The 111,435-nt window shown below is 64.8% G+C and carries 113 protein-coding genes, 1 tRNA gene and 1 pseudogene (2 of these 115 cut by a window edge); 79 read left to right on the top strand and 36 right to left on the bottom strand.

Features of this window, described 5'->3' with window-relative positions; all coding sequences use genetic code 11:
* The 3 genes in view from xylA to DX905_RS02430 are tightly spaced (at most 14 nt apart) and all read right to left on the bottom strand, a layout consistent with a single transcriptional unit that may run on beyond the window.
* A protein-coding gene (gene xylA, locus DX905_RS02440; protein WP_116089910.1) for a xylose isomerase crosses the window boundary here: on the bottom strand, window positions 1–450 show its start. The gene continues 870 nt to the left of window position 1, outside the view; 450 of the gene's 1,320 nt are visible here — the first part of the coding sequence; it begins with the start codon at window positions 448–450; its stop codon lies beyond the left edge, outside the window.
* A complete protein-coding gene (gene xylB, locus DX905_RS02435) occupies window positions 450–1,904 on the bottom strand; it encodes a xylulokinase (RefSeq protein ID WP_116089909.1) in 1,455 nt (484 codons plus the stop codon). Before xylB ends, xylA begins: the two co-directional genes overlap by 1 nt.
* Window positions 1,905–1,918: 14 nt before the next feature.
* Complete coding sequence (locus tag DX905_RS02430; RefSeq protein ID WP_420822132.1) at window positions 1,919–3,034, bottom strand: glycoside hydrolase family 43 protein; 1,116 nt, start codon at window positions 3,032–3,034, stop codon at window positions 1,919–1,921.
* A gap of 222 nt (window positions 3,035–3,256) precedes the next feature.
* On the opposite strand from DX905_RS02430, the gene DX905_RS02425 reads away from it, so the two are divergent.
* Window positions 3,257–3,640 (top strand): hypothetical protein, encoded by a 384-nt coding sequence (locus DX905_RS02425; RefSeq protein WP_116089907.1) that lies wholly within the window; start codon window positions 3,257–3,259, stop codon window positions 3,638–3,640.
* A 118-nt stretch (window positions 3,641–3,758) separates the two neighbouring features.
* Here DX905_RS02425 and DX905_RS02420 read toward each other — a convergent pair whose 3' ends face one another.
* Complete coding sequence (locus DX905_RS02420; protein ID WP_116089906.1) at window positions 3,759–5,045, bottom strand: MFS transporter; 1,287 nt, start codon at window positions 5,043–5,045, stop codon at window positions 3,759–3,761.
* Window positions 5,046–5,148: 103 nt separating this feature from the next.
* Between DX905_RS02420 and DX905_RS02415 the strand changes: the two genes are divergently transcribed.
* The 9 genes from DX905_RS02415 to ntrX all read left to right on the top strand — a co-directional run bounded on the left by DX905_RS02415 (window position 5,149) and on the right by ntrX (window position 14,191).
* Complete coding sequence (locus DX905_RS02415; RefSeq protein WP_240320686.1) at window positions 5,149–5,691, top strand: GNAT family N-acetyltransferase; 543 nt, start codon at window positions 5,149–5,151, stop codon at window positions 5,689–5,691.
* Window positions 5,692–5,711: 20 nt separating this feature from the next.
* Window positions 5,712–6,260: a CDP-diacylglycerol--glycerol-3-phosphate 3-phosphatidyltransferase gene (gene pgsA, locus DX905_RS02410; RefSeq protein WP_116089904.1), complete on the top strand. Its 549-nt coding sequence runs from the start codon at window positions 5,712–5,714 to the stop codon at window positions 6,258–6,260.
* Window positions 6,256–6,513: a molybdopterin converting factor subunit 1 gene (gene moaD / locus DX905_RS02405; RefSeq protein ID WP_116089903.1), complete on the top strand. Its 258-nt coding sequence runs from the start codon at window positions 6,256–6,258 to the stop codon at window positions 6,511–6,513. Before pgsA ends, moaD begins: the two co-directional genes overlap by 5 nt.
* Window positions 6,510–6,962: a molybdenum cofactor biosynthesis protein MoaE gene (locus DX905_RS02400; RefSeq protein ID WP_205412179.1), complete on the top strand. Its 453-nt coding sequence runs from the start codon at window positions 6,510–6,512 to the stop codon at window positions 6,960–6,962. Before moaD ends, DX905_RS02400 begins: the two co-directional genes overlap by 4 nt.
* A gap of 37 nt (window positions 6,963–6,999) precedes the next feature.
* Window positions 7,000–7,998 carry a tRNA dihydrouridine synthase DusB gene (gene dusB, locus DX905_RS02395; protein WP_116089902.1) on the top strand — a complete coding sequence of 333 codons (999 nt, stop codon included), beginning with the start codon at window positions 7,000–7,002 and terminating at the stop codon, window positions 7,996–7,998.
* Entirely contained in the window at window positions 7,974–9,068 is a 1,095-nt protein-coding gene (locus DX905_RS02390) for a two-component system sensor histidine kinase NtrB (RefSeq protein WP_205412178.1), read from the top strand. The genes dusB and DX905_RS02390 overlap by 25 nt, the downstream gene beginning before the upstream one ends.
* Window positions 9,065–10,507 (top strand): nitrogen regulation protein NR(I), encoded by a 1,443-nt coding sequence (ntrC, locus tag DX905_RS02385; RefSeq protein WP_116089900.1) that lies wholly within the window; start codon window positions 9,065–9,067, stop codon window positions 10,505–10,507. Before DX905_RS02390 ends, ntrC begins: the two co-directional genes overlap by 4 nt.
* Before the next feature lie 150 nt (window positions 10,508–10,657).
* On the top strand, window positions 10,658–12,802 hold the full coding sequence (locus DX905_RS02380; RefSeq protein ID WP_240320685.1) for a sensor histidine kinase NtrY-like: 2,145 nt from the start codon (window positions 10,658–10,660) through the stop codon (window positions 12,800–12,802).
* A 3-nt stretch (window positions 12,803–12,805) separates the two neighbouring features.
* Window positions 12,806–14,191, top strand: coding sequence for a nitrogen assimilation response regulator NtrX (ntrX, locus tag DX905_RS02375; RefSeq protein ID WP_116089899.1), 1,386 nt, complete (start codon window positions 12,806–12,808; stop codon window positions 14,189–14,191).
* Here the strand turns inward: ntrX and DX905_RS02370 are convergent, their stop codons facing one another.
* The gene (locus tag DX905_RS02370) at window positions 14,192–15,013 is read right to left on the bottom strand and encodes a hypothetical protein (RefSeq protein ID WP_162875420.1); all 822 of its coding nucleotides are present in this window, start codon (window positions 15,011–15,013) and stop codon (window positions 14,192–14,194) included.
* Window positions 15,014–15,189: 176 nt separating this feature from the next.
* Here DX905_RS02370 and hfq point away from each other — a divergent pair, with 176 nt between their 5' ends.
* The 3 genes from hfq (at window position 15,190) to DX905_RS02355 (ending at window position 18,095) form a co-directional block, all read left to right on the top strand.
* Complete coding sequence (gene hfq / locus DX905_RS02365; RefSeq protein ID WP_275896056.1) at window positions 15,190–15,696, top strand: RNA chaperone Hfq; 507 nt, start codon at window positions 15,190–15,192, stop codon at window positions 15,694–15,696.
* A 42-nt stretch (window positions 15,697–15,738) separates the two neighbouring features.
* Complete coding sequence (gene hflX, locus DX905_RS02360; protein ID WP_116089897.1) at window positions 15,739–17,040, top strand: GTPase HflX; 1,302 nt, start codon at window positions 15,739–15,741, stop codon at window positions 17,038–17,040.
* A 98-nt stretch (window positions 17,041–17,138) separates the two neighbouring features.
* A complete protein-coding gene (locus tag DX905_RS02355) occupies window positions 17,139–18,095 on the top strand; it encodes a CorA family divalent cation transporter (RefSeq protein WP_116089896.1) in 957 nt (318 codons plus the stop codon).
* On the opposite strand, the gene DX905_RS02350 is transcribed toward DX905_RS02355, so the two are convergent.
* From DX905_RS02350 to DX905_RS02340, 3 genes and pseudogenes are all read right to left on the bottom strand, one after another.
* A complete protein-coding gene (locus DX905_RS02350; RefSeq protein WP_240320684.1) occupies window positions 18,085–18,474 on the bottom strand; it encodes a pyrophosphohydrolase domain-containing protein in 390 nt (129 codons plus the stop codon). The two genes, DX905_RS02355 and DX905_RS02350, sit on opposite strands and share 11 nt — an antisense overlap.
* The gene (gene eda / locus DX905_RS02345) at window positions 18,471–19,064 is read right to left on the bottom strand and encodes a bifunctional 4-hydroxy-2-oxoglutarate aldolase/2-dehydro-3-deoxy-phosphogluconate aldolase (protein ID WP_240320918.1); all 594 of its coding nucleotides are present in this window, start codon (window positions 19,062–19,064) and stop codon (window positions 18,471–18,473) included. Before eda ends, DX905_RS02350 begins: the two co-directional genes overlap by 4 nt.
* Before the next feature lie 83 nt (window positions 19,065–19,147).
* Window positions 19,148–21,055: pseudogene (locus tag DX905_RS02340) on the bottom strand (dihydroxy-acid dehydratase domain-containing protein); the annotation flags it as partial.
* Window positions 21,056–21,224: 169 nt separating this feature from the next.
* Between DX905_RS02340 and DX905_RS02335 the strand changes: the two are divergent.
* A complete protein-coding gene (locus DX905_RS02335; RefSeq protein ID WP_205412177.1) occupies window positions 21,225–22,802 on the top strand; it encodes an amidase in 1,578 nt (525 codons plus the stop codon).
* Window positions 22,803–22,849: 47 nt separating this feature from the next.
* Here the strand turns inward: DX905_RS02335 and DX905_RS02330 are convergent, their stop codons facing one another.
* From DX905_RS02330 to DX905_RS02315, 4 genes are all read right to left on the bottom strand, one after another.
* The gene (locus DX905_RS02330; RefSeq protein ID WP_116092264.1) at window positions 22,850–23,863 is read right to left on the bottom strand and encodes an alpha/beta hydrolase; all 1,014 of its coding nucleotides are present in this window, start codon (window positions 23,861–23,863) and stop codon (window positions 22,850–22,852) included.
* A gap of 135 nt (window positions 23,864–23,998) precedes the next feature.
* Entirely contained in the window at window positions 23,999–24,889 is an 891-nt protein-coding gene (locus tag DX905_RS02325; protein ID WP_116089892.1) for a DUF2167 domain-containing protein, read from the bottom strand.
* 91 nt (window positions 24,890–24,980) lie between these two features.
* Window positions 24,981–26,861, bottom strand: coding sequence for a molecular chaperone HtpG (htpG, locus tag DX905_RS02320; RefSeq protein ID WP_116089891.1), 1,881 nt, complete (start codon window positions 26,859–26,861; stop codon window positions 24,981–24,983).
* A 71-nt stretch (window positions 26,862–26,932) separates the two neighbouring features.
* Window positions 26,933–28,723: an ABC-F family ATP-binding cassette domain-containing protein gene (locus tag DX905_RS02315; protein ID WP_116089890.1), complete on the bottom strand. Its 1,791-nt coding sequence runs from the start codon at window positions 28,721–28,723 to the stop codon at window positions 26,933–26,935.
* 95 nt (window positions 28,724–28,818) lie between these two features.
* Here DX905_RS02315 and DX905_RS02310 point away from each other — a divergent pair, with 95 nt between their 5' ends.
* The 3 genes from DX905_RS02310 to DX905_RS02300 all read left to right on the top strand — a co-directional run bounded on the left by DX905_RS02310 (window position 28,819) and on the right by DX905_RS02300 (window position 31,325).
* On the top strand, window positions 28,819–29,118 hold the full coding sequence (locus tag DX905_RS02310; RefSeq protein ID WP_240320683.1) for a hypothetical protein: 300 nt from the start codon (window positions 28,819–28,821) through the stop codon (window positions 29,116–29,118).
* 76 nt (window positions 29,119–29,194) lie between these two features.
* Window positions 29,195–29,857 (top strand): response regulator transcription factor, encoded by a 663-nt coding sequence (locus DX905_RS02305; protein ID WP_116092263.1) that lies wholly within the window; start codon window positions 29,195–29,197, stop codon window positions 29,855–29,857.
* A gap of 1 nt (window position 29,858) precedes the next feature.
* A complete protein-coding gene (locus DX905_RS02300; protein WP_420822131.1) occupies window positions 29,859–31,325 on the top strand; it encodes a sensor histidine kinase in 1,467 nt (488 codons plus the stop codon).
* Here DX905_RS02300 and DX905_RS02295 read toward each other — a convergent pair whose 3' ends face one another.
* Complete coding sequence (locus tag DX905_RS02295) at window positions 31,326–32,078, bottom strand: LytTR family DNA-binding domain-containing protein (protein WP_116089888.1); 753 nt, start codon at window positions 32,076–32,078, stop codon at window positions 31,326–31,328. It abuts the gene before it with no gap.
* A gap of 111 nt (window positions 32,079–32,189) precedes the next feature.
* Between DX905_RS02295 and DX905_RS15905 the strand changes: the two genes are divergently transcribed.
* The 3 genes from DX905_RS15905 (at window position 32,190) to DX905_RS02285 (ending at window position 36,709) form a co-directional block, all read left to right on the top strand.
* Window positions 32,190–32,762: a hypothetical protein gene (locus DX905_RS15905; protein ID WP_162875419.1), complete on the top strand. Its 573-nt coding sequence runs from the start codon at window positions 32,190–32,192 to the stop codon at window positions 32,760–32,762.
* A gap of 151 nt (window positions 32,763–32,913) precedes the next feature.
* Entirely contained in the window at window positions 32,914–34,572 is a 1,659-nt protein-coding gene (locus DX905_RS02290; RefSeq protein ID WP_162875418.1) for a winged helix-turn-helix domain-containing protein, read from the top strand.
* Window positions 34,573–34,675: 103 nt separating this feature from the next.
* Complete coding sequence (locus DX905_RS02285; protein ID WP_116089886.1) at window positions 34,676–36,709, top strand: TonB-dependent receptor plug domain-containing protein; 2,034 nt, start codon at window positions 34,676–34,678, stop codon at window positions 36,707–36,709.
* On the opposite strand, the gene DX905_RS02280 is transcribed toward DX905_RS02285, so the two are convergent.
* The 5 genes from DX905_RS02280 to DX905_RS02260 all read right to left on the bottom strand — a co-directional run bounded on the left by DX905_RS02280 (window position 36,689) and on the right by DX905_RS02260 (window position 43,864).
* On the bottom strand, window positions 36,689–37,600 hold the full coding sequence (locus DX905_RS02280; protein WP_116089885.1) for an acyl-CoA thioesterase: 912 nt from the start codon (window positions 37,598–37,600) through the stop codon (window positions 36,689–36,691). The two genes, DX905_RS02285 and DX905_RS02280, sit on opposite strands and share 21 nt — an antisense overlap.
* A complete protein-coding gene (locus tag DX905_RS02275; RefSeq protein ID WP_116089884.1) occupies window positions 37,593–38,501 on the bottom strand; it encodes an NAD(P)H-dependent flavin oxidoreductase in 909 nt (302 codons plus the stop codon). The genes DX905_RS02280 and DX905_RS02275 overlap by 8 nt, the downstream gene beginning before the upstream one ends.
* Window positions 38,502–38,503: 2 nt before the next feature.
* A complete protein-coding gene (locus tag DX905_RS02270; RefSeq protein WP_116089883.1) occupies window positions 38,504–40,294 on the bottom strand; it encodes an acyl-CoA dehydrogenase C-terminal domain-containing protein in 1,791 nt (596 codons plus the stop codon).
* 115 nt (window positions 40,295–40,409) lie between these two features.
* The gene (locus tag DX905_RS02265) at window positions 40,410–42,731 is read right to left on the bottom strand and encodes a 3-hydroxyacyl-CoA dehydrogenase/enoyl-CoA hydratase family protein (RefSeq protein WP_116089882.1); all 2,322 of its coding nucleotides are present in this window, start codon (window positions 42,729–42,731) and stop codon (window positions 40,410–40,412) included.
* Window positions 42,728–43,864: a thiolase family protein gene (locus tag DX905_RS02260; protein ID WP_116089881.1), complete on the bottom strand. Its 1,137-nt coding sequence runs from the start codon at window positions 43,862–43,864 to the stop codon at window positions 42,728–42,730. The genes DX905_RS02265 and DX905_RS02260 overlap by 4 nt, the downstream gene beginning before the upstream one ends.
* A 182-nt stretch (window positions 43,865–44,046) precedes the next feature.
* Here DX905_RS02260 and DX905_RS02255 point away from each other — a divergent pair, with 182 nt between their 5' ends.
* The 4 genes from DX905_RS02255 to DX905_RS02240 are packed head-to-tail and all read left to right on the top strand — an operon-like array spanning window position 44,047 to window position 47,910.
* Complete coding sequence (locus DX905_RS02255; RefSeq protein WP_205412176.1) at window positions 44,047–44,454, top strand: DUF2147 domain-containing protein; 408 nt, start codon at window positions 44,047–44,049, stop codon at window positions 44,452–44,454.
* 41 nt (window positions 44,455–44,495) lie between these two features.
* Window positions 44,496–45,797, top strand: a complete 1,302-nt coding sequence (locus tag DX905_RS02250; protein ID WP_116089880.1) for an OmpP1/FadL family transporter — start codon at window positions 44,496–44,498, stop codon at window positions 45,795–45,797.
* Window positions 45,797–47,482, top strand: coding sequence for a long-chain-fatty-acid--CoA ligase (locus tag DX905_RS02245; RefSeq protein WP_116089879.1), 1,686 nt, complete (start codon window positions 45,797–45,799; stop codon window positions 47,480–47,482). Before DX905_RS02250 ends, DX905_RS02245 begins: the two co-directional genes overlap by 1 nt.
* Complete coding sequence (locus tag DX905_RS02240) at window positions 47,479–47,910, top strand: MerR family transcriptional regulator (protein ID WP_116089878.1); 432 nt, start codon at window positions 47,479–47,481, stop codon at window positions 47,908–47,910. Before DX905_RS02245 ends, DX905_RS02240 begins: the two co-directional genes overlap by 4 nt.
* 30 nt (window positions 47,911–47,940) lie before the next feature.
* Here the strand turns inward: DX905_RS02240 and trmB are convergent, their stop codons facing one another.
* Together trmB and DX905_RS02230 are read right to left on the bottom strand one after the other, a co-directional pair.
* Window positions 47,941–48,621: a tRNA (guanine(46)-N(7))-methyltransferase TrmB gene (trmB, locus tag DX905_RS02235; RefSeq protein ID WP_116089877.1), complete on the bottom strand. Its 681-nt coding sequence runs from the start codon at window positions 48,619–48,621 to the stop codon at window positions 47,941–47,943.
* A 35-nt stretch (window positions 48,622–48,656) separates the two neighbouring features.
* Window positions 48,657–49,370 carry a c-type cytochrome gene (locus DX905_RS02230; protein WP_116089876.1) on the bottom strand — a complete coding sequence of 238 codons (714 nt, stop codon included), beginning with the start codon at window positions 49,368–49,370 and terminating at the stop codon, window positions 48,657–48,659.
* A 133-nt stretch (window positions 49,371–49,503) separates the two neighbouring features.
* On the opposite strand from DX905_RS02230, the gene DX905_RS02225 reads away from it, so the two are divergent.
* From DX905_RS02225 to DX905_RS02205, 5 genes are all read left to right on the top strand, one after another.
* Window positions 49,504–50,391: a prephenate dehydratase gene (locus DX905_RS02225; RefSeq protein ID WP_116089875.1), complete on the top strand. Its 888-nt coding sequence runs from the start codon at window positions 49,504–49,506 to the stop codon at window positions 50,389–50,391.
* A gap of 82 nt (window positions 50,392–50,473) precedes the next feature.
* Window positions 50,474–51,436 (top strand): DUF459 domain-containing protein, encoded by a 963-nt coding sequence (locus DX905_RS02220; protein ID WP_116089874.1) that lies wholly within the window; start codon window positions 50,474–50,476, stop codon window positions 51,434–51,436.
* Complete coding sequence (locus tag DX905_RS02215; protein WP_116089873.1) at window positions 51,433–52,776, top strand: SGNH/GDSL hydrolase family protein; 1,344 nt, start codon at window positions 51,433–51,435, stop codon at window positions 52,774–52,776. Before DX905_RS02220 ends, DX905_RS02215 begins: the two co-directional genes overlap by 4 nt.
* Window positions 52,777–52,801: 25 nt before the next feature.
* Window positions 52,802–54,217: an MBOAT family O-acyltransferase gene (locus DX905_RS02210; protein ID WP_116089872.1), complete on the top strand. Its 1,416-nt coding sequence runs from the start codon at window positions 52,802–52,804 to the stop codon at window positions 54,215–54,217.
* 8 nt (window positions 54,218–54,225) lie between these two features.
* Complete coding sequence (locus DX905_RS02205; protein ID WP_116089871.1) at window positions 54,226–54,561, top strand: hypothetical protein; 336 nt, start codon at window positions 54,226–54,228, stop codon at window positions 54,559–54,561.
* On the opposite strand, the gene DX905_RS02200 is transcribed toward DX905_RS02205, so the two are convergent.
* Window positions 54,552–55,190 (bottom strand): cell wall hydrolase, encoded by a 639-nt coding sequence (locus tag DX905_RS02200; RefSeq protein ID WP_116089870.1) that lies wholly within the window; start codon window positions 55,188–55,190, stop codon window positions 54,552–54,554. The genes DX905_RS02205 and DX905_RS02200 overlap by 10 nt on opposite strands.
* Before the next feature lie 373 nt (window positions 55,191–55,563).
* On the opposite strand from DX905_RS02200, the gene DX905_RS02195 reads away from it, so the two are divergent.
* The 3 genes from DX905_RS02195 (at window position 55,564) to DX905_RS02185 (ending at window position 57,831) form a co-directional block, all read left to right on the top strand.
* Window positions 55,564–56,709 (top strand): AI-2E family transporter, encoded by a 1,146-nt coding sequence (locus DX905_RS02195; protein ID WP_116092260.1) that lies wholly within the window; start codon window positions 55,564–55,566, stop codon window positions 56,707–56,709.
* A gap of 51 nt (window positions 56,710–56,760) precedes the next feature.
* A tRNA-Asp gene (locus tag DX905_RS02190) sits at window positions 56,761–56,837 on the top strand.
* Window positions 56,838–56,853: 16 nt separating this feature from the next.
* Entirely contained in the window at window positions 56,854–57,831 is a 978-nt protein-coding gene (locus DX905_RS02185; RefSeq protein WP_116089869.1) for a S1/P1 nuclease, read from the top strand.
* Here DX905_RS02185 and DX905_RS02180 read toward each other — a convergent pair.
* The 4 genes from DX905_RS02180 to DX905_RS02160 form a co-directional block, all read right to left on the bottom strand.
* Window positions 57,796–58,002: a DUF2842 domain-containing protein gene (locus tag DX905_RS02180; protein WP_116089868.1), complete on the bottom strand. Its 207-nt coding sequence runs from the start codon at window positions 58,000–58,002 to the stop codon at window positions 57,796–57,798. The two genes, DX905_RS02185 and DX905_RS02180, sit on opposite strands and share 36 nt — an antisense overlap.
* Complete coding sequence (locus DX905_RS02175; RefSeq protein ID WP_116089867.1) at window positions 57,999–58,595, bottom strand: 5-formyltetrahydrofolate cyclo-ligase; 597 nt, start codon at window positions 58,593–58,595, stop codon at window positions 57,999–58,001. Before DX905_RS02175 ends, DX905_RS02180 begins: the two co-directional genes overlap by 4 nt.
* Window positions 58,596–58,750: 155 nt before the next feature.
* Entirely contained in the window at window positions 58,751–59,062 is a 312-nt protein-coding gene (locus DX905_RS02165) for a cell division protein ZapA (protein WP_116089866.1), read from the bottom strand.
* Window positions 59,062–59,271: a hypothetical protein gene (locus DX905_RS02160; protein ID WP_116089865.1), complete on the bottom strand. Its 210-nt coding sequence runs from the start codon at window positions 59,269–59,271 to the stop codon at window positions 59,062–59,064. The genes DX905_RS02165 and DX905_RS02160 overlap by 1 nt, the downstream gene beginning before the upstream one ends.
* A gap of 168 nt (window positions 59,272–59,439) precedes the next feature.
* Between DX905_RS02160 and gap the strand changes: the two genes are divergently transcribed.
* The 5 genes from gap to DX905_RS02135 all read left to right on the top strand — a co-directional run bounded on the left by gap (window position 59,440) and on the right by DX905_RS02135 (window position 63,536).
* Window positions 59,440–60,450, top strand: coding sequence for a type I glyceraldehyde-3-phosphate dehydrogenase (gap, locus tag DX905_RS02155; protein ID WP_116089864.1), 1,011 nt, complete (start codon window positions 59,440–59,442; stop codon window positions 60,448–60,450).
* A 57-nt stretch (window positions 60,451–60,507) separates the two neighbouring features.
* Window positions 60,508–60,915, top strand: a complete 408-nt coding sequence (locus tag DX905_RS02150) for an MOSC domain-containing protein (RefSeq protein ID WP_116092259.1) — start codon at window positions 60,508–60,510, stop codon at window positions 60,913–60,915.
* Window positions 60,912–62,111 carry a phosphoglycerate kinase gene (locus tag DX905_RS02145; RefSeq protein WP_116089863.1) on the top strand — a complete coding sequence of 400 codons (1,200 nt, stop codon included), beginning with the start codon at window positions 60,912–60,914 and terminating at the stop codon, window positions 62,109–62,111. The genes DX905_RS02150 and DX905_RS02145 overlap by 4 nt, the downstream gene beginning before the upstream one ends.
* Before the next feature lie 35 nt (window positions 62,112–62,146).
* Complete coding sequence (locus DX905_RS02140) at window positions 62,147–63,043, top strand: fructose bisphosphate aldolase (protein WP_116089862.1); 897 nt, start codon at window positions 62,147–62,149, stop codon at window positions 63,041–63,043.
* Window positions 63,044–63,104: 61 nt separating this feature from the next.
* Window positions 63,105–63,536: a hypothetical protein gene (locus DX905_RS02135; RefSeq protein ID WP_240320682.1), complete on the top strand. Its 432-nt coding sequence runs from the start codon at window positions 63,105–63,107 to the stop codon at window positions 63,534–63,536.
* Here DX905_RS02135 and DX905_RS02130 read toward each other — a convergent pair.
* The 3 genes from DX905_RS02130 to DX905_RS02120 are packed head-to-tail and all read right to left on the bottom strand — an operon-like array spanning window position 63,511 to window position 65,096.
* On the bottom strand, window positions 63,511–64,266 hold the full coding sequence (locus DX905_RS02130; protein ID WP_116089861.1) for a DUF72 domain-containing protein: 756 nt from the start codon (window positions 64,264–64,266) through the stop codon (window positions 63,511–63,513). The genes DX905_RS02135 and DX905_RS02130 overlap by 26 nt on opposite strands.
* Before the next feature lie 14 nt (window positions 64,267–64,280).
* Window positions 64,281–64,619: an ArsR/SmtB family transcription factor gene (locus DX905_RS02125; protein WP_116089860.1), complete on the bottom strand. Its 339-nt coding sequence runs from the start codon at window positions 64,617–64,619 to the stop codon at window positions 64,281–64,283.
* A 3-nt stretch (window positions 64,620–64,622) separates the two neighbouring features.
* Window positions 64,623–65,096 (bottom strand): SRPBCC family protein, encoded by a 474-nt coding sequence (locus DX905_RS02120; protein WP_116089859.1) that lies wholly within the window; start codon window positions 65,094–65,096, stop codon window positions 64,623–64,625.
* Window positions 65,097–65,223: 127 nt separating this feature from the next.
* On the opposite strand from DX905_RS02120, the gene thiE reads away from it, so the two are divergent.
* Both thiE and DX905_RS02110 read left to right on the top strand, forming a co-directional pair.
* Window positions 65,224–65,946, top strand: a complete 723-nt coding sequence (thiE, locus tag DX905_RS02115; protein ID WP_116092257.1) for a thiamine phosphate synthase — start codon at window positions 65,224–65,226, stop codon at window positions 65,944–65,946.
* 57 nt (window positions 65,947–66,003) lie between these two features.
* A complete protein-coding gene (locus tag DX905_RS02110) occupies window positions 66,004–66,258 on the top strand; it encodes a hypothetical protein (RefSeq protein WP_116089858.1) in 255 nt (84 codons plus the stop codon).
* Window positions 66,259–66,264: 6 nt separating this feature from the next.
* Here DX905_RS02110 and mepK read toward each other — a convergent pair whose 3' ends face one another.
* Window positions 66,265–66,819, bottom strand: a complete 555-nt coding sequence (gene mepK, locus DX905_RS02105) for a peptidoglycan L,D-endopeptidase MepK (protein WP_420822130.1) — start codon at window positions 66,817–66,819, stop codon at window positions 66,265–66,267.
* 79 nt (window positions 66,820–66,898) lie between these two features.
* Between mepK and DX905_RS02100 the strand changes: the two genes are divergently transcribed.
* From DX905_RS02100 to DX905_RS02000, 23 genes are all read left to right on the top strand, one after another.
* Entirely contained in the window at window positions 66,899–67,903 is a 1,005-nt protein-coding gene (locus tag DX905_RS02100) for a L,D-transpeptidase family protein (protein WP_116089856.1), read from the top strand.
* A complete protein-coding gene (locus DX905_RS02095) occupies window positions 67,900–68,478 on the top strand; it encodes a M23 family metallopeptidase (RefSeq protein WP_116089855.1) in 579 nt (192 codons plus the stop codon). The genes DX905_RS02100 and DX905_RS02095 overlap by 4 nt, the downstream gene beginning before the upstream one ends.
* A gap of 91 nt (window positions 68,479–68,569) precedes the next feature.
* Window positions 68,570–69,133, top strand: coding sequence for an elongation factor P (efp, locus tag DX905_RS02090; protein WP_116089854.1), 564 nt, complete (start codon window positions 68,570–68,572; stop codon window positions 69,131–69,133).
* 124 nt (window positions 69,134–69,257) lie between these two features.
* A complete protein-coding gene (locus DX905_RS02085) occupies window positions 69,258–70,073 on the top strand; it encodes an inositol monophosphatase family protein (protein ID WP_116089853.1) in 816 nt (271 codons plus the stop codon).
* Window positions 70,074–70,199: 126 nt separating this feature from the next.
* Entirely contained in the window at window positions 70,200–70,577 is a 378-nt protein-coding gene (gene ndhC / locus DX905_RS02080; RefSeq protein WP_116089852.1) for an NADH-quinone oxidoreductase subunit A, read from the top strand.
* Window positions 70,568–71,119, top strand: coding sequence for a NuoB/complex I 20 kDa subunit family protein (locus DX905_RS02075; protein ID WP_116089851.1), 552 nt, complete (start codon window positions 70,568–70,570; stop codon window positions 71,117–71,119). The genes ndhC and DX905_RS02075 overlap by 10 nt, the downstream gene beginning before the upstream one ends.
* Window positions 71,116–71,775: an NADH-quinone oxidoreductase subunit C gene (locus DX905_RS02070; protein ID WP_116089850.1), complete on the top strand. Its 660-nt coding sequence runs from the start codon at window positions 71,116–71,118 to the stop codon at window positions 71,773–71,775. Before DX905_RS02075 ends, DX905_RS02070 begins: the two co-directional genes overlap by 4 nt.
* Before the next feature lie 92 nt (window positions 71,776–71,867).
* Entirely contained in the window at window positions 71,868–73,061 is a 1,194-nt protein-coding gene (locus tag DX905_RS02065; protein WP_116092256.1) for an NADH-quinone oxidoreductase subunit D, read from the top strand.
* Complete coding sequence (locus DX905_RS15900) at window positions 73,058–73,252, top strand: hypothetical protein (RefSeq protein ID WP_162875416.1); 195 nt, start codon at window positions 73,058–73,060, stop codon at window positions 73,250–73,252. Before DX905_RS02065 ends, DX905_RS15900 begins: the two co-directional genes overlap by 4 nt.
* Window positions 73,245–73,883 carry a complex I 24 kDa subunit family protein gene (locus DX905_RS02060; RefSeq protein WP_116089849.1) on the top strand — a complete coding sequence of 213 codons (639 nt, stop codon included), beginning with the start codon at window positions 73,245–73,247 and terminating at the stop codon, window positions 73,881–73,883. The genes DX905_RS15900 and DX905_RS02060 overlap by 8 nt, the downstream gene beginning before the upstream one ends.
* Entirely contained in the window at window positions 73,883–74,032 is a 150-nt protein-coding gene (locus tag DX905_RS15895) for a hypothetical protein (protein ID WP_162875415.1), read from the top strand. The genes DX905_RS02060 and DX905_RS15895 overlap by 1 nt, the downstream gene beginning before the upstream one ends.
* Window positions 74,029–74,259: a hypothetical protein gene (locus tag DX905_RS02055; RefSeq protein ID WP_116089848.1), complete on the top strand. Its 231-nt coding sequence runs from the start codon at window positions 74,029–74,031 to the stop codon at window positions 74,257–74,259. Before DX905_RS15895 ends, DX905_RS02055 begins: the two co-directional genes overlap by 4 nt.
* A complete protein-coding gene (gene nuoF / locus DX905_RS02050) occupies window positions 74,249–75,544 on the top strand; it encodes an NADH-quinone oxidoreductase subunit NuoF (protein WP_116089847.1) in 1,296 nt (431 codons plus the stop codon). The genes DX905_RS02055 and nuoF overlap by 11 nt, the downstream gene beginning before the upstream one ends.
* A gap of 5 nt (window positions 75,545–75,549) precedes the next feature.
* Window positions 75,550–77,550: an NADH-quinone oxidoreductase subunit NuoG gene (gene nuoG / locus DX905_RS02045; RefSeq protein WP_116089846.1), complete on the top strand. Its 2,001-nt coding sequence runs from the start codon at window positions 75,550–75,552 to the stop codon at window positions 77,548–77,550.
* Window positions 77,547–77,789, top strand: a complete 243-nt coding sequence (locus DX905_RS02040; RefSeq protein ID WP_116089845.1) for a hypothetical protein — start codon at window positions 77,547–77,549, stop codon at window positions 77,787–77,789. The genes nuoG and DX905_RS02040 overlap by 4 nt, the downstream gene beginning before the upstream one ends.
* Window positions 77,786–78,835, top strand: a complete 1,050-nt coding sequence (gene nuoH, locus DX905_RS02035; RefSeq protein WP_116089844.1) for an NADH-quinone oxidoreductase subunit NuoH — start codon at window positions 77,786–77,788, stop codon at window positions 78,833–78,835. Before DX905_RS02040 ends, nuoH begins: the two co-directional genes overlap by 4 nt.
* The gene (gene nuoI / locus DX905_RS02030; protein ID WP_116089843.1) at window positions 78,832–79,317 is read left to right on the top strand and encodes an NADH-quinone oxidoreductase subunit NuoI; all 486 of its coding nucleotides are present in this window, start codon (window positions 78,832–78,834) and stop codon (window positions 79,315–79,317) included. The genes nuoH and nuoI overlap by 4 nt, the downstream gene beginning before the upstream one ends.
* Window positions 79,318–79,353: 36 nt before the next feature.
* On the top strand, window positions 79,354–79,968 hold the full coding sequence (locus DX905_RS02025) for an NADH-quinone oxidoreductase subunit J (protein ID WP_116089842.1): 615 nt from the start codon (window positions 79,354–79,356) through the stop codon (window positions 79,966–79,968).
* Window positions 79,965–80,270 carry an NADH-quinone oxidoreductase subunit NuoK gene (nuoK, locus tag DX905_RS02020; protein ID WP_116089841.1) on the top strand — a complete coding sequence of 102 codons (306 nt, stop codon included), beginning with the start codon at window positions 79,965–79,967 and terminating at the stop codon, window positions 80,268–80,270. The genes DX905_RS02025 and nuoK overlap by 4 nt, the downstream gene beginning before the upstream one ends.
* A gap of 7 nt (window positions 80,271–80,277) precedes the next feature.
* The gene (gene nuoL / locus DX905_RS02015) at window positions 80,278–82,401 is read left to right on the top strand and encodes an NADH-quinone oxidoreductase subunit L (RefSeq protein WP_116089840.1); all 2,124 of its coding nucleotides are present in this window, start codon (window positions 80,278–80,280) and stop codon (window positions 82,399–82,401) included.
* Window position 82,402: 1 nt separating this feature from the next.
* Window positions 82,403–83,932 (top strand): NADH-quinone oxidoreductase subunit M, encoded by a 1,530-nt coding sequence (locus tag DX905_RS02010; RefSeq protein ID WP_116089839.1) that lies wholly within the window; start codon window positions 82,403–82,405, stop codon window positions 83,930–83,932.
* Window positions 83,932–85,380 carry an NADH-quinone oxidoreductase subunit NuoN gene (gene nuoN, locus DX905_RS02005; protein ID WP_116089838.1) on the top strand — a complete coding sequence of 483 codons (1,449 nt, stop codon included), beginning with the start codon at window positions 83,932–83,934 and terminating at the stop codon, window positions 85,378–85,380. The genes DX905_RS02010 and nuoN overlap by 1 nt, the downstream gene beginning before the upstream one ends.
* Window positions 85,381–85,388: 8 nt before the next feature.
* Window positions 85,389–86,075 (top strand): biotin--[acetyl-CoA-carboxylase] ligase, encoded by a 687-nt coding sequence (locus DX905_RS02000; protein ID WP_116089837.1) that lies wholly within the window; start codon window positions 85,389–85,391, stop codon window positions 86,073–86,075.
* Here DX905_RS02000 and DX905_RS01995 read toward each other — a convergent pair whose 3' ends face one another.
* The 3 genes from DX905_RS01995 to DX905_RS01985 all read right to left on the bottom strand — a co-directional run bounded on the left by DX905_RS01995 (window position 86,076) and on the right by DX905_RS01985 (window position 89,293).
* Entirely contained in the window at window positions 86,076–86,696 is a 621-nt protein-coding gene (locus tag DX905_RS01995; RefSeq protein WP_116089836.1) for a class I SAM-dependent methyltransferase, read from the bottom strand. It abuts the gene before it with no gap.
* Window positions 86,689–88,008: a methylenetetrahydrofolate--tRNA-(uracil(54)-C(5))-methyltransferase (FADH(2)-oxidizing) TrmFO gene (gene trmFO / locus DX905_RS01990; RefSeq protein WP_116089835.1), complete on the bottom strand. Its 1,320-nt coding sequence runs from the start codon at window positions 88,006–88,008 to the stop codon at window positions 86,689–86,691. The genes DX905_RS01995 and trmFO overlap by 8 nt, the downstream gene beginning before the upstream one ends.
* A 130-nt stretch (window positions 88,009–88,138) precedes the next feature.
* Window positions 88,139–89,293 carry a vWA domain-containing protein gene (locus DX905_RS01985; protein WP_162875414.1) on the bottom strand — a complete coding sequence of 385 codons (1,155 nt, stop codon included), beginning with the start codon at window positions 89,291–89,293 and terminating at the stop codon, window positions 88,139–88,141.
* A 172-nt stretch (window positions 89,294–89,465) separates the two neighbouring features.
* Between DX905_RS01985 and DX905_RS01980 the strand changes: the two genes are divergently transcribed.
* The 13 genes from DX905_RS01980 to DX905_RS01915 all read left to right on the top strand — a co-directional run bounded on the left by DX905_RS01980 (window position 89,466) and on the right by DX905_RS01915 (window position 105,217).
* Window positions 89,466–90,230 (top strand): slipin family protein, encoded by a 765-nt coding sequence (locus DX905_RS01980; protein WP_116089833.1) that lies wholly within the window; start codon window positions 89,466–89,468, stop codon window positions 90,228–90,230.
* Window positions 90,231–90,497: 267 nt separating this feature from the next.
* The gene (locus DX905_RS01975; protein ID WP_116089832.1) at window positions 90,498–91,271 is read left to right on the top strand and encodes an alpha/beta fold hydrolase; all 774 of its coding nucleotides are present in this window, start codon (window positions 90,498–90,500) and stop codon (window positions 91,269–91,271) included.
* A gap of 431 nt (window positions 91,272–91,702) precedes the next feature.
* Window positions 91,703–91,984: a hypothetical protein gene (locus tag DX905_RS01965; RefSeq protein WP_116089830.1), complete on the top strand. Its 282-nt coding sequence runs from the start codon at window positions 91,703–91,705 to the stop codon at window positions 91,982–91,984.
* A gap of 485 nt (window positions 91,985–92,469) precedes the next feature.
* The gene (locus tag DX905_RS01960) at window positions 92,470–92,859 is read left to right on the top strand and encodes a VOC family protein (protein WP_116089829.1); all 390 of its coding nucleotides are present in this window, start codon (window positions 92,470–92,472) and stop codon (window positions 92,857–92,859) included.
* Window positions 92,856–93,287: a DUF488 domain-containing protein gene (locus DX905_RS01955; RefSeq protein ID WP_116089828.1), complete on the top strand. Its 432-nt coding sequence runs from the start codon at window positions 92,856–92,858 to the stop codon at window positions 93,285–93,287. Before DX905_RS01960 ends, DX905_RS01955 begins: the two co-directional genes overlap by 4 nt.
* Window positions 93,288–93,401: 114 nt before the next feature.
* Window positions 93,402–94,811: an adenosylhomocysteinase gene (ahcY, locus tag DX905_RS01950; protein ID WP_116089827.1), complete on the top strand. Its 1,410-nt coding sequence runs from the start codon at window positions 93,402–93,404 to the stop codon at window positions 94,809–94,811.
* A 92-nt stretch (window positions 94,812–94,903) separates the two neighbouring features.
* Complete coding sequence (tsaE, locus tag DX905_RS01945) at window positions 94,904–95,368, top strand: tRNA (adenosine(37)-N6)-threonylcarbamoyltransferase complex ATPase subunit type 1 TsaE (RefSeq protein ID WP_116089826.1); 465 nt, start codon at window positions 94,904–94,906, stop codon at window positions 95,366–95,368.
* The gene (locus tag DX905_RS01940; protein ID WP_116092255.1) at window positions 95,365–96,315 is read left to right on the top strand and encodes an aminoglycoside phosphotransferase family protein; all 951 of its coding nucleotides are present in this window, start codon (window positions 95,365–95,367) and stop codon (window positions 96,313–96,315) included. Before tsaE ends, DX905_RS01940 begins: the two co-directional genes overlap by 4 nt.
* Window positions 96,312–97,064, top strand: a complete 753-nt coding sequence (locus tag DX905_RS01935; protein WP_116089825.1) for a nucleotidyltransferase family protein — start codon at window positions 96,312–96,314, stop codon at window positions 97,062–97,064. Before DX905_RS01940 ends, DX905_RS01935 begins: the two co-directional genes overlap by 4 nt.
* Before the next feature lie 26 nt (window positions 97,065–97,090).
* A complete protein-coding gene (gene addB / locus DX905_RS01930; RefSeq protein ID WP_240320681.1) occupies window positions 97,091–100,042 on the top strand; it encodes a double-strand break repair protein AddB in 2,952 nt (983 codons plus the stop codon).
* Window positions 100,039–103,464 carry a double-strand break repair helicase AddA gene (addA, locus tag DX905_RS01925; protein WP_116092254.1) on the top strand — a complete coding sequence of 1,142 codons (3,426 nt, stop codon included), beginning with the start codon at window positions 100,039–100,041 and terminating at the stop codon, window positions 103,462–103,464. Before addB ends, addA begins: the two co-directional genes overlap by 4 nt.
* 56 nt (window positions 103,465–103,520) lie before the next feature.
* Entirely contained in the window at window positions 103,521–103,841 is a 321-nt protein-coding gene (gene trxA, locus DX905_RS01920) for a thioredoxin TrxA (RefSeq protein WP_116089823.1), read from the top strand.
* A gap of 149 nt (window positions 103,842–103,990) precedes the next feature.
* On the top strand, window positions 103,991–105,217 hold the full coding sequence (locus DX905_RS01915; protein WP_116089822.1) for a L,D-transpeptidase family protein: 1,227 nt from the start codon (window positions 103,991–103,993) through the stop codon (window positions 105,215–105,217).
* A 79-nt stretch (window positions 105,218–105,296) separates the two neighbouring features.
* Here the strand turns inward: DX905_RS01915 and DX905_RS01910 are convergent, their stop codons facing one another.
* The gene (locus DX905_RS01910) at window positions 105,297–105,542 is read right to left on the bottom strand and encodes a hypothetical protein (protein WP_116089821.1); all 246 of its coding nucleotides are present in this window, start codon (window positions 105,540–105,542) and stop codon (window positions 105,297–105,299) included.
* A gap of 87 nt (window positions 105,543–105,629) precedes the next feature.
* Window positions 105,630–106,298, bottom strand: a complete 669-nt coding sequence (gene lipB / locus DX905_RS01905) for a lipoyl(octanoyl) transferase LipB (protein ID WP_116092253.1) — start codon at window positions 106,296–106,298, stop codon at window positions 105,630–105,632.
* 103 nt (window positions 106,299–106,401) lie between these two features.
* Here lipB and DX905_RS01900 point away from each other — a divergent pair, with 103 nt between their 5' ends.
* The gene (locus tag DX905_RS01900) at window positions 106,402–107,208 is read left to right on the top strand and encodes a glycerophosphoryl diester phosphodiesterase membrane domain-containing protein (RefSeq protein ID WP_162875413.1); all 807 of its coding nucleotides are present in this window, start codon (window positions 106,402–106,404) and stop codon (window positions 107,206–107,208) included.
* On the opposite strand, the gene DX905_RS01895 is transcribed toward DX905_RS01900, so the two are convergent.
* Both DX905_RS01895 and hemF read right to left on the bottom strand, forming a co-directional pair.
* On the bottom strand, window positions 107,178–107,714 hold the full coding sequence (locus DX905_RS01895; RefSeq protein WP_116089819.1) for a GNAT family N-acetyltransferase: 537 nt from the start codon (window positions 107,712–107,714) through the stop codon (window positions 107,178–107,180). The two genes, DX905_RS01900 and DX905_RS01895, sit on opposite strands and share 31 nt — an antisense overlap.
* Window positions 107,715–107,772: 58 nt before the next feature.
* Complete coding sequence (gene hemF, locus DX905_RS01890; protein ID WP_116092252.1) at window positions 107,773–108,618, bottom strand: oxygen-dependent coproporphyrinogen oxidase; 846 nt, start codon at window positions 108,616–108,618, stop codon at window positions 107,773–107,775.
* Between the two features lie 175 nt (window positions 108,619–108,793).
* On the opposite strand from hemF, the gene petA reads away from it, so the two are divergent.
* The 3 genes in view from petA to DX905_RS01875 are tightly spaced (at most 17 nt apart) and all read left to right on the top strand, a layout consistent with a single transcriptional unit that may run on beyond the window.
* A complete protein-coding gene (petA, locus tag DX905_RS01885; protein WP_116092251.1) occupies window positions 108,794–109,387 on the top strand; it encodes a ubiquinol-cytochrome c reductase iron-sulfur subunit in 594 nt (197 codons plus the stop codon).
* Between the two features lie 11 nt (window positions 109,388–109,398).
* Window positions 109,399–110,688, top strand: a complete 1,290-nt coding sequence (locus DX905_RS01880; protein ID WP_116089818.1) for a cytochrome b — start codon at window positions 109,399–109,401, stop codon at window positions 110,686–110,688.
* A gap of 17 nt (window positions 110,689–110,705) precedes the next feature.
* Window positions 110,706–111,435, top strand: the 5' portion of a protein-coding gene (locus tag DX905_RS01875; protein WP_116089817.1) for a cytochrome c1. Its footprint extends 113 nt past the window's final position; 730 of the gene's 843 nt are visible here — the first part of the coding sequence; it begins with the start codon at window positions 110,706–110,708; its stop codon lies off the right edge, out of view.

The raw sequence follows: 111,435 nt of genomic DNA, 5'->3' as shown, positions 1-111,435 counted from the left end.
GTGGCTGAACAGGTTGGCTGTGCCCCATAGCAATTTGCGGCCGGTCTCGCCCTGCAGCCGCTCGAGGTCGTCGACCGCTTCGGCCAGATATTTCTGATGCTCCGCGGCATTGGTCGCGACCGCCATCACGTCAACATCGTGGAAGCAGTAGAAGGGCACGTCGAGTTTCTGGATGAAATCGAAACCCTCGCGGCGCTTCCACGCCGCTGCTGCGCTGTCCATCGTTCCGGCCAGCCACGGACGATTGAAGGTGCCCGCGCCGAAAATGTCGGCACCCGGCCAGGAAAAGGTGTGCCAGAAGCAGACGGCGAAGCGGAGATGATCCTCCATCCGCTTGCCCATCACCATTCGGTTCTTGTCGTAAAAGCGGTAGGAAAGCTCGTCGGTGGAATCCGGGCCCTTGAAGGCGATCGGTGCGATCTCGGCGAAATAATTCGGTTGGGTAGACATTACTGGCCTCTCATTTTCGGGGAGATGTGGGGATAGGCGGCGCGGAAGGCCTGCTTCTTGGGTGCGAGCAAGGCGACATCGGCGGAATCGGGTTCGATTACTCTTTCTATCGGCGGCGGCGCACAGACGATGCGCGGATCGGCTTGGTCGACTGCCACCTGTGCCAGGCGCGCGGCGCCTAATGCGGGGCCGACTTCGCCGCCGCGCAGGTAGACCAGTGGGGTTTCGACCGCCGCGCTGATGATCCGCCCCCAATAAGCCGAGCGCGCTCCGCCGCCGATGACGGACAGCTGCGATACTTCGGTGCCCGCATCGCGCAGCGCATCGAGGCCATCCGCTAGCGCAAAGGCAACGCCTTCCAATACCGCCTGGGCGAGGGTCCCGACACTCGTGTCATTGTCGAGGTTGAGGAAGGCTCCTCGCACCAGCGCATCGTTGTGCGGCGTACGCTCGCCTGAAAGGTAAGGCAGGAATACTTCCTGGCCGCGGGCAGGTCCGACATCCTCCGCACGGCTGAACAATTCGGGCGCACTGGCGGCGCCGGTGAGGCGAGCGACCCAGTCGATGCACGCCGCGGCGCTCAAATGGACCGACATCTGATGCCACATATTGGGCAAAGCGTGGCAGAAAGCGTGGACCGCACGGGTAGGATTAGGCCGGAAGCGATCGGTCGCGATGAAAATGACCCCCGACGTCCCGAGCGAAAGCAGCGCGTCGCCGTCAGAAACCACGCCCACGCCGATCGCACCGGCAGCATTGTCGCCGCCGCCGCCGACAACCGGCACCTGTGCCATGCCCCAATTTTCGGCGATCTCCTGCCGCAGCATGCCCGCAATGTCCGAGCCCTCGAACAATTGTGGCATCTGCTCGCGTGTAAGGCCGGTCGCGGCGAGCAGCTCGTCGCTCCAGTCGCGTTTGGCGACGTTCAGCCACAATGTGCCAGCGCTGTCAGACATGTCCGATGCTTTTTCGCCCGTCATGCGCAGCCGGACATAATCCTTCGGTAGGAGCACAGTTCGGATCTGATCGAAGATTGCCGGTTCATGCTTGCGGACCCAGGCCAGCTTAGGCGCGGTGAAGCCGGGCATGGCGAGGTTGCCGGCAATGGCGTGCAGGTTCGGCACCGCCGCCGTCAATTCCTCGCATTCCTCGTAAGACCGTCCGTCATTCCACAATATGGCGGGGCGCAACGGCCGGTCGGCGGCGTCCAGTAAGGTCGCGCCGTGCATCTGCCCCGCAATACCGATACCGCGTACGGAGCGCCGCACGGCTGGCTCGATCGCACGAACGGCTGCCTGCGTCGCTTCCCACCAATCTTCCGGCGCCTGCTCGGACCATAAGGGTTGCGGACGCGAAACCGAGAGTGCAGCCACGCCCTGACCGGCGACGCTGCCGTCTGCGGCGATCACCACCGCCTTCACCCCGGACGTGCCGATGTCGATACCCAGAAACATCTTTGGCTAGATCCTCAATCGACGAACGGGTTGATGGTCTGGATCGTCCCGTCGGGATTGAAGCGCAGCTCGGTCACCTTGACGTTGCGCAGGTGGTTTTTGTTGGAGATCTGCGTGTCCGCATAGAACAGCCACCATTTGCCATCCTTCTGGATGATCGAGTGATGGCTGGTCCAGCCCTGGACCGGCTGTAGGATGTGACCAGTGTAGGTGAACGGCCCATAGGGGTTAGTCCCGATCGCATAGTTCAGGAAATGCGTGTCACCGGTCGAGTAGGTATAGTAATATTTGCCATCCTTTTTGAACATCCACGATGCCTCAAAGAACCGCTTTTCGTGATCGCCGCCGAGGACGGGCTTGCCATTTTGATCGAGGATCACCGCATCGCGCGGCGCCTCGGCGAGTTGCTTCAGGTCCGACGTCATGCGCGCGACCTTGCCCGACAATGCCGGCTTGTCGTCCTGCTGCAGATCGGTATCGGTCCCGTTCGGATCGAACCTGCCCGTCGCCCAACGCTGCAGCTGGCCACCCCAGATTCCTCCGAAATACATATAGGCCTGGTTGTCGTCGTCGATGAACACGGCAGGGTCCATCGAATAGGCGCCCTTGATCGGCTCCGGCTCGGCCTTGAAGGGACCCATCGGGTTCTTCGAGGTCGCGACACCGATCTTGAACTGGCCGAGCCCGCGCGGATCCAGATTTTTGTCGCGCGCAGGGAAGAACAGATAATAAGTGCCGTTGCGATAGGCCGCATCCGGCGCCCACATCTGCTTCGATGCCCAAGGCACATCCTTCACATCGAGCGCGACAGGCCCAATCTTCACCGGCGCGCCGACATGATCCATTTCGAGCACGATATAATCGTGCATCGCATATTGGTTGCCGAGGTCGTCATCGCCCGTTTCCGTCGGCACGTCGTGCGACGGATAGACATAGATCTTGTTGTTGAAGACGTGCGCCGAGGGATCGGCGGTATAGATTTCGCTTACCAGCGGCTGCGAGAGATAATGGCGGCCCTCTGGCGATACGGTTGGGACTGCTGGCGCGGCAGCCCCGGCCGGTCCCGCTATGGGCCAGCAGAAAAATGAGCAAGCGAGTGCCGCTCTGATCAGCTTCGAATTCGCCATCAATCCCTCCTAAGGATCACTTTTATACCGCACGGCGTGCCCACGCATGCCAGCAATTTGCCTCACCGTCTTGGGCGATGAGTGCCTGATAGCGCTACCAATAGCCGGCCAAACCGGCCAATCAAGCGCTTCCTGCCGTCGGGTATAAATTAGCGCGTAATTCGTTTCGGAACCGTACGGTCCTGTGTAGGTTCATTCGGCAAGTTCATTGGACGGAGATGGTGCATGGCCGATACCCCTACCGACGGCAGCAAGCCCGCTGCGGCCGCCAAGCCCAAGCCGAAGGCTGCGCGCAAGCCCGCCGCCCCCAAGCCCGCCGCGGCTGCATCGGCCGCCGCTTCGGTTAGCAAGCCGGCTGCAAAGACGGCACCCAAGCCTCGCAAGCCCGCCGCTGTGGCTACGAAGCCCGCCAAGCTGGCCGGCAAAGTCGCGACACCTCCTGCCAACAAAGCCAAGCCGCGCACCGTCCCCAAGGCTTCTCCGGCACGTGCGCCGACCGCTGCAACACCTAAATCGCCGGTCAGCGTGCGCCGTGCCGCCGCCAGTGCCGGTGTCTTTGCAGTCGTTGCCGGCTTCTTTGCGGCGCTGTTCGGGCGCAAGCAGGACTGATCGACGCCATTGATTGTTGCGGTGAGGTGAGTCGATCGACTCGCCCCTTTCGCTATGTCGACAGTGCGATCAGGTCCGCCGTTCCATGAGCTAATTGGGCCGGGATGCTGCGATAAACTTATTGCGTGCAGGCAATCCCATCGCATGCCCGATGCAGCCGCCAGGAAATGGCGGCCGCGCCGAGGCAAAGGACGGCCACGCTTATAAGTGCCTCGAGGACGGAAACACCGACCGCGGCGAGCGCCACCGCGCCGACCGCGCCGATCACCATTGCCCCCGAGTTGACGATATTATTGGCAGCGACGGTACGGGCCGTATGATCGCTTTCGACGGTGGTGGTAAGGAAGGCGTAGAGCGGCACGACAAACATTCCCCCCGTTACTGAAACGCCCAGAAGGGAGAGAGCCACCAGAGGTGCGCCAGGGTGATGGGCAAAGGCGCTGAACGAATAAAGCGCGCCTTCATCGGCCGGCACCCAGCGGTGTGCCGCCAGCACCATCAGCAGCACGAAGCCTCCCATGGCGATGACCGAAGCGGGCGCATAGCGCGCGGACACGCGCCCCGCGAGCAGACGGTTGACTAGCACTGAGCCCATTGCGACGCCGATCGAGAAGATTGCAAGGAACAGGCTCGCCACCTGCTTGTCGGCGGTAAATACGTTCTTCACCAGCGGCGGGAATTCGATCACCAGGACCGCACCGATCATCCAGAAGAAGCTGATCGAGAGGATCGAAAGGAACAGCCGTGGAATGTGCAGCGTCGCGGAAACCAGGGTGATGGAGGCACGCACGATGTGCAGGTCGAGCGGCTGCCTTTCGCCGGACGAAGGCGCCGGCGGGATTTCACGCGCCGTCAGCCAGCCGATCGCTGCCACGGCGAGCACCAGCAACGCCGCGAGCTTGGGATTGATGAGGCCTGCCAGGATCGTGCCGCCGAGAATGGCGATATAGGTGCCGGCCTCAACCAGGCCGGTGCCGCCCAAGACCTCCTCGCGACGCAGATGCTGCGGCAGGATGGCGTATTTGATGGGGCCGAAGAAGGTCGAGTGCGCGCCCATGGCCAGCACGGCGCCAAGCATCAGCGGCACTGAGGAGAACAGCAAGCCGGCCGCGCCGACGATCATGATGGCGATCTCCGCCGTCTTGATGATCCGCACGATCCGCGCCTTGTCGTGGCTGTCGGCGAGCTGGCCGGACAGCGCCGACAGCAGGAAGAATGGCAGGATGAACAGGCCGGTCGCAATCGCGCTGAAGGCGGCTTCCTTCTTGGCGTCGGAATAGATCGAATAGGTCGCGAACAGGACCATCGCCTGCTTGAACAGATTGTCGTTGAACGCACCCAGAAATTGCGTCGCGAACAACGGCAAAAAGCGACGCTGGCCCAAAAGCCGGAATGATGTGGTCATCGGATGGGGCTACGCGCGTCGCTGGTTTTACTCACGGTCGCGGCCCATAGACGATTTCGAACGGCAACGCCAAACACGCCTGCGAGATCCAATGGAAGTCACCTTGGGAGCTGACGGTCCCCAGATCGAAACCGAACGTTTGCGCCTGCGGCGGCACAGGCTGACGGATCTCGACGCTCGCGCTGCCATGACGAGCAATTCCACCACCATGGCGTTTGTCGGCGGCCCCCAAGATTATGAAGAGAATTTCAACCGGCTGCTGCGCTACGCCGGACATTGGGCATTGCTCAACCACGGCGTCTTCCTGATCGAGGAGCGTGCAGGTGGTGGCTTTGTCGGAGAAGCGGGGTTGGCCTACTTTCGGCGCGGCCTCGGCCCGGATTTCGACGGCTTCCCCGAAGCGGCGTGGATGATCGCCGCTTCGGCAGTGGGCCAGGGCTATGCGACCGAGGCGATCACGGCAGCGATTGCATGGTACGAGCAAAATTTCGGTCGGGGGCGCAAGGTTTGTATCATCGATCCCGGCAATGGTCCGTCGCTGCGCGTGGCGGCCAAGCTCGGTTTTCGGCCTTTCCGCGATGCGGTTTTCAAGGATCGGCCCGTAATATTGCACGAACGGCTCCCAACCCCTCCCCAAGCAGGATGAGCCGCGCTAGACCCGCTGTCATGTTGACCTTGCCCAACCTCCTCACCTTGTCGCGCATCGTCGCGATGCCGGTGATGGTGTTGCTGTTATGGCATCCCCGGCCGTGGGATTATGCGGTTGCGTTCGGTCTGTACGTACTCGTGGGCATCACCGATTATTTCGACGGCTATCTGGCGCGCGCGCAGGGCGCGGTCTCGAGGCTCGGCATCTTCCTCGACCCGATCGCCGACAAGATCATGGTCGCGACCGTCATCGTCATGCTGCTGTTCACTCGCGCAATCGATGGACCGGCGGTGATCGCAGCTTTGATCATCCTCGTCCGCGAGATCGCCGTGTCGGGACTGCGAGAATTCCTGGCGGAGCTGCGTGTTTCGATGCCGGTCAGCCAGCTTGCCAAGTGGAAGACGACGTTCCAGCTCGTTTCGCTCGGTGCCCTTATCCTTGCAGGAGCGCTCCCGGAACAGGCCTGGATCAGCTGGGTGGGGCTGTTTTGCCTCTGGAGCGCGGCCGGTCTGACCGCGGTGACGGGCTGGGACTATCTCCGCGTTGGTCTGAAGCACATGGATTGACGTGGATATTCTGTATTTTGCCTGGGTCCGCGAACGGATTGGCCTCGATCGGGAGCAGGTCGATCCCCCGATCGAAGTGAAAGACATTGCCGGTCTCATCACATGGCTCGCGACACGCAGCTCCGGTCATGCCGCCGCCCTGGCGGAGCCGGCGCGGTTGCGCGCCGCGATCGATCAGCGCTTCGCAACTTTCGACGCCTCCATCACTGGCGCGCACGAGGTCGCACTCTTTCCGCCGGTGACGGGAGGGTGATCGAGGTTCGTCTCCAGGCCGAGATGTTCGAGGGCGGTGTCGAGCTGGCCCGGCTCCAGGCGCTGGGGGGCGGCGCGCTTGCCAGCTTCACGGGCGTGGTGCGCGGCGATGGCGACTTGCGGGAACTCTTTCTCGAACATCATGCCGTGATGACGCTGGCGATGATGCGGGGGCTGGCCGACGAGGCCGCCGCGCGATGGAAGTTGATCGGGGTAACGCTGATTCATCGCTACGGTGCGCTAAGCCCAGGCGATCCGATCGTGTTCGTCGCCACCGCAGCCAAGCATCGCGCCGCCGCGCTCGAAGCCTGTGCCAGCCTGATCGACCGGCTCAAGACCGAGGCGCCGTTCTGGAAACGCGAGACGTTTCACGATGGCCACGTTCAATGGGTCGAGCCACGTTCCGGTGATGACGCGGCCGCGGCGCGCTGGTTGCGGGACGAGAGTTAAGACTGTAGGGCCGTGCCTGATTTTTAGGCAGTGAAGCGTGGCCCGGCTCAAACCCATCTCCATCGGCAACGTCGTCATCGAAACGCCCGTGATCCTGGCGCCGATGACCGGCGTCAGCGATCTTCCGTTTCGCCGGCTGGTCCGTTCCTACGGATCCGGCCTCAATGTTACGGAGATGATCGCCAGCCAGGCCGCCATCCGCGAGACCCGCCAGTCAATCCAGAAGGCTTTGTGGGATCCAAGCGAGGATCCAGTCTCGATGCAGCTCGTCGGATGTGAGCCCGAGCAGATGGGCGAGGCGGCAAAGCTGGCCGAGGATAAAGGCGCGGCCATCGTCGATATCAATATGGGCTGTCCGGTGCGCAAGGTAGTAAACGGCGATGCCGGCTCTGCGCTGATGGCCAAACCCAAGCTTGCCGCCCAATTGATTGCCGCGACGGTCAGGGCGGTGAAGGTGCCGGTCACCCTCAAGATGCGCATGGGCTGGGACCATCACAGCCTCAATGCACCCGAACTGGCCCGCATCGCCGAGGATATCGGCGTCAAGATGATCACGGTACACGGCCGCACCCGTTGCCAGATGTACAAGGGCTCAGCCGACTGGGCCTTCATCCGCCGGGTCAAGGATGCGGTTTCAATTCCCGTTATCGCCAATGGTGACATCTGCTCGATCGAGGATGCCGAAGCGGCGCTCGATCAATCGGGCGCGGACGGCGTCATGATCGGCCGCGGCGCCTATGGCCGGCCCTGGCTGCTCTCGCAGGTAATGCGCTGGCTGCAAACCGGCGAGCGCCGGCCCGATCCGTCTCTTGACGAGCAATATCGTGCCATCATAGCGCATTATCGCGACATGCTCGAGCTTTACGGGCCTGAGGTCGGCGTGAATATGGCGCGCAAGCATATCGGCTGGTACACCAAGGGGCTGACGGGCTCGGCCGAGTTCCGCAACAAGGTCAATCAACAGCCGGACGCCGCGGTCGTGCTACGCATGTTGGCCGAATTCTACGCTCCGTGGACTATACGAGCGGCCGCCTAGCCCGGCTGCGCGCGCGCGGTGACGCGCGTCCTGCGCCGGCCGAAGCGTTGCTCTCCGCCCTGCCGACGCCGTTGCTGGTGGTCGACGAGGGCGGCGTGATCCTCGACGCCAACGCCGCGGCCGAGACGTTGCTCAACCTCTCGCGCAACGCGATCATCGGGATGGGGATCGATGAAGCGACCGGCCATCATCTGCGCACGATGCCCACCGACACGCCGTTCGTCGCCTACGATATCGAGATCGCCTTGCCCGGACACCGGCACGTGCGTGGCGATCTTCTGGCGGCCCCGCTGCCGGACTGGCCGGGCTGGCGGGTGGTCGCGCTCCATGCTTATCCCAGCGCGGTGCCGATCGCGCGGCGGGCAGGCGGCAATCTCGCGGCCGCGGGTGCAGCCGCGCTGCTTGCGCATGAAATCAAGAACCCGCTCTCGGGAATACGAGGTGCGGCGCAATTGCTCGAGGCCAATGCCGACGAGGATTCGCGCGCGTTGACCCGGCTGATCCGCGACGAAGTCGACCGCGTCGCCGCCTTGCTCGACCGGATGGAAGGCTTCACCGACACGCGCCCGCTCCAACTGGAGCCGCAGAATATCCATGCCATTCTGGAACATGCGCGCGCGGTGGCAACGCAGGGTTTCGGCGGAAATGTCGTATTCCGAGAGGTTTACGACCCGTCCCTGCCGCCGGTGCTGGGCCATCGCGATTCGCTGGTCCAGGTGGTGATCAACCTCCTTAAAAACGCCGCCGAGGCTCTGGGTGAGAGGGGCGGGGCGGTCACGCTCACAACCGCGTATCGCCACGGCATGCGGATGGTGACTGCCGGCGGCGATGGCAGGCGGCAATTGCCGATCGAGGTATGCGTGATCGACGATGGTCCGGGCGCACCCCCCGAAATCGCGGAGCATCTATTCGATCCGTTCGTCAGCTCGAAACGCTCCGGCCGCGGACTCGGCCTGGCTCTCGTCGAGAAGCTCGTGGCGGATCAGGGCGGGATGGTCGAATATGCACGTGAAGGTAACCCGGAGCGCACCGTGTTCCGCCTGCTGCTGCCGCGCGCGCCGAGGAAATGACGATGGCCGGACGAATCCTGGTATGTGACGATGATGCGGCGATCCGCACCGTGGTGCGGGAGGCGCTGCGCCGCGCCGGCCACACCGTGGAAACCGCCGCCAATGCCGCGGAGCTTCGCCGTGCGATCCGCAACTTCCGTCCGCAAGTGTTGCTGACCGACGTGATCCTGCCTGATGGCAACGGGCTCGATCTCGTCCCCGAGCTCCTCGCCGACAACCCGCATATGCCGATCATCGTCTTGTCGGCGCAGAACACGTTCACCACCGCGATGCGCGCGACCGAACAGGGCGCGTTCGATTATCTGCCCAAGCCGTTCGATCTTGGCGAGCTGATGCAGGCCGTGGACGATGCCCTTGCGCAAGGCCTTTCGACCGGTATCGAGGATGACGCACCGGCGGGTGAGGATTTGCCGTTGATCGGCCGTTCGCCGCCGATGCAGGAAGTCTATCGCACCATCGCGCGGGTCGTTTCCAACGACCTTACCGTGCTGGTGCTGGGCGAATCCGGCACGGGCAAGGAACTGGTCGCGCGGGCCATTCATGATTTCGGCCCACGCCGCCGCGCGCCCTTCGTGGCCGTGAACATGGCGGCAATTCCGCGTGAACTTATCGAAAGCGAGTTGTTCGGCCATGAGCGCGGAGCCTTTACGGGCGCGGCCCAACGAACCGCCGGCCGGTTCGAGCAAGCCCAGGGCGGGACGCTGTTTCTGGACGAGATTGGCGATATGCCGATGGAGGCTCAGACGCGATTGTTGCGCGTGCTTCAGTCGGGCGAATTCTCCCCCGTCGGCAGCGCGCGGGCGATCCGCGCCGATGTCCGCATCATTGCTGCGACCCATCAGGAATTGCCGCGCCTGATCGGAGACGGCCAATTTCGCGAGGATCTCTATTATCGCCTGAACGTGGTGCCGGTTCTGCTGCCGCCGTTGCGCGAACGCGGATCGGATATCGGGGAGCTCGCGCGGCATTTTCTTGATCGGGCTGCTGCCAACGGTCTGCCGCGCAAGCAACTGGATCCGCCCGCGGTAGCGCGGCTGGAACGCCACAGCTGGCCCGGCAATGTTCGCGAGCTCGAAAATCTCATGCGCCGGCTGGCAGCACTGACGCGGGATGCGGTGATCACACAGGCACTGGTCGAACAACAGCTGGGCCTGGGCGCGCAGCCGCCGATGCCGGCAATAGCTGAGGCAGCCGGGCTCGGAGAGGCGATCGAACAGCATCTCACGCGCCATTTTGCGGGTTATGGAGGCACGCTTCCGCCCGACGGCCTGTATGATCGCATTCTGGCCGAGATCGAACGGCCGCTATTGCGCCTTACGCTGGCGGCAGTGCGGGGCAACCAGCTGAAGGCCGCCCGTCTGCTTGGCATCAACCGGAACACGTTGCGCAAAAAGTTGACCGATCTCGGGGTCGGTCCAGCGGTGCGTCGAAGCGAGTAGCGCACGGCTCGCCGCATCTGGGACACACATGTGTTCCATCCGCCACAACTGCGTGGTAGCCAAGTCACGATGATGCCGTCTCTCGCAGGATCGCGACTACGGGCGCCCCGCTGGCGGCGGCGCTTCACCCTGCTGATCCGATCGCGGCATATGGCGGTGGCCATTCCGCTGGTTCTGATCGTAATGCTTGCCGCCGCGGGGATTACCTATGCGATATTGACGCATGGCAGCGCGGACCGGCCATTAAGCCCGTTTCTTATCGCGCTTCTTCTGGTCGGCAATCTCGTCCCGGCGATGGCATTGATGGTGCTTACGGCGCAACGCCGTGCGCGGAGCCGCTCGGAGCGTTCCCCGCTTGGCGGGCGAGGCGGCCTCCACGTCCGGTTAGTCGCGCTATTCTCGGTGCTTGCGGCGGTGCCGACCTTGCTCGTCGTTATCTTCGCATCACTGCTGTTTCAGTTCGGGATCAAATTCTGGTTTTCCGATCGTGCGAGCGTCGTGCTGCAAAATGCTGACCGCGTTGTTCAGGCCTATATCAACGAGCATCGCACCAACCTCTGGGAAAATGCGAAGGCGATGCGGGGCGATATTCTGACCACGCTTGCCACGGCGGCTCCGGACGATCCTCGCTGGGCGGGCTATTTCTTTCTTCAGGTCATCAACCGGCAGCTCAACCAAGCGGCCGTGATCAGGATAGCCCACGATGGCAGCGAGCAACTGATCTGGGGCGCGGGCCTCGTCAAGAACCGGCCGCTGGAAACGCTGGTCGATCCGGGGAAGCTTGCCATCTACGATTCCGAGCGGCCGCACGTCGCCGTCCTCCGCGACCGGATGGAGACGGTGGTGCCGTTGGACCGGCCCACCCGCACCTATCTATGGATCTCGCGGAGCGCCAACTCGCTGGCGATCGCGCAATCGGCGCGCGCGACTTTGTCGCTGGACGATTATCGCGCCTTCGTAGCGCGCGCTCGGACGCTGCAGCTGCAATTCAACGCGGCCCTCTTCCTCGTGTCCCTGTTGACGGTCGGCATCGCCATCTGGATCGCCTTTGCAGTCGCCGATCGGCTCGTTCGTCCGATCGGGGAGCTGGTCGGCGCGGCGCGGCGGGTCGCTGGCGGCGATCTTGCCGCGCGCGTGCCCGCTCCGAACAAATATGACGAGGTCGGCCGGCTGGCGGCCGCGTTCAATCGCATGACCCGCCGCCTCCAGGAACAGACCGGCGCGCTCGAAAGCCGGCGTGCGCTGACCGAAGCGGTGCTTGCCGGCGTGTCCGCGGGCGTCATCTTCGTCAATCGCGAACGCCAGGTTACGGTGATCAACCTTTCCGCGCAGGCGCTGCTGCGGACCGGAGATGCTAGTGCCATCGGGGAACAACTGCACGAGCTGGCGCCGGAGCTTGCGCGCATGCTCGATTCCGGCGAGCGCCAGTCCGTGGTCCAGCTGACCGGCGAGGGCGGGGTGCGCACGCTTGCAGTGACGGTGGTCGGCGCCGGCAACGGCCATGTTCTGACATTCGATGATATCACCCAACAGCTCGCCGATCAGCGTCATGCCGCCTGGTCCGACGTCGCCCGGCGCATCGCGCACGAGATCAAGAATCCGCTGACGCCGATCCAGCTTGCCGCCGAGCGACTCCAGCGACGCTATGGCAATGAGGTGCACAGCGACCCCGGCACCTTTGAGCGGCTGGTTTCAACCATCGTCCGCCAGGTTGGCGACATTCGCCGCATGATCGACGAATTCTCGTCCTTCGCGCGCATGCCCAAACCACGCTTTGCCCGCGAAAACCTGCTCGATATGGCGCGTCAGGCGCTGTTCCTGCAGGAGGTCGCGCATCCGGCGATCCGCTTCAGCCTCGACGCCCCCGAACCCGGCCCGACGATGGTGTGCGACCGCCGCCAGATCGGCCAGGCTTTGACCAATATTGTCAAGAATGCCTGCGAGGCGGTCGAGGCGCGGCTGGGTGAGGGCCAGGGTGGGGCCGTGGCAATGACGATCCGCGAGGACGGCGGACGTTTGATATTGGAAGTCGCCGATGACGGTATTGGTCTGCCTGCCGAGCGGGATCGCCTGACCGAACCTTATGTGACCACGCGCGCCAAGGGCACCGGCCTCGGCCTCGCGATCGTGCGGCGCATCGTCGAGGAGCATATCGGCACGCTCAGCTTCGCGGATCGGCCAGGGGGCGGCACCATCGTCCATCTCGACTTCGACCTGCACGCACTCGCCGCCATTGCCGACGAAGATACGCTCGACGAGCGAACTCCCGAACTCGTGAACGCCAGGAGCCTGTAAGACATGCCGCTCGATATTTTGGTTGTGGACGACGAAGCGGACATTCGTGAGCTCGTCTCCGGCGTACTCGAGGATGAGGGCTATCGGCCGCGCACGGCGGGCGATGCCGACGCCACGCTGGCTGCGCTGGCCGAGCGGCGGCCGAGCCTGGTTCTGCTCGACGTGTGGCTGCAGGGATCGCGCCTCGACGGATTGCAATTGCTGAGCGAGATCAAGCGGCGCGATCCGACGCTGCCGGTAATCGTGTTTTCTGGCCATGGTAATATCGACACGGCGGTGGCGGCGGTGCGCCAGGGCGCGGTCGATTTCATCGAAAAGCCATTCGAAAGCGCGCGCCTCCTCCACCTCGTCGCGCGCGCCACCGAAACCGATCAGCTGCGGCGCGAGAATGCCACCTTGCGCGCCCAGATCGGCCAGGAGGATGAGCTTACCGGTACGTCGCAGGCGATCAATCATGTCCGTGCTACGCTCAAGCGCGTCGCCGGGACCGGCAGCCGGGTGCTGATTGCGGGCCCTGCCGGGGCGGGTAAGGAAGTGGCGGCGCGGCTGCTCCACAATTGGTCGCCGCGTCAGCGCGCGCCTTTCATCGTCGTCTCGGCCGCGCGCATGACGCCGGACCGGGTTGAGGAGGAATTGTTCGGCGCCGAGGAAGGCGGCGAGCTGGTCCGTACCGGGCTGCTCGAACAGGCGCACGGGGGCACCCTGTTCCTCGACGAAATTGCCGACATGCCGATGTCGGCCCAGGCCAAGATCCTGCGGGTGCTGACCGACCAGAGCTTCTCCCGCGTCGGCGGCACGCGCACCGTCAAGGTCGACGTCCGTGTCGTTTCCGCGACGGCACGCGACCTCACCGCCGAAATCAGCGCGGGCCGTTTCCGCGAGGACCTTTATTATCGGCTCAACGTCGTGCCGGTCGTGCTGCCGCCGCTCGAGCAAAGGCGCGAGGATGTGCCGACGCTGGCGCTGCATTTCGCGGCTCGTTACGCGGCCGAGCGGCGCGTGCCGACGCCCGAATTGAGCGCCGAGGCTGCCGCTGCGCTCCAGGCCTATGACTGGCCCGGTAATGTCCGCCAGCTACGCAACGTCATCGAGCGCACGATCATCCTCGCGCCCGGCGACCGCATCGGCCGGATCGATGCCGACATGCTGCCCCCTGAATTGCTATCCGGCCAGGCCGAGATCGTGCCGGGAAATGCCGGCCGTTCGATCATGGGTACGCCTCTGCGTGAGGCGCGCGAGACGTTCGAGCGCGAATATCTTCGTGTTCAGATCCGCCGTTTTTCCGGGAATATCAGCCGTACCGCGACCTTCATCGGGATGGAGCGCTCGGCGCTCCACCGCAAGCTCAAGAGCCTGGGCCTCGCCGATCCGCGCGGCGAGGACGAATAGCTAGGCCTGCGCCATAACCAGCAACTCGCGTGCGACGCGGTCATAGGCCTCGCGCGGGAACAGGTTGGTGAAATGGCACAGGCTTGGAGAGAGCGTGCGATGGCGCTTGACCAGCGCCGGCCGGCCGGAGGTGGCATCGACATGCACCTCGAGGCTGTTCATCGTCGCGGTCATCCAGCTGTTGCACTGCTCGTCCCGCATCGGGTGCGGATCGAGGCCAAGCATGCCCATCGCCATCGCCAGATAGGGTTCGTCGGGCGCGCCGGTGCCACCGTGAATGTGGCGTGTGAAATTGCCCAGCCGCCCGAACAAGGCTCGCGCCGTGTCGAACAGGCTTTTGCCGATCAGGCCGCGCTTGAAGTAGAATGTCCCGCTATTCATCTGCACGAGCCGCGCTATCCGGGCGAGCCGGCACATCTCGGCAATGTCCATGCCGTACCATTGGCCTTCGCGGCGCCAATGGCCGGGCAGGGTAGCTTGATAGTCGGCGGAAAGACGCGACCAATAGGTGTCGATGTCGCGCTTGAGCAGCAGGCAGTCCGCGTCGACGAACATCGTCTCGTCGTAGATCGCGCAGTCATAGGCATGGAGCTTGATGATCGGCCCTGCCGGTGCATCGGTCGGGGCGGGGGTGAAGTCATCGAACAGGTGCCCGTAGCCGCTGTCGCGCAGCGCGGCGTCGTCGCGATCCGTCACAAGCTGGATCGGGCGGGACCCGTCGAACACGCGCAGCGAGGCGGCGCATGCCGCGGCCAGATCGAGGTAGCGCGCCGGCCCGATGGCGATGATCTGATAGCCTTGGGTAGGCAAAACATGCCCCACGATGTTTCCGATGGGCTCTCGCTAGCCGCCCCGCTAGCCCGACACAAACCGCATTGCGGGATAAGGATCGAACCTGCCTTGTGCTGCGGCGCAACAAGTCCTATTTTCCATTGTCCGCATCCTGCGGGCACACACGACGCCTGAACGGCGCCAGCGCGGGCCCATGACCCGCCAAGATGAAAGAGGCCGGCCAGATGGCGGACAAGGTCAACAATCTCCAGGACATCTTCCTGAACACCTTACGCAAAACCAAAACCCCGGTGACGATGTTCCTCGTGAAGGGCGTCAAGCTGCAGGGTATCATTACCTGGTTCGACAATTTCTCGGTGCTGCTGCGCCGCGATGGCCAGAGCCAGCTGATCTACAAGCACGCAATCTCGACAGTTATGCCCGCGCACCCGCTCGACCTCGCCGAAGTCGATAAGGCGTTCGAGGACAAGAAGTCGCCGTTGCTGCAGGAAATTTTCCTTGCGGCGGTACGCAAGTCCGGCGAGCCGGTGACGATGTTCCTCGTCAACGGCGTGATGCTGCAGGGCGAGATTGCTGCCTATGACCTGTTCTGCATGATGCTGCGTCGCGACGGGATGAGCCAGCTCGTCTACAAGCACGCCATCTCCACCGTTCAGCCGCTGCGTCCGCTCAACCTGATGAGCGGCGAGGAAGGCGAAGACGAGGAAGAATAAGCGAGGGGTGAAAGCCCCACGCTTAGTCCCTATCTTTGCGGTATGAGTGGATTTAGCAGGGAAGAAGCGGACGAAGTCCGTCACGGCGCGCGGGCGGTCATCGCAATGCCGGAAATCAATAATGGTCTGCGCGATACGGATGCGCGTCTGGACGAGGCTGCCGGCCTCGCCGTCGCCATCGGGCTTGAGGTGGTCGACCGGCTGTCCTTCCGCGTTCGCCAACCCAAGCCCGCGACCTTGTTCGGGTCCGGTCAGGTCGAGCAGATCGCCACGGCTGCGCGGATGCACGACGCGGAATTGATCGTCGTCGATGCCGCGCTGACGCCGGTACAACAGCAAAATCTGGAGAAAGCGTGCGAGGCCAAGGTCATCGACCGCACCGGGCTGATCCTCGAAATCTTCGGCGAGCGCGCGGCAACTGCTGAGGGCAGGCTGCAGGTCGAGCTGGCCCATCTGGATTATCAGGCGGGCCGGCTGGTCCGGTCCTGGACCCACCTTGAACGTCAGCGCGGCGGCTTCGGCTTCCTTGGCGGCCCTGGCGAAACCCAGATCGAGGCCGATCGCCGCTTGATCCGCGACCGCATGGCCAAAATCCGGCGCGAGCTTGAGCAGGTCCGCAAGACGCGCGGGCTGCATCGTGCGCGGCGCGAGCGCGCGCCGTGGCCGGTGGTGGCGCTGGTCGGCTATACCAATGCCGGCAAGTCGACACTGTTCAACCTGCTGACCGGCGCGGACGTGATGGCGGAAAATTTGCTGTTCGCGACGCTCGATCCGACTATGCGCCAGGTGTCGCTGCCGGGCATCGATAAGGTAATACTGTCGGACACGGTCGGTTTCGTGTCCGATCTGCCGACGCAATTGGTCGCTGCGTTCCGCGCCACGCTGGAAGAGGTCACCGCCGCCGACCTGATCCTCCACGTCCGCGACATCGCCCATCCGGATAGCGAAGCGCAGCGTGCGGACGTGCTCGCGGTGCTGAAGGAGATCGGCGTCGGCCCGGAAGCGGGCGAGGGTGTCCCGATCGTCGAAGTGTGGAACAAGATCGACGCACTCGACCCGGAGGCGCACGATCGCATCCTGGCCGATGCCGCCCGTGACGAGGATGTCATCGCCGTGTCCGCCTTGACCGGCGAGGGGATCGACGCATTGCGCCGGGATGTCGCCGAGCGTCTCCTCGCCGGCGCGCTGGTGCATAATATCACGCTGCCGGCGGGCGATGGCGGGGCGATCGCCTGGCTCCACCAGCATGGCGAGGTGCTCGAGCAGGCGATGGAAGGCGAGACGATGACGATGGATGTGCGTCTGTCGCCGGACGAGTGGAGCCGCTTCCAGTCGCGTCCCTGACCGTGCGTCACAAAAGCTTCATATCCGCCACCTAGCCCGAGCTTCGCGCAGCCGAGGCTATCAACACGTCCGACGATCCACCTTCCATCTTCCCGCCGATGATCGGGCCGGGCCTCGTCTGGACCTGCTGGCAGGGCGAGGACCGGGTCGTGCTTGCGGAGGCGCCGCCGCCTTCCGAGGTGTCATTCCGCTGGTTTCACCTCGATCTGTGGGATCAGCGCAGCGCGCGCTGGATCGCTGAACAATCTGATCTTCCGGCAGACGTACAGGCGCTCTTCCTTGCCTCGGACGATCAGCCGCGTGCGCTAGGTCAACATGGTGCGCTGGCGTTGGTGCTGCCCGACTTCGAACGCGAGTTCGATCGTGAGGAGACGGAGCGGATCGGCGCGCTGCGGGTGGCATTGCGTCCGGGGCTGATGCTAACCGGGCGCTATCATCCGCTGCACACGCCCGACATTTTCCGCCATCGCGCCGCACAAGCAGAGACGCTGGACGCATCGGGGGCGCTGGAGCTGATCCTCAACAGCTTGGCGGACACGCTCGCCTTGCGGACCGGCGCGGTGCTGTCGGCGCTGGTCGGGCTGGAAGATAAGTTGCTGGCGGATCAGGATACGCCCGATACGCGCGCTTTGGTGTCGTTGCGCCGGCTGACGGCACGACTGTTCCGTATGGCCGGGGGGATGCACACCACTTTGATGCGCGCGGTCGAGGATCCGTCAATCGGCGCCGCCTTCGGGGAGGTGCTGGCGCGGGCCGAGCGACGGCTGCAGCCGATCGAGCGGCATGTGGTGGCGGCACAGGGCCAGCTCAGGCTGCTGCGCGAGGAGCTCGATCTGCAGGCCGGCCAGCGCACCAATGAGAATGTCTATCTGCTGTCGGTAATCACGGCCTTGATCATGCCGGCGACATTGGTGACGGGCTTCTTCGGCATGAATACGGACGGCATGCCGTTCGAGCATGGCGCCGGCGGCACGATGATGGCGAGTGTGCTGGCAATCGGGTCGTCACTGGTGACTTGGCTATTGTTGCGGTCGACGGGACTCATCAGGCGATAGGCGTGGGGGTACGCCCTTTTATCGCTTGCCAAAGCTGCTCCATCTGATCGAGCGTGAGCGCCGGGAAGCCTGCGCCAGCTTCCTGCTCCATGGCGCGGAAGCGACCTTCAAATTTCGATGTGGCTTGATGGAGCGCGCCTTCGGGCTCGATGCCGAGCTTGCGCGCCCAGTTGACGAGGGCGAACAGCAGGTCGCCAATCTCGTCGGTCTGCTCGGCCAACGTCGTCGCGGCATCGACCTCGGCCAGCTCCTCGATCACCTTGGCGCGGGCGCCGGCGGCATCGTCCCAATCGAACCCGGTTGCCGCCGCCCGGTGCGAGATAGCGTTCGCGCGAAGGAGGGCGGGCTGCTCTTCGCGGATGCCGTCGAGCGCGCTCACGTGCGCAGGGCAGAGGCCGCGCGGGCGCGCGCTTCGATGCCGGCCGGATCGGGGTTGCCCGCAGGGACCAGCCAGGAGCCGCCGACGCACAAAACGGCGTCCACCGCCAGCCAGTCCGGCGCGGTGTCGACGGTGATGCCGCCGGTGGGGCAGAAGCGGCATTGATAGAAAGGCGCAGCAAGCGCCTTCAACGCTTTGATTCCTCCCGATGTTTCGGCGGGAAAGAATTTGAAGCGGTCGAGTCCGAGATCGAGGCCGCGCATGATGTCGGCGGCAGTGGCGATGCCGGGCAGGAACGGGATGCCGCGCTCGATTGCCGCTTCGGCAAGCAGTGTTGTCAGTCCGGGGCTGACGATGAATTTCGCCCCCGCATCGATCGCGGCATCGAGCTGCTTTTCGTTGAGGACAGTTCCCGCGCCGACGAATGACCCTTCGCAGTTCGACATTTCGCGAATGACGTCGAGCGCGGCTTCGGTGCGCAATGTCACTTCGAGCACGGGCAGCCCGCCCGTCACCAAGGCCTGCGCGATCGGCAGGCCGTGGGCCACGTCCTTGACCACCAGCACCGGGATGACCGGGGCCATCCGCATCACTTCGTCGATGTTCACGCGTCGATTTCCTCGTCTTCGATATTCTTGTCGAGCGATATGCCGTCGCCGATCAGGCCCTCGCCCAGATCCTCGCACATCGCCGCCAGCAGTGCGGAGCCGCCCTGTTCGGCCGGGCTGGCGCCATGCCGCATGAACGCGAACAATTCGCGACCCGTGCCGATGTGCGGACGCGGCGTCATCGCCTGGTCGCGCGCCTCCCACTCGGCCGCGCTCATCAGCGCGTTCAAAGTGCCATCGTCCGCCGAGAGCCGGACGATATCGCCGTCGCGCAGCTTACCGATGGGACCACCGCCGAGCGCCTCGGGCGACAGATGGATAGCTGCGGGCACCTTGCCGCTCGCGCCGGACATGCGCCCGTCGGTGACGAGCGCGACCTTGAAGCCCTTGTCCTGTAGCGAGCCGAGCGCAGGCGTGAGCTTGTGGAGCTCGGGCATGCCGTTAGCGCGCGGGCCCTGGAAACGCACCACCACCACTACATCGCGGTGCAGCTCGCCGCGCTTGTAGGCGGCGAGCACGTCGTCCTGATCGTGGAAGATGCGAGCCGGCGCCTCGATCGTCCAGCGAACCGGATCGACCGCGCTGGTCTTGAAGGTCGCGCGGCCGAGATTGCCCTGGACGAGGCGCATGCCGCCATCGGCCTGGAATGGCGCGGAGGCTGGGCGGAGCATCGAGTCGTCGCGGGAATGGGTAACGGGGGTCCAGGTTAAGGTACCATCGTCACTTCGGGCTTGTTCCGGGGCCCACCCGTCAGCATTAGCCGGCCGCGTTTGCTGCCCGGCGGATGCCGGAACAGGCCCGGCATGCCGGAGAGAAGGCTCGTTCGCATACGCCCGGATGCCCCCCTCCCATATGGTCAGGATGTCGTCGTGCAGCAGCCCGGCTTCCAGCAGGGTCGAGATTACGAACGAGATGCCCCCGGCGGCATGGAAATGGTTCACGTCGCCCGATCCGTTCGGATAGACGCGCGCCACCAGCGGCACCGCCGCCGAGAGTGCGTCTAGATCCTCCCAGTCGAAGATGACGCCGGCCGCCCGCGCCATGGCGGGAAGGTGGATAGCGTGGTTGGTCGATCCGCCGGTGGCGAGCAGACCCACCGCAGCGTTGACGATCGCCTTTTCGTCGACGCAACGGCCGAGCGGGCGATAATCATTGCCACCCCAGCCGATCGCTGCGAGCCGGTGGACGGCGGCGCGGGTTAGCTCCTGGCGCAGCTTCGTGCCGGGATTGACGAAAGCGGCGCCCGGCACGTGCAGGCCCATCACCTCCATCATCATCTGGTTGGAATTGGCGGTGCCGTAGAAGGTGCAGGTGCCCGCCGAATGATAGGAGGCGCTTTCGCTTTCCAGCAATTGCGCTTCGCCAGCTTTGCCTTCGGCATAAAGCTGGCGAACGCGCTGCTTCTCCTTATTGGACAGGCCGGTCGGCATCGGGCCGCCGGGCACGAAGATCGTGGGCAGGTGACCGAAGCGGAGCGCGCCAATCAGCAGGCCGGGCACGATCTTGTCGCAGATGCCGAGCAGGGCCGCGCCCTCGAACATGCCGTGCGACAGGCCGACCGCTGTCGACAGGGCGATCACGTCCCGGCTGAACAGCGACAGCTCCATGCCGGGCTGGCCCTGGGTCACGCCGTCGCACATCGCCGGCACGCCGCCCGCGACCTGCGCGGTCGCGCCGGTCTCGCGCGCGAACAGCTTCATTTGCTCGGGGTAGCGGCCATAAGGCTGATGCGCCGAGAGCATGTCGTTATAGCTAGTGACGATGCCGATATTCATCGCCCGCTTGGCGATAATCGCGCTCTTGTCCTCGCCGGCGGCAGCAAAGCCGTGCGCGAAATTGCCGCAGGAAAGGCTTGGGCGATCGACGCCATGCTCACGCTCGCGCTCAATGAGGGTGAGGTAAGCGCGGCGCGAGGCCGCGGATCGCGCGATCACCCGGTCGGTGACGGCGGCTATTCGTCTGTCGAGCGCCATGACCCCAAATCGCGGTCCCGCGCACTTTTTGCAACGTCAAAGCGGCTTTCGCGGGCGAAAGATTTCGCATGGACCGATCTCTCGTTCTCGTCTTTCTCGCTTTCGCGGGAATTACGGGATTGGAAATCGCGGCTTGCGATGCAGGTTCGGTCCTGCTTCCCTGCCGCCCATGAAGTTCATCCTCGCGCCGCTCGCTCTTGCCCTCGCCGCCGCTGCACCCGCGCCCGACCGGTCGATCGCGCAGACCGAAGCCGATCTCGCGGCGGGGCGGACAAGCTCGGTGGCTCTGGTGCGGCATTATCTCCAGCGGATCGCGCAGATCGACCGATCCGGGCCGACGCTCAATGCCGTGCTGGCGGTCAACCCACGCGCGCTGGCCGACGCGGCCTACTCGGACAAGCTGCGCAACGCCCGGCGCAGTCGCGGCCTGCTGGAAGGCGTGCCGATCCTGATCAAGGACAATATCGACAGCCTCGATCCGCTGCCGACCACCGCCGGCTCGCTCGCGCTGGCGGACAATGTCACGCATCGCGATGCGCCGCTGGTCGCGCGGCTGCGCGCGGCCGGTGCGATCATCCTCGGCAAGACCAACCTTTCGGAGTGGGCGAATATGCGCTCGCCCCATTCCACCAGCGGCTGGAGCGGGAAGGGCGGCCTGACCCGCAACCCCTATATTCTCGACCGCTCGGCCTGCGGATCCTCGTCAGGAACGGGTGCGGCCATCGCGGCGGGCTTGGCGGTCGCGGGTATCGGTACCGAAACCGATGGGTCGGTGACCTGCCCGTCCTCGGTCAGTGCGCTGGTCGGGCTCAAGCCTACGGTCGGACTGGTCTCGCGCGCCCATGTCGTACCGATCTCCCATAGCCAGGACACGGCCGGACCGATGACGACCACCGTCGCGGACACTGCCGCCTTGCTGACGATCCTCGCCGGCTCGGATTCCGCCGATCCTGCCACGGTCGAGGCCGACGCCCACAAGCAGGATTATCGCGCCTCGCTCCGGCCCGATGCGTTGCGCGGTGCGCGCATCGGGGTGCTGCGCTTCGCGATCGGCGACGAGCCCGGCATCCCCGCCGTCTTCGAGCAGGCGTTGGCGGCGCTGAGGGCAGCCGGCGCGACGCTGGTCGACGTCAAGGAGCCCGCCAATCATGAGAAGATGGGGCAATATGAGCAGACCATCCTGATCACCGAGCTCAAGCAGGACCTGGACGCCTATCTCGCGTCGGCCGCGCCCAATGTGAGGGTCCGCGACATGGCGGCGCTGATCGCCTTCAACCGCGCGCATGCCGCGAGCGAGCTGCCCTGGTTCGGGCAGGAATTTTTCGAGCAGGCGCAGGCTTCCAAAGGGTATCAGGAGGACAGCTACAAGCAGGCGGCCTCGGAAGGGCGTCGCCTGGCAGGGAAGGACGGGATCGACGACATGCTCGCCGACGGTCATCTCGACGCGCTGGTTGCTCCGACCGGCGGCCCGTCATGGCGCAGCGATCTCGTCGCAGGCGATCATTTCGTGGGCGGTGGCGCTGGCAATTATGCAGCGGTGGCGGGCTATCCGCATCTGACGGTGCCGATGGGGCAGGTCCACGGACTGCCCGTGGGCCTGTCCTTCCTGGGAGCAAAGTGGTCGGAAGCCCGCTTGATCGCGCTCGGCTTCGCCTATGAGCAGACAACGCATGCGCGTCGCGCACCGCGCTATCTGCCTGCGCCGGAAGCTCGTGCAAGCATGCGCGCCCTGGTGTCAAAACCCTAGCCGCGCGGCACCTGGGCGACGCCAGCAATATTACTTACGCGAGGCGGTTAGCGCGGGAAATCGCGCCATAGCCATTCCAGCGCCTGCGGCAGGGTCTGGGCGACAACGTTGCCGTCGACGTGGACCGCATCCTGCGCGAAGACATAGCGGTAATCATAACCCTTCGCCTTGAGGGCGGCGGCCATGCGATCATTGGCCATCGGCCAATTGTGGAAGGTCGATTCCGGATCCTGCCAGTGCAGATCCTTCTCGCCGACCTCCATCCAGATGCGGATCGGCTTGCGCGGATTTTCGGGAATGAGGCGCGCATGATAGTCCCATGCGCCGCGCGGCGTTGCCGCATCGACCGGCGCCGCCTGATTCACGAAGGTGCCGGAATAAGACAGGACCTTGTGGTACCATTCGGGATGGTACCAGGCCATGCTTAACGCTGCCGCGGCGCCTGAGCTGCCGCCCATCGTGGCTCGCCCGTTGGGGTTGCTCGTGAACTTGATCCCGTAGAGCTTCGCCGCGCGCGGCAGCACTTCGGTCTCGACGAACTCGGCATAGCGCCCCGACATCGTGTCATATTCCAGCCCGCGCTCCGAGCCCTGCGCGTCGCCGCCGCCCGACTGGATCATCACCGCGACCATCATCGGCACGCGCTTCTGGGCGATCAGGCTGTCGAGCGCGGCGGCCATGCGCGCGGCATAATCGCGCCCATCCTGGACGACGATAAAGGGGACTTCGCGCCCGCGCTGATAGCCGGCGGGGATATAGACGAAGACGTCACGGCGGTAGGCGCCCGGTTCGGATTCCTGGTCGAACGGCGCGGCGATGCGGTTGCCATAGGCATCGCGGCGCCGGGTGACATCATTGTCGAGTTGGCGGATGCCGGGATAGATGCGGCTCTCGGCCGACGTCATGATGAAGCTGTTGAGGGTGCCCTTGGCCACGCCGGGGGCCGCGTGCATTTCCGGTGCATCGCGGTAGGGGGGCGTTATGCGCTCTTCGCGCGGGGCTTGCGCCGGGGCGGCCGCCGCCAGCACTAAGAGAGCGAACAGGGCTGAACCACGTCGCATCGTAAATCTCCCGGATATCGCCACCATCATCGACATCGCGTCAATCGTCGCGACGTTTGGACGAGCTGCTGATATTGTGCACGATGCCAAAGCCCAATGCGGCGCAAACGACAATGATCACAAGATCTTGCAGGCTCATGCTGGCGGGTCCTTGGGGCTGTCAGTACGCCGGCCGAACAAGGCGCCGAGCTTCGCGCGAAAGGCTGCCACCAAGGCGACGACGCCGACAATCAGCGGCTTGGCGAATGCCAGGAGCAGCTTGAGGAGGCCGGCGAAAAGGCCGGTTTTGACGACCGCGGCCGCCGCACCACCCGCCACCAGCGCGCCGAGGCCGTACTCGGCCAGCTTGTCGCCCGATTTGTGCGCTTCGTAGCGTTTATCGGGCAGGTAGCCAAACCCGGCGAGCGCCACGCGATATTGCGAGAGGTCGGCCTGGAACGCGTTGGGATCGGAGACGAGAATCGCCTTCATCACGCCGTCGCGGCCGAGGATGCGGCTCGTATAATTGATGATCCGGTCGCCGCCGTCGGTATGCATGACGGTTCCCCATTCGAGGTTGTGCGATGCCGCGTCATAATGGGGTGCGGCGAGCCAGCGATCGACATAAAGGCCGCTTTCGCCCATTGCCTTGCGCTGCTCATTATTGGGGCCTTCATCAGCCTTGATCTGCTTGAACAGGGCGTCGGGATCGACCTTGTCCTTGTCGCTAACATAGCCCATCGGCTGGAATTCGAGGATCGAAAACCAGCTGATCCCCTCGGGCGCGATCGTATAGTCATTATCGTCCGGCGGGTTGCCGTTCAGCGTCAGGAATTTCTTGGTATTTTCGGGGTCGAGATAGCGTAGCCCCTTGGGCAGGCGGATATTGGCCTGATCGCCTATCGGCACGGTCGCGGGTCCATGCACCCAGCCGAGCGAATTGAGCTGCCGCACCATCTCTTCCGCGGATGTTGGCTTGGCGCTCGGCGACTGCGCGCCAACCGCGGATATGAAAAAGACCAGCACAGCCGCAAACGCTGATCTCATGGCAATCCCCCCTAGCCAGGAGGAAGACTGCCACCGCTTCAGGGGCAGCGCAAACCGGAAAGAGCCCGGTTCCGGCAGCTGACGGAGATGATCAGCCCAGCCCGCGCTCGAGCAGGCGCGTCAGCCGGGCGGAGAAAGCGCGCGGATCGAGCGGGAGCTCGCCGTCGGCGATGCGGGCTTCGTCGAACAGCAGATGGGCGGCGTCCTCGCGCAGGGCAGCATTGTCTTCGCCGGCGTCGCTCAGTTTGGCGATCAGCGCGTGGCGTGGATTGATCTCCAGCACCGGCTTGGCGGCGGCATCGAGCCGCCCTGCGCCCGCCAGCAGCTTTTCGAGCTGGCGATCCATGCCATGTTCGGGCGCGACCAGGCAGACGGCGCTTTCGGTCAGCCGCTCGGAGGCGCGCACGTCCGACACCGCATCGCCGAGCGTTGCCTTGACGAATGCGATGAAGCCGTCGACCGCATCGGAGGCGGCGGGTGCCGGCTGTTCGCCTTCGGGCAAGGGGATCAGGCTGAGGTCGGCCAACCCCTGCGTGACCGACTTGAACGGCTTGCCGTCATAATCCACGCCTGTGACCCAGAAGCTGTCGACCTGATCGGTCAGCAGGAGCACCTCGATGCCGCGCGCGCGGAACCCTTCCAGCTGAGGGGAGGAGGCGAGCCGATCGAGATCGGGGCCGGTCGCATAATAGATTGCGGTCTGATTTTCCTTGAGGCCGGCGACATAGTCTTTGAGCGAGCGCCAGTCGCCGCCGGATGCGGTCGTCCTGAAGCGGGCGAGGGCGAGCAAGGTCTCGCGGCGGGCGAGATCCTCGTATAGGCCCTCCTTCAGCACTGCGCCGAAATTGCCCCAGATCTTGAGATAGCGCTCGCTGTCCGAGGAGGAGAGTTTGTCGAGTTCGGACAGGATGCGGTTGGCCACGCCCTTCTGGATGGCAGCGAGGACGGGACTCTCCTGGATCATCTCGCGCGAGACGTTGAGCGGCAGATCGCTGGAGTCGACCAGGCCGCGCACGAAGCGCAGGTAACGCGGCAGAATCTGCGCCTCGTCGGTGATGAAGACGCGGCGCACATAGAGCTTCATGCGCCCGGCGCGATCGGGATCGAACAGGTCGAACGGTTTGGTTTCGGGAACGAAGGCGAGGACGGTATATTCGTGCAGGCCCTCGGCACGATAATGGAGGGTCAGCGCAGGGTCGTCGAACTGGCCGGCTGCGCTGCGGTAGAAGTCGGTATATTCTTCCGACGTGATCTCCGCTTTCGGCTTGGTCCAGAGCGCGGCGCCGTCGGCGATCTGCTTCGGTTCGGCATCGGGTTTGTCCCGGAGGAAGATCGGCACTGGCACATGGCCGGACTGCGCCTTGATCGTCCGCTCGATGGTGAAACCCTGGGTATAGCTGGCGGCATCCTCCTTGAGATGGAGCAGCACCCGCGTGCCACGCGGCGGCGCTTCCGCGATGTCGGCGGTCTGGATGGTGTAGGTGCCGAGACCGTCGGACGACCAAATGGCGGCAATATCCGCACCCGCACGGCGCGAGACCGCGTCGACCCGATCGGCTACCATGAAGGCCGAATAGAAGCCGACGCCGAACTGTCCGATGAGCTGGCTGCCCTCCGCGTCCTTGGCCCCGGCGATCTTCTCCATGAACGCCTTGGTGCCGGAGCGGGCGATGGTACCGAGCGCTTCGGACATCTCCGCCTCGCTCATGCCGATGCCGTTATCCTCGACGATCAGCTGGCGCGCCTCGGGGTCGAGTGTGAGCGTGATGCGCGGCTGGCCGTCTTCCCCTAGCAAATTCGGGTTGCTCAGCCCTTCGTAACGCAATTTCTCGCACGCATCGGCGGCGTTGGAGATCAGCTCGCGCAGGAAGACGTCCTTATCGGAATAGACCGAATGCACCATCAGATGCAGCAGCTTGGCGACATCGGCCTCGAACGAACGGGTTGCGGGTACGGCTTCGGTGGTCGTCATGGCGGGATCAGGGTCTCCTCAGGTGGTCGCCGCGCAGATGGACGCAGCCTCGCATGCTTTCAAGACGGCGTTCAGCCGTTGAGATTCTCGGCCATTTCGGCCAGCTCCAGCCATCGCAATTCGGCTGCGTCGCGATCTATGCGCGCTTTCTCGATCGCCTTCATGAGCGCATCGAAACGCTTGGGATCGCGCATATAGAGGTTGGGATCGGCCATGGCGGCGGTATCGCGTGCGATCGCGGCTTCATATTTCTCGATCTCCTTGGGCAGCAGCTCGAGATCGCGCTGATCCTTATAGGTGAGCTTGGCGCGCGGCTTTGCCGGGGGCGGCGCGGGGGCGGGTAGAATTTTAGGCGACGATCCGCCGCGCAATTCCGGTCGGGGGCCGCGCTGCTTGACCCAATCGGCATAGCCGCCGGCGACGATGTCGACATGGCCCGAGCTATCCATGCCGAGCGTGACGGTAACGGTGCGATCGAGAAAGTCGCGGTCGTGGCTGACGATCAGCACGGTGCCGTCATAGTCGGAAATCACCTCCTGAAGCAGGTCGAGCGTTTCGAGATCGAGATCGTTCGTCGGCTCGTCGAGCACGAGCAGATTCGATGGGCGTGCGAATTCGCGGGCAAGCAACAGCCGCGAGCGCTCGCCGCCGGACAAAGTCCCGACGCGTGCATCCACCATGTTAGGGTCGAACAGGAACTCCTTGAGATAGCCGGCAATATGCTTGCGGACGCCGAGCACCTCGATCCAGTCGCCACCATCGGCGAGGATGTCGCGCACGCGCTTGTCGGGTTCCATCAGCTTGCGCTGCTGATCGATGATGACGCCGTCGAGCGTCTTGGCGAGCCTGACCTTTCCTTCGTCGGGTTCCAGCTCGCCCGTGAGCAATTTGAGCAGGCTGGTCTTGCCGGCGCCGTTGGAGCCGACCACGCCGATGCGGTCGCCGCGCGTCACCCGGAAGGTGAAGTCGCGGATGATGGTGCGGTCGCCGAACCGCTTCGTGACGTGCTCGGCGTGGATCACGACCTTGGTGCGCGTATCGTTGCTGGCGGTGACGAGTCTGGCAGCGCCCTGCGGCGCGATCATTGCCGCGCGCTGGGCGCGCATCTCCATCAGTTTGGCCTTACGGCCCTCGTTGCGCGCGCGTCGGGCGGTGACGCCGCGCAGCAGCCAATGTTCCTCGATCTTGAGCTTGGCTTCGAGCCGCTGGGCGTTGCGGGCTTCCTCCTCATAGACCTGGTCGGTCCACGCCTCGAACCCGCCAAAGCCGATCTCCGCGCGCCGCAACCCGCCGCGATCGAGCCACAAGGTGCTTTTGGTGAGGCGCGTCAGAAAGGCACGATCGTGGCTGATGACGACGAAGGCGCCGCGAAAGCGGCTGAGCCATTCCTCAAGCCAGTCGATCGCGGCAATATCGAGATGATTGGTCGGCTCATCGAGAAACAGGACATCGGGATCCTGCGCCAGCGCACGCGCGATGGCCGCGCGGCGGCGCTCCCCGCCCGATGCGGTCGCGGCCTCGCGCGTGAGGTCGATGCCCAGCTGGTCGGCGATCGCCTCGACCTCGTAAGGCTCAGGCGCATCGGCACCGTGCAGCGCCCAATCGCGCAGGGTGGCAAAGCCGGCCACCTGCGGATCCTGCTCCAGCAGGACCACTTTGGTGCCCGGCACAATCGTACGGCGGCCTTCGTCGGCATCGATCGCGCCCGCCAGCAGGCGCAGCAAGGTCGTCTTGCCGGCACCGTTGCGCCCGATCAGCGCCAGCCGATCGCGCGGCTGGAGATGCAGGTCGATGTGGCGAAACAGCCAGCCCGAGCCTTGAACGAGGCCCAGATCTTCATAGGCGAGGATGGGTGCAGCCATGGACCGATATATCGAGGGAGGGGAGCAGCGGCGGAACGAGGTGGCCCGCGCGGCATTCACTGCCTATTCAAGCGGTCGGGCCCATGCAACACCCTATGCTGATGAAGATTTTTGCAGCGGCTAGTATCGCCGCCATCGCAGCTTTGCCTGCCGCGGACGCGCGTCGTCCGCGCGAACAGGACCAGGCCTTTGCCGCGCGCAAGGCGGGGCAGATCATGCCGCTTCACGAAATCGAGAGCCGGATCGTGCCGCGCATGCCCGGTTGCGACTATCTCGGGCCCGAATTCGATCCCGGCTCCGGCGTCTACCGGCTCAAGTTCATGCGCGGCGGTTCGGTCATCTATATCGACGTCGACGGACGTAGCGGACAGATTGTCGGCCGCTCGGGCAATTGAAGCGGCGCCAAATCGCGACTTATTCGTTACGGAAGCGATCACGTCACCCATGCGGTGACCGAAGATGGAGAATCGAATGCGCGTGCTGATCGTTGAGGACGAGCCCAATCTCGGGCGCCAGCTGCGGGCGACGCTGGAAGGCGCGGGCTATGCGATCGACCTCGCGACGGACGGCGAGGATGGGCATTATCTCGGCTCGACCGAGAATTACGATGCGGTGGTGCTGGATCTTGGCCTGCCCGAAGTCGACGGCCTCACTGTGCTCGATCGCTGGCGCAAGGAAGGCAAGGACATGCCGGTGCTGGTGCTGACCGCGCGCGACAGCTGGTCCGATAAGGTCGCCGGCCTCGACGCGGGCGCCGACGATTATCTCGCCAAGCCGTTCCAGACCGAGGAATTGATCGCACGCCTGCGCGCACTGATCCGGCGCGCCTCCGGCAACAGCTCGTCGGAGCTGCTCGCTGGCGACATCCGCCTGGACACACGCTCGGGCAAGGTCACTAAGGATGGCGAGCCGGTCAAACTGACCGCGCAGGAATATAAATTGCTGAGCTACCTGATGCATCACAAGGGCAAGGTGGTCAGCCGCACCGAGCTGATCGAACATATTTACGATCAGGATTTTGATCGTGATTCCAATACGATCGAGGTGTTCGTTACCAGGATTCGCAAGAAGCTCGGCGCCGATGTGATCACCACCATCCGGGGCTTGGGCTACAGCCTCGAAGAGCCTGCCTGACATGCGTCTCGCCGGCATCGGGCCGGCCGTAGCGCGCTGGACCGAGATCCCGGTCAACTGGACCCGCCTGATCTTCGGCCTGCCGTTGAAGATACGCGGTGAGGCGGGCGATCCGCCGCGCACGACCCGACAGACGACCGGCTCGCTCACGCGACGAATGCTCGGCATCGCCGCCTTGTGGATCGGGCTGTTGCTGGCGGGTGGCGGCTTGGCGCTCGATCGCGTGCTCGACAATGCGATTACCAATAATTTCGATTCTCAGCTCAGATATGTCCTCTCGGCGATGATCCAGTCCGCCGAACTGGATGAGGATGGCGAGATCCGTTTCAATCGTCCGCTCGGCGACCAGCGCTTTCTGGAGCCCAATTCCGGCCTCTACTGGCAAGTCTCTGCCGAGGGACACGAACCCTTCCCGTCGCGCTCGCTTTGGGACCGAAGGCTGAGCGTCGCCGGCAATCATCGCGACGAGAGCAATCACATCTACGACAGCAGCGAATTCGGCGCCGAGGAATCGCTGCGGGTGATGGAGCGCGACGTGCGCCTGCCCGGTTCATCCGCTACCTGGCGCTTCCAGGTCGCGCAGGACCGCGGCGGCCTCAACGCGCAGATCGCGATCCTGCGCAAAACGCTGGTGCGCTCCTTCGCCATCCTCGGCTTCGGGCTGATCATCATGTCGACGCTGCAGGCGACGTTCGGGCTGTGGCCGCTGCGCAAGGTGCGCCGCCAGATCGCCTCGGTGCGGGCCGGACGGACGGCCCGGGTCGACCCGCGCCTGCCGATCGAGATCGCGCCGATGGTGCAGGAGCTCAACGATCTGCTTGCCCACAATGAACGCCAGGCGGAGGAAGCCCGCACCCATGCCGGTAATCTCGCCCATGCGCTCAAAACGCCGCTCACCGTCATCATGAATGAGGCGAGCGCCAACAGTCCGGAATTGTGCAAGGCGGTGATCCGCGAAGCCACCACCATGCGCCGCCAGGTCGATCACCATCTCGCCCGCGCTCGCGCGGTCGGACGCCGGGCTTCGGGGCAAAGCGTAGCCCCGGTCTGGCCCAGTCTGGATTCGGTCGAGCGTGCGGTCAGCCGCCTCTATCCGCAGGTCACGATCGATCTGGCGGGCGATCGCAAGGCACGGGTTCATGTCGAACGTCAGGATCTCGACGAACTCCTCGGAAATCTCATCGAAAATGCCGCGAAATATGGCGGCGGCAGGGTGTTCGTGACGGTCGAGTCCAGCCCGGACTTCGTTGAGTTGCTGATCGAGGATGACGGGCGCGGCATCCCCGCCACCGAACGCGACACGCTGTTCGAGCGCGGCGCACGCCTCGACACGGGCAAGCCGGGAACGGGACTCGGCCTGGCGATCGTGCGCGACGTTGCGGAAATCTATGGCGGAACGGTCGCGCTGGAAGAGAGCGAGGATCTGGGCGGCCTGCTGGCGCGGCTGCGGCTGCCGGCCGCCAAATAATCAGTTCGGATCGAGCTGCCGCACGGTGGCGATGCTGCTGCGTGCTACTGGCACGGCCATGCCATTGCTGAGCACAAGCCGCCAATTGCGTCCGCTCCGCTCGACACGGCTGATCGCAGCGCGCGCCACCCACCAGCTACGATGAACACGGAGGCCGTCGACCCGACCCAATGACTCTATCGCGGCCCCCATCGGCATCAGCTCCAGTGTCGATCCGTGGGGGCGGTGGATGCGGACATAATGATCTTCCATTTGCAAGCAGAGCACATCCGTATTGCCTGCCACAAACTGCGCCCCGGCCGGCGGGGCATCGACCGCGCGACAATGGCGCGCATATTCCAGCACGGCCCATGCTGCGACGATGAATGTCTCGGCGGTGAGAGTGCTGAAATACCAGGCGCCTGCCGATCTGCGGCTGATCTCGTCCGGCCATGCCCAGGCACTAAATAGGGCGACTGCGAGCGAGATCGGGACAGCCGTCGCGGCCACCGCAACGGCCGCAGCCATTCCGAGCGGAAGCCCTAGTCTGCGCGCAGTCCGGATTAGCGCCGGTAACAAGGACGCCGCGACGGTGGTGCCCACCACAATCATCCCCGTCCAGTTGAACAAGCAGATCAACAGGGTGTCGTCGAGGAAGCCAATAACGCCCACGATGCCGCCGGCCACAGTCGCGAACAGCATGACGCGGATCCACCAGCCCGGCTGGCCTAGCTCGTCGTCCCAGCGCGGCGAAATTTCATCAGGTCGCAGCATCGATGCCCGTTCCCGAACCCGTTCGCCCGGTCGCGAATAGCCGCTTGCGGCCGCGCCAAGCCTCTCCCACGCTTTGCATATCAATTCCGCCGCGATGCGAAAGGGGTGAGTATGCAAGGCTTGTTACTAGGGCGACGGGAGGCGCTGGCCGCGAGCTTATTACTTGGCAGCGGCCTTGCGGCGTCGGCAGGGGCGGCCGAGGCCGGACCGCAGGCACCAACCGGTGACGTACATGATTTTGACTATCATGTTGGCCATTGGACGTCCGTGCAGCGGCGACTGCGCGAGCGCTGGATCGGCAGCACCGACTGGGACGAGTTCACCGGTGATACGACTTACGTTCAATATTTAGGCGGCGCTATCAGCGTGGACGAAACAGCTTTCCCAACCAAAGGCTTTGCCGGCCTGACCGTGCGCGTTTTCAATCCGGGGCGGCGCCAATGGTTTATCTATTGGATCGCCAGCAACAAACCCGAAATGGGCACCCCGATGATCGGAGGTTATGACGGGAATCGCGGCCTGTTTTATGGCGATGACACAGATGGAGACCTGCCGATCAAGGTACGCTTCATCCGCACCAAGCGCCCGCCAGACCAGGAGCGTTGGGAACAGGCCTTCTCGCGCGATGGCGGACGAAGCTGGGAGACCAACTGGACTGCTGACTTCACCCGTTTCCCCGCCTGACGCACCGCGCCGGCGCCGTCCGCGCTACTTTGCGTGTTTTCTGTTGTGCCGGCCGTGCGTCCATATCAGCGTGTGGCTAAACCGGCGCGGGGCTGGTTTGGGGGGAGGCCATGCGGGAACAAACGGAAGCCGGTGGTGCGGCGGGCAAGGCGTGAACGGCGGCGCCAGCTTTACGATCGGTGCATTTCGGGTCGATCCCGGCCGTAACCTGGTCGTCACGCCGACGGGCGAGATTTCGCTCGAGCCCAAAATCATGGATGTGCTGCAGCTGCTGGCGGACCATCCAGGCGAAGTCCTGTCGCGCGAGACGATCATCGATACGGTGTGGGGGCGCAGCTTCGGCACGGACGAGAGCCTGACGCGGGCCATCTCTCAATTGCGCAAAGTCTTTGGCGACTCCAGGTCGCCGCCGGCGGTTATCGAGACGATCCCCAAGCGCGGCTATCGTCTGGTTGCATCCGTTTCCTTCCCGCCTCGCGCCCCTGGAACTCGCTCGCGCCAGTCCGGACCTTCGACTTCGCGGCCAGGACGCTTGCGTTGGTTGCTGGTGGCCGTGATCCTGATTGCCGCGATTGGTGCGGGCATAGCGTATCACGGCCGGCCGGCGGATGTCGTCACCAGCGCGCAGGACGGTATTGCCGTCGCAATCCACCCGTTGGAAGCGGCCAATCCAAGCAGTCCTATTGCGGCGCGGACGGTGACCGAGCAAGTTGCCGTCGCGCTCTCGCGCGCGCCTTTGCTGCGTGTGCGTCGGAGTGGCGACCAGGCGTCCGGCGCGCGCCCGGCTTATGCGGTGCGAGGTAGCGTGCAGCCGCTTGGCGCGGGCAGCCGGGTCACGATAGAGATATTCGACCCGCAAAGTCATGAGAGCCTCTGGGCAGGCAATTTCGACCGCCCGCAGCGTTTGAGCATCGCCGCGCAGGACGAACTGATCGGTGCGATCGCGGGCGAGTTGGAAAATCGCTTGTTGGGCCTGGCCAAGACGGCGATCCGGCGCAAACCGTTCGCAACATTGCGGCCGTGGGAACTGACCCTGCTTGCCACCTGGGTTCCCGGTAGCGATGAGGTATTCCTGGTGCCGCACAAGGCCGACGCGACCCTGCCGCAGCGTCGCGCGCTGCAGCTGGATCCCAATTATGCGCCCGCCCACGCGTCGCTGGCGCAAGCTCTGGCTTATTATGCGATGTTCACGCCGGGCGCTCCGGTCGCGCAGATGCGGCAGGAGGCCGCGCGCCACGCGCGCGTCGCGCGGGGGCTGGCTCCCTATGATCCGGGCGTGCTGTACCAGCTGGCGAATTACCATCGCATGATCGGTGACCGTCCGGCGGCCGCTGCGACGCTGCGCCGCGTGCTTGCGCTGCAGCCCGATCATCCACTCGCACAGCTCGACCTGACCTTTGTCGAGGGGCTGTGCGCGCCCCGCGGCGACGCCTCGGTAACGTCGCTGCGCCAAGCCATTGCGCGCCTGTCGCCCGATAATCCCGTCCGGCCGACCGCATTGTCGCACTTGGCGGACGTCCAGCTCGGGCGCGGTGATTATGCCGGGGCAGCGGATGCGGCCGCCCGTTCGCACGAGATCGTGCATCAAACCTGGTCGGGCATGACGCTCGCCGCTGCGCTTGCGCAGCAGGGGCAGGATGAAGCCGCGGTGCGGATATCGCGCCAGACGAAGCTCGAATGGCCGGGGCTCGATTGGACGCGGTTCGCCAAATATATGGCTCGCAGCTGGTGTATGGGTGGTCGCGACCAGGCCAATGCGGCGAAGGCCTTCCGCAAGCTCGGAGCGCTGGACTTGGCGCCGGTGCGCTAACGGCCTCACAAATACATCAGGAAAACATCGGGTCGCCCTCGGGACGGGTACGGCGCTGCGCTCTAGTTGAGCCGCCTCGTTCCACGAACACAGGCGACACCATATGCATGATCGAGGCTCGCTCGGCGCGCTAGCGCTGATACTGCTGACCCCGCCGGCCGCTGCGCGGCCGGACGGCGCGGGCCAGCTCGACTATCCGGCGAACTTCTTCGCCGCGTTCCATCCCAATAATGCCCTCGACATGGTTCAGCGCGTCCCCGGCTTCACCTTCGTGCCCGGCGATCCGACGCTGCGTGGCATGGCCGAAGCAGCGGGCAACGTGGTGATTGACGGCAAACGGGTGACCGACAAGAATTTCACGTTCGATCAAGTCCTGCAGCGCATTCCGGCAGACCAGGTCGACCACATCACTTTGCTGCGTGGCGGCGCATCCGGCATCGATATGCTTGGCCAGCCAATCGTGGCCAATGTCGTGCGCAAGGCGGCGGCGAGCGCGAGCGCCGCCATCACAGTCGCGAGTGGGATCAATGCTGACGGCCGCGCCACCCCGGCGCTCACGCTCGAGCGAACGCGCAATTCCGGCCAGGGCCGCCTCGTGTCGGTCAGCGCATCGGTGTCGCGCTATGCGGATCGCAAGCTCGGCGACGGCAGCCGGCGGCGCACGAACGGAGCGGATGACCCGAGCGAGTTTGCCACCGTCGATGCCAGGGCAGGCGGGACGACCGGCTTCGCCCAAGGAACGGTCGAACTCCCCGGTTTGGGCGGGCAGCTGCGGCTCAACAGCACGCTTACGTGGACAAGCTATCATGAGAAGCAGGCCGACCGTGTCTATTCGCCGCGCTACAGCGTCTCCACCATCGATGCGGACCTTGGCGGCTTCGCGCATGGGCAGGCGGGCGCCGAGATCGGCGGGCACCTCGATCGCAAGTTCGGCGCTGCGCTCGGGAGCGAAACCAGCGCGTTGCTTCGGCTTGGCCGCAAGAGCTATCGCTCCTTGCTTGATGCGCCGGGCGCCGACACGCGATTTTCCGAGCATGACCGTACGCGCGAAGCGCTGATCAGATCGCGGCTATGCTACACGGTGAACAACAGCGTCTCGGTGGCCGTGAGCGTTGAGGGCGCGCATAACAAGCTCGCCACGCGAAGCGCCTTCAGCTTCAACGATGTTCCGGTCGCTTTGCCGAACGGCAAGGCAGACGTGACCGAAAAGCGCGGCGAAATCGGCGTCGAGGCGACCTGGCAGCCAAGCCGCGCGCTGAACGCCGAGGGCGGGGTGCGGCTGGAGTATTCGCAGATCAACGCAATAGCCGACACGGTCCGGCGGCGCCGCGACAGCTTCGTCAAGCCTTTCGTCCGGCTCGCGCTGGCCCCGACCGCACGGCAGCAGCTGCGGATGCGTGTGGCACGCGAGGCGGGCCAGCTCGATTTCGCCAACTTTATCGCCGGGGCCTCCCTCGACAGGGGATCGGTCTCGTCGGGCAATGCTGCGATCCGCCCGAATAACGCCTGGATTGCGGAGCTTGCCTATGAGTGGCGTAGCGGCGGCGCGGCGGCGACGCTGACGGTGCGGCACAGCTGGTTGCACGACGTGATCGACCGGATCCCGATCATCAGCGGGGACGTGTTGTTCGACGCGCCGGGCAATATTGGCAGCGGCCGCGAAGGTGACGTGGTCGGCAATCTGACATTGCCGCTCGCCTTTCTCGGCCTGCCGCAGGCGGAACTCAAACTGGACGGCACGTGGCGCCATGCGCGCGTGACTGATCCGACAACCGGCAAGAGCCGCGGCATCTCCAATCAGAAGCCAGTCGAATTCGCCGCAAGCTTCCATCAGGATCTACCGCGCTGGAAGGCGGCCTGGGGCGCGAAATTCGACGCCGGATGGACCACGCACAATTATCTTTTCAACGAGGTCGATATCAATCGCGCCGGCCTGCTGCTGACCTTGTTCACCGACTACGTGCCGCGTGCCGGCTTGTCCTTTCACCTGGAGATGAGCGAAGCCACGGGACGCCGCTACCGGCGCGGCATTACCTTTTACGATGGACTGCGGGGGGCGGGTCCGCTCGCCTATCGCGACGACCGGCGGCTTCGCGTCGGACAGACGCTGTTGCTCTCACTCAGGCGAGCGTTTTAGCGCGGCGCCGACGCGGCTCGGTTGGTCGCGGCGTACGATCGGGCGGATCAGGCCTTCCTGCGCCACGCTGGCGATGTGACGTCCGGCTTGCGAGTGGAAGGTGCCGCGGGTCAGACCGCGGCCGCCGCCGGCCCAGGGGCTTTCCATCGTGAACAAATGCCATCGGTCGAGCGCGGGCGCCTCGTGCAGCCACAGCGCGTGATCGAGGCTGGCGGCTTGAAGACGGCCGCTGAACAAGGGGATGCCGTGGGGCAGCACGGCGGTGGTCAACAGGCCGAAATCACTGAGATAGGCCAGCATTGCACTGCATAACGCGGGATCGGCGGGCGCGGGGGCGGCAAGGCGGAACCATAAACGGCTTAGCCCTGGCTGTGGCGCGGGGGCGGGCTCGCCGAACGGGGGGATAGGCCGAAATTCGAAGGCGGCGAAGCGCTTGAGGAAATGCGCCATCGCGGGAGATCCGCCCCCGTCCTTGTCGCCTATCGCCAGCGCCTCGGGGGCGGGCACGTCGGGCATCGGCACGCTATGTTCCAGCCCGTCCTCGGGCCGCTGGAACGAGGCGGACATATTCAGGATCGGCGTTTCGTTTTGGAGCGCGACAATACGGCGCGTACTGAAACTGCTGCCGTCGAAGTCGCGCAGCACATGATAGTCGATCGGCAAATCCTCATCGCCCGGTCGCATGAAATAAGCATGGAGCGAGTGAGGGCGCTGTCGCTCTGAGACCGAACGTATGCCGGCCAGCAAGGCCTGCGCGATCACCTGGCCGCCGAAGACGCGGCCCTTGCCGGCGGGGTAACGTGCGCCGCGATAAAGATCGGTACCGACCGTTTCAACGTCGAGCAGCGCTGCCAGCGCCGCGACCGCACCCGTGTGGGCAGCGTCAGTCATGCCGGACGCCGCGGTAATCGGCGATCAGTTCCTCGCAAATCGCCCGCGCGGGCCTTACGGCACGGACCGCGCCAACGCCATGGCCGGCCGACCAAATCGTCTTCCACGCGCGCGCTTCGCCCTCCAGGTCGAGCTTGCCGACATGCCCGGGTGCGTCGAGCAGGCCGTTGGCGGCGAGGCTGGCCTTCATGAAATTGGCGGCGATGCCGGTGACCTTGTCCGTGTGGACGATATCGGCGGCGCGGGCGCCGATCATCATCGCCTTCTGCTCCGGCGAGGCGAGGCTTTCCTCCGCCGCGATGAACAGGCTGCCGAGATAACCATAATCCGCCCCCATCAGTTCGGCGGCGGCGACCTGACGCCCCTGCGACAGCGCGCCCGATAAAGCCAGCGCGCCGTCGAAGAAGCTGCGTATCTCGGCGATCAGCGCAAACGGGCTGATCGTGCCGGCATGGCCGCCGGCGCCGGCCGCGACCGCGATCAGGCCATCGACGCCGGCCTTCGCCGCCTTCTCGGCATGGCGCGCGCTGATAACGTCGTGGAAGACGAGCCCGCCATACGAATGGACCGCGTCGACCACGTCCTTGACGGCACCCAATGAGGTGATGACGAGCGGCACCTTGCGCGCGACGATCACGGCGAGATCGTCCTGCAGCCGCTTGTTGGTCGGGTGGACGATCAGGTTGACGCCGTAAGGCGCGCTATCGTCGTCCAGACGCGCCTCGATATCGTCCAGCCAGGCGACAAACCCGTCGGTCGTACGCTGGTTGAGGCTAGGAAAGGTGCCGAGCAGCCCGGCGCGGCAGCATTCCACCACCAGATCGGGCCCGGATATCAGGAACATCGGCGCCACGATCGCCGGCATGGCGAGCCGGCCGGCGAGCTGTGGCGGGATGCTCATGATCAGAAAGCGTCTTCGCTCAGCGCCATCATGGATTGCTTGCCCGATTTGATCGCGAGGAAGCATGCGGTCGCCTGCGGCAATATGCGATCGAAGAAGAAGGTCGCGGTCGCAATCTTGGCCTTGTAGAAATTGGCCTCGCTGTCGCCGGCGGCTATCTTCGCCTGAGCGATTTTCACTGCGCGGGCAAAGGTGTAGCCCATCGCGACCAGGCCGAGCAGGCGCAGGTAATCGGTCGCCGCGGCACCGGCTTCCTCGGGATCCTTCAGGCCTTTCTGCGCGATCGTGCCGGTCGAAAGCTGCAGCGCGCCGAACGCCTGCGCCAGCCCGGGGATGATCCCGGCGAGCGCCTCGTCCTCGGCATTGTCTTCCAGGAAGGTCGAGACTGGATGGAAGAAGGAGCGCAGATAGCGGCCCATATGCATGCCGAGTTTGCGCCCGACGAGATCGAGCGCCTGGATACCGTTGGTGCCCTCGTAGATCATGGCGATGCGGGCATCGCGCACATATTGCTCGACCCCGCTCTCGCGGATGTAGCCGTGACCGCCATAGACTTGCACCGCGAGATTGGCGGATTCGAAGCCCATGTCGGTGAACAGTGCCTTCACCACTGGCGTCATCAGCGCGATGAAATCGCCCGCCCGCTGGCGCACCTCGGGATCGCTCGAATGTTTCTCGGCATCCAGCGCGCGGCTGACCCAGCCGCAGACCGCGCGACAGCCCTCATTATAGGCGCGCATCGTCATCAGCATGCGGCGCACGTCGGGGTGAACGATGATCGGATCGGCTGCCTTGTCCGGTGCCTTCACACCGGACAGCGACCGGCCCTGAATGCGGTCCTTGGCGTAATAAACCGCAGCCTGATACGCCGCCTCGCCGAGGCCCAAGCCCTGGACACCGACCGAGACGCGCTCGGTGTTCATCATCTTGAACATGGCTTCCATCCCTTTGTGGGGATTGCCGACCAGCCAACCGATCGATTCGTCGAAATTGAGCTGGCAGGTCGCGGACGCCTTCAGACCCATCTTATGTTCGATCGCCGCGACCGAAACGCCGTTGGACGGACCGACCGAGCCGTCCTCCTTGGGCAGATATTTCGGTACCAGGAACAGGCTGATGCCCTTCACGCCGGCGGGCGCGTCGGGGAGGCGCGCCAGCACGAGGTGGATCACGTTTTCGGTAAGATCATGGTCGCCGGCTGAGATGAAGATCTTGGAACCGCTGACCCTGTAGCTGTCGTCGCCCTGCGGCACGGCCTTGGTGCGCAGCATACCGAGATCGGTGCCGCAATGCGCCTCGGTCAGGCACATCGTTCCCGACCAGCTGCCCTCGACCAATTTGGGCATGTAGAGGTTCTGCAGTTCCTCGGCGGCGAAACCCTCGATCGCGGTGGTAGCGCCATGCGTCAGGCCGGGATAGAGGCTGAACGACACGTTGGTCGCGCAGATCATCTCCTCGGTCATCTTGTTGACCGTCTCCGGTAGGCCCTGGCCGCCCCATTTCGGATCGGACGCGAGCGCGCACCAGCCGCCTTCGCGGAACTGGTCATAGGCTTCCTTGAAGCCCTTGGGCGTTCGCACCACGCCGTTTTCGAGATGGCAGCCTTCCTCGTCGCCGGAGCGGTTGAGCGGCAGCAGCACGTCGCGCGCGACGCGGCCGGCTTCCTCTAGGATCGCATCGACCAGATCGGGCGTGAACTCGCTGAGAGCTTCCAATCCACCAAATCCATCATCCTGATGGAGCTCGTGGAGCACGAATTTCATGTCGCGCAGCGGCGCTTCATAGACCTGCATTGTCTTGGCCTTTTCCTATTACCGCTCACCCTGAGGAGGGCCCTGAGCTCGTCGAAGGGGCCTTCGAGACGCCATTTCGACAAGCTCAATGGCTCCTCAAGATGAGCGGGGTTTCCTAATTCCGCAGCGGCTTGCCCGTCTCCAGCATATGCTCGATCCGGGCGATCGTGCGCACGTCGCGGACGCGCATGGCGAACGCCTCGCGTTCCAGCTTGAGCAGGTCCGCTTCCGTGACCGTGTCCACCAGATCGGCCGTCCCGCCGGTCAATACGCCTGCCAGCGCATCGGACACGACCATGTCGTAATCGGTCGCGAGACCGCGCTTGCGGAAGCCCTCGGCCGCCATGTTGAGCCCGACATGGCCGCTCTCGCCCGGCAGCCGGAATTCGGGCGGCTTGGGCGGCTGATAGCCCTCGACCAAAGCGAGCGCCTTGGCCTTGGCATCGCTCAGCAGCCGGTCGCGGTTCATGGTGATGGCGTCATCGGGCCGCAGGAACATGAGCTCCTTCGCCTGGGCGGCGGACTTGGAAACCGTCGCCGTGCTGACCGTCTCGAACACCTTGGCCACCGCCGGCATCGGCCCCTTGGGCATGGCGGGCGCGTCGCGCCAGCGCTGAAGCATCTCGCCGCAGCCGCCCCAGCCGGGGATCAGGCCGACGCCGCATTCGACAAGGCCCATATACAGCTCGGCATGCGCCTGGATCGCGTCGCAATGGAGCAATATCTCGCAACCCCCGCCCAATGCCATGCCGGCCGGCGCGCCGACAACGGGGAAGGGGGCATATTTGAGCGCCTTATAGGCCTTCTGGCCACCGGCGACGAGCTTGTCGACCTCGCCCCAGGCCGCGATATTGAGCGCGAACAAGGCAAGGCCGAGATTGGCGCCGGCCGAAAAGTTGCTGCCGTCGTTATAGACGACCAAGGCCTTGAAGCTCTTTTGCACCAGCGGGATGGCCAGGCCGATCAGCTTCATGACCTCGCCGTCGAGCGCATTCATCTTGCCGGTGAATTCGAGACAGGCGATGCCGTCGCCGACATCCCACAAAGCCGTCGACGAATTCTTGAGCAACGGCGCGGCGGCAAGTTTGATATCTTCCAGCCGCAGCACGCCCTCGGGGCGGACGATGTCGCGATATTCGCCATCGATTCCAAGATATTGGCGCTTGCCGTTCTCGACGCGATAGAAGTTGCGATCGCCGGCCAGCTTGAGCAGCTCGGGCACCGGCTTGCCCTCGGCTTCGAGCCGCTGGGCCAGCTGCGCGGCGCCAAGCTTGTCGATCAGCTCGAACGGGCCGAACTTCCAATTATAGCCAAGCTTCATCGCGTCATCGACGGCGACGATGCTGTCCGCCGCCTGCGGCACCAGCCCGGCGGCATAAGCGAGCGTGCCGCCGAGGACGGCCCAGGCATAATCGCCCATCTTGCCCGTGAGCCCGATCAGCGCGGTGAGGTCGCCCTTGGCCGCAGCCGCGGGCAGCCCGCCGGCCGCTATCGGCAGGCGATATTCGCCGGTGGCGAGGTCGATCGTTTCCTTGCGCTTCCCCATCTCGCGATTGACGCGATAGAAACCGCCCTTGCCCTTGCGGCCGGTAAAGCCGTCGGCGATCATCTTCTCGATCAGCGGGTGGCTGCGGGCGATCGCCTGATAGGGATCGTCCTTGGGCAAAGTCTCGGTCAGGCTCTTCTGCAGGTGCGGCATCAGATCGATGCCGACCAGATCGACGAGCCCGAAGATACCGGTCTTGGGCACGCCCATCGGGCGGCCCGCGACCGCGTCCGCTTCCTCGACCGTAAGCCCCAGGTCGAACGCCGCGTTGAGGCCGAGCTGGATCCAGTAGGTGCCGATGCGATTGGCGATGAAGCCGGGCGTATCCTTGGCGTGGACGATGGTCTTGCCCATCGCCCGGTCGGCAAATGCCTCGACCCGGGCCGCAAGCGTGGGATCGGTTGCCGGACCGGTGACGATCTCCAGCAATCGCATGTAACGTGGCGGGTTGAAGAAATGGGTGATTAGGAAGTCGCGCTTGAACGCGTCCGAACGGCCCTCGATCAGCGTGTCGAGCGGAATGGTCGACGTGTTGGAGGAGATTGCGGTGCCGGCACGGCGCACCGCCTCCAGCTTGGCATAGAGATCATGCTTGATGTCGAGCCGCTCGATCACCGCTTCGATGATCCAGTCGCACGCGGCGACCTTGGCGAGGTCGTCCTCGATATTGCCGGTCTCGATCAGCTTGGCCGCACGCGTCGACATGAACGGCGCCGGATCGGTCTTGAGCATTTTGGCAACCGCGCCGTTCGCCACTGCGTTGCGGTCGGCCGGGTCGCGCACGATATCGAGCAGCAGCACGGGCACGCCGGCATTGGCGACCTGGGCGGCGATACCGGCGCCCATTACGCCGGCGCCGATCACGCAAACCTTTGGGATCGTATCGCTCACTCGGCTGCCTCCAGCACGGTGGCAATGCCCTGGCCGCCGCCGATGCATTGAGTGGCGAGGGCATAATGGCCGCCCTGCCGCTTGAGCAGGGACGCCGCCTTGCCGACGATGCGCGCGCCGGTCGCGCCGAGTGGGTGGCCGATGGCGATGGCGCCGCCGTCGATATTCACGGTTTCGGGTTTGAGACCAAGGTCGCGGATGCAGGCCAGCGCCTGACTGGCAAAGGCTTCGTTCAGCTCGACGACGCTAAGATCGCCGACAGCGATGCCGGCTCGCTCCAATGCCTTGGTCGATGCCCCGACCGGGCCGATGCCCATGATCTCGGGCGCGCAGCCGGCGATGCCGACCGCCTTGATCCGCGCGAGGATTTCCAGGCCGTGGGCGCGGGCATAATCCTCGCTCGTCACCAGCACCGCGCTCGCGCCGTCGGTGAGCGGGGAGGAGGTGCCGGCGGTGACCGAACCGTTGGCGTCGAAGGCAGGCTTGAGCCCGGCAAGGCCTTCGGCAGTAGTCTCAGGGCGGAGCGTGCCGTCTTCGCTGACAACACCCGTCTTGGTTTGGATCGGTACGATCTCATCGGCAAGCTTCCCGCCCGTGCGCGCTTCCGCCGCCTTCTTCTGGCTGTCGACGGCGAAGGCTTCCTGCTCGCCGCGCGTGAGCTGATAGCGGGTCGCGACATTCTCGGCGGTGTCGCCCATGCCCATATAAGCGGCGCTCTTGGCGGCCAGGGTTGGGTTGGGGAGGGGGTTATAACCCATCATCGGCACACGGCTCATCGACTCGACGCCCGCGCAGACGAACACTTCCCCCGCGCCGATCTGGATCTGGCCCATGGCGATGTGGATCGCGCTCATCGACGACCCGCAGAAGCGGTTGACCGTCATACCGCCGACCGACAGCGGCAGATCGGCGAGCAGCCCGATCAGGCGCGCGACGTTGAGGCCCTGCTCGGCTTCCGGGAAGGCACAGCCGAGGATGATGTCCTCGATATCGGCAGCATCGACCTTGGTCCGCTCGATCAGCCCGCGGATAACCTGTGCGGCGAGATCGTCCGGGCGGACGCGCGCGAGCTCTCCCTTGTTGGCGAGATGGAAGGGGGAGCGGGCATAACCCGCAATCACGACGTTGCGCATTTATCACTCTCCGGATGGACTTGACGGTCTTTTACCGTTGCGTGCCATGTCGCCTCTAAAGGTGCGATACTTTCCCTATACGTCAAGCAATTTTTGAGTCACAAGGGATTCGCGCCGGACGTTCAGCCGGCATTGCGCCACCTGCCAAAGAGCGGGGGCCTGAGAGAGATGAAGGAATAGGTATGATCGGCTTCACCATGCTCGCGGCGCTCGCATCCGCTGCCGTCAGTCCCGATGCCGCGCTGGGGCGGTGGCGTACGGAAACCCGCAACGGCATCGTCCAGGTCGAACGCTGCGGCGCTTCGATCTGCGGCACGCTCGTCGGCTCGGACGGTTTGCGCACCAATCCAAATTTGCTCGACGCCAACAACAAGAATGCGGCGCTGCGCGGCCGCAAATTGATGGGCCTTCAGATTTTGAGCGGCTTTACCCGCGGCGACGGCCAGTGGACCGGCGGCACCATCTACAATGGCGACGACGGCGGCACCTACAAGGCGACGGTCACCCCGGTCGATGCCGACCATCTGAAGGTTCGCGGCTGCATCATGTGGCCGTTGTGCAAGACCCAGACCTGGACGCGCATCCGTTGATGCGTGCCCCAATGATCACGAACACACTATGGGAGTTTAGGATGAATAAGGTTACCCAGCGCGCCCTTCTGGCCGCCACCGCGTCCGTCATGGCGGCAGCCATCGGTTCGTCCGCGAATGCGGCCGCTTTCTACCTGCAGGAACAGTCGATCCGCGGTGCGGGCCGCGCCTTCTCGGGCGAGACGGCGGACCAGGGTGCCGCATCGCTCTGGTGGAATCCGGCTGCGATCGGCGGAATGACCGGCGGCGAGGCGGTGCTTGGCGTCAGCCAGATCATGCCGCGCGGCAATGTCGACAATGTGGGCACGCTCATCCGCCGCCCCGGTCAGCAGCCTGCTCCGGTCGGCGGTGACCAGCGTTCGAACAATCCGATCGACAACGGCACGCTCCCTTCGGGCGCGGTCGCCTATGCGCTTACCCCGCAGCTCTCGGTAGGCCTCGCCGTGACGTCGCCGTTCAGCTTCACGACCAATTATGACGCCACCAGCTGGGCGCGGTACACCGCCGACAAGACCAAGCTGCGCACGATCGATCTGCAGCCGTCGGTCGCGTTCGCGCTAACCCCGAACTTCGTCATCGGCGGTGCCGTCAATGTCGAGCATTCGAAGGCGACGCTGAGCAATTACCTGCCCAACCTCTCGCCGCTGCTGGCCGATGGCCACCAGACGCTGGAAGGCAGCGGCTGGGATGTCGGCTACACACTCGGCGCGCAATATCGCGGCGGCCCGGTCTCGCTTGGCGTCAGCTATAAATCGAGCATCAAGCATAAGCTCGATGGTTCGGTGACGATCGAAGGCCTGCTCGGCCCGCTCGCCGCGCAGAACCGCTCGATCGACGCCATGGCCGATTTCCGCACCCCGTGGCAGCTTACCGCCGGCCTGCGTTTCAAGGCGACGGACAAGCTGACCCTGAACGGCCAGATCGTCCGCTTCGGCTGGGGCAAGTTCGACGCCATCACGCTGGGGGCGCCGCTCAACACGGCGATCCCCGAAGGCTATCGCAACACGTGGAGCTATGCCGGCGGTGTCGATTATGCCGTGACCCCGGCCTGGACGCTGCGCGCCGGCGTTCAATATGACGAAACGCCGACCGAGAATCTGGAACGTGACGCGCGCGTGCCCGACAGCAACCGCTGGAACTTCTCCACCGGCACCAGCTTCGCGCTGAGCAAGTCGTTCACGATCGACGGAGCGGTATCCTACATCAAGTTCAAGGATGTCGCGATCAACCGCACGACCGCGGCTTATGCCGGCACCGCCGTGCAGACGCCGATCCTGGTCAACGGGCGTCTCGACAATGCCCACGCGCTGGTCCTCGCGATCGGCGGGCGGTTCAGCTTCTGATGCAGAACGCGGCGCATTTCGATCGACACGATTCTCCGGCGGCCATACCGCCGCCGGGGGCTGTGCCGCCGATTGCGCCGCGGCTGCTGACTGATCTGCTAGACCGGGCGGTCGCCGAACATGGCGACTGGCCGGCGATCGACTTTCTCGGACGCGGTTGGACCTATGCCGAACTGGGCGAACTCGTCCGGCGTGCGACGCGTGGCCTACAAGATATCGGCGTTCGCTCGGGCACGCGCGTCGGCTTGTGCCTTCCCAACACGCCTTATTTCGTGATCTGCTATTTCGCGATCCTGCGCGCAGGCGGCGTCGTGGTGAATTTCAATCCGCTCTATGTCGAGCGCGAGTTGCGCCATCAGATCGTCGATTCCGGTACCACCGTGATGATCGTGCCCGATCTGCGCATGATCCACGACAAGGTCGCCGGCCTCGCGGCCGAAACCGGGCTTGAGCATATCGTCGTCTGCCCGATGGGCGACGTGATGCCGTGGCCGCTGCGGCTCGGCTTCCGTTTGCTGAAGCGCAAAGATCATGCACGTGTCCCCGATGATGCGCGCCATCTCTGGTTCGCGGAGCTCACCGCCGACAATGTCGATCCGGATCCAATAGTCAGTTCACCCGATGACCTGGCGGTGCTGCAATATACGGGCGGTACCACGGGCGTGCCCAAGGGGGCGCGACTGAGCCATGCCAATCTCGCCGCCAACAGCGCGCAGATGATCGCGCATGTCGGCCATTTGCCGGAAAAACAGGAGCGCACTCTGGGCGTGCTGCCGCTGTTCCACGTCTTCGCGCTGACGACGGTGCTCAATTATTCGATCGATACCGCAGCCGAGATGGTACTGCTGCCGCGCTTCGAGATGAAGCAGTTCGTCAAGACGATCCGCCGCACCCGGCCGACGCAATTCTTCGGCGTGCCGACCCTCTATTCGGCGGTGAACCGGCTGGACGAGAGGCAATTGCCGGACCTGTCGACGATCCGCGTCTGTATCTCCGGCGGTGCGCCGTTGCCGCTGGAGGTGCGCGAATTGTTCGAGCGGCGCACGGGTTGCCGCATCGTGGAGGGCTATGGCCTGTCCGAGGCCTCGCCGATCATTGCCTGCAATCCGCTGGAAGGGCTGGTCAAGAATAACAGTTGCGGCCCCGCTTTTCCCGAGACGATCCTCGAAATACGCGACCTGGAAAATCCGCAGCGGCTGATGCCGATGGGCGAGCGTGGCGAAGTGTGCGCGCGGGGTCCGCAAGTCATGCAAGGCTATTGGAACAAGCCGGACGAAAGTGCCGCGGCCTTCGTCGATGGCGCGTTGCGAACCGGCGACGTCGGCTATCTCGACGAGGATGGCTATCTCTTCCTGGTCGACCGCATTAAGGATTTGATCCTGTGCGGGGGCTATAATGTATATCCACGCGTGATTGAGGATGCTCTCTACGAGCATCCTGCCGTGGCGGAGGCGGTCGTGATCGGAGTGCCGGACAGCTATCGCGGGCAGTCGCCCAAGGCCTTCGTGTCGCTCAAGCCGGGTATGGCGGCAGATGAAGCGGCTTTGAGCGCCTTCCTCAAGGAGCGCATCAGCAAGATCGAGATGCCGTCGAAGATCGAAATCCGCGAGAGCCTGCCCAAGACGCTGATCGGTAAATTGTCCAAGAAGGCGCTTGCGGACGAAGAAGCGGCCGGCCGGGCATGACGGCATCATCGCGCCGTAAGCTCGACGACCATCACGATTCCGGCCTGAAGGGCATTCAGGAGGTCGCCAAGGAAGTCGGCATCACGATGCGGGCGTTGCGCTTTTATGAGGATAAGGGCCTGATCGGGCCACAACGGGTCGGCACCACCCGCATCTACGGCCGTCGCGAAGTGGCGCGCATCAAGCTGGTTTTACGCGGCCGCCGGCTGGGTTTCTCGGTGCGCGAGATCAAGGAATTCCTCGACCTTTACGATGCCGATCCGGAGCATGTGGAGCAGCGCCGCCGCTTCACGCTGCGGGTGCGCGAACGGCTGGACGAGCTGGAGCAACGCAAGGCCGCGCTCGACGAGACGATCGAGGAGCTGCGCGCACTCGAGCGCGAGGCGCTGGCCGCGCTCGCCCACGCGCAGGGGCTCAAGCCGGCGTAGTTGCTCTCAACCTCCGCATGGTGCTTGGCGCTAGGCCCGGCGGTACCTGAAATACCAGACTTCATGGCCCAGCCTGCGCGCTTTGGCTTCGTAGCGCGTCTCAGGCCAGTCGTCGGGCCGCACCAGGAAATCCTGCGGGCCTTGCGCCAGCCATTCGAAGTCCGGGCTTTGGCCCATCACCATCATCGCCCACCGGCAATAGACCGGGTGATCGGTGCCAAACCGGAATTCGGCGCCGGGTTTCAGCTTGCTGGCGATAAGGTCGATCGGGCCCTTGTTCATGAAGCGGCGCTTGGCGTGCCGCGTCTTCGGCCAGGGATCGGGGTGGAGCAGATAAGCGCGCGACAAGCTGGCGTCGGGCAGCCGCTCGATCACCTCAAGTGCATCGTCCATATGGACGCGCACATTGGTCAGCCCCTGTTCCTCCACATGGACCAACAGGCCGACTACGCCATCGAGGAACGGCTCGCAGCCGATGAAGCCGTGGTCGGGCCGCATCCGGGCCTGCCCTGCAAGATGCTCGCCGCGGCCGAATCCGATCTCGAGCTCAAGCGGGCGATCGTCGCCGAACAGGGCAGGGGCGTCGAGCGGACCGTCGCGCGGGACGGCGATTTCCGGCAGCAGCCGCTCCGTCAGCGCAGCCTGACCGATGCGCAACTTATGCCCGGTGCGGCGGCCGTACAGGCGGCGGATGGTGGTCGGATCGGACATCACAATTTCCGTCCCCGCGGCCGGGGACGGAGATGCTATTTCTTGTCTTGCTGCTTGTCCGCAGTGCCCGAGGTGGCGGGGGCGGCTTCGCCCTTGATGTTCCCGAACGGCTGCTTGGCGGCCTGTGCCTCGGTTTGAACCGGCACATTCTTGGCCTTCGTCGCGTCCGTACCAGTCGCCTCGGCCGCAGCCTTGTCCGGGCTGGCGGCGCCTTCGGGCGGCGCCGCGGGCAGGGGCTGCGGATGCTCGCCCTGCTGGTTGAGGTAGGCGATGACGTTGGCGCGGTCCTGCGGATTGGACAGGCCGGCAAAGGTCATCTTGGTGCCGGGTGCGAACGCCTTGGGACTGGTCAACCACGCATTGAGCGAGTCGAAGTCCCACTTGCCGCCCTTGGACTTGAGCGCGTCGGAGAAAGCGAAGCCGCCGCGGCCGGAAGCGATCGCGTCGCCGACCACCCCGTAGATATTCGGGCCGAGCGCATTGGCGCCGCCCTTGTCGGCATTGTGGCAGGCGGCGCACTTCTTGAAGACGTCCGCGCCCTTGGCGGGATCGCCCTGGCTCATGTAGAAAGCGAAAGGCTTCTCGGCGGCAGCGGCCGCGCCGCCTTCCTGCTCGACGCCCTGAACCTCGTAGCCCATCTTCTCGGGGCGCTCGCCCGCGAAATGTTCGCCAGTGACGATCGTCAGGCCCAGGCCGACAATGCCGGCGAACAAAACCCATCCAGCAATCGTGTTCGCGCGATCGTCCATGCCCTGCCTGACCCTAGGTAGAAAAAAGCCGCCCGTTTCGGGAATTGCCGGTCCTTAGTGTCGGTTGACGAACGCCGCAAGCGCCCGAGCAAGGTTGCGGGTCGCGCCGGCACACTCTATCCGCGCCGCCATCATGGAGACCTATCCTGCCCCTGCGCGTGCGCTCGTCGCCGCCATGACCGAGGCTGCGGCCGCGGCACCCGAACGCGCGGTCGCGATCCAGGGCGCCCCCGGCTGCAATTCGCATATCGCGGCGCTCGAAGCTTTTCCCGACGCGCTGCCGCTCCCCTGCTTCAGCTTCGAGGATGCCCTGGATGCGGTAAAGGACGGCAAGGCCGGGCGCGCGCTGATCCCGATCGAGAACAGCCTCCACGGCCGCGTCGCCGATATTCATTTCCTGCTTCCCGAATCCGGCCTTTCGATCACTGCCGAACATTTCATGCCGATCCGCTATTGGCTGATGGGATTGGCGGGCGGCTCGATCGGCGAGGCGATGAGCCACCCTCAGGCACTCGGCCAATGCCGGCACTGGCTGCGCGCGCGCGGACTGAAGCCGGTGCCCTATTCCGACACTGCCGGCGCGGCGGCGATGGTGGCGGAGATCGGCGACCCCGCGATCGGCGCGATCGCACCGCGCCTGGCGGCCGACCTCTATGGGCTGACATTGTTCGCCGATCGGCTGGAGGATAGCGACGACAACACGACGCGCTTCGTCGCTCTCGCACCGCGCGCCGCGACCGGGCCGATTTCGGGGGCGCGGATGACCAGCTTCGTGTTCGAGGTCAGGAATACGCCGGCCGCGCTGTATAAGGCACTCGGCGGTTTCGCGACCAACGGCGTCAACATGACCAAGCTCGAAAGTTACCAGCGCGGCGCGAGCTTCGCGGCGACGCAATTCTATTGCGATGTAGAAGGCGGGCCGGAAGATGCCAATTTGGCGCGGGCGCTGGAGGAGCTGGCTTTCCACACTAAATGGCTGCGCGTGCTCGGCACCTATCCGCAGGCCCGTCCGCGCGGATAATCGGCCGCAGGATTCGGATCGTCGCATCCGTGCGGCCACACTCTTGCCAAGCGCGAAGGCGCCTCTATCCCATGCCTATCCGATGAAGTGGCTTCGTTTTCTCCTCGACCGTACAGCCGTCCTGTTCCTCGGCGTCGCGGCCGGGGTCGCAATCGGCTATGCGTTCGGCACCGGCAATGAGACGAAGCAGGCGGTCGGTCTCGCACCGGAGGCTGCTCCGGTCGTCGCATCGCGTGAGATCGCTCCGCCGCCGCCAACCGGGGCCGCATCCCATGTAGCGCCCAGCCCGGGCGGAACGACGGCTGCGCCGGCCACGGGCGCCGAGCCCATCGCGGGTCCGCTCCCGGCCGATCCGCCTTCGGCGCAATTGCTCCAGACGGTCCGCAACGGCGATCCGATCCACGTCGGCATTTTCGGCGACAGTTTCGGCGACGGCGTGTGGAGCGGCCTCTACCGGCTGCTGCCCGCCAAGGCGGGCTATCGGGTCGAGAAATATTCCCAGGCCTCGACCGGATTCACCCGCTACCGCCGCCTCGATCTCGAAAGCCATGATGACGCACAGATAGACGGCAAGCCGCTCGACATCGCCGTCATCGCCTTCGGCGCTAACGATGCGCAAGGCGTGTGCGATGGCGGCCATTGTGGCACGCTGATGGGCAGCTTCTGGCAAGAAGTGATCGGCCGCCGCGTCGAATCTTACGTCGCAATGCTGCGTCGGCATGGCGCGGTCGTCTATTGGGTCGGCCTGCCGGTCATGCGCGACGCTGCCTTCGATGCCGACGCGCGCGCCATGGACGAATTTTATCGCGGGCTGATGCAGCGCCTCAACGTCCCTTATATCGACATCCGCCCGCTGACGGTGGACGGGCAGGGGCGCTACCAGGCTTATTATGCGGATCAGGACGGCAGCCCCAAGCTGCTGCGTGCCGGCGACGGCATCCATATGTCGATGAACGGCTATATCCACGTTACCAAGGGGCTTGCGGCGCGGATCGCTGCGAGCGTCGCTGCCGCCCGCAGCCCGAGCGATGCCGAGCCGTCATGATCGGCTTTGCCGCCGCCGCCGCGCTGTCCTTCTCCGGCAATTGTGTCGGGGGTCTGTGCAACGCCGAAGAGCTTCGGCCGTTTTTCACGAAGCTGACACATGCGGCGGCGCGGCCGGTTCATATCCTGCAGATTGGGGACAGCCATACTGCGGGCGACGCGATCACCGGCGCCTGGCGTGACCTGCTGCAACAGAAATATGGGTCGGCGGGGCGTGGTGTGCTGCCGCCAGGGCGGCCCTATAACGGCTATCTTACGCACGGTATTACCGCGACGATGTCGCCCGGATGGAGGATCGCGAGCGATTTCGGTTCGGCCTGGTCGCAGCCATCGCCCCCACTGGGCCTGAGCGCCTTTACGCTCACCAGCACGAGCGAAGGGGCGACGATGGCGTTGACGGCCGATCCAACCGAGGCCTTCGATCGCTTCACCGTCTGTGCGATCGTGCGCCCGGGTGCCGGCAGCCTCACGCTTCGCGCCGGCGTCGACAGCGTCACCTTCAACTTGGCTTCGGTCACCGAGCGCCCGGAATGTCGCACGCTGCAGCTCACCCAGACTGCGACCACTGCCGACCTGACCGTCAGCGGCGGCCCCGCGACACTTACGTCATGGGCGACGTTCCGCGGGAAAAGCGGGGTGACGCTGTCCAACCTCGGCGTCGTGAGCTCGCAACTGATGCATTGGGCAAGGACCGATGATGCCGTGCTGGCCGAGGAACTCGGCACCTATCGTCCCGACCTGATCGTGCTCGCTTTCGGCACGAACGAAGGCTTCGCGCCGCGCTTCAACAGTTTCGAATATGAGGTGACCCTGCGCACCCAGATCGGCCGCATCCGCCGGCTGGCGGGCAATGTTCCGATCCTGCTGCTCGGCGCACCCGACGCACTGAGCCGCCGGCCGGAGATGCGCAGCAACGCGCCCGGCGAGCAGGCGCTGGATTGCGGCGCGCCCGTCGCCAGTGCGCAGCCGGTCGCACGCGAAAGCGTGATCGGAACGATCATGGACCGGTTGCGCAACAGCATCGGCATGACACCGAGCGAACCCCCGCCGTCGTCCCCGCCGCCGCCGCCAGTCTCGGTTGCGAGCGGCACCAGCCGAGGCTCGCTGTTCCCGCCGGCGGCACTGGCCGCAGTCCGTGCCTCGCAGCGCAGCGTCGCCTCGTCGCTCAACGTTGCGTTTTGGGATTGGGAAGGGCGCATGGGCGGGCGTTGCACCGCGGATCGCTGGGTTCACGCCAATCCGCCGCTGATGCGGACGGACTATGTCCATTATACGAGCGCGGGCGGGCGTGAGATCGCGCAACGGCTGCAAGATGACCTCGACAAGGCCGCGGCGCGGTGAGCACGTATGAACGGGGCATCGGCTGATGCTCTTCCCGACGCTAACCTTCGGGCTGTTCTTCCTCGTCGTGTTCTCGATCGTCTGGGCCGCGAGCGGCTCCAATGAATGGCGCAAGATCCTGCTGCTGATCGCCAGCTGGATCTTCTACGGTGCATGGGACTGGCGGTTCGTCGCGCTGCTGATCGGATCGGCCTTCCTCAACTGGGGCGCGGCACGCGCGATCTCGCTCCAGCCGGAATGGGCGACGCGTCGGCGCAAGGCGATCCTGGTCGCGGGCATCGTCGGCAATCTGCTCGTGCTCGGCTTCTTCAAATATTACGGCTTCTTCGTCGAGCAATTGGGTGAATTGCTCAGCAGCGTCGGCTTCGCACGCGATCTTCCGCTGATGCAGGTGGTGCTGCCGGTCGGCATTTCCTTCTTCACCTTCCAGGGCATGTCCTACCTGGCCGACGTCCATGCCCAGCGGCTGGCGCCGGCGCGGCTGCTCGACGTCACCTTGCTGATGTCATTCTTCCCGCATCTGGTTGCGGGCCCGATCGTGCGCGGATCGGATCTGCTGCCGCAATTTGAGCAATCGCCGCGCCTGACGCGGGATATGGCGAGCATGGGCCTGATCCTGATCGTGTGGGGGCTGTTCAAGAAGGCGGTCGTCGCATCCGAGCTTTCTACAGGGCTGGTCGACCCGGTCTTCTTCGATCCGTCGGCGCATTCGCGGCTCGATCTGATCGCGGCCGCCTATGGTTATGCAGTCCAGATCTATTGCGACTTTTCCGCCTATAGCGACATGGCGATCGGGATCGCGGCGCTGCTCGGCTATCGCTTTCCGCGCAATTTCAACCAGCCTTATCGTGCCGCCTCGCTGCAGGATTTCTGGCGGCGCTGGCATATCAGCTTGTCGAGCTGGCTCCGGGACTATCTCTACATCGGCGCGCTTGGCGGAAACCGGAAGGGCTTCGCGCGGCAATGCCTCAACATGCTGGTGACGATGCTGCTCGGCGGCCTGTGGCACGGCGCCAAGTGGACGTTCGTCATCTGGGGCGGCCTCCACGGTGCGATTCTCGGTGTGGAGCGCATCTGGGAGCGGAGTCGTCCGGGCTGGCTACCGCGCCTGCCGAAGTTCCTGGCGATCGTCCTGACATTCCACATCGTCGTCCTCGGCTGGATATTCTTCCGCGCCGAGAGCTTCGATACGGCGATCGCTTATTTGCAGGGGATCGGCACCAGCAATGTTGCAAGCGCCGTGCTTACGCCATTGGCGTGCGTCCTGATCGTGCTCGGAATGGCGATCCATTTCACGCCGGCGGATCTGGGCCAGCGGCTGGCGCTGAGGTTGCGGGCCTGGCCCGCGCCGGCGCTGGGGCTTCTGACGGGCGTCGTGATCCTGGTCGTCGACGCGATGCGGTTCGAAGGCGTCGCGCCGTTCATCTATTACCAATTCTAGGAGGCGATATGGACAGCGGAACACCATCGCCGATCGATTTGCCGGAGCGCGAAATGGAGGAAGGCGGGCTCGTCTGGACCTTCGCCGTGATCATCATCGCGAGCCTGTTCCTGCTCGCCACCAACGGCGTATCGCTGCGCGACTGGATCGACGATCAGCCGCCGGGGCCGCTGCAGGCGCGCGCTGCCGCACTGGCCGATCAATGGGTCGACTTTACCGAAGCCGTCGGCATAGCCATTCCGCGCGAAGCCATGCACACGCAATGGAAGCGTGCCGAGGAGGCACGCTTCCACGCTATCGATCCGTCGGAAGAAAAGGCGGCAGCGCCGGCCCCTCAGCGGTAAAAGATGTGGCCGCCGACCGTGGTCACGCGCTGGCGCGTGCGGAAGAAATTGTTCGCCGGCGCGTAAGAAGCGCGGAAGAACATAGCGCCGGGAGCGACCGGCTCGGCCTGGCCCGCCAGCACTTCATGAGCGACCTCGACCGCATCCTGCCAGCCGTCCGTGTCACGGCGGGGGTGGAAGCTGGCGATCTGGAAGAACTGGCCGCGCTGATTGACGACCTGGCAGATCGTACCACCGAAGCGACCGGCCTTGAGCCGGTTAACCAGCGTCTGCGCCACGGCGATCTTGCCGGCGCGAGGCTGATTGCCGGCCTCGTGCAATACCACCTTGGCCATGCATTCGACCGAATCCGCATCGGCGGAAACCGGAACTGCGGGCGGGGCCGCCTCGGCGGAGGCGATCGCGGCTGGAGCAGCCGTTTCAGCTGCAGCGGGCGGTGTAATCGATGGGGATTCTGGTTGTACCGCAACGACCGGGGCCGAAGGCGCGGTGGCGGCGAGATCATAAGGAAGGAGCGGTGTCTGAACCAACTCCGCCGCGTAACTCACGGACGCGGGAATAACGATGCCGGAAATGGCGAGCAAAACAGCTGCGCCGGTAGCAAGCGTAGAAGGACGCTTGATGAACATTCAGAACTCTTAAACATGCGCGAAACCGCTCGATCGTCGCGAATACTAAGCGACGACTGCTAGTTTTACGTCTTGTCTGCAGGACTGGGGTACGCGGCCCCTGCGACCATGTGCTGCGGCCACTTCGGGACTTTGCCGCGGTGCGTCAATGAATCCACGACAGAACGTTGTCCGGGCGGGACAGTTCGAGCCGAAATGGTGGTTTCTGTAGGGATCCGGCTGGATCGCCAGATCACATTTGTCACGATTTCGTGCGATTCTCTCCCGTTCGCGCGCGCTTTCGGGCATGACATCCACCAGGCCGATCGCGCCACGCGATTCGGGGAGGGCAGTGGTGGAAGAGCGGCCAAGCGCGTCTTTCTTGCAGGGGTTGATGTCCGGTCGGGCGGCCGAAGCATTGCGTCGCGATCGGCTGCTCGCGGCGATCGCGCTGTTCGGTGGGATCGGCATCGCGATCGCGCTGCCCTTCGCCTTGCAGGCCGGCGCAGCCTTCTTCCTGCCGGTAACCGCCGCGCTGGTGATTGCCATCGCGTTGGTGCCGATGCTGGAATGGTTCGAGCGGCGGCGCGTGCCGTCTCCGCTCGCGGCCTTCCTCTCGATCGCGATCTTCTTGAGCCTGGCCAATGCGGCGGTGGCGGCGATCATCGTGCCGGCGTCGGGGTGGTTCGCGCTGCTTCCGGAACGCGTGGTGCGCATCCGCCACAATCTGCGCCCGTTGCTGGAGGTGTATACCAGCCTCGATCGGTTCGTGAACAACACGCAGGCGACCTTCATCGGCAAGACCGGGCGCCATACCGTGGTCACCCTGGGAAAGCCGACCTCCCTGCTGGATGTGGTGGCTAGCTCTGCACCGGTCGCTATCCTGCAGATGTTCTTCGCGATCCTGGTCGTCTACTTCTTCCTGGCGGGCTGGACGCGGATGCGGCGCCAGACGATCACCAACCGCGGCAGCTTCAGCAGCGCGCTTACGACTGCGCGCGTGATCCAGGACATGGTCGACGCAACCTCGGCCTATCTTTCGACGATCACGATCATCAACGTGAGCCTCGGCCTGCTTGTCGCCGGAGCCTTCTGGCTGATCGGCCTGCCCGATCCCTTGATGTGGGGCGGGATCGTCGCGCTGTTCAATTACATGCCTTATCTCGGCCCGATCATGGCGTCCCTGCTGCTCGCGCTCGGCGGTCTGATGGTGTTTCGCGATGCCTGGTATGCAGCACTTCCGGTGGCCACCTTCATCGGGTGCCATCTGATCGAATCGAACTTGGTGACGCCCTCGCTGGTCGGCCGCAGGCTGACGATCAATCCGCTGTTGATCCTGGTGTCGCTCAGCTTCTGGGGTTGGGTGTGGGGCCCCGTCGGCGCGCTGCTGGCGGTACCGATCCTGATCATCATGAAAACCGTGCTCGATGCCGCGGGCAAACCCGACATTGCCGGATTCCTGTTCGAAGAAGGCACGCTCACCAGCCCGGTTCCGGAGGCATCGGCACCTTTACCGCCCGAGCCGACGCGCAGCGGTTGACAGCTTCGGCCCTGCTCTCTAGTCGGCGCGTCTCCGCAGGGAATGCCACATGCGGGTGTAGCTCAGTTGGTTAGAGCGCCGGCCTGTCACGCCGGAGGTCGCGGGTTCGAGCCCCGTCACTCGCGCCATCCCCTTGGATGGAGCATGGCCCGGTTTGCCTCCTATCTGGCGGCGTGTTTCCTGATCCCCGGCGAACCGGCCTCCGCTTGGAGTAACCAGGGGCATATGGCGACCGGCGCGATCGCATATGACCTGCTTGCAAGCCGCGATCCCGCAGCGGTGGCGTCGATTACAGCGCTTGTCGCGCAGCATCCGGACCGATCGCGTTTCGAGCTTGCCCTCGGCAATCTAACCGGCGCGCCGCGTGATCGGGCCTTGTTTGAGCTGATCGCGCGCTGGCCCGACGATATTCGCAAGACCGCGTACAATCACACCCACTGGCACCACCAGCTCCGCGTCGTGGTCGGTACGACCGCGTTCAAATTCGTTCGACTGGGCGAGGCGGATCATGCCTTTTCCCGCAATCTCAAGATTGTCAGCGACGATAAGGCCGATCCAGGCCGGCGCGCGATCGCGCTCTGCTGGCTATTTCACGTCCTCGGCGACATGCATCAACCGCTTCATGCAGGCCATCGCATCGGCGGCCGATTTCCGCTGACCGATCGCGCGGGCACGCTCGGCTGGGTGCGGCGGGGGCCGGACGCGGCCCCAGAGACGCTGCATCATTTCTGGGATCAGGCAGCGGATCGCGAGGGGGATGAAGCGGCGGGTGCGAATTCCATCGCACGTGCGGCCGAGGCGGCAGCGGAAACCGTGTCCGTCACACTGGAGCAGGACCCAACCGCAACATATCGTCTGGCAGTCAAAGAGAGCGAAATATTGGCCGCGACGATCGCCTATCAGGGCGTTGCACTGGCAGAATCTCCGCGTCCGGCCGATGCCCCGGTCCTGACCCAGGACTATGTCACCGCGGCAAGACGGGCAGGGGAGCAACGAATCGGGCAGGCCGGCGCGCGCCTGGCGGATATGCTCGGCGCATTATTTTCAGATGGGAATCGAACCGCGATTGAGCGCGGGAGCCGCGACTTACCGCCAGCGGCCATGCTCCATCCAGAACAATAAAGGCTTGAGCGGCGCGATCCAGATGATGCCCGCGATGCAATAGACAATCGCCTGGAGCGGCCAGGGCAGCAGCGCAATGTGCTGCGCCTGACTGCCGACCAACCCCGCCCAGAACAGGATCAGCAGCAGGATGAGGCCCATACCCGCCGGTTTGCGCCAGGTCGGCTTCATGGGATGATGAACTCCTGCTCGGTGGTGATGGCATGCAAGGGGACGTCCCACGGGTCATGGGGGATCCGCGCGACCTCCTGCCCGGCCCAGGTCAGGCCAATGCGATGCGCCCCCGGAAAGCGCTGAAAGGCGCGATCATAATGGCCGGCGCCATAGCCGATCCGTCGACCGGCCCGATCGAACCCCAGCAGAGGCGTCACGATCAGGTCGGGCGCGCGCTCCGGCGCCGAGGATAAAGGCTGGCGCAACCGCATCGGGCCGCGCTCGATCGGATCGCCCGGCGCCCACGCCAGGAAGCGCATGCTCGAACCGTCGAACAGGGCAGGAAGCGCGAGTTCATGCCCGCGCGCGTGCAACTGGGCGATGAGCGGCCCGGGATCGAGTTCGTCTTTCAGCGCCAGATAGAGCGATACGGTCGCGCCGCGCGGAATATGAGGCAGGATATGCCGTGCGGCAGCTTCAGCCGCGGACTGCGCGCCGTCGGCGCCGATAGCCTCGACATGCGCCGAACGCCGCGCGCGCAAATGCTCGCGCAACGCGATCTTGGCTGGATCGGGGGCCAGCGGATCAGGGGAAGGTGGTGGGACCGCCATGGCCGTTTTCCGGAATATCCTCTGACGCCGTAAACGTCAGGTGGGGGCCATGTGGTTCGGACCAGGGTCCGGCCAGGGACAGCTCCCTAGGAAAGATGAATCGCCTCAGGGATTTTCGCTAAGATCGTACCGGGCAGTTCCCACCAGGATCTTATTTAGGCGTTCGCGTGCCCATCCTCAAGATGCTCGGCCAATGTTTCTATACGCGCGGCAAGTTGATCCAGCGTGCGGGCGAGCGCGGCCTTGCCCGGATCGGGCGCCCCGGCGCGTACGTCGCTCAATTCATCGGCTAACAGCAGGCCAGCCAGCAGCAGCTGGCGCGTCTCGTTGGTGGTGCCGACCAACTGGCCGGCATCGCGTGCCTTTGCATCCAGCATGCCGGCGAGCATCTCCAGATGCGGCTCCTCGCCGTCACGACAGGCCAGATCGTAGCTGCGTCCGCCGACGTTCAGCTTAACCTGTGCCATCAGCGCGATCCCTCGGTGGCGATCAGCACGTCCAATTGTTCGATTGTCGCCTGCACCCGCTCGCGCAGGGTACCATGGCGTGCCTCGAGCGAAGCAAGCGCCTCGGCCATGCCGCTTCCGGCGGCCTGGCGCTGACTATTCGCGCGTTCGATCCGGGCGACCGCGCGCTCCAGCCTGGTGGTTGCAGAATTCAGGGCCTCTTCCGACATAGTCTGAGCATTAGGGCGGGTCCCCAGGACTGGCAACGGTCGTGATGGCTCCGCCTGCCGTGCGCACAGCCCATGTCGTACCGCGGTTGACGCTGACGGCCTCACTCGACAAAGGAAGCGCGCGCGGGCTTGGCACGTTTGGCGGTCCGTTCTGAAGGAGCTTTGGACATGGCGGTACGGGTTGCGATCAACGGCTTTGGACGGATTGGCCGCCTGGTCGCCCGCGCGATTCTCTCGCGTCCCGATTGCGGCCTTGAACTGGTCGCGATCAACGACCTTGCCGACGCTCCGTCGAACGCCCTGCTGTTCAAGCGCGACAGCGTTCATGGCAGCTGGCCGGGCGAGGTTCGGGCCGACGGTAACGACCTGATCATCGACGGCAAGCGCATCAAGGTGACTGCCGAGCGCGATCCGGCCAAGCTGCCGCACAAGGCCGACGGCATCGATATCGCACTGGAATGCACCGGCTTTTTCGCCGACCGCGAAACCGCGGGCAAGCATTTCGACGCGGGTGCGCGCAAGGTGCTGATCTCGGCCCCGGCCAAGGGCGTCGACCTGACCGTCGTTTACGGCGTCAATCACGACAAGCTGACGGCCGAGCACAACCTCGTCTCCAACGCATCGTGCACCACCAATTGCCTTGCGCCGATCGCCAAGGTGTTGAACGACACGGTCGGAATCGAGCGCGGCCTGATGACGACCGTGCACAGTTACACTAACGATCAGAAGATCCTCGACCAGATCCACAAGGATATGCGCCGCGCACGTGCCGCCGCCATGTCGATGATCCCGACCACCACCGGCGCCGCGCGCGCTGTCGGCGAGGTGCTCCCCGAGCTGAAGGGTCGCCTCGACGGCTCGGCAATCCGCGTGCCGACTCCCAACGTCTCGGTAGTGGATCTCACCTTCCAGCCGAAGCGCGACACCAGTGTCGAGGAAGTGAACGGCGCGCTCAAGGCCGCGTCCGAAAGCGGGCCGCTCAAGGGCATCCTGCAATATGTCACCGAGCCGCTGGTTTCGATCGACTTCAATGGCGACCAGCATTCGTCGTCGGTCGACAGCCTCGAGACCGCCGTGCTCGAGGGCAAATTGGTGCGCGTGCTCAGCTGGTACGACAATGAATGGGGCTTTTCGAACCGGATGGTGGATACCGCCGGCGCGATGGGCAAGTTCCTTTAAGTCGGGGGCGTGGGGCGGCTGCTCGGTATCGCGCGCCACGCAAGGCCGCGCGGCCCGATGGAGACGCTCGACCATGCCGAGGTGACGGTCGCGATGGGCGTGCCGGGCGATTTCCGAGGCATGCTGAAGCCGAACAGCCGTAACCGGCGGCAGGTGACGGTGATGGCGGTCGAAGCCTGGCGCGAAGCGCTCGCAGAACTTGGCGTCGACGTCCCCTGGGAGGAGCGCCGCGTCAACCTGATGGTCGAAGGACTGGCGTTGGAACATACCACCGACGCGAGAATGATTTTTTCGTCGGGTCTTATCCTGGAAATAACTGGCGAATGCGATCCATGCCGGCGCATGGAAGATGTCGCGGTTGGCCTTGATGCGGCATTGCGCCCGAACTGGCGCGGCGGAATCATTTCGCGGGTGATTGAAGGCGGGCCAATCCAGATTGGCGATCAAGTAAGGATCGAACGGTGAGCAGCTTCAGGACGCTGGACGATATAGGCGATGTGACCGGCAAGCGCGTGCTGGTGCGGGAGGATCTCAACGTACCGATGGATGGCGCGAGGGTGACGGACGACATGCGTCTGCGCGCGGCCGCCCCCACCATCGCCGAGCTGTCGGATAAGGGCGCGATCGTGCTCGTTCTTGCCCATTTCGGCCGGCCAAAGGGTGCGCGCAATCCGGACATGAGCCTGGCGCTGGTCACCAAACCTCTATCCGACGTGCTCGGGCGCGAAGTGCGTTTCATCGACGATTGCGCCGGGGCGGGCGCCGAGGCGGCGGTAGCCGATCTGCGTTCGGGCGACATTGCGGTACTGGAGAATACGCGCTTCCATGCCGGGGAGGAGCAGAACGACCCGGCACTGGCGCAGGCGATGGCTCGGCTCGGCGATCTCTATGTCAACGACGCCTTCTCGGCGGCGCATCGTGCTCATGCCTCGACCGAAGCACTGGCGCACATTCTGCCCGCTTATGCCGGCCGTTCGATGCAGGCGGAACTCGACGCGCTGGAAAAGGCGCTCGGCAATCCCGAGCATCCGGTCGCGGCGGTGGTGGGCGGGGCCAAGGTCTCCACCAAGCTCGACGTGCTCAAGCATCTCGTCGCCAAGGTCGATCATCTGATCATCGGCGGCGGCATGGCGAACACCTTCCTCGCTGCGCGCGGCGTCGATGTCGGCAAGTCGCTCTGCGAGCATGACCTGACCGGCACCGCGCTTGAGATCCTGGACGCGGCCGACCGCGCCGATTGCATCGTCCACCTGCCGTACGACGTGGTGGTGGCCAAGGAATTCCGCGCCAATCCGCCGACCCGTACGGTCAACGTGCATGATGTCGCACCGGATGAGATGATACTCGACGTCGGCCCGGCGGCGGTCGAGGCGCTGGGCGATGCGCTCAAGACCTGCCGCACCTTGGTATGGAACGGGCCGCTCGGTGCGTTCGAGACGCCGCCGTTCGATATGGCGACGGTGGCGCTCGCCCAGACGGCGGCGGCGCTGACCCAATCGGGCGGGCTGGTCTCGGTCGCCGGCGGCGGGGACACCGTCGCGGCGCTGAATCAGGCTGGTGTCGCGGACCGCTTCACCTTCGTCTCCACCGCCGGTGGCGCCTTCCTGGAATGGATGGAGGGCAAGACATTGCCGGGCGTTGCCGCGCTGATGCACGGCTGATCGCGCTTCCCCAAGCTTACGACCGAGGACGAACGATGCACGACGCGAAAATGATGGCGCAAATGTCGAATGGAGCCGGTTTCATCGCCGCGCTCGATCAGAGCGGCGGATCGACGCCGGGCGCGTTGCGGGCCTATGGCATTCCGGACAGCGCTTATTCCGGTGACGCCGAGATGTTCGCAGCGATGCATGCGATGCGGGTGCGGATCATGACCGCACCGTCTTTCACCGGCGAGAAGGTGCTGGCGGCGATCCTGTTCGAGCAGACGATGGACGGACAGGCGCTTGGCCAGCCCGTGCCGACCTATTTGTGGCAGGAGCGGGGGATCGTACCGTTCCTCAAGGTCGACAAGGGGTTGGAGCCGGAGGCCGACGGCGTCCAGTTGATGAAGCCCATTCCAGGCCTCGATGATTTGCTGGCACGCGCGGCAAAGCTCGGCATTTTCGGCACGAAGGAGCGGTCGGTCGTCAATCTTGCCTCGCCCAGCGGTATTGAAGCGATCGTCGCGCAGCAGTTCGAGCTAGCGGAACAAATCCTTGGTCACGGCCTGATGCCGATCCTTGAGCCCGAGGTCCTCATTAAGAGCGCCGAGCGCGAGGCGGCGGAGGAATTGCTGCTGGCCGCCATCCTCCGCCATCTGGATGCGCTCGACGGCGACAAGAAGGTGATGCTCAAGCTTTCCATTCCGGTTAAGCCGGATCTTTACGCGCCGCTGGTCGCGCATCCGAAGGTGGTGCGGGTCGTTGCCTTGTCGGGCGGCTTTTCCCGTTCGGAGGCATGCCGGCTGCTCGCCGAGAATCACGGCATGATCGCCAGCTTCTCGCGCGCATTGGTGTCGGACCTGCAGCACGGGATGAGCGATGCCGAATTCGATGCCACGCTGAGCGCCGCTATCGATGAGATCTACGAGGCTTCCACCGCCAAGGTGTGACAAGGTTGGGGAAGGAAATGCGCGAATTCCCTATCATCGCAGCATTTCGCCGACGCTTGGCGTGCTGCTCGGCCTCGCCATCGTCGAGACAATCGTCATCCATATCGTGGTGATGGCGCTATGGGGCTGGAAGGTTGCGCTGGTGCTTGGCGTCATCGATCTGTCTCTCATCGCATCCTTATTGTGGTTGCTGCGCGCGATCCGGCGCCACCCCGTAACGATGGCCGATGATGTGCTGGTCATGCGCATCGGGAAACTTGTCGTCGTGCCGATCCCCTATGCTCAGATTTCCGGGCTACGCTCATCGTGGGACGCCGCGGCGCTCAAGCAGAAGGGCGTCGTCAATCTTGCCCTGGCGACGTGGCCGAACGTCTTCGTCGACCTGTCTCCGCCGGTTGTCAGCGGACGGCGCCGGATAAGTCGGGTCGCGCACAAGCTGGATGACCCGAGCGCGTTCCGGGCGGCGATCATGGATTTGCGGTCAGACGCTTGAGCTCCAGTGCGTCGGCGATGGCATGGGCGAAGATGTCATTGTTGAAATAGGCCCAGACCGTCCGGCCGTGAGCTTTCTTTTCCTGCATCCAATCGGCCCAATCTGCCAGAAGCGCGCGCTCGTAGCGGCCCCAATATTTGCCGACACCGCCGTGGAAACGAACATAGACGATCGGGCCGACCGCCCATCGCGGGCTGACCGATCCCGCCATATCGTGGCAGCAGAAGGAGGCGCCCTTGGCAGCCAGCAACTCGGAGGTTTCCGGCACATACCAACTGGGATGCCGGAACTCGAAGACGTGGATCAGGTCTTTCGGCAGGAGCGTCAGAAACTCCTCCAGCCGCGCCAGATTGAGCTGCAGCGTCGGCGGTAGCTGATAGAGGATCGGGCCTAGTGTCGCGCCCAGATGCCGCACCGGCGCCATCATGCGCGCCACCGGCTCGGCGCAATCCTTGAGCTTCTTGGCCTGGGTCAGATAGCGGTTCGCCTTGACCGCATAGGCGAAGCCGGGCGGCGCCTGTTCGCGCCATTTGTCGAACGTCTCGGCCGGCGGCAGGCGATAGAAGCTGTTGTTGATCTCGACCGTGTCGAATTGCTCGGCGTAAAATTCGAACCAGCGTTTGACCGGAAGCTTCTCGGGGTAGAATGGTCCGCGCCAATGGCGGTAATTCCAGCCGGAACAGCCGATACGGATGGAGGCGCCGTCACCATCCTCTGTCCCTTGCGGCATCAATCCTCACCTAGTCATCCCGGCTCGCTAAGCATCTCGCCAAGCTGGTCCAGCCGCCGCTCCCAGAGCGACCGCCGGTCGGCAATCCACTGCTGTAGAACGGCAAGGCCCTGCGGTTCGATCCGGCAGCTGCGCACCCGCCCAACCTTTTCGGTCCGGACGAGCCCTGCATTCTCCAGGATCCGGAGATGTTGGGAGACCGCCGTCAGCGTCATGCCGAAGGGCTCGGCGAGCGCCGACAAGGCGTAGGGGCGCGCGCTCAATGCTTCCACGATGCGCCGACGCGTAGGATCGCCCAGCGCATGAAACAGCTGGTCGATATTGACGCGAGGGCGGCTTTCGGGCCGGGCCATTGACTAGGCAGCCAAGCTTTCACCCAGTCGGTCCAGCACAACCTCCCATCCGCCCTTGCGCATGTCAGGGCCGTCGGCACCCTCGAAGAACACACCCTGAAAGATCAAGGTCACGTCAGTGCCGCCATTCGCGGGCGACAGCTCGATGGTGACCAGCGCGACTGAGATCGGCTTCCCCTCGATCGCCATGCGCGACGCGGTGACGATGCGGCGTTCGGGTATGACATCATGATATTGGCCCTCATTGGTCAGGATTGCGCCGGGAAAGGGGGTGTCAGGACCAAACCTATAATGCAGGCGTTCGATGCCGCCGACGCGAAGGTCGCTTTCGAAGGCGACAATCTCGTGCGTGTCGCTGGCCGCGAACCAGCTTTTCTTGCGCTGCGGATCGGCAAAGGCCGCAAACACGCGCGCCACCGGCGCAGGATAATGGCGATCGATCACGAATGTACCGTGGATGGCGGGCGACTCGGTCATTGCGAGCTCCTTACTCAAGCAGAAACTTCACTATTGTAGTCGCTAAACGGAAGGTCAAGTATATTCTTCACTATTGACGACTTGACCCCGCACGGGCGCGATGGAATTCGCGCGGGAGGAGAATGGAATGCAGCAGTTCGGCCAAGGCGAAGACATTCCGAATGACGAGGTCGATCTCGACCCCGGCTTCGCCGAGCAGTTCGAGCGCCAGTTCAGGCCGGCCTGCCAGCTCTATCTGATCTCTCCGCCCTCGATTGACGACGGCTTTGCGGATCGCCTGGCGGCGGCGATCGACGCCGGGCCGGTCGGCGCATTCCAGCTACGCCTCAAGGGAATAGACGAGCATGCCATCGCGCGCATGGCCGAACCGCTGCAGCGCGTCTGCGCCGACCGGGATGTCGCCTTCATCGTCAACGACAGCATGGGCCTGGCCAAGCGGCTGGGCGCCGATGGCGTTCACCTGGGCCAGGACGATGGCGACCCGCGCGAGGCGCGCGCTTTGCTTGGCCCCTCGGCGCAAATCGGCGTGACCTGTCATGACAGCCGTCACCTCGCGATGGAGGCGGGGGAGGCGGGTGCCGATTACGTGGCGTTCGGCGCTTTCTACCCCACCACCACCAAGGAGGTGCGCCATCGTCCGGACCCCTCGATCCTCGGCTGGTGGACGACCCTGTTCGAATTGCCGTGCGTCGCCATCGGCGGCATCACGCCCGATAACGCTGCACCCCTGATCGCCGCGGGTGCCGATTTCATCGCGGTCTGCAGTGCGGTGTGGAATGCAGCCGAAGGGGAGGCGGCCGCGGTGCGCGCCTTCGCCAAATTACTGGATTTGCAGCCGTCGCAAAGCTAACGAGCCTTCTGTTCCTGACCTTCCAACAGGGGTAAATTACAGGGCAGGAGGATTGCCATGCTGAGCATGATAATGTTCGCCGCCGCGGCCATCGCGGCCAATTCGCCGGTCCCGGAGCCGGCAGCAGCATCCGCGCCGATGTGCCAGAATGACAGGGTTGAAATGGCCGCCGCCCGCCCGTCGGCTCGCGCCAGGAAGCTGAACGAGCTTCCGAACGCGAACCTGGTGCTGGGTGTGTTGAGGAGCGAGGGCGGCTGGCAGAAGCCGGTGATCGTACGTTACGATATCGGCGGCGCCCCGAAAGGGCGCTGACCAATCTTACCAGGTGCGGACGCGGCCCGTATCGACGTGGACGAAGCCGTCCTTGGGATAATAGCCGACGCCGCCTGCCTGCATCGACATGGCGACGAGGTGCAGGCGATCGAGCGGCACGCCCGGCATGTGAATGTCGGTCGCCTTGCCCAGCATGTGCTGGCTCTTGGACGCGACGCCGGTATGCGCACCGCCGCGCGCCCGCAGTGCGCCGTTGGTCTGCGGCGAGCGATAGCCGGAGATCATTTCCAGCTTGGTCTGCGGCGGCAGATCGAGCTTGTCGCGGATCTGGCTGAGCAGCAGCATCAGCTTCGGGTCCATCTGCGTGGACTCGTTGTTGCGCCAGTCGCGCAGGCCATGATTGAGTTCGGCAAGACCCTGCTGATCCCAGCCCTGGGCGCCGAAGAAGCGCGCGTCGAACGTCTCGTTGGTATGAATGTTACGGAAGGCGAGGCGCCGTTCCGGCATTGCCGCGAAAGCCCTGCTGCCGATCATCGTGCTGGCGCCCGCCAAAATCGCGCCACCCAACAGGCCACGACGGCCGATCTGCATGTCCAACATAGATTATCCCGCTCATTGGAAAGAAAGCCGCTCGGCGGCGTTCCCATTCTGCCCAAGCGCAAGATAAGGGATTGTCTCAGTGAAAACACTAAAGGTTGCAGGCGTTTACCTCATCTTGGCAACGGTTTGTCCCGTATCTGCCGCCGGCGCGGCCTCCAAAGCTCCGGCGCTCGATCAAAAGATCCTTACTGCCCAAGTGTTGCTGGACCGCCTGGGCTTCGGCCCCGGGGTGATTGACGGCCATTCGGGCATGTCGCTGACCAATGCGCTCAAAGGCTTTCAGGAAGCACGCGGTCTATCCAAGACCGGTAAGCTGGATCCCGCGACCATCAAGGCGCTGACAGCTTACGGTAAGACTCCGGGCGTGATCGAAGTCGCGCTGACGCCGGCCGATCTCAAGGGGCCGTTCGTCGGTCCGATCCCGCATGATCCGGAGGAGCAGGCGAAATTGCCGGTCATGGGATATGCCGACGCGATGGAGGCGCTGACCGAGCGCTATCACACCACCAAGGCGACGCTGATCGCGCTCAACAGTCCGACGACCAAGCTGGCGCCCGGCACGAAGATCAAGGTCCCCAATGTCCGTCCGGCCGCGACCAGCTACCCGGGTTCGCTCAAAACCGAATGGCGTACGACGCTGGCGGGGCTGAGCGTCTCCTCGGATCAACCTAAGGCGGCGAAGCTGGTCGTTGATAAATCGGATAAGGTGCTGCGCGCCTATGATGACCAGGGCAAATTGATTGCCCAATTCCCGGCGACGATGGGCAGCCAGCATGATCCGTTGCCGATCGGCCGCTGGAAGATTCAGGGCGTATCGCCGCTGCCGCCTTTCCATTACAATCCGGCCTTGTTCTGGGATGCCAAACCGGGCGATGAGAAGCAGACACTGAAGCCCGGCCCGAATGGCCCCGTTGGAGTGGTGTGGATGGATCTCAACAAGCCCCATTACGGCATCCATGGAACGTCCACGCCGGAGACGATCGGCCGTACGGAAAGCCATGGCTGTATCCGCCTTTCCAATTGGGATGCGGCGCGGCTGTCGCTGATGGTCAGGCCGGGAACGCCGGCGGTGTTCCAGCAATGACCAGGCTCGGCTGGTTCCTGCTGCTGTTCTTCCTGCTCGTAATCGGCGGTTTCGCGCTGATCGTGAACAAAGGCGGCCGCTTCACCGGCTCCTCCTCGCCCGCCACCTCTTCACCGGTCGGAGAGCTTGACGCCAACGCTGGCGGCGGCGGCCTTGTGATTCCCGTGGCCGGCGTGAACCGCGAACAACTGACGGACACATGGGGCGATGCTCGCGGTGACGGCACCCGCCAGCACCATGCCATCGACATCATGGCCCCGCGTGGGACGCCGGTGCTCGCGGCCGCCGCCGGCACGGTCGAGAAGATCTTCGAAAGCGCCAATGGCGGCCACACCGTCTACATTCGCCGCGCCGATACGAGCTGGCAGGATTATTACGCCCATCTCGACAGTTACGCGGCCGATCTGCGCGAAGGCATTGAGATCAAGCAGGGCCAGCAGATCGGCACCGTCGGCTCGACCGGCGATGCGAGCCCCGACGGGCCGCATCTTCATTACGAAATCCATCGAATGGCGCCGGGCGACAATTGGTCGGCCGGAACGGAGCTGAACCCCTATCCGATCCTGCGCGGGTGACGCGCGGGTGTGGCGTTTAGCGCCCGCGCTTGCCGCGCGGGCGGCTGGCCGCTAGAGGCTCGCGCCTGCTCTTTCCTATCGCGAGACCCACATGAAGATCAGCGGCGTGGACATTCGTCCCGGCAATATCATCGAATATGAAGGCGGCATCTGGAAGGCCGTCAAGATTCAGCATACCCAGCCCGGGAAGGGTGGCGCCTACATGCAGGTCGAGATGAAAAATCTCATCGACGGCCGCAAGAACAATGTCCGCTTCCGTTCGGCCGAGACGGTCGAGCGCGTCCGCCTCGACACCACCGATTTCCAGTTCCTGTTCGCCGACGGCGATCAGCTGACTTTCATGGACAAGGCGACCTACGAACAGATCACGCTGCCGCGCGACCTGCTGGGTGACGCCGCCGCCTTCCTGCAGGACGGCATGGACGTCGTGATGGAATTATATGACGAGCGGCCGATCTCCGTGCAGCTGCCTGACACGATCGAGGCGATGATCGTCGAGGCCGACGCGGTGGTGAAGGGGCAGACCGCTTCCTCCTCGTACAAGCCGGCGGTATTGGACAATGGCGTGCGCGTGATGGTGCCGCCGCATATCGGCGCGGGCACGAAGATCGTCGTCGACGTCTACAACCAGGAATATGTCCGCCGCGCGGACTGAGCCTTTCTCTCTCCCCCTTGCGGGAGAGGATGGAGGGGTGGGCAACGCTCACCTCAAACCAGATCGCTCGCAGTAGTGCGAGCCCACCCCGACCCCTCCCGCAAGCGGGAGGGGGGAGTAATTTATGGTAGCCCATTCAGGCCTGATTACCGTGATGGAGCGCGCCGCGCGCAAGGCGGCGCCGCGCCTGCGCCGCGATTTCGGTGAGGTTCAGCAGCTCCAGGTTTCGCGTAAGGGCCCCGCCGATTTCGTCAGCCAGGCCGATCAGCGCGCCGAGCAGACACTCTATGAGGAGTTGAAGCGGGCACGCCCCGACTGGGGTTTCCTTGGCGAAGAAGGCGGCGCGCGCGAGGGGGACCCGACCAAGCCGCGCTGGATCGTCGATCCGCTCGACGGCACGACCAACTTCCTGCATGGCATTCCCCACTTTGCGATCTCGATCGCGGTCGAAGAGCCCAAGCCTAACGGGCAGGGCGAGATCACCCAGGCCCTGGTCTATCAGCCGGTCACCGATGAGAGCTTCTGGGCGGAGAAGGGCCGCGGCAGCTGGCTGTTCGATCGCCGCCTGCGCGTTTCCGCAAGACGCGAACTTCCGGACGCGGTCATCGCCACCGGCACGCCTTTCCTGGGACACGGCGACTCTGCGCAATGGGCCAAGATCTACAATGCTATCGGACCGGAAATTGCCGGCATCCGGCGGTTCGGCTCGGCGGCGCTCGATCTCGCCTGGGTCGCCGCTGGCCGTTTCGACGGTTATTGGGAGAGTGATCTGCAGCCGTGGGACGTGGCCGCGGGCATGTTGCTGGTCAAGGAAGCCGGTGGGTTCGTGACCGATTTTCGCGGCGGCGACCAGGCGATGCAGCGCCGCGAATTCCTGGCTGCGAACGACAGCCTCCATTCCAAGCTGCACAAGCTGCTCGCCGGTGCGCTGCGAAAGTAGGCATCCGCTTCTAATTGCGAGTCATTCTCACTGCTCGGGCGCTTGCTTCGCAGGTGCGGCGCGCTTAGGGAAATCGCGACTTTGGAGGCTCCTGCTAACGCCTCCCCCTCGGAGTGTTTCGGATCGATGGAAAGCGTCGCTGCAGGCTACCTGCCGATCCTGATGTTTCTTACCGTCGCGGTGACCTTGTCGACCGCCTTCGTGGTGCTGCCGATGCTCGCGTCGCGCTTTACGGGATCGTCGAAGCCGACGCCCGAGAAGCTGGCCGAATATGAGTGCGGCTTCCCCGCCTTCGAGGATAGCCGCGCGCAATTCGACGTGCGCTTCTACCTCGTCGCGATCCTGTTCATCGTGTTCGATCTGGAAGCTGCCTTCCTCTATCCGTGGGCGGTCGCGCTGGGTGGGATTGGCTTTGCCGGCTGGGCCGCGATGATGATCTTCCTGATCGAATTGGCGGTCGGTTTTGCCTATGCCTGGAAGAAGGGAGCTCTCGAATGGGAGTGACGCTGCCGCAGCCGCTCGATCCGCATCCGCAGGAGAGCCGGCTTCCCGACCCCGATTTCTTCACCGGGCTGAACTCCGAGGTTCAGGACAAGGGCTTCCTCGTCACCTCGACCGAGGAATTGTTCCAATGGGCCAGGACCGGCTCGCTGTGGTGGATGACGTTCGGCCTCGCTTGCTGTGCGGTCGAGATGATCCATGTGAACATGCCGCGCTATGATCTTGAAAGATTTGGCGTCGCGCCCCGCGCATCACCGCGCCAGTCGGACGTGATGATCGTCGCCGGCACGCTCTGCAACAAAATGGCCCCGGCCTTGCGCCGCGTTTACGATCAGATGTCCGAGCCGAAATATGTCATCTCGATGGGCTCGTGCGCCAATGGCGGCGGCTATTATCATTATAGCTACAGCGTCGTGCGTGGCTGCGACCGGATCGTGCCGGTCGATATCTATGTGCCCGGCTGCCCGCCGACCGCCGAGGCCCTGCTCTATGGCGTGATGCAGTTGCAGCGGAAGATCCGCCGCGTGGGGACGATCGAGCGGTGAGCTTCCCGAAATATGCCAGCAATGACGGCGTGATCGACGCGGCGACCGCCGCGCTCGGCGATGCATTGATCCATGCGGCGGAGAGCGTCGGTGAAATCCGGCTCGACGTGAAGCGCGGGCAGGTGGTGGATGCCTTGCGGATCCTGCGCGACGATCTCGCCTATCAGCAACTCATGGAGATTGCCGGCGTCGACTATCCGGACCGCCCGGAGCGGTTCGAGGTCGTCTATTGCCTGCTCAGCCTGACCAAGAATCACCGCATCCGCGTCCATGTCGCGACCGACGAGACCAATCCGGTGCCGTCGGTGACGGGGTTGTGGCCGGTCGCAGGGTGGCTCGAACGTGAAGTCTATGACATGTACGGCGTGCTGTTCGAGGGTAATCCCGATCTGCGCCGCATCCTCACGGATTACGGCTTCAAGGGGCATCCCCAGCGCAAGGATTTCCCGCTGACCGGCTATGTCGAACTGCGTTACTCGGAAGAAGAGAAGCGCGTCGTCTATGAGCCGGTCAAGCTGGCGCAGGACTTCCGCAATTTCGACTTCATGAGCCCGTGGGAGGGTGCCGAATATATCCTTCCCGGCGATGAAAAGGCCAAGGCGCCGGAAGCGCCGGGCGCGCCGACCCCGCTCAAGGCGGACGAGGTGAAGAAGTGAGCCGTCGCACCGTCACCATCGGCGTCGCCGATGCCGATATGCCGTCGGTCGCCGAGGCCGGCACGACTGTGCCGCCGAGCCAGGGCGTGACGATGGATCCGGCGTCGGGCGAAGTCGCGATCCAGAATTACACGATCAATTTCGGGCCGCAGCATCCTGCCGCCCACGGCGTGCTGCGCCTCGTGCTGGAGCTGGATGGCGAGATCGTCGAGCGCGTCGATCCGCATGTCGGCCTGCTCCATCGCGGCACCGAGAAGCTGATCGAATATAAGACCTACCTCCAGGCGCTGCCTTATTTCGACCGGCTGGATTATTGCTCGCCGCTCAACATGGAGCACAGCTATGTGCTCGCCATCGAGAAGCTGCTGGGGATCGAGGTGCCGCTGCGCGCGCAATATCTGCGCGTTTTCTTCGCGGAGCTGAGCCGCATCAGCAACCACATGCTCAATCTCGGTTCGCACATCATGGATGTCGGCGCGATGACGCCCAATCTGTGGCTGTTCGAGATCCGCGAAGATTGCATGAACTTCTTCGAGCGTGCCTCCGGCGCGCGCATGCACGCAGCCTGGTTCCGCCCCGGCGGCGTCCATCAGGACGTGCCGCTCAAGCTGCTGACCGATATCGGCACGTGGCTCGACGAGCGTATGCCGCGATTGTTCGAAGACGCGATCAGCCTCGTTGCCGACAACCGCATCTTCAAGCAGCGCAATGTCGATATCGGGCTGGTCAGCCGCGACGACGCGATCGCCTGGGGCTTTTCCGGCCCGATGATCCGGGCCGCGGGCATCCCCTGGGATATCCGCAAGTCGCAGCCGTACGACGTCTATGATCGCATGGATTTCGACGTGCCGGTCGGCACGCGCGGCGATTGCTATGACCGCTTCATGGTGCGGGTCGAAGAGGTCCGCCAGTCGATGCGGATCATGAAGCAGTGCCTGGCCGAAATGCCGGAAGGCGAGATTGCCAGCCTCGACCGCAAGGTTGTGCCGCCGAAGCGCGGCGAGATGAAGCAGTCGATGGAAGCGCTCATCCATCACTTCAAGCTCTATACCGAGGGCTTCCACGTGCCCGCCGGCGAAGTCTATGTCGCGACCGAAAGCCCCAAGGGTGAGTTCGGCGTGTTCCTGATCTCCGACGGCAGCAACAAGCCCTATCGCTGCAAGATCCGCCCGACGGCCTTCAGCCACCTGCAGGCGATGGACTTCATGATGCGCGGCCACATGCTGGCCGACACCACCGCCGTCCTGTCCGCGATCGACATCGTGTTCGGGGAGTGCGACCGGTGATCCGGTTCTCTAATCTATTGGCTGGAATTGGGGCGGGTGCGCTTGTTGCCGTCATGGGGAATGCGTTGCGCTCAACTGTCGCGAAGGAGCCCTTTGACTTTTTGCGGGCTGCGATCACGATTGTTTCGATCGCAATCGGCTTCGGCGTCGTGGAACTCTGGCGGCATCGGAAGGGGATGAAGCATGGCTGACGCAGCCCAAATCCCCGACGAAACCGAGACCCGCGCACGCTGGGGCAATTTCACCTGGACGGCCGAGAATGCCGAGCAGGTCAAGGTGGTCATGGGTCGCTACCCCAAGGGGCGCGAGCATTCGGCCATCATGCCTTTGCTCGATCTCGCCCAGCGTCAGGTCGGCGCCGAGACCAATACCCAGGGCTGGCTGCCCGTGCCGGTGATCGAATATGTCGCCAAGCAGGCAGGCATGCCCTACATTCGCGCGCTCGAGGTCGTCAGCTTCTACACGATGTACAATATGGCGCCGGTCGGCCGCTATCATGTCCAGGTGTGCGGCACGACGCCATGCATGCTGCGCGGATCGGACGATGTGCTCGACGCCTGTTACAAGAAGGGCCTCAAGAAGGGCCACACCACGCCCGACGGCCTGTTCACGCTGACCGAGGTCGAATGCCTTGGTGCCTGCGTCAATGCGCCGATGGTGCAGATCAACGACGACAATTACGAGGATCTGACGTTCGAGACGACGACGGCGATCCTCGAGGCGCTGGCACGCGGCGAAACGCCCAAGCCGGGTCCGCAGGTCGATCGCTTCCTGGCGGCGCCGGTCGGCGGTCCGACCGTGTTGAAGGAGTATACCTCCTGATGCCGCTCATCCTCGCCCTTATTGTCGGCGTCGTGCTGTTCGTGCTGCTGCTCAAGCTCGTCATCGGCCTGGTGGCGCTCGGGCTCGGGCTGGCGCTGGCGGTGATCGTCTATTTCGCGGCGGAGAAACTGGTGGGGCAGGGGCGATGAGCAGGACTCATTTTCTTGGGGTGAACCTTAACAAGCATCCGCTGCTCGCCGGGCTGCTGTGGGCCGCCTTGTTCGTGCCGACTTTGTTGGTGCTGAACTGGCTGCGGGGAGAACCGACCCCGCTGCATGATATCCCCAAACTGGTCGCCCTCGCCATCCCCGCTGGCCTGCTCTGGGGCCTTGTGACCCGCGCTTTTACGAAGGCGAGAGGCTCCCATGCTCGCTGACGCAGATCGCATCTTCACCAATATTTACGGCTTCCAGGATTGGGGGCTCGAAGGCGCGCTGAAGCGTGGTGACTGGGACAATACCAAGGACCTGATGGTCCGCGGCCAGGACCAGATCATCGAGGATGTGAAGGCGTCGGGCCTGCGCGGCCGCGGCGGGGCAGGCTTCCCGACCGGCATGAAGTGGAGCTTCATGCCCAAGGAACCGAAGCCCGGCCGCCCCAGCTTCCTGCTGATCAACGCCGACGAATCCGAGCCCGGTTCGTGCAAGGATCGCGAAATCCTGCGCCACGACCCGCATAAATTGCTCGAAGGCGCGCTGATCGCCGGCTTCGCGATGCGCGCGCGTGCCGCCTATATCTACATCCGTGGCGAGTTCATCCGCGAGGCGGAGAACCTCTTCGCCGCCGTCGCTCAAGCCTATGACAAGGGCCTGCTCGGGAAGAACGCGGCGGGCTCCGGCTATGATTTCGACGTGTTCGTCCATCGTGGTGCCGGCGCCTATATCTGCGGTGAGGAAACCGCGCAGATAGAAAGCCTTGAAGGCAAGAAGGGCCAGCCGCGCCTCAAGCCGCCCTTCCCGGCGGGCGTCGGCCTCTATGGCTGCCCGACCACCGTCAACAATGTTGAATCGATCGCGGTCGTGCCGACGATCCTGCGGCGCGGGCCGGCCTGGTTCGCCGGCATCGGCCGCGATAAGAATCAGGGCACCAAGCTCTTCCAGATCAGCGGCCACGTGAACACGCCGACGGTCGTCGAGGAAGCGATGGGCATCAGCTTCCGCGAACTGATCGAGAAGCATGCCGGCGGCATCCGCGGCGGCTGGGACAATCTGCTCGCCGTGATCCCCGGCGGATCGTCGGTGCCGTTGGTGCCGGCCGCGCAGATCATGGACGCGCCGATGGATTTCGACGGGCTGCGCGAGCTCGGCTCGGGCCTCGGCACGGCGGCGGTGATCGTGATGGACAAGTCGACCGACATCGTCCGCGCGATCAGCCGCATATCTTACTTCTACAAGCATGAGAGCTGCGGCCAGTGCACGCCGTGCCGCGAGGGCACCGGCTGGATGTGGCGCGTGATGGAACGGCTGCGCACCGGCGAGGCCGATCTGCACGAAATCGATCTGCTCCAGGAAGTCACGAAGCAGGTCGAGGGCCACACCATCTGCGCCCTCGGCGACGCCGCGGCATGGCCGATCCAGGGCCTGATCCGCCATTTCCGCCCGGAGATCGAGCGGCGCATCAATGAGCGTCGCGGCGAGATCTTCGCCGTGGCGGCAGAGTAACCGATATGCCCAAACTGACCGTCGACGGAATCGAAGTCGAAGTGCCGAACGGCGCGACCGTGCTTCAGGCGTGCGAAGCCGCCGGCAAGGAAATCCCGCGTTTCTGTTATCACGAACGGCTGTCGATCGCCGGCAATTGCCGCATGTGCCTGGTCGAGGTGAAGCCTGGGCCGCCCAAGCCGCAGGCTTCCTGTGCGCTGCCCGCCGCCGACAATCAGGAAATCCGCACCGACAGCGCGATGGTCAAGAAGGCGCGCGAAGGGGTGATGGAGTTCCTGCTCATCAACCACCCGCTCGATTGCCCGATCTGCGACCAGGGCGGCGAATGCGACCTCCAAGACCAGAGCCTGGCCTACGGCCGTGGCTTCACGCGTTTTCACGAGAATAAGCGCGCGGTTACCGAGAAATATATGGGGCCGATCGTCAAGACGGTCATGACCCGCTGCATCCAGTGCACGCGCTGCGTACGTTTCGCCGAGGAAGTCGCCGGCGTCGAGGAGATCGGCGCGCTCTATCGCGGCGAGAATATGCAGATCACCTCCTATCTGGAGCACGCAATCTCGTCCGAGCTGTCGGGCAATGTCGTCGATCTGTGCCCGGTGGGCGCGCTGACCTCCAAGCCATACGCGTTTGAGGCGCGGCCGTGGGAGCTCAAGAAGACCTTCGCGATCGACGTGATGGATGCGCTCGGCACCAACATCCGCCTCGACAGCCGCGGCCGTCAGGTCCTGCGCGCGCTGCCGCGCGTCAATGAGGACGTCAACGAGGAATGGGCGTCGGACAAGACGCGCCACCATGTCGACGGTCTCGTCCGTCGTCGCCTCGACAAGCCCTATGTGCGCCGCGACGGCAAGCTGCAGCCCGCGACCTGGGCCGAGGCATTCGCGGCTATCAAGGCGGTAAACGCCGGATCGAGCGTCGCCGCGATCGCCGGCGATTTGGTCGATTGCGAAACGATGTATGCCGCCAAGGCATTGCTCGGCCGGATGGGCTCGACCCTCTTGGAAGGGCGCCAGACCGGGCTTGCCTACGACACGTCCAGCATCGCGGCGGTCAACTTCAATTCGACCATCGCCGGTATCGAGACGGCGGACGCGATCCTGATCGTCGGTTCGAACGTCCGCTGGGAAGCGCCTCTGGTCAACACGCGCATCCGCAAGGCGGTCAAGCGCGGCGCCAAGGTGTTCGCGATCGGGCCTGAAGTCGATCTGACCTATCCGGTGACGTGGCTCGGCAACGATCTCGGCCTGCTCGGCGCGCTCGGTTCGGATGTGACCGACTTTTTCGGCAAGGCGCAGCGTCCGGCCGTGATCGTCGGGGGCGCGGGGTTGAAGGCGGGGCAGGGCGCAAGCCTCGGCCTGATCGACAGCCTCGGCCTGATCAAGGACGGCTGGAACGGCTATAACGTCCTGCACATGGCGGCCTCGCGCATGGGCGGGTTGATGCTGGGCTACGCGCAGCAGGGCGGCATCGCCGACGTGACGAAGGCGGCGCCGAAGCTCACCTTCCTGCTCGGCGCCGACGAAGTTCCGGAAACGGCGCTGGGCAGCAGCTTCAAGGTCTATGTCGGCCATCATGGCGATCATGGCGCAGCCATCGCCGATGTGATCCTGCCGGCGGCCAGCTATGCCGAGAAGAGCGGCACCTACGTTAATCTCGAAGGCCGCGTGCAGCGTGGCGACCGCGCGGTCTTCCCGCCCGGCGACGCGCGCGAGGATTGGGCAATCTTCCGGGCGCTGTCCGACGTGCTCGGCATGACCTTGCCGTTCGACACGCTCGACGCGCTGCGCGCCCAGATGGCCGCCGAGGTGCCCGCTTTGGCGCAGCCCGGGCTCGCCAGCTATGCATGGTCGGTGCCGAAGCTCGCGGCCGAGGCTTCGGGCGCGATCGCCTATCCGATCCAGGACTTCTACCTGACCAACGCCATCGCGCGCGCCAGCGACACGATGCAGCGCTGCTCGGCCGAAATCCTCCACGGCCAGACTTACGCGGAGGCGGCCGAATGACGACGGGTTTCGCCTGGGCAATGCATAACGGCGCCAAACTTCTGTTTGCGGTCGCGATCTTTGTAGCCCTCCTTAGCTTCCTTCCGGTTGCGCTTGGCGCGCTTGACGCTGGCCAAGCTCGCGATCGTCTTTGGCTGATCGTCGCCGCTGCTGCGAATGCGCTTAGTTCCGCTGTACTGCCTTTCCTTGGAGCCCTGTTGATCGACCGGCTGGATCACTGGCGGGAGCACCGCGCATGACCCGCTGGTTCACCGGCTTCCTGCCCTATGAAGGCGCGTGGTTCCTCGCCACCTTGATCGACATTCTCGTCATCGCGCTGCCGCTGATGCTGGCGGTGGCGATGATCATCTACGCCGATCGCAAGATCTGGGCGGCGATGGCGTTGCGGCGCGGGCCGAACGTCGTCGGCCCGTTCGGTCTCCTCCAGTCGTTCGCGGACGGGCTCAAGGTCTTCCTGCAGGAAACGATCATTCCGTCGGCGGCCAATCGCGGCCTGTTCCTGATCGCGCCGATCATCACCTTCACGGTCGCGCTGGCGGCGTGGGCGGTGATCCCGTTCGGGCCACGCGCGGTGCTCGCCAACATCAATGTCGGTCTGCTCTACCTGCTCGCGGTGAGCTCGATCGGCGTCTACGGCGTGATCCTGTCGGGCTGGGCGTCCAACTCCAAATATCCCTTCTATTCGGCGATCCGCGCCGCTGCGCAGATGGTAAGCTATGAGGTCTCGATCGGCTTCATCGTGATCTCGGTCGTGCTGTGGACGGGCAGCTTCAACCTCAACGCCATCGTCACCGCGCAACGCGGCCATATCTTTGGCTTCGTCAACGCCTATGGCTTCAATCCCCTGCTGTTCCCGATGGCGGTGATGTTCCTCATCTCCTCGATGGCGGAGACGGCGCGCGCGCCGTTCGACCTGACCGAGGCCGAAAGCGAGATCGTCGCCGGCTACCAGACCGAATATTCGTCGATGAGCTTCGCGCTCTTCTGGCTCGGCGAATATGGCAATGTGCTGCTGATGTGCGCGCTCAACGCCACCCTGTTCTGGGGCGGATGGCTGCCGCCGTTGGACATTCCCATCCTCTACGCCGTGCCCGGTATCGTCTGGCTGTTCGGCAAGATCCTGTTCTTCTTCTTCGTCTTCTCGTGGGTGAAGGCGACGGTGCCGCGCTACCGTTACGATCAGCTCATGCGCCTCGGCTGGAAGGTGTTCCTGCCGCTGTCGCTGTTCTGGGTGTTCCTGGTCTCCGGCTATCTGATGGTCACCCGCTACGGAATGCACCCATGAACGTCGCCTATCTCATCAAATCCTTCACCCTGTGGGAGTTCGTGAAGGCGCACGCCAAGACGCTGCGCTACTTCTTCAAGGCGAAGGCGACGATCAACTATCCGCATGAGAAGAACCCGCTGAGCCCACGCTTCCGCGGCGAGCATGCGTTGCGTCGCTATCCCAATGGCGAGGAACGCTGCATCGCGTGCAAATTGTGCGAAGCTGTCTGCCCGGCGCAGGCGATCACGATCGAGGCCGAACCGCGCGAGGACGGCAGCCGCCGCACCACGCGTTACGACATCGACATGACCAAGTGCATCTTCTGCGGCTTCTGCCAGGAAGCCTGCCCGGTCGATGCGATCGTCGAGGGGCCGAATTTCGAATATTCGACCGAGACGCGCGAAGAGCTCATCTACGACAAGGCCAAGCTGATCGCGAACGGAGACCGGTGGGAGCCGATCCTCGCGCAGAACCTTGCCGCCGATGCACCCTACCGTTAAGCCGCGCCGCAACTCGCAAGGGGCCTCCGAGCAGCCGTGATCCAGATCATCGCCTTTTACCTGTTCGCGGTCGTGACCGTGCTGTCGGGCGTGCTGTGCGTGACCGCGCGCAACCCGGTGCACAGCGTGCTGTGGCTGATCCTCGCCTTCTTCAACGCCGCTGGCCTGATGGTGCTGGTCGGTGCCGAGTTCATCGCGATGCTGCTGATCATTGTTTATGTCGGCGCGGTCGCGGTGTTGTTCCTGTTCGTCGTGATGATGCTCGACATCGACTTCGCCGAATTGCGCTCGGGCTTTGCGCGATACCTGCCGCTTGGCATCGGCCTGGTGGCCTTGCTCGCGGGCGAGATCATCTTCGCGGAAAGCGCGTGGAGCGCGGGCGGCCTTGAATTGTCGCGGGTCGCGCCGACGCCGGATGCGGCCGGCATCCCCAACATCCAGGCGCTCGGTATCCTGATCTACACGCGTTACCTCTATATCTTCGAAGGCGCGGGGCTGGTGCTGCTGGTGGCATTGATCGGCGCGATCGTGTTGACCCACCGCAAGCGCGGCGACGTGCGCACCCAGAATATTTCACGCCAGAATATGCGCCGCCCCGAAGACGCGACGCGCAACACGCAACCCGTCGTCGGGCAGGGGGTCGAGCTGTGATCGGATTGACCCATTATCTCGCCGTCTCGGCGATCCTGTTCGTGACCGGCGTGTTCGGCATCTTCCTCAACCGCAAGAACATCATCATCATCCTGATGGCGATCGAGCTGATCCTGCTGAGCGTGAACATCAACCTCGTCGCTTTCTCGGCCTATCTCCACGATCTGGTCGGGCAGGTGTTCGCGATGTTCGTGCTGACCGTGGCGGCGGGCGAGGCCGCGATCGGCCTTGCCATCCTCGTCATCTATTTCCGCGGCCGCGGCACGATCTCGGTCGACGACGTCAATCGGATGAAGGGCTGATACCGGCGTGATTATTGCCCTCGTCTTCCTGCCGCTGCTGGCCGCGATCGTCGCAGGCCTCGGCAATCGCGCCATCGGCAACGTGCCGGCCAAGCTGGTCACGACCGTGGCTTTGTTCGGGTCGTGCGCGCTCGCCTGGCCGATCTTCCTCGGCTTCCTCAACGGCACCGATACCGCGCACGTGGTCAAGGTGCTGAGCTTCATCAGCTCGGGCGATCTGCAGGTCGACTGGTCGTTGCGGGTCGATACGCTGACGGCGGTGATGCTGGTCGTGGTGACGACGGTCTCAAGCCTCGTCCATCTCTATAGCTGGGGCTATATGGCGGAGGATCCGTCGCAGCCGCGCTTCTTCGCTTATCTGTCGCTCTTCACCTTCGCGATGCTGATGCTGGTGACCGCCGACAATCTCATCCAGATGTTCTTCGGCTGGGAAGGTGTTGGTCTCGCCTCCTACCTGCTGATCGGCTTCTGGTATGAAAAGCCGTCGGCGCAGGCGGCGGCGATCAAGGCGTTCGTCGTCAACCGCGTCGGAGACTTCGGTTTCAGCCTGGGCATCTTCGGCGTGTTCCTCGTGTTCGGTACCGTCTCGATCCCCGCGATCCTGGCCGCGGCGCCGGGCATGGCCGGCTCGACCATCGGCTTCCTCGGCGGCCGGGTCGATACGATGACCTTGCTGTGCCTGCTGCTGTTCGTCGGCGCGATGGGCAAGTCCGCGCAGCTTGGCCTCCACGTCTGGCTGCCGGACGCGATGGAGGGCCCGACGCCGGTGTCGGCACTGATCCATGCCGCCACGATGGTTACCGCCGGCGTGTTCATGGTGTGCCGCCTGTCGCCCTTGTTCGAAACCAGCCAGACCGCGTTGACGGTCGTGACCTATGTCGGCGCCGCGACTGCCTTGTTCGCGGCGACGGTCGGCACCGTTCAGACCGACATCAAGCGCGTTATCGCTTATTCGACCTGCTCCCAGCTCGGCTACATGTTCTTCGCGGCCGGCGTCGGCGCCTTCGGCGGGGCGATGTTCCACCTGTTCACGCACGCCTTCTTCAAGGCCTTGCTGTTCCTCGGTGCCGGCTCGGTCATCCACGCCATGCACCACGAACAGGACATGCGTTTCTATGGTGGCCTGCGGAAGCATATCCCGATCACCTTCTGGGCGATGCTGGCGGGCACGCTCGCGATTACCGGCCTGGGCATCGAGGAAGTGTTCGGCTTCGCCGGCTTCTATTCGAAGGACGCGATCATCGAGGCGGCCTATGCGCGCGGCACCACCGCCGGCGGCATCGCCTTCTTCGTCGGCGTGAGCGCGGCCCTGCTCACCAGCTTCTATTCGTGGCGGCTGATCTTCCTGACTTTCTTCGGCGAGCCGCGCTGGGCGGCGTCCGAGCATATCCAGCATGCGATGCACGATGCGCATGGCCACGGTCACCACGGTGACGAGCATCATGCGGCGGCGCATGGTCAGCATGTCGAGCAACATCGTGCCGACGCCGATCACGAGGCGCCCGACGAGGGCGCGGGGTCGGAACCGAACGTCCATTCCCCGGGCGCGCAGGATGTCGCCCACGGCACCGCGGGCTATCATCCGCACGAAAGCCCGTGGACGATGCTCGTGCCGTTGGTGGTGCTCAGCATCGGTGCGATCTTCGCAGGATATGTCTTTGCCGGCCCCTTCATCGGCGAGCATGGCCATGCTTTCTGGCAGGGCAGCCTGTGGTTCAACACCGAGTTCATGGAGTCGGTCGAGCGCGTGCCGATGTTCGTGAAGCTGTCGGCGACGATCGTCATGATCATCGGCTTCGTCCTCGCTTATTACGCCTATGTCGCGGACAAGACCGTGCCGGCGCGCTTCACCGCCACCTTCCAGGGGCTTTACGCTTTCCTGCTCAACAAATGGTATTTCGACGAATTGTACGATTTCCTGTTCGTCCGCCCCGCTTTCGCGCTCGGCCGTCTTTTCTGGAAACGCGGCGATCAGAAGACGATCGACCGCTTTGGCCCCGATGGCGCCGCCTGGGTGGTGCAGGCGGGCGCGGTGGTCAGCCGCCGGCTCCAGTCGGGCTACGTCTATACCTATGCGCTGGTGATGCTGCTCGGCCTTGCCGCCGCGGCAACCTGGGCGATGGCGGCCTGACATGAACCAGCTCGGCTTTCCCATTCTCAGCCTGCTGATCGGCCTGCCGATCTTCGCCGCGATTGCGTGCCTGTTCGCCGACGCGAAGGCGGCGCGCTGGATCGCGCTGGTCGTAACGCTGATCGATTTCGCGATCGGCATCCTGTTGTGGGCGACCTACCAGACCGGCGGCGCGCAGTGGCAGTTTACCGAGAGTGCGCCCCTGTTTGGCAGCTTCGGCTGGGCGCTCGGCATTGACGGCATCGCACTGATGCTGATCGAATTGTCGGTATTCCTGATGCCGATCTGCATCCTCGCCAGCTGGGTTTCGATCGAGAAGCGGGTGCCGGAATATATGGCCGCCCTGCTGGCGACCGAGGCGCTGATGCTCGGCGTGTTCGCCGCGCAGGACATGTTCCTGTTCTACATCTTCTTCGAAGCAGGCCTGATCCCGATGTACCTGCTGATCGGCATCTGGGGCGGACAGGACCGCATCTATGCCTCCTATAAATTCTTCCTTTATACGCTGCTCGGCTCGGTACTGATGCTGATCGCGATGCTGTGGATGGCCAATTTCGCTCATTCCACGAGCATCCCGGTGCTGATGAACACCAATTTCCCACCGCACGCGCAGACCTGGCTGTTCCTGGCCTTCTTCGCCTCGTTCGCGGTCAAGATGCCGATGTGGCCGGTCCATACCTGGCTGCCCGATGCCCACGTCCAGGCGCCGACCGCGGGCTCGGTCATCCTCGCCGGCGTCTTGCTGAAGATGGGCGGGTACGGCTTCATCCGCTTCTCGCTGCCGATGTTCCCGATCGCTAGTGCGCAATTGTTCTGGCTGATCGCGACGCTCAGCGGCATCGCCATCGTCTACACCTCGCTGGTGGCGCTGGTGCAGCAGGACATGAAGAAGCTCATCGCTTATTCGTCGGTCGCCCACATGGCGTTCGTCACTTTCGGCCTGTTCGCGTTCAATCGGCAGGGCCTGGAAGGGGCGCTGCTGGTGATGCTCAGCCACGGCCTCGTCTCCGGCGCGCTCTTCCTGTGCGTTGGAGTGGTCTATGATCGTCTGCATACGCGCGAGATTTCGCGCTACGGCGGCGTCTCGACCAACATGCCTTATTACGCCGCGTTGTTCCTGCTCTTCACCATGGCGTCGGTCGGCTTGCCGGGCACGTCCGGCTTCGTCGGCGAATTCCTGAGCATGATGGGAATTTACGGCGCCTCCACCTGGGCGGCGTTCGTCGCGACAACCGGCATCATCCTCGGCGCGGCTTATATGCTCTATCTGTATCGCCGGGTGGCGCAGGGCCCGCTCGACAAACCCGACGTCGCGGCCATGTCCGATCTGTCGCCGCGCGAGTTCGTCCTGCTCGTACCGATCGCGCTCGTCGTGTTGTGGATGGGCGTTTATCCGGAGAGTTTCATGGCGCCGATGCGCAAGGATGTCGGCGTGGTGCTGGCGCGGGTCGATCCCGCCTGGCACGGGGGTGACTCCAAACTGGCCAGGGGCAACCGCCCGGTCGCGGTCGCCGCGGCGGAGGCACATTGATGTCCTCCACTTATTTCCTCGCCACCTTGCCCGAACTTATCCTGTCGGTGGGTGCGATGCTGCTGTTGCTCGTCGCCGCCTGGCGCGGTGACGGTGCCACACGCGGCATCGGCTGGGCCTCGGTTGTGCTGTTGCTCCTGGCGGGCTTGTCGCTGCTCGGGCCGGCCGGTCATGCGGGCGCCGCCTTCGGCGGGCTGTACCGCGCCGATGCCTTTGCCGCCTTTGCCAAGGTCTTGATTTATATCGGTTCCGCCGTCGCGATCGTGATCGCGCCCAATTGGTTCGCCCGCGGCGGTCCGCTGCGCGCCGAATATCCGGTCCTGATCCTGCTCTCCACGGCCGGCATGGGCATGATGGTTTCGGCGAGCGATCTGCTCACGCTTTACGTCGGGCTGGAGCTGCAGAGCCTCGCCGCCTATGTGCTGGCCAGCTTCATGCGGCGCGATCAGCGCTCGGCCGAGGCGGGCCTCAAATATTTCATCCTCGGCGCGCTCGCGAGCGGCATCCTGCTTTACGGCATCTCTTTGCTCTACGGCTTCACCGGCACGACGACGTTCGACAGGATCGCCACCGTCTTCCGCACGGCGGCGGCGCACGATGTCGAGATTGGCCGCCTGATGGGCCTGATCTTCGTGCTGTCGGGAATCTTCTTCAAGGCGTCGATCGTACCGTTCCACATGTGGACGCCCGACGTCTACGAAGGCGCGCCGACGCCGGTCACCGCCTTCTTCGCCTCGGCGCCCAAGGTGGCGGCGGTGGTGTTGCTGGTGCGCGTCGCGATCGAGGCGCTCGGCCCGGTGACGGAAGCCTGGCGGCAGATCATCGCCGTGGTCGGCATCGCCTCGATCGTGTGGGGCGGGCTTGCCGCCATCGTCCAGACCAATATCAAGCGCCTGCTGGCTTATTCCTCGATCAACAATGTCGGCTTCGCCGTGCTCGGGGTGATCCCCGGTAACCAGGCGGGCGCCGCGTCGGTCTTGTTCTACATGGCGGTCTATATCGTCATGACGGTGGGAAGCTTCGTGTGCGTGCTGCAGATGCGCGATGCCGACGGCAATCCGATCGAAGACATCTCCGCTTTGTCCGGTCTGTCCCGCACCCGTCCGGGCCTGGCGCTCGCATTGACGATGTTCATGTTCAGCCTCGCCGGCATCCCGCCGCTGCTCGGCCTGTGGCCGAAGGTCGTCGTATTCCAGGCGCTGGTGAATATCGGCTGGTGGCCGCTCGCGGCGTTGGGCATCGCGGCGTCCGTGATCAGCGCCTTCTATTATCTCAAGATCGTCAAGACGTTGTATATCGACGAGCCAGTGTCGGCGTTCGCGCCGCGCGATAGCAAGGTCGAAGGCGGGCTGATGGTCGCCAGCGCGCTGTTCATCTCGCCGCTCGGCTATCTGGCCATTCCGTTCCTGACGGCGACCAGCATGGCCGCGGCCAGGGCGCTGTTCTGACACCCACGATCCGCACGGTCGCCGAGACCGGATCGACCAATGCCGACCTGTTGGATGCCGCCCGCACGGGGGCATCGGAAGGGCTGTGGCTGCGGGCGGAACGCCAGACCAGCGGCCGCGGCCGTGTCGGCCGTGCTTGGCTGTCGCCCGTCGGCAATCTTTATGCGAGCACGATCGTGCGCCTGCATCCGGGCGAGCCCGAAGCGGCCACGCTGGCGCTGGTGGCGGCGGTTGCGCTGGAGGAGGTCGCGTCGGCCTATGCGCCGGGTAAACTTCAGCTCAAATGGCCCAACGATCTGATGGCGGGGCCGGCCAAACTCGCCGGCATCCTGCTGGAGCGGGCGGACGACGCCGTCGTGATCGGCTTCGGCGTCAACCTCGCATACCATCCCGAAAATCTCGAGCGGCCCACCACCAGCATCGCCGCATTGACGGCCGGGGCTCCCGATCCCGCGGTTTTTCTCGCCGACCTTGCCGAGGCCTTTGCGCGCTGGCTCGCGCGCTGGCGCGGCGAGGGGCTGGCGGCGGTGCGTGCGCGCTGGCTGCAGCGGGCGCATCCCATCGGCAGCGCGCTTACCAGCAGCGCCGCCGAGGGCTTGTTCGAGGGGCTCGACAAGGATGGCGCTTTGTTGCTGCGTCGCGCCGACGGCCGGATCACGATCGTGCGCGCCGGCGACGTCTTCCTGTCGCCCTGATCAGGCGCGCGCGAACCGCCTTAGCAGGTCGGCGACATGATCGTTGGCCACCGGCAATTTGGTCGCGATCAGCCACAGGTCGAAATTTTGCGGACGGCGGCGCAGGCCGAACCCGGCAAAGCCGGCTGCCTGCGCATGCGCGCCGAGCGTCTTGACCGTGAAGCCGGTACGGTGCGCCATATAGACTTCGCCGCGCGCGATCGCTGCACCATGACCGTAGAGTATGTCGAGCGGCGCGATCGGCCCGGACGGCGAGGTGTAGAGCGGGTCTTCCAGCCGGCCCGCGGCGATGTGCTTCGCCACTTCCTCAAGATCGGGGCAGGTCACCACCACGAACCCGTCGGGCTTGATGACGCGCCGGAACTCGGCAAGCACGCCATCCACCTCGTGCGGGAAGACATGCTCGATATTGTGCGAGGAATAGACCGCATCGACGCTGTCGCTGTCGACCGCGTCCATGTCGGTGATCGTGCCGATGATGTCGGGCGCGACGTCGGGATTGATGTCGAAGCGGACTTCCTTCCAGCTGCCGTCCTGGAAACCGGCCGGCATGTTGGCGATCGTGGCGGTTCCGCACCCGACATGCAGCACCTGGCGCAGCGCTGGCGCGGGATCAGCCATGGGCGGCCACCTGCCAATCCTGCAGCGCCGCGCGCGCGCGCGCCGCCATCAGGCCCTTGCGATCGGCCTTCTTGCTCTTGACCTCGAGCGGCGGGAACAGGCCGAAATTGACGTTCATCGGCTGATAGGTCTCCGCCTGCGCGCCGCCGGTAATATGACCGAGCAGTGCGCCCAAAGCCGTCTCCTGGGGCGGGGCGGTCAGCGAAGTGCCGCCAAGTTCGGCCGCGGCAAAGCGGCCGGCGAGCAGGCCGATCGCGGCGCTTTCGACATAGCCCTCACAACCCGTAATCTGGCCGGCGAAACGGATGTTGGGGCGCGATTTGAGGCGCAGGCTGCCGTCCAGCAGCTTCGGGCTCTGGATGAAGGTGTTGCGGTGCAGGCCGCCCAGCCGTGCGAATTCGGCATTCTGCAGGCCCGGAATCATGCGAAACACGCGCACCTGTTCGGCATGTTTGAGCTTGGTCTGGAAGCCGACGATATTCCACAGCGTGCCGAGCGCATTGTCCTGACGCAATTGCACGACCGCATAGGGCCAGCGCCCGGTGCGCGGATCGTCCAGCCCGACCGGCTTCATCGGCCCATAGCGCAACGTATCGACGCCACGCTCGGCCGCGACCTCGATCGGCATGCAGCCCTCGAAATAGGGCGTGTCCTTTTCCCACTCGCGGAACTCGCCTTTCTCGCCGGCGAGCAGCGCCGCGTGAAAAGCGAGATATTCGTCCTTGTTCATTGGGCAGTTGATATAATCGTGGCCGTCCCCCTTGTCCCAGCGGGACTGGAACCAGGCGATTGTCATGTCGATCGAATCGCGGTGCACGATCGGCGCGATCGCGTCGAAGAAAGCGAGCGCATCCTCACCCGTCTCGGCCCGTACCGCCTCGGCCAGCATCGCTCCGGTCAGCGGTCCCGTCGCCACGATCGCCGGTCCGTCCGGCAGGCTATCGACGCGTTCGCGGACCAGTTCGATATTGGCATGCCCGGCAATCGCCTGCGTCACACCCTCGGCGAAGCCCTCCCGATCGACCGCCAGCGCGGATCCGGCGGGCACGCGATGCTTGTCCGCCTGGGTCAGGATCAGCGATCCCAGCGCGCGCATCTCGGCATGCAGCAGGCCGACCGCATTATGCTCGGCATCGTCCGATCGGAAGCTGTTGGAGCAGACGAGTTCAGCCAGTTGATCCGTGTGGTGGGCAGGGGTCGGCTCGACCCCGCGCATTTCCGACAGGCGAACCTTGAAGCCCGCCTCGGCGAGCTGCCAGGCCGCTTCCGACCCGGCCAGGCCGCCGCCGATAATGTGAATCTGATGCGTCATGCGCCAAGCGCCTAGGGCAGATTGCGCCGCGCGTGAACCGTCGGGAATCGCGCGGCCGGCCCTCTGCAATGGGCAGACCCTATTTCGGCATCATGAGCGCGTTGTTCAGACGATCGTGTGGTCCGGCGCGTCAGCGCACGGCCTGGGCCGCGCTGTCGATGCCCTTCTTCGCCGCCGCCTCCGCACCGGTAAGCCGGGCGCGATAGGCTTCGAACCGCGCCCGTATCGCTGCGTGACGGGCCTTCAGCAGCGCCTCTGCATCCTTGCGGAAGGCGACGGGCTTGCCCGCGACTTCGCGATCGGTGAGGTCGATCGACATCGCCGTGTCCTCGTCCGTGACGAGAATGCTGGTGCACGTATCGGCATCGGTGACGGCGATGCTGGTCGCAACGTCATTGTCGGTCGTGGCGATGCTGGTTGCCACCTCATTGTCCGTCCGCCGGATACTTTCGCGCACTTCGGCATCGTATCGCGCCAGCTCCGCCTCGTTCGCCACGTTGACGAAACGACCGCCGCCGCCGCGCGCGACCGCGGACAGCTTTGCCGCCTCACCGGACGGCAGGTTGAAGCCGATCACGTTGACGATCGCCCGGGTGCGCCCGGCGTTGATCCTTTTGGCCGCAGCCACCGGGTCGCCGCCGCACGTCTCTTCGCCGTCGGACACCACATAGATGATCTGTTCCCCCGGCGTGGCGGAGGCGGACAGCAGCGCCTCGGCCCGATCCAGCCCGGCGGCGAGCGGCGTCCAGCCGACCGCCCGTACCTGTCCCAGGGCCGCGCGAAACCCCGCTCGATCCGGCGACATCGGCGCGATCACGTCGATCGCGGAACAGGATTTGGCCTTGCCCGCCGCCTGGTTATTCCCTTGCTGCCCGAAGACCAGCAGCGACGTCTGCACCGACGCCGGCAGGCCGTCGATGAAACTCGCCGCCGCCTCGCGCGCCAGCTCAAGCTTCGTCTTCCCGCCCATGCGCCCGGCCATCGAGCCAGAGCCGTCGATCATCACGATCACGCGGATGGGCGGAACGCGCGGACCGAGCCCGCCGGCGCGCGCCCTGAGCTGCGGATGCCTCAGCGCCACGTCCTGCTTGAAACAGGCGTCGGGATCCTTTTTCGTGAATTGCGCGACATAGGCCCGCGCTGCCGCCTGGGGCGACTGCGCAAACCATCCGGGGGCGGCGCTGCGATCGCTCGTCGCCTGCGAATCGTCGGACGATCGCCCGCACCCCGCCACTGCCAGGGCAAGCATCCAGCATAATGCCGCGCGAGCGGGCAGGGGGGCCATGGTGAGCTGCCTCATGCGCGGCGAAGCTGCCATAAATATCTGGAAAAAAACAGGGCCGCGCGTGCGCTGGACGGAAACCGGCGGGCCCGCCCCCGACATTGGGAATCTGGTGCGTCACCGGCCAAGCGCCTAGGATGTTCCTGCCGGTTCGTGGGCCGGTGGGAGAGACAAGATGATGATTACCGCCGGGCTGGTTGCCGTGATCGCGCTGCTGGCCATCCTGCTGCCGACCATCTTCAAGTCGTTCGGCGTCAATCAGGAATATGAACGCGCCGTCCTGTTCCGGCTCGGTCGGCTGGGCGAGCCCAAGGGCCCCGGCTGGTATTGGCTGATCCCATGGATCGATCGCGCCGTGCGGGTGGATCTGCGCACGATCACCAGCGTGCTGGAAACGCAGGAGACGGTGACGCGCGACGGCGTGCCGGTGAAGGTCAACGCCGTCCTGTGGTTCCGGGCGAAGGATGCGACCCAGGTCGTCACCACCGTGCAGAACTGGCAGGGCGCGGTGATCCAGGCGGCCGAAACGGCGATGCGCGACGCGATCGGCCAGAGCGATCTCGATCAGATGCTCAAGGAGCGGCTGCTGATCAACCAGCGGCTGCAGGATATGCTCGCCCGCGCCTGCGATCATTGGGGCGTGGTGGTCGATTCGATCGAGATGAAGGATCTCGATATCCCCGAACAGATGCAGCGCGCGATCGGCCGCGAGGCCGAAGCGGTCCGCGAGAAACGCGCGCGCATCATCAAGGCCGAGGGCGAGCAGGAGGCGGCGCAGAAGCTGGCCGAAGCCGCCGGCATCATCGGCGGCACCGAAGGCGCGCTGGAATTGCGGCGGCTGCAGACGCTCGCGGAGATCGGCGGCGAGCATAATTCGACGATCATCACGATGATGCCGGTGGAATTGCTGCAGGCTGCGAAGAAGCTCGCCGAGAAATAGGCGGCGACCCGCAGTGTGTGAACGTACGCTATGGGTGGCTGTCTCCGACAATCGGTCATTCAGGGCTGCCCCGCCGGGTCCTTGAAGCGAACGCAATCTGCAGCCTCGGCAATAAAGAGTGGAATGAAGCCGTCCTCTGCACTCATTGCGACTGCCCATGTCGCACCGATGCGCATTCGTGGCTGGATCGGCATGGGTCGCAGATCCATTGGCGCCATACACGGACCGTGGCCGTTGAGCCGTTCTCGGCGACAAGAACGGTAAAAGATGCATCAGATCAATCGCGGCGCCGGTCGCAAATTGCTGCTTGTCCACGGCCTGGGCGGAAGCTGGCGCTCCTGGAGCCCCATTCTGGACTCGCTCAGCGTCAGTCGGACGGTGATCGCGATCGACCTGCCCGGACATGGCGCGACCCCGGCGCAACACGACAGCGGGACCTTTGACGGCCTGGTCGGCAGCGTCCAGCGCTACATCGTGGAAAACGGGCTAAGCGGGATCGATATCGTCGGCAGTTCGATGGGGGCGCGGATGGCGCTCGAACTTGCGCGACGCGGCGCTGTCGGAAACGTGGTCGCGCTTGACCCGGGCGGGTTCTGGCGTGGTTGGGAGCGCACCTTCTTCAAGACCACGATTGGTGTCTCGGGCCGCTTGTTGCGGGCAATTCGACCCGGTCTCCCGATGTTGAGCCGTAACGCGGCGTCGCGCACTGCACTGCTGGCGCAATTCTCCGCGCGTCCGTGGGCGCTTGAACCGCAGCTCGTCGCGACCGAGCTGATCGGTTTTAGTACAACGCTGACATTCGACGCATTGGTCGATAACCTTGCGACCGGACCCGAGCAGACCGGGCCTGCTGCCGATAGCACCGGCCGCATCGTGATCGGCTGGGGCAAATATGACAGGCTATGCCTGCCGAGACAGGCCGCCCGTGCGAAGGCTGCGTTCCCGTCCGCACAACTCCACTGGTTTGAGTCCAGTGGCCACTTTCCAATGTGGGACATGCCGGAGGAAACGGTCGACGTCATACTTCGCGCCACGCAGTAAGAACGAGCGCATCGGCTGGCTCGATGGCGCGCGATCGGAAGCGAGGCCGAGGCGACGCCCAGCTTCGCCGCAGCTTGTTGAAGCTGCACTCCTCTCGCCATGAAGATCGCCAAGCGGCCGAGCTCCCCACGCCGCATGTCGGGCAGTAGGTTCATGACAGGGAGTCATAGGCCCGAGTAATTTATCCTGGCTAATCTTCGGAAACGCTTTCCATTAAAGCGGTGGCATGCGCCGGCAACCGCGGCGTCGGCCGACGAAACGTGGGATCGAAGGTGAACGGGGCCGCGCGTGCGATCGAGGGTGAAGGGCGCGTGGTTGCCGCGGCGGTCCCGTCTTTGTCGGGCGTCGAGGCGCCACCGCGCGCGTCAAAAGAAATCGAAGCCACGACCGACCAAGCTCTGCGTACGTCCATATCCTAGAAGAAGGGTGACATGAGAACCTTGGCTATCAGTCTGATCCTTGCATCGTTAGCAGCACAGCCCGCTTCCGCACAGCAACCGCCCGCGCCTCCGACGGAGACGATCAAGACCGCCGCCACGCATAGCGCCACGGAGCAAGCGCTGATCGATCTGGCGAAGTCCAAATGGGACTGGATGGCGGACAAGAAGGTCGACTCCCTCGCGACGCTCTTCGACGACAAGGCGATGTTCACGCACATGGGTGGAACCTGGGGCAAAAGCCGGGAGCTCGCCACCAATGTCGGCAGCGATTAGCGTCAGCTAAACGACGACGTCCGCGCGATCCCTATGCTGTGTGCGGACTTCTGGCGCCCGGGCCGGCTTTTCCGAAGTTGAGGGGCTCGGCGCTTGCGCGCGGATGCGATGATTTTCTGCCGCCGGTTGACATCTGTACGCATAGTGCATACGATAAGGCGGCCCGATGAGCTCCTTTGGCGCGCGCGCTGGCTTTTTCTCGGTGTGAGAATAATAAGGCTGATGCGCATCCGGGCAGGGCGCGTCTCATCCGCAGAGGCTCTCGCGGACGCCAAGCTGATCGGCTGTGCTGCGCCGCACAAATCATCAAGTTCGTTTCTGGTGTTTTTTTCTTTTTGCCCGTCGGCGCCAGGGCGACCATCCTTGGATTCCTCGGCACCGAATGCTGAAGGAGCGAGAGACTTAAGCGCGATCGACCTTGTGCGGCCGTCGGCAACGGATAGGCGTCAGGCGGATAATCGATCCGCATTCATGGAGGAAAGTGGATGATCGATCATATCGGCTTTGCGGTGCGCGACGCGGAACGGTCGCGCCTTTTCTACGCGGCGGCGCTCGCGCCGCTGGGCATCACCCTGGTGATGAGCGCAACGCCCGAGCAGACCGAAGCGGGCGGTACCGCCCATGGCTTCGGCAGCGACGGCAAGCCGTTTCTCTGGGTCGGCGACAATGAGAAAGTGGGCGAGGGCACACATGTCGCGCTGGCCGCCCGCACGCGCGGCGAGGTCGATGCCTTCCACGCCGCGGCGCTGGCGGCCGGCGGCAGGGACAATGGCGCGCCCGGCCTGCGCCCGCATTACCGTCCCGATTATTATGCCGCGTTCGTCCACGATCCGGATGGCAACAATATCGAGGCGGTCACGTTCGCATCGGCATGAAGATCTTCACGATCGGTTATGAGAAGGCGACCCAGCCGGAATTGATCGCCGCGCTCCAGGCCGCCGGCGTCCAGCGGTTGATCGATGTGCGCGCGGTGCCGCTGTCGCGCCGCCCCGGTTTCTCCAAGAATATCCTCGCCCGCGGGCTCGCCGAGCAGGGGATCGATTATGTCCATTTGCGCGCGCTGGGTACGCCGCCCGAGGGGCGGGAGGCCGCGCGCAAGGGCAGGCATGACGTGCTCGAGCGCGTCTATGCGGGTCAGCTGGAATTGCCGGAGGCGATGGTCCAGGCGGCACAGATGCTGGAACTGGCCGAGGAGAAGCCATCGGCCCTTTTATGTTTCGAACGCGAGCCGGGCGGATGCCACCGCACGCTTTTGCTGCGTTCGGTGGCGGCCGATGCGGAGGTGGTCGACCTCTTCGCGTGATGTCCCGGAGCGGATATAAAGCTTTCTTTATATTGCTTCCGGCCGCCACAATCGCTAGGGCGCGCCGAAGGCCGCTTGCGAGCGGCGCACTTTCTATCCCTAGGAGAATACCTCGTGGCCACCGCCGCTGTCGAAAGCTTTAACGACTATCTGGTCCATGACATCGCGCTCGCCGGCTGGGGCCGCAAGGAGATCCAGATCGCCGAGACCGAAATGCCGGGCCTGATGGCGCTGCGCGAGGAATATGGCGTGTCGAAGCCCTTGAAGGGCGCGCGCATCACCGGCTCGCTCCACATGACGATTCAGACCGCGGTGCTGATCGAGACGCTGACCGCGCTCGGTGCGGAAGTGCGCTGGGCGTCGTGCAACATCTATTCGACGCAGGATCATGCCGCCGCCGCGATCGCCGCTGCCGGTATCCCCGTGTTCGCCGTCAAGGGCGAGACGCTGGCCGAATATTGGGATTATGTCGGCAACATCTTCGACTGGGGCGATGAGCCCTGCAACATGATCCTCGACGATGGCGGCGACGCCACCATGTTCGCCCTGCTCGGCGCCAAGCTCGAAGCGGGCGGTACGCTCGCCGAGCCGGAGAATGACGAGGAAGTCGAATTCCACCGCGCATTGAAGGCGTTCGTCGCCGCCAAGCCCGGCTACCTCACCCAGACCGTCAAGGCGATCAAGGGCGTCTCCGAAGAGACTACCACCGGCGTCCACCGCCTGTACGAGATCGCCAAGAAGGGCGAGCTGCCTTTCCCCGCGATCAACGTCAATGACAGCGTGACCAAGTCGAAGTTCGACAACCTCTACGGCTGTAAGGAATCTTTGGTCGACGCGATCCGCCGCGCCACCGACGTCATGCTCGCGGGCAAGGTCGCGACCGTCGCCGGCTTCGGCGATGTCGGCAAGGGCTCGGCCCAGTCGCTCCGCAACGGCGGCGCGCGGGTGCTCGTCACCGAAGTCGATCCGATCTGCGCACTGCAGGCGGCGATGGAGGGCTTCGAGGTCGTGACGATGGAAGAGGCGGTCACCCGCTCGGACATCTTCGTGACCGCGACCGGCAATGCCGACGTCATCACCGCCGATCACATGAAGGCGATGAAGCCGATGTCGATCGTCTGCAACATCGGTCACTTCGACAGCGAGATTCAGATCGCAGCTCTGTCGAACTACAAGTGGAACGAGATCAAGCCGCAGGTCGACCTGGTCGAATTCCCCGACGGCAAGCAGATCATCGTCCTCGCTAAGGGCCGCCTCGTGAACCTCGGCTGCGCCACCGGCCACCCGTCGTTCGTGATGTCGTCCAGCTTCACCAATCAGGTGCTGGCGCAGATCGAGCTCTACACCAACCCCGGTCAGTATCAGAACCAGGTCTATGTCCTGCCCAAGCATCTCGACGAGAAGGTCGCGCGCCTCCACCTCGAGAAGCTCGGCGTCAAGCTGACCACGCTCACCGACAAGCAGGCCGCTTATATCGGCGTGTCGCAGCAGGGCCCGTTCAAGCCCGATCATTACCGCTACTGATCGGCACTTCCTCGCGCTATCAAGCGTGCGGACTTTGCGGGGGTGATGTTCAGCATCACCCCCGTTTTCGTTGGGGCGAGGGCGAAGCGCTGATGCGGAGCGGTACCATCTCACTGGCGAACGCGGCCGAGACCGATGCACTTGGCGCGGCGTTGGCCGGCGTGCTGCAACCGGGCGACGTGGTTGCGCTGTCAGGCCCTTTGGGCGCGGGCAAGACCAGTCTCGCGCGCGGCGTGCTGGCCGCGCTCGGCCTTGGCGAGGAAGCCCCCAGTCCAAGCTTCAGCCTGGTGATCGCCTATGCGCCGCCGGACGTGCTGACACCCGTCTGGCATGTCGATCTCTACCGGATCGACGAGCCCGGCGAGCTCGCCGAGCTCGGCCTGGACGACGCGCGCGGCGACACGGCGTTGCTGATCGAGTGGCCGGAGCGGATGGGCGTCGCTCTCTGGCCGGATGCGCTGCGATTGACCCTGGAACCCGAACCGAGTGGCGGGCGGCGCTTGACTTGGGCCGCACCGGCGGCATGGGAAGGCCGATGGCCGCCGCTCCGATCATGATCCCTCCGGCGACCGCGCCGCACTTCCTCAACCAGGCAGGCTGGAGCGGCGCGCAGATCGTGCCGCTGGCCGGCGATGCCTCGTTCCGGCGCTATTTCCGTGTTCTCGGCAATGGTGGCACCGCCGTCTTGATGGACGCGCCGCCGCCGGAAGAGGATGTCCGGCCCTTCCTCGCCGTCGCCGATCATCTGCATCGGCTTGGCTTTGCGGCGCCCAGGGTGCTGGCGCGCGACGTCGATCAGGGGCTGATCCTGCTTGAGGATTTCGGCGACGCGCGCATGCGCGAGATGCTGGATGCCGAGCCCGCGCGCGAACAGCAGATCTACAGCCAGGCGATCGACCTGCTGCGTGAACTGCATCGCCATCCTGCCGGCCACGAACTCGCGCCTTACGACATGGCGGTTTACCAGCGCGAGGCGGGCCTGTTCGCGGAATGGTATATGCCCGCGGTGGGCCTGGATCTGCCGGGCGGCTATGAGCAGGCGTGGAACGAGGCGCTGGCCCCGATCGCGAGCCATCAGTCGACCACGGTGCTCCGCGACTATCATGCCGAGAATATCATGCTCCTGCCCGACGGCAGCCTCGGCCTGCTCGATTTCCAGGACGCCTTGGCCGGTCATCCGGCCTATGATCTCGTGTCGTTGCTCCAGGACGCGCGCCGCGACGTGTCGCCCGAGCTGGAAGCGGCGATGCTCGCGCGGTACGGCCATGTCGACGATGCCGCTTACGCTTTGCTGGGCGCGCAGCGGAACGCGAAGATCCTCGGTATCTTCACCCGCTTGTGGAAGCGCGACGGGAAGCCACGCTACCTCGCATTCCAGCCGCGCATGTGGCGCTATCTCGAGCGCGACCTGGCCCATCCAGCCCTGGCGCCGGTCAAGGCGTGGTTCGACGCGCACGTCCCCGTCGAAGCACGCGCCGCATTCTGGGCCGAGCCGCGCGCATGACCTATCGCCCGCTTCGGCCCGGAGCGGGCACGGTCAGCCCAATCCGTACCGCAATGGTGCTGGCAGCCGGGCTCGGTACGCGAATGCGGCCGCTGACGGTCACGCGGCCCAAGCCGCTGGTCGAGGTGGCGGGCAAGCCTTTGCTGGATCACGTGCTCGATCGGCTGCGTGCCGCCGGCATCCAGCGGGCGGTCGTCAATGTCCATTATCTGCCGGATGCGGTCGAAGCGCACCTGCGCGACCGATGTCCCGACCTGGATATCCTGATTTCGGATGAGCGCGGACATTTGCTGGAAACGGGCGGCGGCGTGACCCGCGCGCTGCCGCTGATCGAGGACGAGACCTTCCTGATCGTCAACAGCGACAATCTCTGGGTCGATGGACCGATCGACGCCATCCGCTTGCTCGCCCATCGCTGGGACGAGGCGGCGATGGATGCGCTCCTGCTGGTCGTGCCGCTGGCGCAGGCGCACTGCCACGGCGGGGCAGGGGATTTCCGGATGGACCCGCAGGGCCGCCTGACGCGCCGCGCGCCCGGCAAACCCGCGCCTTTCGTCTATACCGGTGTTCAGATCGTCTCGCGGCGGCTGTTCGCCAATGCGCCTGACGGCGCCTTCTCGATGAACCTGCTATGGAACCGGGCGATCGCCGAAGGGCGTGTCTACGGCCTCGTCCATGAAGGCTTATGGTTCGATGTCGGAACCCCGCCGGCCATAGCCAGGACCGAAGCGATCCTGGGGCTGACCTGAGCGCATCTTCTGCTAGACCGGCCTCTGTGCCCGCCGCGCCGCATCCCTCGGTCTATACCATCCCGATCAATCGCGGCTTTGCCGATGCACTGGCGGCGGGCTTGCTGGCACGTGCCAGGGGCGATCGACTGGCATTGGCGCGCGCGATCGTCCTGCTCCCCAATAACCGTGCGCAGCGCGCGATCACGGATGCGTTCGTCCGCCGGGCCGAGGGCGGGCTGCTGTTGCCACGGCTGGTCTCGATCGGGGATCCCGAACTCGACGATCGCATCGGGCCGCTGTTCGATCCCGCCGGCGACGACGCCATTCCTCCCGCAATCGATCCGCTTGCACGCCAGCTGATCCTTGCTCGCCTGATCGGCGAGGCGCGCAAGGCGGATCCGATCGAACCGGTCGAGGCGGTGCGGCTCGCCGCCGACCTCGCCGGCACGCTCGACCAGATGATTGTCGAGGGCGTGCCGCCGGCGCGGCTGGCCGATGCGGTGCCGGGCGAGCTGTCCGAGCATTGGCAGGCGTCGCTCGAGATCCTGCAGATCGTGTTGCGTCGCTGGCCCGAAGAGCTGGCGCGGCGCAACCGCATCGACCTGGCCGATCGCCGCAACCGGCTGTTGACCTTGACCGAGCGGCGCTGGAGCGAGCAGCCGCCCGAAGGACTGATCGTCGCCGCCGGCATCACCGTCGCCGCCCCTGCGGTTGCGCGCCTGCTGCGGCGGATCGCGCGCCTTCCGCAAGGGCGGGTCGTGCTGGCGGGGCTCGACCGCGCGATGCCCGAGGCTGAATGGGAAGCGCTAGGTGGCGCGGAGGGCCAACGACCGGTCGAGACGCATCCCCAATATGCTCTCAAGCAATTACTCGACCGCATGGGTGTGGCCCGATCCGAGGTGCGGCCATGGCGCGCGGGGCGCGACGGCGCCTCGCCCGATCGCGCGCGCGCAGCAGGCAATGCGATGACGCCGGCCGCATTCACCGACAAATGGCAGAGCCTGCCCGCGCGCGCGCGGCGCTTGTCGGGGGTGCGCGCGATCGAGCTGCCCAATCCCGCAGCGGAAGCGCAGGCCATCGCGATCGCGCTGCGCGAGAGCGTCGAAATGCCGGGACGCACCGCCGCCTTGGTCACGCCGGATCGCGCGCTCGCCGGCCGTGTCGCCGCGCACCTGCGGCGATGGGGAATCGAAGCCGATGATTCCGCCGGCCGGCCGCTGTCGCGTACGCCGCCAGGCACCTTACTGAGCGCGATCGCCGATGCCGCGGCGGAGGCATTCGCGCCGGTGGCCTTGCTGGCCTTGCTCAAGCATCCGCTGGTGCGGGCGGGCGAGCACAGGCTCGAATGGCTGGATGGCGTCCGCCTGCTCGATCGGGCGCTGCGCGGTCCTCGCCCAGGCCCCGGCCTGGTCGAGATCACCCGGTTTTTGGAGGAGGGCGATGATCGCACGCGCCGGCCGCGCGAGGCGGCGCTCGAAAGGTGGCGCGACATTCTTCCGTTACTACAGCCCCTGGAAGCCGCCTTTGCGGTGTCGGCGCCGCGGTTAGGTGATCTGCTCGATGCAATTGTTACCGCGTCGACCGCACTCGCCGGTGACGAGGCATGGAGCCGCCCCGCCGGCCGTGCTGCCGCCGAGCTGATCGCCGGGCTTCAGGCCAGCGCCGAGGATGGCCCACGCGCGATCGAGGCACGCGCCTTGCCGGCCTTCCTTCAGGCCTTGGCCGATGCCGTTGCCGTCCGCCCGCCGCAGGGCGGCCATCCGCGCGTGTTCATCTGGGGCCTGATCGAGGCGCGTCTGCAGCAGACGGACCTGGTCGTGCTCGGCGGGCTGAACGAGGGCGTGTGGCCCTCCTTGCCTGCGCCCGATCCGTGGCTCGCGCCCGCCATCCGGGCGACGCTCGGGCTACCGGGACTGGAGCGGCGCATTGGGCTGGAGGCGCAGCAATTCGCGGCAGGGCTCGGCGGCCCGGAAGTATTGCTGACCCGCGCGCGCCGTGACGCGCGGGCACCGGCGGTGGCATCGCGTTTCTGGTTGCGGCTGGTGGCGATGACGGGCGGGGTCGCACCGCACCGGACATTGGAGCGCTGGGCCGCTGGGCTGGATCGTCCCCCTGATTTCGCTCCGGCTGCGCGGCCGGCGCCGCGCCCCCCGGTCGCCGATCGGCCGTCGCGGCTCGCCGTCACGAAGCTCGATCGGCTGAAGGCGGATCCTTACGCTTTTTATGCCGATACGATGCTGCGCCTGCGCGCCTGGGACAGCGTCGACGCCGATCCGAGCGCGGCTTGGCGCGGCAGCGCGGTGCACGCCGTGTTCGAAGCGTGGATCAAGCAGGACGATTGCGACCCCGATCGCCTGCGCCCGCGCGCCGAGCAGCTGCTGCGGGAGACCGCCGCCCATCCGGTGCTGCGCGCCTTATGGGCACCGCGCCTGCTGGAAGCGATTGACTGGGTCGCCGGCGAAGTTCGCGACGGGCTGGCCGCAGGGCGGCGCCCGATTGCGGCCGAGCGCAAGGGCGTAATCGACGTGGCAGGCATCCGGCTGGAAGGCACGGTGGATCGGATCGATCGGCTGGCGGACGGCACGCTCGCGATCGTCGACTGGAAGACCGGCAAGCCGCCTTCCAAACGCGCCGTGGCCGAAGGCTATTCGATGCAGCTCGGCCTGCTCGGCCTGATCGCCGAACAGGGCGGGTTCGAGGGGCTGAGCGGCGTTCCCACGGCCTTCGAATATTGGTCGCTCGCCGCGGGCAAGGACCGCACGCTCGGCTACGTGACCAGCCCGGTCGGCCTGAACAAGCAGGGCGATGGGATCGACTCCGCCGATTTCACCAGCCGGGCGGCGCGCGTGCTGACGGGGGCGGTCGAGCAATATCTGAAGGCCGATGCACCCTTCATCGCCCGGCTCCACCCCGAATATGCGCCTTATGGCGATTACGATCAGCTGATGCGGCTCGACGAATGGTATGGCCGCGGGCCGGCCGGCGAGGCGGCATGAGCAATCGGCTAGCCCCGCTGAAGCCGCTGGAGGGTGCGCAGAAGGCAGCCTCGCGGCCGGGAAGCCAGGTGTGGCTGTCGGCCTCGGCCGGCACCGGTAAGACGCATGTGCTGACCGCGCGGGTGCTGCGGCTGCTGCTCAACGGCGCCTCGCCCGAGACCATCTTGTGCCTGACCTTCACCAAGGCCGGCGCCGCCGAAATGGCCGAGCGGATCCAGGGGCGGCTCGCCGCCTGGGTGCGGATGTCGGACCAGGATCTCGGCCGGGAGCTCTACGCCTTGGCAGAGCCTTATGATGGCGAGGCGATCCGCAAGGCGCGCCGCCTGTTCGCGCGTGTCCTCGACGCGCCGGGCGGTGGACTGCGCATTCAGACGATTCATGCCTTCTGCCAGACCTTGCTCGCCGGCTTCCCGACCGAGGCGGGGCTGACACCCGGCTTCAAGCCGCTCGAGGGCCGCGCCGAAGCGGCTTTGGCGCGCGCGACTTTGGGCGCCCTGCTCGTTGCCGCCGAGCGCGGCGGCGATCTCGGGCTGATCGGCGACATCCAGAAACTAAGCCGTCGTCTGGGGGAGGAGAAAGCGGAACGCTATCTCTCGCTCTGCGCCCGCGCGCCCGACGCCCTGGCGGCGCTCGGACCGCGCGAGGGCATCGAAGCGCGCGTGCGGATGGCGCTGGATGTGCCGTTGGGCGATGTCGAGGCCGCGATCGAGCAAGCCTGTGCAGAGGACAAGTTCGATTGCGCAACCTTGCGCCGGATCATCGATGCCAATCGCGCCTGGGGAACCAAGACAGGGCTCGAACATGCCGACATCGCCGCCGCTTTCCTCGCTGCCGATCCGGCGGCACGCGCGGGCCTGCTCGACATATTGATCGGCATCGCCCGCACCAAATCGGGCGACCCACGCTCGTTCAGTGCTAAGCTGCTCGGCTGCGATCCCGACCATGACGGCAATTGCGCGCAGCTTGCGGAAGCGATCGACCTGCTCATCGGCCTGCGTGCGCGTGCCGAGCTGTCCGCCATGCTCGCTGCCGGCTTGCGCGCCGGGCAGGCCTATTCGCAGGCTTACGTGGCCGCCAAGCGCGCGCAGGGCGCCGTCGATTTCGACGACCTTATCCGCTTGACCACGAAGTTGCTGGAGCAGCCGGGCGTCGGCCCATGGATCCGCTACAAGCTCGACCGCGGCACCGATCATATCCTGGTCGACGAAGGGCAGGACACCAATGTCGCGCAGTGGCGGATCGTGCGCGCGCTGGCGGAGGAGTTCTTCACCGAAGAACCGGATGCGCAGGCGGTCCGGACGATCTTTTCGGTCGGCGATTTCAAGCAGGCGATCTTCGGCTTCCAGGGCACCGACCCGATGGCTTTCGCGGCCGCGCGCGAACATTTCGCGCGCGCCGCCGAAGAGGGGCGACGCAATCTCGAGCGGCTGTCGCTCGATCGCTCCTTCCGTTCGACACCACCCATTTTGGCGGTGGTGGATCAGCTGGTCGATCAGCTCGGCACCGAGCGGCTGGGCTTGCTCGACAAGGCCGAACCGCACCGCAGTGCCCGCGCTGATCTTCCGGGCACCGTCACCTTGTGGAAGCCGGTCTCGCTCGCCGCTGGGACCGAAGCCGAGGATGATGGCGAAGAGGGCTGGATCGACGATGCCGCACGCGATTTCGCGACGCGGCTGGCCGGGCAGGTGCGCGAATGGCTCGATCAGCCGTTGTGGCTCGCCGGGCGGGGAAGGGCGTTGCGGCCGGAGGACGTGCTCATCCTGGTGCGCAAGCGCGGCGATCTTGCCTCGCTGATCGTGGCGCGGCTCCACGCCGAGGGCGTGCCCGTCGCCGGCGTGGATCGCTTGCGGCTCGACGCTCCGCTGGCCGTTAGGGATCTGATGGCGGCGATCCGTTTCGTGCTTCAGCCGGAGGACGATCTCAATCTCGCCAACCTGCTGGTTTCGCCATTGTTCGGCCTTAGCCAGGACGACCTCTATGCCGCCGCGTTCGGCCGCGGCGGCAGTTTGTGGAGTGCAATGGCCGACCATGGTGCGGCTTCTGGCCTGCGCCATCTGCTGGCCCGCGCCGATCTCACCACCCCTTACCAATTTCTGGAGAACATTCTCTCAGGCCCGCTCGACGGGCGACGCAGGCTGATGCGGCGGCTGGGCAATGAGGCGCGCGATCCGATCGAGGAATTGCTCAATGCCGCGCTCAGTTTCGAGAGCGAGGCGACACCGACCCTGCAACGCTTTCTCGACTGGTTCGATCGCGACGAGGTCGAGGTGACGCGCGATCCGTCGGCACCGCTCGATGCGGTGCGGGTGATGACGGTGCACGGCGCCAAGGGGCTGCAGGCGCCGCTGGTTGTGCTGGCTGATGCTGCGGGCGATCCCGATGCGTCCCGCGCGGGCTCGATCCATTGGCCGCTGACCGAGGGTGCCGAAAAACTGCCCGTGTTCCGCCCGCGCAAGGCTGAGCTCGCCGGTTCGCTCGCCGAAGCGCTCGGCGCGGCCGAGAAGCGCGAGCGCGAAGAGCATTGGCGGCTGCTATATGTCGCGGTGACGCGGGCCGAGGAAATGCTTGTGATCGGCGGCGCGCTCGGTTCGCGGGCGCGCGGCCAGGCCCCGCCCGAAAGCTGGTATGCCGAACTCGAGCGCGCACTCGACACGCTCGGCGCGCTCGATCAGGCGGACCCGCGTTGGGGCGCCGCACGCTGCTTTGCCGGTGGGGAGCGAAGGGGCGCTGCGCGTGTCGGCATGCAACGGGCGGCCGCCGACATCGTCCTTCCCGACTGGCTGCGTCGTGCTGCCCCGCAGGAGAGCCGCCCGCCGCGTCCGCTCGCGCCCTCCTCCTTGGGGGAGGATCGCGTCGCCGATCCGCCGCCGGGACCGGCCTTGATCGAGGCCGCCGCGCGCGGCCGGTTGCTGCACGCCTTGTTCGAGCGCCTGCCGGCGCTTCCCGCCGGCGACCGCGTCGCTGCCGGCGAGCGCTGGCTCGAGCGCTCTGCCGGTGTGGCCGATGCGGCGCAACGGCAGGCGCTGCTGCGCGACGTGTGCGGCATCATCGCGGACCCGGCTTATGCCGGGCTGTTCGATCCACAGGCGCTGGCCGAAGCGCCGATCGCGGCGGTGCTGCCCGACGGGATTGTGGTGAGCGGCACGGTCGACCGGCTCCTGGTGGCGAACGGGCGCGTCCTGCTGGTCGATTTCAAGACCGGCCAGCGCGTCCCGGCGGGTGAGGCGGCGGTACCGGAGCATCATCTCCGACAGATGGCGGCCTATGCCGCCGCACTCGCGACCATCTTTCCCGATCATATGATCGAGGCGGCCTTGCTCTATACATCGGGGCCGAGCCTGATCGCATTGTCGCCCTCGCTGCTGGCGGCGCACAAGCCCGGCTTTGGTGGCGCGGAGCAAATGCTTATCCCCAATGGTTGAGTGGGGCGGCGCTCCTGCCTACATCCTGATCCAACGAGTTTCATGGAGATTGCGCGATGGCGACCAAGAAGATCACCGACACATCCTGGGAAAACGACGTGCTCAAGGCCGAAGGGCCGGTGCTGGTCGATTTCTGGGCCGAGTGGTGCGGCCCGTGCCGGATGATCGGGCCGGCGCTGGAAGAATTGTCGGACGAGCTTGGTGAGAAAGTCACCATCGTTAAGCTCAACATCGACGAAAATCCGGACGCACCCGGCCGTTACGGCGTGCGCGGCATCCCGACGATGATCCTGTTCAAGGGCGGGGCCCCGGCCGCGACCAAGGTCGGTGCCGCGCCGAAGAGTCAGTTGAAGGGCTGGCTGGAAGCCTCGCTCTGACGATCGTTTCGTCGACGAACCGATGTTATTCTGCGACCGGCGGTGGCGACACCGCCGGTTTTTTTAATGTCTGTTATTGACAAGTAACAAAAGTACGGATCGCGTAATTCAATCGTGCGTTACCCCCGCCATAGTCAGGGAGTGTAGCGATGCGTAATAATCCGCCGAGATCATACCTTGTTCCAGGCTGGCTTGCCGCCGCCGCAGCAGCAGCGCTGCTTGTGCCGTTGACCGGCGCCGCGCCTGGCGCGGCTGAAGCGCAGCCCGGCAGTGTTGCCGTCGAGCAGGCCCCTGTCGCCGGCCGGTGGAGCAGCGCTACGGCCGGTCAATTGATCGAGGCGATCGAAGCGTCTCGCGCTGAGGGGCTCAATCCCGCCGACTACGGCCTCGCGGCCTTGCGCCGCGCCGCGCAGGGGGGGCAGGGCCCTGCGCTCGACGCGCTGGCAACCTCGTCCGCGCTGGCGCTGGCGCATGATTATTATTTCGGCCGGGTCGCCGATCGCGCCGACATGCAGTGGATGATCCGCCGCTCGGCCGATGAGGAAGCCCAGCTTCCCGCGCGCCTCGACGCGGCGATCGAGACGGGCAAGGTTGGAGAATTCCTCCAGGCTCTGCTGCCGTCGGATCAGCGTTATCAGGCGCTGAGGACGGCGCTTGCCGACACGCCCACCGGCGCCGAACGCGACCGGTTGCGCGTCAACATGGAGCGCTGGCGCTGGATGCCGCGCACGATCGCCACGACCTATCTCTACGTCAACGTGCCGAGCTACCGCCTGAAGGTGATCGACGATAATGTGCAACTGTCGTCCTACGACGTGGTGGTCGGGGCGCGCGATACGCCGACGCCGCAAATGGTAAGCCCGACGGGCTCGCTGGTTGTAAATCCGTCCTGGTATGTGCCGCAGAGCATCATCAGGAAGTCGAATCTACGGCCGGGCCGCGGCGGCTTCATCTTCAAGGCAAGCGCAGGCGGCTATTCGGTGATCCAGCCGCCGGGGCCGCGCAATGCCCTTGGCCGCATCAAGTTCAACCTGGCCAACGACCAGGCGATTTACCTGCACGACACCAATGCCAAGGCAGCCTTCACGCGTGAGGAACGCGCGCTCAGCCACGGCTGCGTTCGGGTCAAGGATATCGACCGGCTGGCCGCTGAGCTGATGAGCAATGGTGGCGACGAAGCTCAGCTTGACCAGGCGCTTGCCCGTTCGCAGACCGCCACCCTGCGTCTGCCGAAAACATGGCCGGTCTATATCGTTTACTTCACGGCCGATGCGGACGAGGCCGGCGGGATCACGACCTACAGCGATCCGTACGGTTACGACCGTCGGGTGCTTGCCGGGCTGGACGGTAAGCCGGTCCAAATGGCGTCCAACTGAACCTGCCGATCTCATCAGCCCAATAAAAAAGGGCCGCCCGTTGCCGGGCGGCCCTTTCTCCTGGCCAGTGGCCGGGCGATCACTCCATGTTGGAGGTGTTGTCGCCCATCATGCTGTTGTCGGACATAGCGCCGCTGTTCGTGTCGGCGCTCATGCCGCTATTCATGTCGGTAGCAGCCATGTCGTTCATGCTGCCCTCAGCGTTCATGTCGGTCATCGACACGTTCTCGGTGGTGTTGGTGGTCTCGCTCTTGCAGGCCGAAAGGGCCAAAGCGGCCGCAGCGACCATCGCAACAGCAGTGGTCTTCTTGATGATGTCTCGCATGTCAGACTCCCTAGAATATCGATTTGGACCGGGTTTGTTGACCATTACCCCAAATCAGGCGCGACCTTACCACAATGTGACGAGGCCTCAAGGCCGAATGAGGGGTCGCTCAAGCGATTGAAGAAATTCAGGGAATCCTTGGCGTAACGCGGCGTCGAGGTCATTGCGGGTGCCATTGCGCTGCAATGCGGCGAGACTGGTGACGGGGAATTCGGCGATTCCGCAGGGGACTATCGCTGAGAAATGCGACAGGTCGGGATCGATGTTGAGCGCGAAGCCGTGGAGCGTTACCCACCGTTTCACCCGCACCCCGATCGCGCCGATCTTCGCTTCGCGACCGTCCAGATCGTCAACCCAGATGCCGATCCGGCCAGGCGCCTTGCGCGCTTCCACGTCCAGCCGCGCGAGCGTTTCGATGAGCCATTTCTCCAGGCTCGCGACATAGCAGCGAACATCGCGGCCGCGCGCTTCGAGGTCGAGCAGCACATAGCCCACCCGCTGACCTGGTCCGTGATAGGTATAGCGGCCGCCACGTCCTGCATCGTGGACTGGGAAGCGGCCCGGTTCCAGCAACTCGTCTGTCGCCGCGCTGGTGCCTTTGGTGATCAACGGCGGGTGTTCGAGCAGCCAGACCAGTTCTGAAGCCGTCCCGGCGCGAATCGCAGCCGCTCGCGTCTCCATCTCCGCCAGCGCGTCGGCGTAGTCAGTCAGTCCCGGCGAAACCCGCCATTCGATCTGGTCAGGGAGGGCAGTCATCCGTCCGAGCATGTGGCGAGGCTTTGCCTCGGGTGCAAGCAAGGCCTCGATTGCCTTTGCCGGATTCGCCGACGATAAGCCGCCCGCGAACAGGAGTGAGCTGGTGAAGTCGTTTTCGATCGAGGAGGCCTATCTCTGGGCGCAACGTTTCTTTGCGCGCGAATGGCGGCTTTTGCTGCCGGTCGCATTCGCGTTCATCGCCTTTCCTCCTTTGCTGTTCGACTTCCTGGTTCCGGCCTCCGCCTCGGCCACGTTGTCCGCGGCCGTGCAAACCAACAACGCGGTGCTGGCGCTGAGTGTGATACGCTGGCTTTTGCCGCTGATGCTGATCTTCTATCTGCTCGGCAGCATCGGCGGGTTGACGATCACGGCGCTGGCGCTTGCGCCCGGGATCAGCGTGCAGGAAGCATTGTTGCTGGCGTTACGCCGTCTGGCCGTACTGGTCGGCAGCCAGCTGTTGTTGATCGCCGCCGCAATGGCGGTCGCGATATTATTGGGCATGTCGCGGCTCGCCCCGCTCGGCGTTCAGGCCTTCCTGTTTGGCCTGGTGATCGGCCTCAGCATCTTCGTCGGCGTGCGGCTGGTGTTGCTGATGCCGATGATTGTCCACCGCCACATCGGCCCGATCTCAGCGATACGGGAAAGCTGGATCATGACCGCCGGCACGTTTTGGCGTCTTTTCGCGACGATCATTTTCTATTTGCTGGGCGCATTCATCGTGATGCTGGCGCTCTCGAGCGCGGTCGGTTCGGTGCTCCTATTGCTCGGCAAGGCGATCGGCGCGTCCGAATTAGGTGTCGCTCTTAATGCGGTCTTCGTCCGAGCGCTGGTGGCAGTGGCGACGCTGGGTCTGAACCTGCTCGGGGTCGGGATATTTCGTCAGCTCGACGGCGCGATCAAGGGCAGCTGAGGCGCCGCCTCGCGCGGTAATATCCCCAGCAGACGGGGATCGGCGAACGTTTCCACCGCTCGCGCGAACGGTTGGAAGCCTTGGGCACGATAGAAATTGAGCGCCGAGGGATGGTCGAGCGTGCAGGTGTGAACCCACATCCGCGCGATCGGCCTGCTCCAGCCCATCGCCAGCGCCTGCGCCATCAGCCATCGGCCATGGCCTTTGCCGGCAAGCTCTGGGACAAGTCCGAAAAAGGCGATCTCGCATGCGCCGGCAACGCGGAAATCGAGCTCGAGCAGGCCGATCTCGACGCCGGCGCGGTCGAGCACCGCGCTGACCTCCACTTGCGGATCGCGAATGATTGCCAACAGCGCGTCATCATCGAGCAGCAGCCGCGAGAACCACAGCCACCGTGCGCCGACGCGTCGGAACAAGGTGCGATAGGCGTCTGCGCCGGGCTCCTTCCAGCGCGCGAGGCGGAGCGGGGAGGCGGGGAGGGGGCGCGGGCGGGGACGCTCGCGCATCTCGAGCGATGTAACTACCGCCGCAAGCTCGCCAGGTAGGACTGGCGTCAGCACGGGATCAGCTCCACGTCGCCACGGGCGGCAGGCTCATCAATATGGCATCGACATCGCCGCCGGTCTTGAGCCCGAATAAGGTTCCGCGGTCATAGACCAGGTTGAATTCGGCATAGCGGCCTCGAAAGGCGAGCATCGCGGCACGGTCCGCCTCGCTCCACGCCGCACCCATCCGGCGTCGGGCGATTCGCGGGAAGATGTCGAGGAACGTCTCGCCGACGGCGCGAACGAAGGCGAAGTTCGTAGTGAAGTCGCCTTCGAGATGATCGAAGAAGATGCCGCCGACGCCGCGATGAACCTTGCGGTGCGGGATATAGAAATAATCCTCCGCCCATTTGGCATAGCGCGGATAGTCGCCGGGGCCGGGGTGGGCATCACATGCCGCCCGGAACGCCGCGTGAAAATCGTCGGTGTCTTGCTGCTGCGGCAAAGGCGGGTTGAGATCGGCGCCGCCGCCGAACCAGCGCTTGGTGGTGGCGAGGAAGCGGCAGTTCATGTGTACGGCCGGCACATGCGGATTGGCCATATGCGCGACCAGGCTGATGCCCGTCGCGAAAAAGCGCGGATCTTCGTCGGCACCGTGGATCGTGCGGGAAAATTCCGGCGCGAACTCGCCCGCGACGGTCGAGACATTGACCCCGGCTTTCTCGAAAACGCGTCCCTTGATCACGCCGCGCACGCCGCCGCCGCCGCCTTCCCGGTCCCACGGCGTGAAGATGAAGGCCGCGTCGCTGCCCGCTTCTCGCTCGATACTTTCGAATGCCGCGCAGATGCGGGTGCGCAAGGTTTCGAACCAGTCGCGGGCCTGCCGCTGCTCGCCATCGAGCGTGATTTCCGGCTGTCTTGTCATGGTGCCAGCCGATGCCCGCGCGCGCTTGTTATGACAAGCCGACATGCCGATCCGCAAACGACGCTTGGCAAAGGCCGCGATGCGCGTCTATCAGCGCCGCAATCGCCGCACTTCAGGCCGGCGTCGCCACGTCCTCGCGCGGCGAATAGGGTTCAGAGCAAAGGGTTTCTCGCGAATGGTGGCGTCCGATTATGTTGGCGATCCCAATCAGCGCCCCCCGGTAATCGGGGCAGAGGAAGAGGCAGGCGCCGGCCCGCGCCGCCGCGACTTCCTCAATATCGCTGCCGTAAGTTTTGCCGGCATCGGCGCGGCCGCGGTCGTCGTACCGCTGGTCACGCAGATGAATCCCTCGGCGGACGTGCTCGCGCTCGCCTCGATCGAAGTCGACATTTCCAAGATCGCCGAAGGCTCGGGCATCAAGGTCGCCTGGCGCAAGCAGCCGGTCTTCGTCCGCCGCCTCACCGCCAAGGAAGTCGGCGAAGCAAACGCGGTGCCGGCGTCGACGCTGCGTGACCCGGAAACGCTCGCCCAGCGTACCAAGCCGGGCAAGGAAAATTGGCTGATCACGATGGCGGTCTGCACGCACCTCGGTTGCGTCCCGCTGGGTGTGACGCCGGGCGAGAATCGTGGTGATTTCGGCGGCTATTTCTGCCCCTGCCACGGCTCGCAATATGACACGGCCGGCCGCATCCGGAAGGGCCCGGCGCCGAAGAACCTGCAGGTCCCCGAATATGCCTTCAAGTCGGCATCCATCGTCCAGATCGGTTGAGGTAGAGACGAATGAGCTTCCCCTGGGCTGAAAATTACGAACCGAAGCACGGTTTTACCAAGTGGATCGACGCGAAGCTGCCGCTGCCGCGCCTCGTCTACAACGCCGTCGGCGCCGGTTATCCGGTGCCGCGCAACCTCAATTATTTCTGGAATTTCGGCGTGCTGGCGGGCCTCGCGCTCACCATCCAGATCATCTCCGGCATCGTGCTGGCGATGCATTATGCGTCGAATGCTGACATGGCCTTCAACTCGGTCGAAGGCATCATGCGCGACGTCAATTCCGGCTGGCTCCTGCGCTATATGCACATGAACGGCGCGAGCATGTTCTTCATCGTCGTCTACATCCACATTTTCCGCGGCCTGTATTACGGTTCGTACAAGGCACCGCGCGAGATGGTATGGCTGCTCGGCGTGGTCATCTTCCTGCTGATGATGGCCACTGCCTTCATGGGTTATGTGCTGCCGTGGGGCCAGATGAGCTTCTGGGGCGCGCAGGTCATCACCGGCTTCTTCTCCGCGATCCCGATCATCGGCGATCCCATCCACACCTGGCTGCTCGGCGGGTTCGCACCGGACAATGCCGCGCTCAACCGCTTCTTCTCGCTCCATTATCTGTTGCCGTTCGTCATCGCCGGCGTGATCATCCTCCACATCTGGGCGCTGCATATTCCGGGTTCGAACAACCCGACCGGCGTCGAGGTGAAGGGGCCGCAGGATACGGTGCCCTTCCATCCTTATTATACCGCCAAGGACGGCTTCGGCGTCGGCGTGTTCCTGATCGTGTTCGCAAGCCTGCTGTTCTTCTGGCCGAACCTGCTGGGTCACCCGGACAATTATATCCAGGCCAACCCGCTCTCCACGCCCGCCCACATCGTTCCCGAATGGTATTTCCTGCCCTTCTACGCGATCCTCAAGGCCTTCACCGGCAACTTCCTGTGGGTTCCCGCCAAGCTGTGGGGCGTGGTGGCTATGTTCGGCTCGATCCTGCTGCTGTTCTTCCTGCCGTGGATCGACCGCTCGCCGGTACGTTCGGCCAATTACCGGCCGACCTATCGCTGGTTCTTCTGGGTGCTGGTGCTCGACGTGATCGCGCTCGGCTATCTTGGCCAGGCCGAGCCCTCGGCGGGCGTGGTCATGCTGAGCCAGCTTTGCGCCGCTTATTATTTCGCGCACTTCCTGATCATTTTGCCGATCGTCTCGCATCTGGAGAAGCCGTTGCCCCTGCCTAACTCGATCTCGGAATCGGTGCTGCACGGCGAAGAAGCCGAGAGCGCGCCTTTCGGTTCGCAGACAGCTTGAGCCGGGGGAAACAAACGATGCTCCGCTTTTTCGCCCCGTTACTCGCTCCGTTGGTCGGGCTCGGCTTCCTGCTCGCGCTCGCCTGGGGGTTCATTTCCACGCCGCGTGAGGCGGAGGCAGGATCGGCCGCCCACGAATTCCATCGTGAGCCGAAGCCGGTCAGCTTCTCCTTCGATGGTCCGGTCGGCAAATATGACCGTCAGCAGCTCCAGCGCGGCTTCCAGGTCTATCAGGAAGTCTGCTCCGCCTGCCATTCGATGAAGCTGGTCGCCTTCCGCGATCTCGAAGAGATCGGTTTCAGCAAGCCGGAGGTGAAGGCGCTCGCCAAGCAGTGGAAGACCGAGGTTCCCTCGATCAATCCCGACACCGGCGAGGCGACCACCCGCAAGGCGATCCCGAGCGACTATTTCCCGTCGCCCTACGCCAACGAAACGGCGGCGCGCGCGGCGAACAACAATGCGCTTCCGCCCGACATGTCGCTGCTGGCCAAGGCCCGCGAGGGTGGCGCCCACTATATCCACTCCATCCTGGTCGGCTATCAGCCGCAGCCGGCGGAGCTCCTCAAGAAATTCCCCGACGCCAAGACGCCGCCGGGCCTGTATTACAATCCCTATTTCGCGAACCTCAACATCGCGATGCCGCCGCCGCTCGTCGCCGATGGTCAGGTGACCTATGCCGACGGCACCAAGGCGTCGGTCGATCAGATGGCGCAGGACGCCTCGGCCTTCCTGATGTGGGCGGCCGAGC

It is taken from the genome of Sphingomonas crusticola (genome assembly GCF_003391115.1).
Taxonomy (GTDB): Bacteria; Pseudomonadota; Alphaproteobacteria; order Sphingomonadales; family Sphingomonadaceae; genus Sphingomonas_I; species Sphingomonas_I crusticola.
The sequence above is the reverse complement of the archived record's forward strand: the minus strand, read 5'-3'. Positions and strand labels throughout refer to the sequence as shown.

Excerpts from the sequence above, each read along its gene's own strand:
- DX905_RS01940 (WP_116092255.1), top strand. The coding sequence starts at position 95,365 with ATGATCCCTCCGGCGACCGCGCCGCACTTCCTCAACCAGGCAGGCTGG.
- DX905_RS02225 (WP_116089875.1), top strand. The coding sequence starts at position 49,504 with ATGGAGACCTATCCTGCCCCTGCGCGTGCGCTCGTCGCCGCCATGACC.
- DX905_RS02380 (WP_240320685.1), top strand. The coding sequence starts at position 10,658 with ATGGCGGTGGCCATTCCGCTGGTTCTGATCGTAATGCTTGCCGCCGCG.
- DX905_RS02285 (WP_116089886.1), top strand. The coding sequence starts at position 34,676 with ATGCATGATCGAGGCTCGCTCGGCGCGCTAGCGCTGATACTGCTGACC.
- DX905_RS02260 (WP_116089881.1), bottom strand. The coding sequence starts at position 43,864 with ATGCGCAACGTCGTGATTGCGGGTTATGCCCGCTCCCCCTTCCATCTC.
- nuoF (WP_116089847.1), top strand. The coding sequence starts at position 74,249 with ATGCTCGCTGACGCAGATCGCATCTTCACCAATATTTACGGCTTCCAG.
- DX905_RS02250 (WP_116089880.1), top strand. The coding sequence starts at position 44,496 with ATGAATAAGGTTACCCAGCGCGCCCTTCTGGCCGCCACCGCGTCCGTC.
- nuoH (WP_116089844.1), top strand. The coding sequence starts at position 77,786 with ATGACCCGCTGGTTCACCGGCTTCCTGCCCTATGAAGGCGCGTGGTTC.
- lipB (WP_116092253.1), bottom strand. The coding sequence starts at position 106,298 with ATGACTGCCCTCCCTGACCAGATCGAATGGCGGGTTTCGCCGGGACTG.
- nuoN (WP_116089838.1), top strand. The coding sequence starts at position 83,932 with ATGTCCTCCACTTATTTCCTCGCCACCTTGCCCGAACTTATCCTGTCG.
- DX905_RS02275 (WP_116089884.1), bottom strand. The coding sequence starts at position 38,501 with ATGAGCATCCCGCCACAGCTCGCCGGCCGGCTCGCCATGCCGGCGATC.
- DX905_RS01935 (WP_116089825.1), top strand. The coding sequence starts at position 96,312 with ATGACCTATCGCCCGCTTCGGCCCGGAGCGGGCACGGTCAGCCCAATC.
- DX905_RS01995 (WP_116089836.1), bottom strand. The coding sequence starts at position 86,696 with ATGGCTGATCCCGCGCCAGCGCTGCGCCAGGTGCTGCATGTCGGGTGC.
- DX905_RS01880 (WP_116089818.1), top strand. The coding sequence starts at position 109,399 with ATGAGCTTCCCCTGGGCTGAAAATTACGAACCGAAGCACGGTTTTACC.
- DX905_RS02335 (WP_205412177.1), top strand. The coding sequence starts at position 21,225 with ATGAAGTTCATCCTCGCGCCGCTCGCTCTTGCCCTCGCCGCCGCTGCA.
- DX905_RS01960 (WP_116089829.1), top strand. The coding sequence starts at position 92,470 with ATGATCGATCATATCGGCTTTGCGGTGCGCGACGCGGAACGGTCGCGC.
- DX905_RS02425 (WP_116089907.1), top strand. The coding sequence starts at position 3,257 with ATGGCCGATACCCCTACCGACGGCAGCAAGCCCGCTGCGGCCGCCAAG.
- mepK (WP_420822130.1), bottom strand. The coding sequence starts at position 66,819 with ATGTTGGACATGCAGATCGGCCGTCGTGGCCTGTTGGGTGGCGCGATT.
- DX905_RS02095 (WP_116089855.1), top strand. The coding sequence starts at position 67,900 with ATGACCAGGCTCGGCTGGTTCCTGCTGCTGTTCTTCCTGCTCGTAATC.
- DX905_RS02255 (WP_205412176.1), top strand. The coding sequence starts at position 44,047 with ATGATCGGCTTCACCATGCTCGCGGCGCTCGCATCCGCTGCCGTCAGT.
- DX905_RS02140 (WP_116089862.1), top strand. The coding sequence starts at position 62,147 with ATGCACGACGCGAAAATGATGGCGCAAATGTCGAATGGAGCCGGTTTC.
- efp (WP_116089854.1), top strand. The coding sequence starts at position 68,570 with ATGAAGATCAGCGGCGTGGACATTCGTCCCGGCAATATCATCGAATAT.
- DX905_RS01975 (WP_116089832.1), top strand. The coding sequence starts at position 90,498 with ATGCATCAGATCAATCGCGGCGCCGGTCGCAAATTGCTGCTTGTCCAC.
- DX905_RS01910 (WP_116089821.1), bottom strand. The coding sequence starts at position 105,542 with ATGCGAGACATCATCAAGAAGACCACTGCTGTTGCGATGGTCGCTGCG.
- hemF (WP_116092252.1), bottom strand. The coding sequence starts at position 108,618 with ATGACAAGACAGCCGGAAATCACGCTCGATGGCGAGCAGCGGCAGGCC.
- htpG (WP_116089891.1), bottom strand. The coding sequence starts at position 26,861 with ATGACGACCACCGAAGCCGTACCCGCAACCCGTTCGTTCGAGGCCGAT.
- DX905_RS02270 (WP_116089883.1), bottom strand. The coding sequence starts at position 40,294 with ATGCAGGTCTATGAAGCGCCGCTGCGCGACATGAAATTCGTGCTCCAC.
- nuoG (WP_116089846.1), top strand. The coding sequence starts at position 75,550 with ATGCCCAAACTGACCGTCGACGGAATCGAAGTCGAAGTGCCGAACGGC.
- DX905_RS02165 (WP_116089866.1), bottom strand. The coding sequence starts at position 59,062 with ATGGCACAGGTTAAGCTGAACGTCGGCGGACGCAGCTACGATCTGGCC.
- petA (WP_116092251.1), top strand. The coding sequence starts at position 108,794 with ATGGTGGCGTCCGATTATGTTGGCGATCCCAATCAGCGCCCCCCGGTA.
- eda (WP_240320918.1), bottom strand. The coding sequence starts at position 19,064 with ATGCGGATGGCCCCGGTCATCCCGGTGCTGGTGGTCAAGGACGTGGCC.
- DX905_RS02110 (WP_116089858.1), top strand. The coding sequence starts at position 66,004 with ATGCTGAGCATGATAATGTTCGCCGCCGCGGCCATCGCGGCCAATTCG.
- hfq (WP_275896056.1), top strand. The coding sequence starts at position 15,190 with ATGAAAGAGGCCGGCCAGATGGCGGACAAGGTCAACAATCTCCAGGAC.
- DX905_RS02420 (WP_116089906.1), bottom strand. The coding sequence starts at position 5,045 with ATGACCACATCATTCCGGCTTTTGGGCCAGCGTCGCTTTTTGCCGTTG.
- DX905_RS02195 (WP_116092260.1), top strand. The coding sequence starts at position 55,564 with ATGTCCGGTCGGGCGGCCGAAGCATTGCGTCGCGATCGGCTGCTCGCG.
- DX905_RS15895 (WP_162875415.1), top strand. The coding sequence starts at position 73,883 with ATGCCGCTCATCCTCGCCCTTATTGTCGGCGTCGTGCTGTTCGTGCTG.
- DX905_RS02245 (WP_116089879.1), top strand. The coding sequence starts at position 45,797 with ATGCAGAACGCGGCGCATTTCGATCGACACGATTCTCCGGCGGCCATA.
- DX905_RS15905 (WP_162875419.1), top strand. The coding sequence starts at position 32,190 with ATGCAAGGCTTGTTACTAGGGCGACGGGAGGCGCTGGCCGCGAGCTTA.
- DX905_RS02325 (WP_116089892.1), bottom strand. The coding sequence starts at position 24,889 with ATGAGATCAGCGTTTGCGGCTGTGCTGGTCTTTTTCATATCCGCGGTT.
- DX905_RS01895 (WP_116089819.1), bottom strand. The coding sequence starts at position 107,714 with ATGCGCGAGCGTCCCCGCCCGCGCCCCCTCCCCGCCTCCCCGCTCCGC.
- DX905_RS02205 (WP_116089871.1), top strand. The coding sequence starts at position 54,226 with ATGGACAGCGGAACACCATCGCCGATCGATTTGCCGGAGCGCGAAATG.
- DX905_RS01980 (WP_116089833.1), top strand. The coding sequence starts at position 89,466 with ATGATGATTACCGCCGGGCTGGTTGCCGTGATCGCGCTGCTGGCCATC.
- DX905_RS02125 (WP_116089860.1), bottom strand. The coding sequence starts at position 64,619 with ATGGCCCGGCCCGAAAGCCGCCCTCGCGTCAATATCGACCAGCTGTTT.
- DX905_RS01955 (WP_116089828.1), top strand. The coding sequence starts at position 92,856 with ATGAAGATCTTCACGATCGGTTATGAGAAGGCGACCCAGCCGGAATTG.
- addA (WP_116092254.1), top strand. The coding sequence starts at position 100,039 with ATGAGCAATCGGCTAGCCCCGCTGAAGCCGCTGGAGGGTGCGCAGAAG.
- tsaE (WP_116089826.1), top strand. The coding sequence starts at position 94,904 with ATGCGGAGCGGTACCATCTCACTGGCGAACGCGGCCGAGACCGATGCA.
- DX905_RS02175 (WP_116089867.1), bottom strand. The coding sequence starts at position 58,595 with ATGGCGGTCCCACCACCTTCCCCTGATCCGCTGGCCCCCGATCCAGCC.
- DX905_RS02200 (WP_116089870.1), bottom strand. The coding sequence starts at position 55,190 with ATGTTCATCAAGCGTCCTTCTACGCTTGCTACCGGCGCAGCTGTTTTG.
- DX905_RS02210 (WP_116089872.1), top strand. The coding sequence starts at position 52,802 with ATGCTCTTCCCGACGCTAACCTTCGGGCTGTTCTTCCTCGTCGTGTTC.
- DX905_RS02130 (WP_116089861.1), bottom strand. The coding sequence starts at position 64,266 with ATGCCGCAAGGGACAGAGGATGGTGACGGCGCCTCCATCCGTATCGGC.
- DX905_RS02075 (WP_116089851.1), top strand. The coding sequence starts at position 70,568 with ATGGGAGTGACGCTGCCGCAGCCGCTCGATCCGCATCCGCAGGAGAGC.
- DX905_RS02010 (WP_116089839.1), top strand. The coding sequence starts at position 82,403 with ATGAACCAGCTCGGCTTTCCCATTCTCAGCCTGCTGATCGGCCTGCCG.
- DX905_RS02315 (WP_116089890.1), bottom strand. The coding sequence starts at position 28,723 with ATGGCTGCACCCATCCTCGCCTATGAAGATCTGGGCCTCGTTCAAGGC.
- DX905_RS02295 (WP_116089888.1), bottom strand. The coding sequence starts at position 32,078 with ATGCTGCGACCTGATGAAATTTCGCCGCGCTGGGACGACGAGCTAGGC.
- ntrC (WP_116089900.1), top strand. The coding sequence starts at position 9,065 with ATGACGATGGCCGGACGAATCCTGGTATGTGACGATGATGCGGCGATC.
- trmB (WP_116089877.1), bottom strand. The coding sequence starts at position 48,621 with ATGTCCGATCCGACCACCATCCGCCGCCTGTACGGCCGCCGCACCGGG.
- pgsA (WP_116089904.1), top strand. The coding sequence starts at position 5,712 with ATGTTGACCTTGCCCAACCTCCTCACCTTGTCGCGCATCGTCGCGATG.
- ntrX (WP_116089899.1), top strand. The coding sequence starts at position 12,806 with ATGCCGCTCGATATTTTGGTTGTGGACGACGAAGCGGACATTCGTGAG.
- DX905_RS02305 (WP_116092263.1), top strand. The coding sequence starts at position 29,195 with ATGCGCGTGCTGATCGTTGAGGACGAGCCCAATCTCGGGCGCCAGCTG.
- xylB (WP_116089909.1), bottom strand. The coding sequence starts at position 1,904 with ATGTTTCTGGGTATCGACATCGGCACGTCCGGGGTGAAGGCGGTGGTG.
- DX905_RS02240 (WP_116089878.1), top strand. The coding sequence starts at position 47,479 with ATGACGGCATCATCGCGCCGTAAGCTCGACGACCATCACGATTCCGGC.
- DX905_RS02065 (WP_116092256.1), top strand. The coding sequence starts at position 71,868 with ATGGATCCGGCGTCGGGCGAAGTCGCGATCCAGAATTACACGATCAAT.
- DX905_RS02280 (WP_116089885.1), bottom strand. The coding sequence starts at position 37,600 with ATGACTGACGCTGCCCACACGGGTGCGGTCGCGGCGCTGGCAGCGCTG.
- nuoI (WP_116089843.1), top strand. The coding sequence starts at position 78,832 with ATGAACGTCGCCTATCTCATCAAATCCTTCACCCTGTGGGAGTTCGTG.
- DX905_RS02085 (WP_116089853.1), top strand. The coding sequence starts at position 69,258 with ATGGTAGCCCATTCAGGCCTGATTACCGTGATGGAGCGCGCCGCGCGC.
- DX905_RS02355 (WP_116089896.1), top strand. The coding sequence starts at position 17,139 with ATGATCGGGCCGGGCCTCGTCTGGACCTGCTGGCAGGGCGAGGACCGG.
- DX905_RS02185 (WP_116089869.1), top strand. The coding sequence starts at position 56,854 with ATGGCCCGGTTTGCCTCCTATCTGGCGGCGTGTTTCCTGATCCCCGGC.
- DX905_RS02040 (WP_116089845.1), top strand. The coding sequence starts at position 77,547 with ATGACGACGGGTTTCGCCTGGGCAATGCATAACGGCGCCAAACTTCTG.
- DX905_RS02230 (WP_116089876.1), bottom strand. The coding sequence starts at position 49,370 with ATGGACGATCGCGCGAACACGATTGCTGGATGGGTTTTGTTCGCCGGC.
- thiE (WP_116092257.1), top strand. The coding sequence starts at position 65,224 with ATGCAGCAGTTCGGCCAAGGCGAAGACATTCCGAATGACGAGGTCGAT.
- DX905_RS02220 (WP_116089874.1), top strand. The coding sequence starts at position 50,474 with ATGAAGTGGCTTCGTTTTCTCCTCGACCGTACAGCCGTCCTGTTCCTC.
- trmFO (WP_116089835.1), bottom strand. The coding sequence starts at position 88,008 with ATGACGCATCAGATTCACATTATCGGCGGCGGCCTGGCCGGGTCGGAA.
- DX905_RS02310 (WP_240320683.1), top strand. The coding sequence starts at position 28,819 with ATGCTGATGAAGATTTTTGCAGCGGCTAGTATCGCCGCCATCGCAGCT.
- DX905_RS01965 (WP_116089830.1), top strand. The coding sequence starts at position 91,703 with ATGAGAACCTTGGCTATCAGTCTGATCCTTGCATCGTTAGCAGCACAG.
- DX905_RS02215 (WP_116089873.1), top strand. The coding sequence starts at position 51,433 with ATGATCGGCTTTGCCGCCGCCGCCGCGCTGTCCTTCTCCGGCAATTGT.
- ndhC (WP_116089852.1), top strand. The coding sequence starts at position 70,200 with ATGGAAAGCGTCGCTGCAGGCTACCTGCCGATCCTGATGTTTCTTACC.
- trxA (WP_116089823.1), top strand. The coding sequence starts at position 103,521 with ATGGCGACCAAGAAGATCACCGACACATCCTGGGAAAACGACGTGCTC.
- DX905_RS02150 (WP_116092259.1), top strand. The coding sequence starts at position 60,508 with ATGGAGACGCTCGACCATGCCGAGGTGACGGTCGCGATGGGCGTGCCG.
- DX905_RS02300 (WP_420822131.1), top strand. The coding sequence starts at position 29,859 with ATGCGTCTCGCCGGCATCGGGCCGGCCGTAGCGCGCTGGACCGAGATC.
- DX905_RS02160 (WP_116089865.1), bottom strand. The coding sequence starts at position 59,271 with ATGTCGGAAGAGGCCCTGAATTCTGCAACCACCAGGCTGGAGCGCGCG.
- gap (WP_116089864.1), top strand. The coding sequence starts at position 59,440 with ATGGCGGTACGGGTTGCGATCAACGGCTTTGGACGGATTGGCCGCCTG.
- hflX (WP_116089897.1), top strand. The coding sequence starts at position 15,739 with ATGAGTGGATTTAGCAGGGAAGAAGCGGACGAAGTCCGTCACGGCGCG.
- DX905_RS01985 (WP_162875414.1), bottom strand. The coding sequence starts at position 89,293 with ATGGCCCCCCTGCCCGCTCGCGCGGCATTATGCTGGATGCTTGCCCTG.
- DX905_RS02055 (WP_116089848.1), top strand. The coding sequence starts at position 74,029 with ATGAGCAGGACTCATTTTCTTGGGGTGAACCTTAACAAGCATCCGCTG.
- DX905_RS02060 (WP_116089849.1), top strand. The coding sequence starts at position 73,245 with ATGGCTGACGCAGCCCAAATCCCCGACGAAACCGAGACCCGCGCACGC.
- DX905_RS02120 (WP_116089859.1), bottom strand. The coding sequence starts at position 65,096 with ATGACCGAGTCGCCCGCCATCCACGGTACATTCGTGATCGATCGCCAT.
- DX905_RS02330 (WP_116092264.1), bottom strand. The coding sequence starts at position 23,863 with ATGCGACGTGGTTCAGCCCTGTTCGCTCTCTTAGTGCTGGCGGCGGCC.
- DX905_RS01915 (WP_116089822.1), top strand. The coding sequence starts at position 103,991 with ATGCGTAATAATCCGCCGAGATCATACCTTGTTCCAGGCTGGCTTGCC.
- DX905_RS02180 (WP_116089868.1), bottom strand. The coding sequence starts at position 58,002 with ATGAAGCCGACCTGGCGCAAACCGGCGGGTATGGGCCTCATCCTGCTG.